Source organism: Mesorhizobium sp. WSM4906, from assembly GCF_029674625.1.
Taxonomy (GTDB): domain Bacteria; phylum Pseudomonadota; class Alphaproteobacteria; order Rhizobiales; family Rhizobiaceae; genus Mesorhizobium.
Window position 1 is genome coordinate 2,681,130 of the sequence record NZ_CP121355.1, and the last position, 110,948, is coordinate 2,792,077.

General features: G+C 64.2%; 110 protein-coding genes and 1 pseudogene. 47 read left to right on the forward strand and 64 right to left on the reverse strand.

The genetic code is table 11. From position 1 onward, the window contains the following. The first annotated feature begins 985 nt into the window (after positions 1–985). Both QAZ22_RS12750 and QAZ22_RS12755 read left to right on the forward strand, forming a co-directional pair. Positions 986–1,858 carry an autotransporter outer membrane beta-barrel domain-containing protein gene (locus tag QAZ22_RS12750; protein ID WP_278207826.1) on the forward strand — a complete coding sequence of 291 codons (873 nt, stop codon included), beginning with the start codon at positions 986–988 and terminating at the stop codon, positions 1,856–1,858. A gap of 173 nt (positions 1,859–2,031) precedes the next feature. Further along, complete coding sequence (locus QAZ22_RS12755; RefSeq protein ID WP_278207126.1) at positions 2,032–3,069, forward strand: MBL fold metallo-hydrolase; 1,038 nt, start codon at positions 2,032–2,034, stop codon at positions 3,067–3,069. A gap of 42 nt (positions 3,070–3,111) precedes the next feature. On the opposite strand, the gene QAZ22_RS12760 is transcribed toward QAZ22_RS12755, so the two are convergent. Beyond that, a complete protein-coding gene (locus QAZ22_RS12760; RefSeq protein WP_278207127.1) occupies positions 3,112–5,181 on the reverse strand; it encodes a transcriptional regulator in 2,070 nt (689 codons plus the stop codon). A gap of 168 nt (positions 5,182–5,349) precedes the next feature. On the opposite strand from QAZ22_RS12760, the gene QAZ22_RS12765 reads away from it, so the two are divergent. Both QAZ22_RS12765 and QAZ22_RS12770 read left to right on the forward strand, forming a co-directional pair. Then, positions 5,350–6,435 carry a pyridoxal-phosphate dependent enzyme gene (locus QAZ22_RS12765; RefSeq protein ID WP_278074995.1) on the forward strand — a complete coding sequence of 362 codons (1,086 nt, stop codon included), beginning with the start codon at positions 5,350–5,352 and terminating at the stop codon, positions 6,433–6,435. Positions 6,436–6,517: 82 nt separating this feature from the next. Beyond that, positions 6,518–7,999, forward strand: a complete 1,482-nt coding sequence (locus QAZ22_RS12770; protein WP_278207128.1) for an aspartate aminotransferase family protein — start codon at positions 6,518–6,520, stop codon at positions 7,997–7,999. A 23-nt stretch (positions 8,000–8,022) separates the two neighbouring features. Here the strand turns inward: QAZ22_RS12770 and QAZ22_RS12775 are convergent, their stop codons facing one another. The 3 genes from QAZ22_RS12775 to QAZ22_RS12785 all read right to left on the reverse strand — a co-directional run bounded on the left by QAZ22_RS12775 (position 8,023) and on the right by QAZ22_RS12785 (position 10,735). After that, complete coding sequence (locus QAZ22_RS12775; RefSeq protein WP_278207129.1) at positions 8,023–8,397, reverse strand: YciI family protein; 375 nt, start codon at positions 8,395–8,397, stop codon at positions 8,023–8,025. Positions 8,398–8,612: 215 nt separating this feature from the next. Next, positions 8,613–10,022: an ATP-binding protein gene (locus QAZ22_RS12780; protein ID WP_278207130.1), complete on the reverse strand. Its 1,410-nt coding sequence runs from the start codon at positions 10,020–10,022 to the stop codon at positions 8,613–8,615. Further along, positions 10,019–10,735, reverse strand: a complete 717-nt coding sequence (locus QAZ22_RS12785; protein WP_278207827.1) for a response regulator transcription factor — start codon at positions 10,733–10,735, stop codon at positions 10,019–10,021. The genes QAZ22_RS12780 and QAZ22_RS12785 overlap by 4 nt, the downstream gene beginning before the upstream one ends. A 237-nt stretch (positions 10,736–10,972) precedes the next feature. On the opposite strand from QAZ22_RS12785, the gene QAZ22_RS12790 reads away from it, so the two are divergent. From QAZ22_RS12790 to clpS, 4 genes are all read left to right on the forward strand, one after another. Further along, the gene (locus QAZ22_RS12790) at positions 10,973–11,275 is read left to right on the forward strand and encodes a hypothetical protein (protein ID WP_278207131.1); all 303 of its coding nucleotides are present in this window, start codon (positions 10,973–10,975) and stop codon (positions 11,273–11,275) included. Positions 11,276–11,315: 40 nt separating this feature from the next. After that, positions 11,316–11,585 carry a hypothetical protein gene (locus tag QAZ22_RS12795; RefSeq protein WP_278207132.1) on the forward strand — a complete coding sequence of 90 codons (270 nt, stop codon included), beginning with the start codon at positions 11,316–11,318 and terminating at the stop codon, positions 11,583–11,585. 152 nt (positions 11,586–11,737) lie between these two features. Further along, positions 11,738–12,067 (forward strand): hypothetical protein, encoded by a 330-nt coding sequence (locus QAZ22_RS12800; RefSeq protein ID WP_278207133.1) that lies wholly within the window; start codon positions 11,738–11,740, stop codon positions 12,065–12,067. Positions 12,068–12,244: 177 nt separating this feature from the next. Continuing rightward, positions 12,245–12,550 (forward strand): ATP-dependent Clp protease adapter ClpS, encoded by a 306-nt coding sequence (clpS, locus tag QAZ22_RS12805; RefSeq protein ID WP_040989718.1) that lies wholly within the window; start codon positions 12,245–12,247, stop codon positions 12,548–12,550. A gap of 171 nt (positions 12,551–12,721) precedes the next feature. Here clpS and QAZ22_RS12810 read toward each other — a convergent pair whose 3' ends face one another. The 4 genes from QAZ22_RS12810 to QAZ22_RS12825 are packed head-to-tail and all read right to left on the reverse strand — an operon-like array spanning position 12,722 to position 19,625. Further along, entirely contained in the window at positions 12,722–14,809 is a 2,088-nt protein-coding gene (locus QAZ22_RS12810; RefSeq protein WP_278207135.1) for a hypothetical protein, read from the reverse strand. A 3-nt stretch (positions 14,810–14,812) separates the two neighbouring features. After that, complete coding sequence (locus QAZ22_RS12815; RefSeq protein WP_278207136.1) at positions 14,813–17,629, reverse strand: DUF4159 domain-containing protein; 2,817 nt, start codon at positions 17,627–17,629, stop codon at positions 14,813–14,815. After that, on the reverse strand, positions 17,626–18,621 hold the full coding sequence (locus tag QAZ22_RS12820; protein WP_278207137.1) for a DUF58 domain-containing protein: 996 nt from the start codon (positions 18,619–18,621) through the stop codon (positions 17,626–17,628). Before QAZ22_RS12820 ends, QAZ22_RS12815 begins: the two co-directional genes overlap by 4 nt. Continuing rightward, a complete protein-coding gene (locus QAZ22_RS12825; RefSeq protein WP_278207138.1) occupies positions 18,621–19,625 on the reverse strand; it encodes a MoxR family ATPase in 1,005 nt (334 codons plus the stop codon). The genes QAZ22_RS12820 and QAZ22_RS12825 overlap by 1 nt, the downstream gene beginning before the upstream one ends. A 145-nt stretch (positions 19,626–19,770) precedes the next feature. Here QAZ22_RS12825 and QAZ22_RS12830 point away from each other — a divergent pair, with 145 nt between their 5' ends. The 3 genes from QAZ22_RS12830 to QAZ22_RS12840 are packed head-to-tail and all read left to right on the forward strand — an operon-like array spanning position 19,771 to position 22,297. Then, positions 19,771–20,400 (forward strand): DUF1285 domain-containing protein, encoded by a 630-nt coding sequence (locus tag QAZ22_RS12830; RefSeq protein WP_278207828.1) that lies wholly within the window; start codon positions 19,771–19,773, stop codon positions 20,398–20,400. Beyond that, positions 20,400–21,032: a CoA pyrophosphatase gene (locus QAZ22_RS12835; protein ID WP_278207829.1), complete on the forward strand. Its 633-nt coding sequence runs from the start codon at positions 20,400–20,402 to the stop codon at positions 21,030–21,032. Before QAZ22_RS12830 ends, QAZ22_RS12835 begins: the two co-directional genes overlap by 1 nt. Further along, the gene (locus QAZ22_RS12840) at positions 21,029–22,297 is read left to right on the forward strand and encodes a CCA tRNA nucleotidyltransferase (RefSeq protein WP_278207139.1); all 1,269 of its coding nucleotides are present in this window, start codon (positions 21,029–21,031) and stop codon (positions 22,295–22,297) included. Before QAZ22_RS12835 ends, QAZ22_RS12840 begins: the two co-directional genes overlap by 4 nt. Positions 22,298–22,324: 27 nt before the next feature. Here QAZ22_RS12840 and QAZ22_RS12845 read toward each other — a convergent pair whose 3' ends face one another. From QAZ22_RS12845 to hemF, 5 genes are all read right to left on the reverse strand, one after another. Then, a complete protein-coding gene (locus QAZ22_RS12845; protein ID WP_278207140.1) occupies positions 22,325–23,308 on the reverse strand; it encodes a S8 family serine peptidase in 984 nt (327 codons plus the stop codon). 103 nt (positions 23,309–23,411) lie between these two features. Next, positions 23,412–24,092 (reverse strand): hypothetical protein, encoded by a 681-nt coding sequence (locus tag QAZ22_RS12850; protein ID WP_278207141.1) that lies wholly within the window; start codon positions 24,090–24,092, stop codon positions 23,412–23,414. Between the two features lie 168 nt (positions 24,093–24,260). Further along, positions 24,261–24,446, reverse strand: coding sequence for a DUF1059 domain-containing protein (locus tag QAZ22_RS12855; RefSeq protein WP_059188453.1), 186 nt, complete (start codon positions 24,444–24,446; stop codon positions 24,261–24,263). 391 nt (positions 24,447–24,837) lie between these two features. After that, positions 24,838–25,098, reverse strand: a complete 261-nt coding sequence (locus QAZ22_RS12860; RefSeq protein ID WP_278207142.1) for a DUF1344 domain-containing protein — start codon at positions 25,096–25,098, stop codon at positions 24,838–24,840. A 243-nt stretch (positions 25,099–25,341) separates the two neighbouring features. After that, positions 25,342–26,256 (reverse strand): oxygen-dependent coproporphyrinogen oxidase, encoded by a 915-nt coding sequence (gene hemF, locus QAZ22_RS12865; protein ID WP_278207143.1) that lies wholly within the window; start codon positions 26,254–26,256, stop codon positions 25,342–25,344. 120 nt (positions 26,257–26,376) lie between these two features. Between hemF and QAZ22_RS12870 the strand changes: the two genes are divergently transcribed. Further along, positions 26,377–26,634, forward strand: a complete 258-nt coding sequence (locus QAZ22_RS12870; protein WP_278207144.1) for a hypothetical protein — start codon at positions 26,377–26,379, stop codon at positions 26,632–26,634. Positions 26,635–26,642: 8 nt separating this feature from the next. Here QAZ22_RS12870 and soxR read toward each other — a convergent pair whose 3' ends face one another. Both soxR and QAZ22_RS12880 read right to left on the reverse strand, forming a co-directional pair. Further along, positions 26,643–27,086, reverse strand: a complete 444-nt coding sequence (soxR, locus tag QAZ22_RS12875) for a redox-sensitive transcriptional activator SoxR (RefSeq protein ID WP_278207830.1) — start codon at positions 27,084–27,086, stop codon at positions 26,643–26,645. A gap of 250 nt (positions 27,087–27,336) precedes the next feature. After that, positions 27,337–27,795, reverse strand: coding sequence for a tRNA (cytidine(34)-2'-O)-methyltransferase (locus QAZ22_RS12880; protein WP_278207145.1), 459 nt, complete (start codon positions 27,793–27,795; stop codon positions 27,337–27,339). 484 nt (positions 27,796–28,279) lie between these two features. Between QAZ22_RS12880 and QAZ22_RS12885 the strand changes: the two genes are divergently transcribed. The 4 genes from QAZ22_RS12885 to QAZ22_RS12900 are packed head-to-tail and all read left to right on the forward strand — an operon-like array spanning position 28,280 to position 32,818. Next, entirely contained in the window at positions 28,280–28,696 is a 417-nt protein-coding gene (locus tag QAZ22_RS12885; protein WP_278207146.1) for a hypothetical protein, read from the forward strand. Between the two features lie 25 nt (positions 28,697–28,721). After that, positions 28,722–30,617 carry an ABC transporter ATP-binding protein gene (locus tag QAZ22_RS12890; RefSeq protein ID WP_278207147.1) on the forward strand — a complete coding sequence of 632 codons (1,896 nt, stop codon included), beginning with the start codon at positions 28,722–28,724 and terminating at the stop codon, positions 30,615–30,617. Continuing rightward, complete coding sequence (locus QAZ22_RS12895) at positions 30,614–32,497, forward strand: ABC transporter ATP-binding protein (protein WP_278207148.1); 1,884 nt, start codon at positions 30,614–30,616, stop codon at positions 32,495–32,497. The genes QAZ22_RS12890 and QAZ22_RS12895 overlap by 4 nt, the downstream gene beginning before the upstream one ends. A gap of 9 nt (positions 32,498–32,506) precedes the next feature. Next, on the forward strand, positions 32,507–32,818 hold the full coding sequence (locus QAZ22_RS12900; protein ID WP_278207149.1) for a DUF6665 family protein: 312 nt from the start codon (positions 32,507–32,509) through the stop codon (positions 32,816–32,818). Between the two features lie 46 nt (positions 32,819–32,864). On the opposite strand, the gene QAZ22_RS12905 is transcribed toward QAZ22_RS12900, so the two are convergent. Further along, positions 32,865–33,209, reverse strand: coding sequence for a cupin domain-containing protein (locus QAZ22_RS12905; RefSeq protein WP_278207831.1), 345 nt, complete (start codon positions 33,207–33,209; stop codon positions 32,865–32,867). A gap of 312 nt (positions 33,210–33,521) precedes the next feature. On the opposite strand from QAZ22_RS12905, the gene petA reads away from it, so the two are divergent. The 4 genes from petA to QAZ22_RS12925 all read left to right on the forward strand — a co-directional run bounded on the left by petA (position 33,522) and on the right by QAZ22_RS12925 (position 36,933). Further along, positions 33,522–34,082: a ubiquinol-cytochrome c reductase iron-sulfur subunit gene (gene petA, locus QAZ22_RS12910; protein WP_278207150.1), complete on the forward strand. Its 561-nt coding sequence runs from the start codon at positions 33,522–33,524 to the stop codon at positions 34,080–34,082. A 16-nt stretch (positions 34,083–34,098) separates the two neighbouring features. After that, positions 34,099–35,403, forward strand: a complete 1,305-nt coding sequence (locus QAZ22_RS12915; RefSeq protein ID WP_278207151.1) for a cytochrome b N-terminal domain-containing protein — start codon at positions 34,099–34,101, stop codon at positions 35,401–35,403. 29 nt (positions 35,404–35,432) lie between these two features. Next, on the forward strand, positions 35,433–36,290 hold the full coding sequence (locus tag QAZ22_RS12920) for a cytochrome c1 (protein WP_278207152.1): 858 nt from the start codon (positions 35,433–35,435) through the stop codon (positions 36,288–36,290). Positions 36,291–36,387: 97 nt separating this feature from the next. Beyond that, on the forward strand, positions 36,388–36,933 hold the full coding sequence (locus QAZ22_RS12925; protein WP_278207153.1) for an adenine phosphoribosyltransferase: 546 nt from the start codon (positions 36,388–36,390) through the stop codon (positions 36,931–36,933). Positions 36,934–37,092: 159 nt separating this feature from the next. Here QAZ22_RS12925 and QAZ22_RS12930 read toward each other — a convergent pair whose 3' ends face one another. The 6 genes from QAZ22_RS12930 to QAZ22_RS12955 all read right to left on the reverse strand — a co-directional run bounded on the left by QAZ22_RS12930 (position 37,093) and on the right by QAZ22_RS12955 (position 41,973). Beyond that, positions 37,093–37,563, reverse strand: coding sequence for a MaoC family dehydratase (locus QAZ22_RS12930; protein WP_278207154.1), 471 nt, complete (start codon positions 37,561–37,563; stop codon positions 37,093–37,095). Next, positions 37,560–38,021: a MaoC family dehydratase gene (locus QAZ22_RS12935; protein WP_278207155.1), complete on the reverse strand. Its 462-nt coding sequence runs from the start codon at positions 38,019–38,021 to the stop codon at positions 37,560–37,562. The genes QAZ22_RS12930 and QAZ22_RS12935 overlap by 4 nt, the downstream gene beginning before the upstream one ends. Before the next feature lie 130 nt (positions 38,022–38,151). Continuing rightward, positions 38,152–39,126, reverse strand: coding sequence for a magnesium/cobalt transporter CorA (corA, locus tag QAZ22_RS12940; protein ID WP_278207156.1), 975 nt, complete (start codon positions 39,124–39,126; stop codon positions 38,152–38,154). A gap of 164 nt (positions 39,127–39,290) precedes the next feature. Beyond that, a complete protein-coding gene (ychF, locus tag QAZ22_RS12945) occupies positions 39,291–40,394 on the reverse strand; it encodes a redox-regulated ATPase YchF (RefSeq protein WP_278207157.1) in 1,104 nt (367 codons plus the stop codon). A 187-nt stretch (positions 40,395–40,581) separates the two neighbouring features. Beyond that, positions 40,582–41,304: an aminoacyl-tRNA hydrolase gene (gene pth / locus QAZ22_RS12950; RefSeq protein WP_278207158.1), complete on the reverse strand. Its 723-nt coding sequence runs from the start codon at positions 41,302–41,304 to the stop codon at positions 40,582–40,584. Positions 41,305–41,328: 24 nt separating this feature from the next. Continuing rightward, a complete protein-coding gene (locus QAZ22_RS12955) occupies positions 41,329–41,973 on the reverse strand; it encodes a 50S ribosomal protein L25/general stress protein Ctc (protein ID WP_278207159.1) in 645 nt (214 codons plus the stop codon). A gap of 387 nt (positions 41,974–42,360) precedes the next feature. On the opposite strand from QAZ22_RS12955, the gene QAZ22_RS12960 reads away from it, so the two are divergent. From QAZ22_RS12960 to QAZ22_RS12985, 6 genes are all read left to right on the forward strand, one after another. Then, positions 42,361–43,005, forward strand: coding sequence for a glutathione S-transferase family protein (locus tag QAZ22_RS12960; RefSeq protein WP_278207160.1), 645 nt, complete (start codon positions 42,361–42,363; stop codon positions 43,003–43,005). Between the two features lie 138 nt (positions 43,006–43,143). Then, on the forward strand, positions 43,144–43,701 hold the full coding sequence (msuE, locus tag QAZ22_RS12965; RefSeq protein ID WP_278207161.1) for an FMN reductase: 558 nt from the start codon (positions 43,144–43,146) through the stop codon (positions 43,699–43,701). 34 nt (positions 43,702–43,735) lie between these two features. Beyond that, positions 43,736–45,100: an LLM class flavin-dependent oxidoreductase gene (locus QAZ22_RS12970; RefSeq protein ID WP_278207162.1), complete on the forward strand. Its 1,365-nt coding sequence runs from the start codon at positions 43,736–43,738 to the stop codon at positions 45,098–45,100. A gap of 24 nt (positions 45,101–45,124) precedes the next feature. Then, entirely contained in the window at positions 45,125–45,973 is an 849-nt protein-coding gene (locus QAZ22_RS12975; protein ID WP_278207163.1) for an ABC transporter permease, read from the forward strand. A gap of 47 nt (positions 45,974–46,020) precedes the next feature. Next, on the forward strand, positions 46,021–47,019 hold the full coding sequence (locus tag QAZ22_RS12980; RefSeq protein WP_278207165.1) for an ABC transporter substrate-binding protein: 999 nt from the start codon (positions 46,021–46,023) through the stop codon (positions 47,017–47,019). A gap of 17 nt (positions 47,020–47,036) precedes the next feature. Continuing rightward, positions 47,037–47,798 (forward strand): ABC transporter ATP-binding protein, encoded by a 762-nt coding sequence (locus QAZ22_RS12985; protein WP_278207166.1) that lies wholly within the window; start codon positions 47,037–47,039, stop codon positions 47,796–47,798. Between the two features lie 17 nt (positions 47,799–47,815). Here QAZ22_RS12985 and QAZ22_RS12990 read toward each other — a convergent pair whose 3' ends face one another. After that, the gene (locus QAZ22_RS12990) at positions 47,816–48,256 is read right to left on the reverse strand and encodes a MarR family transcriptional regulator (RefSeq protein WP_278207832.1); all 441 of its coding nucleotides are present in this window, start codon (positions 48,254–48,256) and stop codon (positions 47,816–47,818) included. Between the two features lie 146 nt (positions 48,257–48,402). Here QAZ22_RS12990 and QAZ22_RS12995 point away from each other — a divergent pair, with 146 nt between their 5' ends. Next, the gene (locus tag QAZ22_RS12995) at positions 48,403–49,266 is read left to right on the forward strand and encodes an alpha/beta hydrolase (RefSeq protein ID WP_278207167.1); all 864 of its coding nucleotides are present in this window, start codon (positions 48,403–48,405) and stop codon (positions 49,264–49,266) included. An 80-nt stretch (positions 49,267–49,346) separates the two neighbouring features. Here QAZ22_RS12995 and QAZ22_RS13000 read toward each other — a convergent pair whose 3' ends face one another. Further along, complete coding sequence (locus tag QAZ22_RS13000; protein ID WP_278207168.1) at positions 49,347–50,261, reverse strand: alpha/beta hydrolase; 915 nt, start codon at positions 50,259–50,261, stop codon at positions 49,347–49,349. A gap of 150 nt (positions 50,262–50,411) precedes the next feature. Beyond that, positions 50,412–51,656 carry an MFS transporter gene (locus QAZ22_RS13005; RefSeq protein WP_278207170.1) on the reverse strand — a complete coding sequence of 415 codons (1,245 nt, stop codon included), beginning with the start codon at positions 51,654–51,656 and terminating at the stop codon, positions 50,412–50,414. Positions 51,657–51,784: 128 nt separating this feature from the next. On the opposite strand from QAZ22_RS13005, the gene QAZ22_RS13010 reads away from it, so the two are divergent. Further along, entirely contained in the window at positions 51,785–52,669 is an 885-nt protein-coding gene (locus tag QAZ22_RS13010) for a helix-turn-helix transcriptional regulator (protein ID WP_278207171.1), read from the forward strand. Here the strand turns inward: QAZ22_RS13010 and QAZ22_RS13015 are convergent. The 6 genes from QAZ22_RS13015 to lgt form a co-directional block, all read right to left on the reverse strand. Then, complete coding sequence (locus QAZ22_RS13015) at positions 52,666–53,601, reverse strand: ribose-phosphate pyrophosphokinase (protein WP_278074952.1); 936 nt, start codon at positions 53,599–53,601, stop codon at positions 52,666–52,668. The two genes, QAZ22_RS13010 and QAZ22_RS13015, sit on opposite strands and share 4 nt — an antisense overlap. A gap of 256 nt (positions 53,602–53,857) precedes the next feature. Next, complete coding sequence (locus QAZ22_RS13020; RefSeq protein ID WP_278207172.1) at positions 53,858–54,469, reverse strand: hypothetical protein; 612 nt, start codon at positions 54,467–54,469, stop codon at positions 53,858–53,860. A 54-nt stretch (positions 54,470–54,523) separates the two neighbouring features. Then, a complete protein-coding gene (locus QAZ22_RS13025; protein WP_278207173.1) occupies positions 54,524–55,675 on the reverse strand; it encodes a Xaa-Pro peptidase family protein in 1,152 nt (383 codons plus the stop codon). Then, positions 55,675–56,463 carry a peptidoglycan editing factor PgeF gene (gene pgeF, locus QAZ22_RS13030; RefSeq protein ID WP_278207174.1) on the reverse strand — a complete coding sequence of 263 codons (789 nt, stop codon included), beginning with the start codon at positions 56,461–56,463 and terminating at the stop codon, positions 55,675–55,677. Before pgeF ends, QAZ22_RS13025 begins: the two co-directional genes overlap by 1 nt. A gap of 119 nt (positions 56,464–56,582) precedes the next feature. After that, on the reverse strand, positions 56,583–57,650 hold the full coding sequence (locus QAZ22_RS13035) for a class I SAM-dependent methyltransferase (RefSeq protein ID WP_278207175.1): 1,068 nt from the start codon (positions 57,648–57,650) through the stop codon (positions 56,583–56,585). Beyond that, complete coding sequence (gene lgt / locus QAZ22_RS13040; protein WP_278207176.1) at positions 57,647–58,501, reverse strand: prolipoprotein diacylglyceryl transferase; 855 nt, start codon at positions 58,499–58,501, stop codon at positions 57,647–57,649. The genes QAZ22_RS13035 and lgt overlap by 4 nt, the downstream gene beginning before the upstream one ends. A gap of 131 nt (positions 58,502–58,632) precedes the next feature. Between lgt and QAZ22_RS13045 the strand changes: the two genes are divergently transcribed. The 3 genes from QAZ22_RS13045 (at position 58,633) to QAZ22_RS13055 (ending at position 60,132) form a co-directional block, all read left to right on the forward strand. Then, entirely contained in the window at positions 58,633–58,935 is a 303-nt protein-coding gene (locus QAZ22_RS13045) for an accessory factor UbiK family protein (RefSeq protein WP_278074946.1), read from the forward strand. A gap of 318 nt (positions 58,936–59,253) precedes the next feature. Next, on the forward strand, positions 59,254–59,754 hold the full coding sequence (locus QAZ22_RS13050; RefSeq protein ID WP_040970944.1) for a YbjN domain-containing protein: 501 nt from the start codon (positions 59,254–59,256) through the stop codon (positions 59,752–59,754). Between the two features lie 18 nt (positions 59,755–59,772). Next, complete coding sequence (locus QAZ22_RS13055; protein ID WP_278207178.1) at positions 59,773–60,132, forward strand: tRNA-binding protein; 360 nt, start codon at positions 59,773–59,775, stop codon at positions 60,130–60,132. Here the strand turns inward: QAZ22_RS13055 and QAZ22_RS13060 are convergent. The 4 genes from QAZ22_RS13060 to QAZ22_RS13075 form a co-directional block, all read right to left on the reverse strand. Beyond that, positions 60,124–61,188, reverse strand: coding sequence for a glycosyltransferase family 1 protein (locus QAZ22_RS13060; protein ID WP_278207179.1), 1,065 nt, complete (start codon positions 61,186–61,188; stop codon positions 60,124–60,126). The two genes, QAZ22_RS13055 and QAZ22_RS13060, sit on opposite strands and share 9 nt — an antisense overlap. Positions 61,189–61,392: 204 nt before the next feature. Then, positions 61,393–62,808 (reverse strand): ATP-binding protein, encoded by a 1,416-nt coding sequence (locus QAZ22_RS13065; protein ID WP_278207180.1) that lies wholly within the window; start codon positions 62,806–62,808, stop codon positions 61,393–61,395. A 49-nt stretch (positions 62,809–62,857) separates the two neighbouring features. Further along, positions 62,858–63,577 carry a response regulator transcription factor gene (locus tag QAZ22_RS13070; protein WP_278074941.1) on the reverse strand — a complete coding sequence of 240 codons (720 nt, stop codon included), beginning with the start codon at positions 63,575–63,577 and terminating at the stop codon, positions 62,858–62,860. After that, the gene (locus QAZ22_RS13075; protein ID WP_278207181.1) at positions 63,564–64,097 is read right to left on the reverse strand and encodes a MarR family transcriptional regulator; all 534 of its coding nucleotides are present in this window, start codon (positions 64,095–64,097) and stop codon (positions 63,564–63,566) included. Before QAZ22_RS13075 ends, QAZ22_RS13070 begins: the two co-directional genes overlap by 14 nt. 260 nt (positions 64,098–64,357) lie before the next feature. Between QAZ22_RS13075 and QAZ22_RS13080 the strand changes: the two genes are divergently transcribed. From QAZ22_RS13080 to QAZ22_RS13090, 3 genes are all read left to right on the forward strand, one after another. Next, entirely contained in the window at positions 64,358–65,251 is an 894-nt protein-coding gene (locus QAZ22_RS13080; RefSeq protein WP_278207182.1) for a branched-chain amino acid aminotransferase, read from the forward strand. A gap of 146 nt (positions 65,252–65,397) precedes the next feature. Then, on the forward strand, positions 65,398–65,715 hold the full coding sequence (locus QAZ22_RS13085; protein WP_278207183.1) for a hypothetical protein: 318 nt from the start codon (positions 65,398–65,400) through the stop codon (positions 65,713–65,715). Positions 65,716–65,942: 227 nt separating this feature from the next. Beyond that, complete coding sequence (locus tag QAZ22_RS13090; RefSeq protein WP_278207184.1) at positions 65,943–66,584, forward strand: MBL fold metallo-hydrolase; 642 nt, start codon at positions 65,943–65,945, stop codon at positions 66,582–66,584. A 171-nt stretch (positions 66,585–66,755) separates the two neighbouring features. Here the strand turns inward: QAZ22_RS13090 and QAZ22_RS13095 are convergent, their stop codons facing one another. From QAZ22_RS13095 to QAZ22_RS13105, 3 genes are all read right to left on the reverse strand, one after another. After that, the gene (locus QAZ22_RS13095) at positions 66,756–67,163 is read right to left on the reverse strand and encodes a BA14K family protein (RefSeq protein ID WP_278207185.1); all 408 of its coding nucleotides are present in this window, start codon (positions 67,161–67,163) and stop codon (positions 66,756–66,758) included. Between the two features lie 192 nt (positions 67,164–67,355). Continuing rightward, the gene (locus tag QAZ22_RS13100) at positions 67,356–67,568 is read right to left on the reverse strand and encodes a cold-shock protein (RefSeq protein WP_006202521.1); all 213 of its coding nucleotides are present in this window, start codon (positions 67,566–67,568) and stop codon (positions 67,356–67,358) included. Positions 67,569–67,805: 237 nt separating this feature from the next. Continuing rightward, the gene (locus QAZ22_RS13105) at positions 67,806–68,018 is read right to left on the reverse strand and encodes a cold-shock protein (protein WP_006202520.1); all 213 of its coding nucleotides are present in this window, start codon (positions 68,016–68,018) and stop codon (positions 67,806–67,808) included. A gap of 464 nt (positions 68,019–68,482) precedes the next feature. Here QAZ22_RS13105 and QAZ22_RS13110 point away from each other — a divergent pair, with 464 nt between their 5' ends. Both QAZ22_RS13110 and QAZ22_RS13115 read left to right on the forward strand, forming a co-directional pair. Continuing rightward, a complete protein-coding gene (locus QAZ22_RS13110; RefSeq protein ID WP_278207186.1) occupies positions 68,483–68,884 on the forward strand; it encodes a Kazal-type serine protease inhibitor domain-containing protein in 402 nt (133 codons plus the stop codon). A 188-nt stretch (positions 68,885–69,072) separates the two neighbouring features. Next, entirely contained in the window at positions 69,073–70,707 is a 1,635-nt protein-coding gene (locus tag QAZ22_RS13115; protein ID WP_278207187.1) for a tetratricopeptide repeat-containing sulfotransferase family protein, read from the forward strand. Between the two features lie 240 nt (positions 70,708–70,947). On the opposite strand, the gene QAZ22_RS13120 is transcribed toward QAZ22_RS13115, so the two are convergent. The 6 genes from QAZ22_RS13120 to QAZ22_RS13145 all read right to left on the reverse strand — a co-directional run bounded on the left by QAZ22_RS13120 (position 70,948) and on the right by QAZ22_RS13145 (position 78,779). Further along, on the reverse strand, positions 70,948–71,301 hold the full coding sequence (locus QAZ22_RS13120; protein ID WP_278207188.1) for a DUF1428 family protein: 354 nt from the start codon (positions 71,299–71,301) through the stop codon (positions 70,948–70,950). A 101-nt stretch (positions 71,302–71,402) separates the two neighbouring features. Then, the gene (locus QAZ22_RS13125; protein WP_278207189.1) at positions 71,403–71,819 is read right to left on the reverse strand and encodes a glyoxalase/bleomycin resistance/extradiol dioxygenase family protein; all 417 of its coding nucleotides are present in this window, start codon (positions 71,817–71,819) and stop codon (positions 71,403–71,405) included. Positions 71,820–71,977: 158 nt separating this feature from the next. After that, a complete protein-coding gene (locus tag QAZ22_RS13130) occupies positions 71,978–72,160 on the reverse strand; it encodes a hypothetical protein (protein WP_278207190.1) in 183 nt (60 codons plus the stop codon). Between the two features lie 177 nt (positions 72,161–72,337). Further along, positions 72,338–73,861, reverse strand: a complete 1,524-nt coding sequence (locus QAZ22_RS13135; RefSeq protein WP_278207191.1) for an ABC-F family ATP-binding cassette domain-containing protein — start codon at positions 73,859–73,861, stop codon at positions 72,338–72,340. 438 nt (positions 73,862–74,299) lie between these two features. Then, complete coding sequence (gene uvrB / locus QAZ22_RS13140) at positions 74,300–77,413, reverse strand: excinuclease ABC subunit UvrB (protein WP_278207192.1); 3,114 nt, start codon at positions 77,411–77,413, stop codon at positions 74,300–74,302. Between the two features lie 109 nt (positions 77,414–77,522). Next, positions 77,523–78,779, reverse strand: coding sequence for a hypothetical protein (locus QAZ22_RS13145; protein WP_278207193.1), 1,257 nt, complete (start codon positions 78,777–78,779; stop codon positions 77,523–77,525). Between the two features lie 145 nt (positions 78,780–78,924). Here QAZ22_RS13145 and QAZ22_RS13150 point away from each other — a divergent pair, with 145 nt between their 5' ends. Next, the gene (locus tag QAZ22_RS13150) at positions 78,925–79,965 is read left to right on the forward strand and encodes a CapA family protein (protein ID WP_278207194.1); all 1,041 of its coding nucleotides are present in this window, start codon (positions 78,925–78,927) and stop codon (positions 79,963–79,965) included. A 71-nt stretch (positions 79,966–80,036) separates the two neighbouring features. Here the strand turns inward: QAZ22_RS13150 and QAZ22_RS13155 are convergent, their stop codons facing one another. Beyond that, positions 80,037–80,531: a DUF2314 domain-containing protein gene (locus QAZ22_RS13155; protein WP_278207195.1), complete on the reverse strand. Its 495-nt coding sequence runs from the start codon at positions 80,529–80,531 to the stop codon at positions 80,037–80,039. 226 nt (positions 80,532–80,757) lie between these two features. Between QAZ22_RS13155 and QAZ22_RS13160 the strand changes: the two genes are divergently transcribed. After that, complete coding sequence (locus QAZ22_RS13160) at positions 80,758–81,378, forward strand: hypothetical protein (RefSeq protein WP_278207196.1); 621 nt, start codon at positions 80,758–80,760, stop codon at positions 81,376–81,378. 55 nt (positions 81,379–81,433) lie between these two features. On the opposite strand, the gene QAZ22_RS13165 is transcribed toward QAZ22_RS13160, so the two are convergent. After that, the gene (locus QAZ22_RS13165; protein ID WP_278207197.1) at positions 81,434–81,955 is read right to left on the reverse strand and encodes a hypothetical protein; all 522 of its coding nucleotides are present in this window, start codon (positions 81,953–81,955) and stop codon (positions 81,434–81,436) included. An 828-nt stretch (positions 81,956–82,783) separates the two neighbouring features. Between QAZ22_RS13165 and QAZ22_RS13170 the strand changes: the two genes are divergently transcribed. After that, complete coding sequence (locus QAZ22_RS13170) at positions 82,784–83,722, forward strand: diacylglycerol kinase family protein (RefSeq protein WP_278207198.1); 939 nt, start codon at positions 82,784–82,786, stop codon at positions 83,720–83,722. Between the two features lie 71 nt (positions 83,723–83,793). Here the strand turns inward: QAZ22_RS13170 and QAZ22_RS13175 are convergent, their stop codons facing one another. The 3 genes from QAZ22_RS13175 to QAZ22_RS13185 are packed head-to-tail and all read right to left on the reverse strand — an operon-like array spanning position 83,794 to position 87,541. Then, positions 83,794–84,717, reverse strand: a complete 924-nt coding sequence (locus QAZ22_RS13175) for an NAD(P)-dependent oxidoreductase (protein WP_278207199.1) — start codon at positions 84,715–84,717, stop codon at positions 83,794–83,796. Continuing rightward, complete coding sequence (locus QAZ22_RS13180; protein ID WP_278207200.1) at positions 84,714–85,928, reverse strand: mandelate racemase/muconate lactonizing enzyme family protein; 1,215 nt, start codon at positions 85,926–85,928, stop codon at positions 84,714–84,716. Before QAZ22_RS13180 ends, QAZ22_RS13175 begins: the two co-directional genes overlap by 4 nt. After that, positions 85,925–87,541 carry a GMC family oxidoreductase N-terminal domain-containing protein gene (locus tag QAZ22_RS13185; RefSeq protein ID WP_278207201.1) on the reverse strand — a complete coding sequence of 539 codons (1,617 nt, stop codon included), beginning with the start codon at positions 87,539–87,541 and terminating at the stop codon, positions 85,925–85,927. Before QAZ22_RS13185 ends, QAZ22_RS13180 begins: the two co-directional genes overlap by 4 nt. A 192-nt stretch (positions 87,542–87,733) precedes the next feature. Between QAZ22_RS13185 and QAZ22_RS13190 the strand changes: the two genes are divergently transcribed. Then, positions 87,734–88,129 (forward strand): acyl-CoA thioesterase, encoded by a 396-nt coding sequence (locus QAZ22_RS13190; RefSeq protein ID WP_278207833.1) that lies wholly within the window; start codon positions 87,734–87,736, stop codon positions 88,127–88,129. A 491-nt stretch (positions 88,130–88,620) separates the two neighbouring features. Here QAZ22_RS13190 and QAZ22_RS13195 read toward each other — a convergent pair whose 3' ends face one another. Next, positions 88,621–88,989 carry a helix-turn-helix domain-containing protein gene (locus QAZ22_RS13195; protein WP_278207202.1) on the reverse strand — a complete coding sequence of 123 codons (369 nt, stop codon included), beginning with the start codon at positions 88,987–88,989 and terminating at the stop codon, positions 88,621–88,623. A gap of 91 nt (positions 88,990–89,080) precedes the next feature. Here QAZ22_RS13195 and QAZ22_RS13200 point away from each other — a divergent pair, with 91 nt between their 5' ends. From QAZ22_RS13200 to QAZ22_RS13210, 3 genes are all read left to right on the forward strand, one after another. Next, a complete protein-coding gene (locus QAZ22_RS13200; protein WP_278207203.1) occupies positions 89,081–89,686 on the forward strand; it encodes an NADPH-dependent FMN reductase in 606 nt (201 codons plus the stop codon). Between the two features lie 234 nt (positions 89,687–89,920). After that, positions 89,921–90,286, forward strand: a complete 366-nt coding sequence (locus tag QAZ22_RS13205) for an avidin/streptavidin family protein (RefSeq protein WP_278207204.1) — start codon at positions 89,921–89,923, stop codon at positions 90,284–90,286. Between the two features lie 111 nt (positions 90,287–90,397). Beyond that, positions 90,398–90,559 (forward strand): hypothetical protein, encoded by a 162-nt coding sequence (locus QAZ22_RS13210; protein WP_278207205.1) that lies wholly within the window; start codon positions 90,398–90,400, stop codon positions 90,557–90,559. A 38-nt stretch (positions 90,560–90,597) separates the two neighbouring features. Here the strand turns inward: QAZ22_RS13210 and QAZ22_RS13215 are convergent, their stop codons facing one another. Genes QAZ22_RS13215 through QAZ22_RS13225 form a run of 3 tightly spaced genes read right to left on the reverse strand, consistent with a single transcriptional unit; the run spans position 90,598 to position 93,521 of the window. Continuing rightward, positions 90,598–91,269: an ABC transporter ATP-binding protein gene (locus QAZ22_RS13215; protein ID WP_278207206.1), complete on the reverse strand. Its 672-nt coding sequence runs from the start codon at positions 91,267–91,269 to the stop codon at positions 90,598–90,600. Further along, a complete protein-coding gene (locus QAZ22_RS13220) occupies positions 91,266–92,507 on the reverse strand; it encodes an ABC transporter permease (protein ID WP_278207207.1) in 1,242 nt (413 codons plus the stop codon). Before QAZ22_RS13220 ends, QAZ22_RS13215 begins: the two co-directional genes overlap by 4 nt. A gap of 6 nt (positions 92,508–92,513) precedes the next feature. Next, positions 92,514–93,521 carry an efflux RND transporter periplasmic adaptor subunit gene (locus QAZ22_RS13225; protein ID WP_278207208.1) on the reverse strand — a complete coding sequence of 336 codons (1,008 nt, stop codon included), beginning with the start codon at positions 93,519–93,521 and terminating at the stop codon, positions 92,514–92,516. A gap of 159 nt (positions 93,522–93,680) precedes the next feature. Here QAZ22_RS13225 and QAZ22_RS13230 point away from each other — a divergent pair, with 159 nt between their 5' ends. Next, positions 93,681–94,346, forward strand: coding sequence for a TetR/AcrR family transcriptional regulator (locus QAZ22_RS13230; protein ID WP_278207209.1), 666 nt, complete (start codon positions 93,681–93,683; stop codon positions 94,344–94,346). A gap of 124 nt (positions 94,347–94,470) precedes the next feature. On the opposite strand, the gene QAZ22_RS13235 is transcribed toward QAZ22_RS13230, so the two are convergent. The 3 genes from QAZ22_RS13235 to QAZ22_RS13245 all read right to left on the reverse strand — a co-directional run bounded on the left by QAZ22_RS13235 (position 94,471) and on the right by QAZ22_RS13245 (position 102,013). Further along, a complete protein-coding gene (locus QAZ22_RS13235; protein ID WP_278207210.1) occupies positions 94,471–99,276 on the reverse strand; it encodes an autotransporter outer membrane beta-barrel domain-containing protein in 4,806 nt (1,601 codons plus the stop codon). A 422-nt stretch (positions 99,277–99,698) separates the two neighbouring features. Continuing rightward, positions 99,699–101,012: a hemolysin family protein gene (locus QAZ22_RS13240; RefSeq protein ID WP_278207211.1), complete on the reverse strand. Its 1,314-nt coding sequence runs from the start codon at positions 101,010–101,012 to the stop codon at positions 99,699–99,701. Positions 101,013–101,101: 89 nt separating this feature from the next. Beyond that, on the reverse strand, positions 101,102–102,013 hold the full coding sequence (locus tag QAZ22_RS13245; RefSeq protein WP_278207212.1) for a LysR family transcriptional regulator: 912 nt from the start codon (positions 102,011–102,013) through the stop codon (positions 101,102–101,104). Between the two features lie 123 nt (positions 102,014–102,136). Between QAZ22_RS13245 and QAZ22_RS13250 the strand changes: the two genes are divergently transcribed. Continuing rightward, positions 102,137–103,159 (forward strand): NAD(P)-dependent alcohol dehydrogenase, encoded by a 1,023-nt coding sequence (locus QAZ22_RS13250; RefSeq protein ID WP_278207214.1) that lies wholly within the window; start codon positions 102,137–102,139, stop codon positions 103,157–103,159. A gap of 11 nt (positions 103,160–103,170) precedes the next feature. On the opposite strand, the pseudogene QAZ22_RS13255 reads toward QAZ22_RS13250, so the two are convergent. From QAZ22_RS13255 to QAZ22_RS13270, 4 genes and pseudogenes are all read right to left on the reverse strand, one after another. Beyond that, positions 103,171–103,878, reverse strand: a pseudogene (locus QAZ22_RS13255) (LssY C-terminal domain-containing protein). Between the two features lie 126 nt (positions 103,879–104,004). After that, positions 104,005–104,829 (reverse strand): extensin family protein, encoded by an 825-nt coding sequence (locus tag QAZ22_RS13260; RefSeq protein WP_278207215.1) that lies wholly within the window; start codon positions 104,827–104,829, stop codon positions 104,005–104,007. Positions 104,830–104,949: 120 nt separating this feature from the next. Continuing rightward, positions 104,950–105,942 (reverse strand): extensin family protein, encoded by a 993-nt coding sequence (locus QAZ22_RS13265; protein ID WP_278207834.1) that lies wholly within the window; start codon positions 105,940–105,942, stop codon positions 104,950–104,952. Positions 105,943–106,135: 193 nt separating this feature from the next. Then, positions 106,136–106,561, reverse strand: a complete 426-nt coding sequence (locus QAZ22_RS13270; RefSeq protein WP_278207216.1) for a DUF3775 domain-containing protein — start codon at positions 106,559–106,561, stop codon at positions 106,136–106,138. A gap of 182 nt (positions 106,562–106,743) precedes the next feature. Between QAZ22_RS13270 and QAZ22_RS13275 the strand changes: the two genes are divergently transcribed. Further along, the gene (locus QAZ22_RS13275) at positions 106,744–107,289 is read left to right on the forward strand and encodes a tetratricopeptide repeat protein (RefSeq protein ID WP_278074902.1); all 546 of its coding nucleotides are present in this window, start codon (positions 106,744–106,746) and stop codon (positions 107,287–107,289) included. A 37-nt stretch (positions 107,290–107,326) separates the two neighbouring features. Here QAZ22_RS13275 and QAZ22_RS13280 read toward each other — a convergent pair whose 3' ends face one another. Continuing rightward, the gene (locus tag QAZ22_RS13280) at positions 107,327–107,515 is read right to left on the reverse strand and encodes a hypothetical protein (RefSeq protein ID WP_278207217.1); all 189 of its coding nucleotides are present in this window, start codon (positions 107,513–107,515) and stop codon (positions 107,327–107,329) included. A 45-nt stretch (positions 107,516–107,560) separates the two neighbouring features. Here QAZ22_RS13280 and greA point away from each other — a divergent pair, with 45 nt between their 5' ends. Next, the gene (greA, locus tag QAZ22_RS13285) at positions 107,561–108,034 is read left to right on the forward strand and encodes a transcription elongation factor GreA (protein ID WP_278074901.1); all 474 of its coding nucleotides are present in this window, start codon (positions 107,561–107,563) and stop codon (positions 108,032–108,034) included. Positions 108,035–108,038: 4 nt separating this feature from the next. On the opposite strand, the gene waaC is transcribed toward greA, so the two are convergent. From waaC to rfaD, 3 genes are read right to left on the reverse strand one after another with little or no spacing between them, the layout of a single operon-like run. After that, a complete protein-coding gene (gene waaC / locus QAZ22_RS13290; protein WP_278207218.1) occupies positions 108,039–109,013 on the reverse strand; it encodes a lipopolysaccharide heptosyltransferase I in 975 nt (324 codons plus the stop codon). After that, positions 109,010–110,017 (reverse strand): lipopolysaccharide heptosyltransferase II, encoded by a 1,008-nt coding sequence (gene waaF, locus QAZ22_RS13295; protein ID WP_278207219.1) that lies wholly within the window; start codon positions 110,015–110,017, stop codon positions 109,010–109,012. The genes waaC and waaF overlap by 4 nt, the downstream gene beginning before the upstream one ends. Next, positions 109,990–110,937, reverse strand: coding sequence for an ADP-glyceromanno-heptose 6-epimerase (gene rfaD, locus QAZ22_RS13300; RefSeq protein ID WP_278207220.1), 948 nt, complete (start codon positions 110,935–110,937; stop codon positions 109,990–109,992). Before rfaD ends, waaF begins: the two co-directional genes overlap by 28 nt. Between the last annotated feature and the right edge of the window lie 11 nt (positions 110,938–110,948).

The window sequence follows — 110,948 nt, forward strand, 5'->3', positions numbered from 1 at the left end:
GATCGAAACATCTGGCGCCGGCATCGATGCGGTTCGCATGTTCGGCCCGGCCCAGACGTTCACCAACCATGGTCTGGTCGAAACGTCGGGCGGCGGCGCCATCAACGTGAACGCACAGGGCCTGGACGCGACGATCCTGAACGACGGCACCATCCTGGCAATAGGCGATGCCTCCATCGGCATCCTGTCCGCGGGCGGCAACGCGCATATCGTCAACAACGGCGCGATAGAAGCGCTGGGTGTCGCCACTTACGGCATCATCAGCAACGCGCCCGGTGGGCGTGTGGACAATCACGGCTTCATCGGCGTTGCCGGCACGGCGGCCGCGGGCATCATCGGCGCCGGGCCGGACCTGATGGTTTCCAACAGTGGTTCGATCGAGGCTTTTGGCATCGCCGCAGCCGGGATCATCTGGCAGAATGACGGCCTGCGGGTGGACAATTCCGGCTCGATCACCGTGTCCGGTTTGGCCTCCATCGGCATTGGCGCCGGCGGCAGCGATGCCGCCATCGTCAACAGCGGCGCCGTCCGCGTTTTCGGCACGGGCGCGACAGGAATCGGGACCCTGTTCGGCAATGCCACGATCACCAATTCCGGCTCGGTCGTCGTCGACGGCGTGAGCGCAGTGGGCATCGCCGCGCTGGGCAGCAATTCCGTCATCGCCAATTCCGGCCGCGTCCTCAGCGACCAGAGCGCCGCAATCTTCTTCGGCGCGCCCGGCGCCACGCTCAATCTTTTGGGCGGGACGGCCATACAGGGACCGATCGTTTTCTCCGGAAGCAACAACACCGCGAGCTTCGGCCCCGCGCTGAACGCTGTCATGAGCTTCGCCGGATCCGGCCTGCCGCAGACCATCCTGACCGGCGGCAGGCCGTTCGTGACGAGCGGCGACAGCGTGGCGGTGGTCGACATCACCGGGTTTGCGAGCAGCGCGCCGCTGATCCAAGATCTTGCCGATGGCGTAGCCGGTGTGGTCGAAGCGCGCATGCCCGATCCGAACGGCGAGATATTCGCGCCGCATAACGGTAAGGACGCCTGGATCTCCACGTTTGGCGCGACACGCTCCCAGGGCGGCTCCGGCGCGTCGGCCGGATTCAGCGAGGCGCTGGGCGGCGCCGTCGCCGGTGCCGAGAGGCGCTCGGGCGACGGCTTCCTGGGCGGTGTGCTTCTGGGAGGCGCTGCCGGATCGACAGAGGTCGACGACGATGCGCAGGAGATCGTCCATCGCAGCGTGTTTGCGGGCGGCTATCTGGGCTACGACGGAGGGGCGCATTTTGCCGAGGCGACGTTCGTTGCCGGCGTGCTTGAGGAGCGGAGCCGCCGCCGTGTCGCGAACAACCTGGTGCTCGGCGGCGTCGAGACGGCGCGCGCCGACTTCAACGGCGTCTTCGTCAGCCCTTCGGTCACGCTCGGCATGCGGCTGCCGATTGCGGCCGGCACGCTGATGCCGAGCGTTCGGCTGCGTTACGTGGGACTGTTCGTCGACGATTACGCGGAGACCGGTTCGGACGGCGATCTCGCGGTCTCGCGGCGCGACGTCAACGTGTTCGATGCGCGCGGCCAGCTCGCGCTGGCTTTGGCCCCCGTCCGCACGCGGAGCCAGAAATGGCAAACCACCCTTCGCGCCGGGATCGATGCGATAGCGCAAGACAGCGACGACCTGTCGGCGACGCTTCTCGGCCAGGACATCTCTTTTGCCGCCGGCGGCAGAAAGACGGTGCTGCGCGGCTTTGCCGGCGCGGACGTCGCGGCGGAGGTGGGCGCCGGCATGACCCTGAACGCCGGCTTCGAGGCCGGTTACGGCAGTGACGATGCCTTCACCATCCGGGGCCAGGCGCGCCTCAGCAAGGCTTTCTGAGGGACGAATCTCGGCACGACATTGATGGTTTTCATCTCGTGGCTCTGGGAAGGTCGTCTACCGGAACATATATTTTTCGAAATCCATTCCGATTCCGGTCAGCGATGCAGTAGAATATTACTGCAAGCGCGCGCATGACGTGCGCGATGCGAAAACGCAGCGGGGTAGCAAAAATGATCTTCCGCCAGCTCTTCGATTCCGTTTCCGGCACCTATTCCTATCTGCTCGCCAGCCGGCGCGGCGGCGAGGCGCTGATCATCGATCCGGTGCTGGAGAAGGTCGAGCGCTACCTGCAGCTGGTCAACGAGCTCGACCTCAGGCTGGTGAAGGCGGTCGATACGCATCTCCATGCCGACCACATCACCGGTCTCGGCGCGCTGCGCGACAAGACGCATTGCGTCACTGTGATGGGCGAGCAGACCAAGGCCGACGTCGTCTCGATGCGGCTTGCCGACGGCGACAAGCTTGCCATCGAGGGATTGGCGCTCGACGTCATCTACACGCCCGGCCACACCGACGATTCCTACAGCTTCATGCTGCCGGACCGGGTCTTCACCGGCGACACGCTGCTCATCCGCGGCACCGGCCGCACCGACTTCCAGAACGGCGATCCGCGCCTGCAATACGAGTCGATTTTCGGCCGTCTGCTCAAGCTTCCCGACGAGACGCTGATCTTCCCGGCGCATGACTACAAGGGCGAGACCGTGTCGACGATCGGCGAGGAAAAAGCCTTCAACCCGCGCCTACAGGTGAAGTCCGTCGACGAGTATGTCGACATCATGAACAATCTGAAGCTGTCCAATCCGAAGATGATGGACGTGGCCGTGCCGGCCAACATGCGGGTGGGGCTGCATCAGGACGACATCGCCAGCCGCGGCTGGTCGTTGACAGCCGAGGAGGCGCTGGCGCTGGTCGGGCGGCCCGATGTGGCGCTGATCGATCTGCGCGAGCAATCCGAACGGGAACGCCATGGCGTCATCCCCGGCGCGATACATCTGCCCTACGCGCGGCTGCAGGAGAACATCGCTCCTGGCGGCATGCTGCATGAGCTGGCGAAATCGACCAGCAGGCAGATCCTGTTCTACTGCGCCTTCGGCGAGCGCTCGGCGATGGCCGTGCAGGCGGCGCAGGATGTCGGGATTTCGAGTGCCCGCCACATACAGGGCGGCATCGATGCGTGGAGAAAGGCGAGCGGCCCGCTGATGCACTAGGCATGCTGGTATTCAGGTGATGCCGACCTGCAATGGCCGGGCTCAATGCAAGCCGATAAGCTTGGCGCCGTTGCGGAACAGGGTTTCCGCCTCGCGGTCGAAGCGGAAGGTGGCGATGAAGTCGTCGGCGCGGTAATCCGGCAGGGTCTTGCGGATCGCGGTCGCAAAAGTTCGCGCCTCGTCCGGGCGGCCGGCCAATGCCAGGCAGTGCGCGGCGATGGCCAGGATGATGACATGGGCATTGGGCCTGGCTGCCGCCTTCAGCGCCCACTCGGCGGCTTCGCTGAACTGTCCCAGCCGCGCATGCGCCATGGCGCGCGCGCCCATCATGCCGAACAGCAGAGGATCGAACGGGCTGAGATGACGCGAGTGATCGGAAGAGCCGATCGCCGATTGCGGATCGCCCGACTGCGAATGGACGAAGGACAGCGCGTAGTGGCCGAGCGCGAAGTTCGGGCTGAGGTCGACGGCCTTCGCCAGTTCGAGCAGCGAGCCGTCCTGGTCGCCGCGCAGCCACAGTGCGCGGCCCATCGCCCAGTGCGCCGCGGGGTTGCGGTCGTCGACCAGAAGGCCGTGGCCGGCGCTTTCGAAGGCCAGCGCCGACTCGCGGTCGCGATCGCCCCAGCGCTGGAAGGCGTTCTGCCAATGGGTGAAGGACAGGCCGGCATAGGCGCGGGCGAAGGTCGGGTCGAGTTTCAGCGCGTCGGCGAAGAAATGCTGCGCCAGGTCGTTTTCCTGACGGGTGAAGCGGTACATGTGCCAGAGGCCTCGATGATAGGCCTCCCAGGCATTCAGCGAATTGGGCGCCTTCAGCATCGCGCGGTTGCGCTCGACGGCGGCGATCTCCGCGGCGATGGAGGAGACGATGCTGTTGCCGATGTCGTCCAGGACCGCGAAGACGTCTTCGGGCTTGTGCTCGAAGGTTTCGGTCCACACGATCCTCGCCGTGCGAACCTCGGCCAGCTCGACCGAGACCACGACCCGGCCGGGCAGGCTGCGGACCGAGCCGGTCGCCACATAGTCGACGTTGAGCCGGCGTCCGGCGTCCTCCGGCGCAATGTCCTTCTCGGCCAGAGCAAAGACCGAGCCGCGGGCGATGACGAAGAAATCGCGCAGCTTGGCGAGACGCGTGATGATGTCGTGGGTCAGGCCGTCGGCAAGCCCGCCGCGGAAATTGCCGGCGCCGGTGCCCTCAGCAAAAGGCATCACCGCGAGCGAAGCTCGGCGCATCGCTGTCGCGTCGGGGTCCACTGGGGCAATTGGTGCCGGGGTCGCCGCGAACGGCATGGACCGGGCGCATGGCGTCGCACCGGAGTGGCGGGCTCTTATTTCCTGCCACGCCTCGCGCAAGGCTGCGAAATCCAGCTCCTCGGAATGAAAGAGCTCCGCCGCGGTCGCAAGATGGTCTTCGGCTGCGCCGATCTGTGAGCGCCGCGCAAGGTTTTCCAGCAGCGCCACATGCGCGCGCCCGTCGAAGGGCGCGAGCTCCAGCCATTTGTCGATATAGGCGGCCGCCTCGTCGGCTTCCGTCGGGAGGAGACCGATGATGTGCTCCAGAACTGCGACATGGCATGCGCCGAAACGGCGGCGCTGCGCGATTAGCCAACTGGTGAAATGCGGACTCCGATCGAGCTCCAGCCCGTCAAGAAAATCGCCTGCGAAGAGCTGCGCAAGCGCCCGCAGGCGTTCGAGGCCGAGCGTGTCGATGCCTTCCGCTACCGCCGCGGCTGCCTCCAGAGCATCGATGCGCATATCCGCAGAGCGAAGCGCCACCGTGTCGCCCTCGGTCTCGACCCGGCGCAGGTCCGGTTCGTCGAGCGCGGCGCGAAGCTTGCTCAGACACCAGCGAAGCTCACCGCGCGGATCGTTGGGGACGTCCCAGAGCAGCTCGCAGAGCCGGCTGCGGCTGACGGGGTGTGGCGCGAGCGCAAGATAGGCAAGCAGTGCGCGCAGCTTGCGCGAGGAAGGCAACTTAACGGGTTCGCCGTCACGGGAAATCGTCAGTTGCCCAAGCAGCCGCACGCACAGGCCGGCGGCGGTGTCGTTCAGGCTCGATCGGGTGGATTCCACGTATGTTTCCACGCTCTCTCCAACGCTGACCAGCTGGTCCATGTTCTATCACCAAAGACGACAGGAAGCATCTGGCAGCCCGGCCATGCCGGAATGCCGCCGCTGCCGCATTTGCGGCAGGTCAAGCAACGTAGCGCGGCAAGGTGTCGAAACCGCGCCGCCGAAGCCGCCGGTTTGTAACCGGCGCGTGAGACATCGAGGAGAAGAGCCATGTTGCACCAATTGAAAATAAGGACGACGGCCGGCCGAGGCCGGCTGTTCGACAGCATTCTCGACACGGTCGGCGACACGCCGGTCATCCGCATCAACAATCTCGGCCCGGCGCATGCGACGATCTATGTAAAGGCCGAATTCTTCAACCCGGCAGCCTCGGTGAAGGATCGGCTGGCGCTCAACATCATCGAGGAAGGCGAGCGCAGCGGCAAGCTGAAGCCCGGCCAGACGGTGGTCGAGGCGACCAGCGGCAACACCGGCATCGGCCTTGCCATGGTCTGCGCGCAGAAAGGCTACCCGCTGGTGGTGACGATGGCCGACAGCTTCTCCATAGAGCGCCGCAAGCTGATGCGCATGCTGGGCGCCAAGGTGGTGCTGACGCCGCGTGCCCAGAAGGGGTTTGGCATGTACAAGAAGGCGGTGGAACTCGCCGAGGCCAATGGCTGGTTCCTGGCGCGCCAGTTCGAGACGGAAGCCAATGCCGCCATCCACGAGGCGACCACGGCGCGCGAGATCATCAACGATTTCGCCGGCTCGAGGCTCGACGTGCTGGTCACCGGCTATGGCACCGGCGGCACCGTCGCGGGCGTTGGCCGGGTGCTGCGGCGCGAAAGGCCCGATGTGCGGATCGTGCTTGCCGAGCCTGCGAACGCGCAGCTCATCGGAAGCGGCAAGCGCCAAGAGCGCGGTGCCGGCGGTGCGCCGGCCGCCAGCCATCCGGCCTTCGAGCCGCATCCGATCCAGGGCTGGACGCCGGACTTCATTCCCAACGTGCTGCAGGAGGCGATCGACAAGCGCTACTATGACGAAGTGGTGCCGATCGCCGGTCCGGAAGGCATCAAATGGGCGAAAGCCCTGGCGCAGCAGGAAGGCATCTTCACCGGCATCTCCGGCGGCGCCACTTTCGCCGTGGCGCGCCAGATCGCGGGAACCGCTCCGGCCGGTTCGGTGATCCTGTGCATGCTGCCCGACACCGGCGAACGCTACATGTCGACCCCGCTGTTCGACGGCATCGAGGCGGAGATGGATGCCGAGGAGATGGCGTTGTCGCGGTCGACGCCGAGCTGTCAGTTCGAGGCCTGAAGACAATCGCGGCGCTGCGGTCCATCCGGAGGGCGGCGCCGCATGACGATCCAGGAAATGGGATGCCTCTGGGGAGGAGCGGATGGACACCTTGCAGGAAACAGCGCTGATGGACGAAACGCTCGATCCGCCGGATTGGGCCGAGATGCAGGCCCTGTCGCACCGAATCGTCGAGGAGGCCGTCGCTTATCTCAAGGATGTCCGGGATCGTCCGGTGTGGCGCGAGATGCCGGCCGAGGTGCGCGCCTTCTTCTCGGCACCTTTGCCGCGCGAGCCTGCGTCCATCGCCGACGTCTACGGCGATGTTGCCCGCAACGTGATGGCCTATCCGATGGGCAACATTCATCCGCGCTTCTGGTCCTGGTTTATGGGCTCCAGCAATTTCACCGGCGCGCTCGGCGATTTCCTGGCGGCGATCCAGGGTTCGAATCTCGGCGGCGGCAACCACGCCGCGGGCCTGATGGACAGCCAGGTGGTCGACTGGTGCAAGGAGATGGTGGGCTTTCCGGCCCAGGCCAGCGGCACGCTGGTGAGCGGCGGCTCCATGGCCAACATCATCGGGCTGACCGTGGCGCGCAACGTCAAGGCGGGCGTCGATGTTCGCGAAAGGGGCGTCGGCGCCATACCAAAGCCCTTGCGCTTCTATGCTTCGGACCAGGTCCATTCTTGCCACCGCAAGGCGATGGAAGCGCTCGGTCTCGGCAATCGGGCGCTGCAGCGCGTCTCGACCGACGCCAATTTGCGCATCGACGTCGATGCGCTCAAGACGGCCATCGCGGAAGACCGTGCAGCGGGTTTCAAGCCGGCTTGCATCATCGGCACCGCCGGCTCCGTCAACACCGGCGCGATCGACGACCTGCAGGCGCTGGCCGCGCTGGCAGCCGAAGAGGACCTCTGGTTCCATGTCGACGGCTGCATCGGCGCGCTGATCGCAATCGCGCCTCAAAACGGATCGCTCGTCGCCGGCATCGAGCAAGCGCATTCGATCGCGCTCGATCCGCACAAATGGCTGCATGCGCCGTTCGAGGCGGGCTGCGCGCTGGTTCGCGATGCTTCTGCCCACCGCAGCACCTTCGCGGTCACCCCGGAATATCTGGAATCGACGCCGCGCGGCCTCGCCTCCGGGCAATGGCTGCACGACTACGGCCTGCAGACATCGCGCGGTTTTCGCGCGCTCAAAATCTGGATGGCGCTCAAGGAGCACGGGGTGGAGAAGTTCGGGCGCCTGATCGACCAGAACATCGCCCAGGCGGGCTATCTCGCGCGCCTGATCGAAGCCGAGCCGACGTTCGAGCTGACGGCGCCGACCACCATCAACATCGTCTGCTTCCGCCGTCGCCTGGAGGGCGCATCCGAGGAACGGCTCAAGGCGTTCAACACCGAAATCATGCTCAGGCTGCAGGAAGAAGGCATCGCCGCCTTGTCCGATACCACCGTGCGCGGCCGTCACTGCCTGAGGGTCGCGATCACCAACCACCGGACGCGGCGCGAGGATCTCAATCTGTTGGTGCGCGAGACGCTTCGCATCGGAAAGGAAATCGAGGCTGCGGCGGTATCCGTTTAAGGGAGTGGCCTGGAGAAAATATCTCAGCCGGCTGCCAGCGGTGCGCCCGGCAGATAGAGCACGATCGGCCGGATCTCGTAGACGGCGGTGGGATTGACGCGCTTGAGGTCGCGCGCCACCGCTACCGCCTCGTCCTGGTTCGCGCAATCCAGCACGTAGAGGCCGAGCAACTGCTCCTTGGTCTCGGCAAAGGGACCGTCGATCACCATGCCGTCACCCGGACCGCGCAGCGTGACGGCTTTCGCGGTATCGCCCAGCCTTGCCGCCGGCCCCAGCTTGCCGGCGCGGGTCAGCCTGTCGTTGACCTCGAGCAGGTCTTTCATGAGGGCCGCATCCTCGTCGGATGTCCAGGACTGGACGGTTTCTTCGACGTGATAGGCAAGTATCGCATAGAACATGGTTCGGTTTTCCTCGTGCTTGACCCCGAAAATCGGAATCGATTTTTGCGTCGCCGGCCTTCGGTTCGGAAAGGATCATGCACCAAATTGAAGTGCTACAGCGCCCTTTGCGCGTCCAAGAGGACGCGCAAAGGGCGCTGCAGGGCGGGCCGCACTATCACAAGGATGGCGCGGCTGATCCAGTCCCGGAGCCAGCCGGAAAAGCGCCTGCTGACTCAAGCTGCCAGCGGCAGGCGCAGCTCCGTCAGCAGGCCGCCGCCCGGATGGTTGGAAAGTTTGATCTCGCCGCCGGCACCGCGGGCGATGTTGCGGGCAATGGTGAGGCCGAGGCCGAGGCCGCCGGTCTGGCGGTTGCGCGACTGTTCGAGGCGCACGAAGGAGGCGAACACCTGATCCAGCTTGGCCTGCGGAATGCCGGGACCTTCGTCGCGGATGGTGAGGGTGACCGTGTTGCCCGACCGCCGCACGCCGATATGCGCCTTCTTGCCGTAGGTGACCGCGTTCTGGACGAGATTGGTGATGCAGCGGCGCAGCGCCACCGGACGCGCGATGCAGACCAGGCCGCGCGATGGCCTGGCGTCCTCGTCGAACGAAGCGCCTTCGAATGCGTCGGCAACCGACTCCACCAGCGACCAGAAATCGATCCGTTCGGCCTTTTCTTCCGTGACCTCGAATTTGGCGAAATCGATCACCGAGCTCGCGATGCTTTCGATGTCGGCAAGGTCATGCGCAAGGGCTTCGCGTGCCTGCGATTTGCGCAACAGCTCGAGGCGCAGCCGCATTCGGGTCAGCGGTGTGCGCAGGTCATGCGCCAGTGCCGCGGCGAGATATTCGCGGTCCTCGACATAGTCGCGCAGGCGCATCTGCATGGCGTTGACCGCCTTCGCAGCGGCGCGGATCTCGCGGCTGCCGGTCTCGGCGATAGGCGGGCTTTTCAGGTCGTTGCCGATGCGGTTCACAGCGGTTTCCATCATGCGGTAAGGCGCCGTCAGCCGGCGCAGCGACCAGATCGACATCACGACGATCAGTCCCGCTATCAGCGAATAGAGCGGCAGGCTGTCCCAACTCAGGATCGGCCCTGCCGGCGTGATCGGCTCGGTGAAATTGAGCCACTGGCCGTCGGAAAAGCGCAGCGATGCCGTCAGCTTGTCGCTCTGGGCAAAATCCGCGGCCAGCACCAGAAGATCGCGCTCGACCTGGCCGACGTCCTTGTTCATCACCTGGCCGTCCGGAACATCGGCTTCCTGCGTTGCCGGGTCGCGCCGCACGCGTGCGTCGGTGATGCCGAACTTGGACAGGCGGCCGACCAGGATGTCCTCCAGCTCGGCAAGCTGGTCATCGCCGGCGATCGAGGAGGTGACCGCGGGGGTGTCCGAAACGGTCAGCGCATAGGTGGAATTGAACAGACCGGATGCAGTCGCCTTGCGCCCCTCGGGCGTGGCGTCATGCATCAGCTGCACCAGCGAATAGGCGCGGTCGTTCAGCCGGTAGAGGTCGACGATGTCGTTGGCGGCGGCGCGGTCGCGCGCCACGATATAGAGGGTCGCGACCTGGCTGATCATCAGGCCGGCGATGACGATGAGCAGAACCCAGACGGGCAGGGTTTGCGGCAGGAAGCGTCTCATTCGAAGGTCGTTTCGGGCAGAAACTGATAGCCGCCGCTGCGCACCGTCAGAATGAGCTTCGGCGTCTTCGGATCGTCCTCCATCTTGCGGCGCAGGCGGCTCACCAGGATGTCGACGCTGCGGTCGAAGCTGTAGCCGGTGTCGCCGCCGGACAGCTCGATGAGCTGCTCGCGGGTGAGCACGCGCTGTGCGCTCTTGACGAAGGTCTGCAGCAGGTTGAACTCCGCCATCGTCAGCTCCACCCGGACATCGTCGGGCGCCGTCAGCCGGCGGCGCGAGCAATCCATGGTCCAGCCGGCAAAATGGTAGATCTGCTTGCCGGCAGGCCGGCGCGGCTCGGCGGTGCCGTTGCGTCTCAGCACCGCCCGGATGCGGGCGAGCAACTCGCGCGGATCGAAGGGCTTGGGCACATAGTCGTCCGCGCCCATCTCGAGGCCGACGACGCGGTCCGTCGTCTCGGTCACGGCGGTCAGCATGATGATCGGTGTCGTGTAGTTGGCGCGGATCTCGCGGCAAAGCTCCAGTCCGCTCTTGCCGGGCAGCATCACGTCGAGAACGATGAGGTCGACCTGCGCCCGGCGCAGGACCGCCTCCATCTCGGTGCCGTCGGCGGCGACCGTGGTGTGCAGTCCCCGCTTCTGGAAGAATTCCTGAAGCAGGTCCCGTATGCCCTTGTCGTCATCGACGATCAGTATGTGCGCGTCGGATTTCACGAGAACCCTGTCGTTTGCGTCTGCCAAGCCGTCCTTCGACGATCACCCACACGATAGAATTCGGGCCACATCTTGGCCAGTGGCGGTAGCGGCGGACGGGTTTGCCCTCCCAGAAACAATCCAGAAACAAAATTCTACAGTTGGGAAAAACTCGTGAAAAATTTCAAGAGCATAACCGGTGCCGTGGCGGTCAGGTCATCGGCTGCGACGCGAGTTTCGGAGTAACGGACAAGACCAATGCAGAGGTTCTGGATCAGCGTGATGGGTGCTTTGCTCAGCATGTCGCTCATCACAGCCGCGGCCGGTGCCTCCACTGCAAAGGTGGCGCCGCTGACCCGGACCGAGCGCTGCACCAATCTCAGCCGTCAAGTCGACGAAGCCCTCGAAACCCATGCCGCGGCAACGCAGGTCACCACGGCGAAGGCACTTCAAAGAAAGGGAAACCGGTTCTGCGCCAACAAGAAGCAGGCACAGGGAATCCGGATGCTCGCGAATGCTTTGAAGCTGCTTGGAGTGACACCGGTCGACCCGGCTCAGTGACGCTCACCTCCTCGACCCGCATGAAAAAGGAAATGAAGCCATGAAGAAGTCCCTCCTCTCCGCCCTCGGCCTCGCCGTTGCTCTCGCCTTCTCGATGCCGGCTCTCGGCAACGCCGCGGCCACGACGACCGCTGCTCCGGCTGCCACCACCACGACCACGACCGCTCCGGCTGCCACCGCTCCGGCGAAGGCTGCTCCGAAGAAGGTTGCCGCCAAGAAGGCCTGCAAAGTGACCAAGACGCACAAGTGCCCGGTCAAGAAGTCTGCGAAGATGGCTCCGGCGAAGGCTCCGGCGAAGAAGAAGCCCTGATCCAGGCTTCGCACGTCACCTTTTCAAAGCCGCTCCAGCCTGTTTCGGCTGGGGCGGTTTTCTGGCGGCCGAAGCCGAGCACCGGCAAGCTCCCGCCGCGACAACCTGATCCCTTAACCCGATCGCAATGCCGGTGCTGTAGGACAATCCGCATGAAGAAGCGGCTTTCGTCCCGAATGCGCTCGCTGACCCTCGGCGGCCTGGTTGCCACCGCGGCGGCAAGAGCGTTGATCATCCTCAAAGCCAGCCCAGTGCCGGACCCCGCCAGCGGCAGGACCGAGCCGGAGCTTTTCGCGCCGGCGATCTCATCGAGCTTCGACTACATCACGCCGGCACAGAGCTGGATCCTGATCGTGCTCACTGGCGTAACGCTGATCGGTTTCGCCGCCTGGATGGTCACCGCGTTCATGGAACGCGGTTCCGACATGGACGATGGCGGCTCCGGCAGATCCCGCACAACGATGCGCCGGCAGGGCCGTTGAACCGCAAACAACGCTTTCCCACATAAGGCCGAGCGTCCGCCCGCCGCTACGGCGGGCGAATGGACGAAAGCTTCCTTGCATGACAGAGTGCAAGCGAGGCGACTTCCACGCAATTCCGGATGGAAAACCACCAAGCGCTTTCCTGGAGTTGCTCAGTTCCCAAACCGGCGAATTCCGATGCCTGAAACTGTCCTCAAACCGCGTACCAAGACGCAGCCGAAAACCGAGCGGCCAAAGCTCTACAAGGTCATCCTGGTCAATGACGATTTCACGCCGCGCGAGTTCGTGGTGACCGTGCTCAAGGGTGAATTCAAGCTCAGCGAGGATCAGGCGCATCGTGTGATGATCACGGCGCATACGCGCGGCGTCTGCGTGGTCGCCGTCTTCACGCGCGACGTCGCCGAGACCAAGGCCGCGCGGGCAACCGATGCCGGCAAGGCCAAGGGCTACCCGCTGCTGTTCACGACCGAGCCGGAAGAGTAGGGCTCTCCTTTCCTTCTCCCTTGCGGGAGAAGGTGGATCGGCGCAGCGCCGAGACGGATAAGGGATGCTCCAGCCGGACGGCAGCCTACCCCTCACCAGGATTGCCATCCGATTTGCGAAGAGCAAATCGGGGCAATCCGACCTCTCCCACAAGGGGAGAGGTAAAAGGCGTTACCGCCCTTCGCGATACCACATCGAGCCGATCGCCAGGAGCAGCAGGCCGAGGCCGAGGAAGCCGCCGAACAGTGGCACGCGCGAAACGGCCTTGAGAGTGCTGTCGTCGGTGGTTCGGAGCCCAATCCAGTCATCGCCCGATGCCGCGCCCGAGGAGCGGATCGGCACGATGGAAGGCAGCGCCACACCGCCGGCAAGGTTGCCAAGCATGGACGACGGCGCGAGCCGGCGCACACTGCCGCCGGTCGCATCCGCCGGCGCCTTCAGCCTGTCCTCCGTGGAAATGACATCGGAGAACTCCGGCGCGTTGATCGGGCCGACATGGGCAAGCGCGGTGAGATCGCCATTGCCCACCTGATAGAGGCCGATCTCGCTGGTCTGCAGGCTGCCCGTGAAAATCCCCGGCTCGGATTTTTGCAGCTTGACCGTCATCGTCTTGCCGGAGGGCGTGATCACCTGGGCGGGGCCGGGATCGTCGCTCATCGTCTGGCGCCGGATGTCCAGCACCATGCCGCGACCGTCGGCGGTCAGCCGCTCTTCTTCCAGCTCGGGTTCCTTCATCAGCCAATGGGCGATGCGGCGATAGAGCTGGACATGCGGCCCGCCGCCTTCGAAGCCGCGCGCCCACAGCCAGCCCTGGTCGGAAAGCAGCATGCCGACCCGGCCTTCGCCCTTGCGGTCGAGCACAAGCAGGGGTCGATCGTCGGCCCCTTTCATCACCACCTCGCCCTCGGGATTCTTGACGCCGATGGTGCGGAACCAGCGGCTCCAGTGCGGCGGCTCGGTAGCGGAGCCATCGAGCCCGCGCGTTACGGGATGACGCTGGCCGAGATCGGTGAGACGCGGATAGAAGGCCTTGTCGACGACCTCGCCGCTGGGCATCGCCGGCAGGGCCGACATCAGCGGCGTACGGGCAATGGAGCTTTCGCCGGCATATTCGGGGCCGGCGGCGATCAGCAGCGCGCCGCCCTTTTCGACATATTCGGAGATGTAGTCGTAATAGAGGATCGGCAGCACGTCGCGGTGCTGATAGCGGTCGAAGATGATCAGATCGAAATCCTTGATCTTCTCGACGAACAGCTCGCGCGTCGGGAAGGCGATCAGCGACAGCTCGTTGATCGGCGTGCCGTCCTGTTTTTCCGGCGGACGCAAAATGGTGAAGTGGACGAGGTCGACCGACGCGTCGGATTTCAAAAGGTTGCGCCAGGTGCGCTCGCCGGCATGCGGCTCGCCGGAGACCAGCAGCACGCGCAGATGATCGCGAATGCCGTCGACCAGCGCAATGGCCCGGTTGTTGGCGTCCGTCAACTCGCCCGGCTCGTGATCGATTGAAAGCTGGACGATGTTGCGGCCGGCGTTGGGAATGGTGACCTCAAGCTTCATCGGCTGACCGATGGTCGCATGCTCGACCGAGGCCTGCTCGCCATTGACCGAGACCCGCACATCGACCGGGCCGCCCTGGCCCTCGGTCGAGATGACCCGATAGGTCATGTCGAGCGGCTTGCCGACGAGACCGAAGCGCGGCGCGTTCTCGAAACGGATGCGGCGGTCCTTTTCATGCTCGTTGCCGGTGATCAGCGCATGCAGCGGCGCGTTGAAGTCCGGCGCGCCGGCCGGTGCGTCATGCACCTCGCCGTCGGTGATCATGATCGCGCCGCCGATGCGCGAGGGCGGCACGTCGCGGAAAGCGCTTTCCAGCGCGCCGAACAGCCTGGTTTCGGTGCGCTCGTCGGCAGCCTCGGACTTGCCGGCATCGACCACGCGAACGTCGAATTGCTTGAAACGGCCGAGGCGCTGCTGAAGGCCAGTCAGGGCCTCGTCGGTCTGCTTGTTGCGGTCGCCGATGTCCTGGCTCTGGCTGCGGTCGACGATAACGGCAACGACGCTCTTCAGCGCCTCGCGCTCCTCGTCGAGGAAAACGGGATTGAGCAGCGCAGCAGCCAGCGCCAGCAGGGCGATGAAGCGCAGGACCGAGCCGCGCTGGCGCAACCACAGGCCGGCGAGCGCAAGCAGCAAGAGCGGCACGACGACAAGCCCGAACAGCGGCCAGGAAACGAGCGGCTCGAAGGAGATCGACCAGTTCATGAGCTACTGCCCCAGCCGTTCGAGCAGCACTGGCACGTGCACCTGGTCGGATTTGTAGTTGCCGGTCAGCATGTACATCATGATGTTGACGCCGGCGCGGAGCGCATAGACGCGCTGCATCGGATCCGGCGGCACGGTCGGCAGCATCGGATCGCCGTTTTCGTCCACCGCCCAGGCGCCGGCGAAATCGTTGCCGGTGATCATGATCGGCGACACGCCGTCGCCGGTGCGCACCGGACGGTTCTCGGTGTTGCTGGCATCGAGCGAGGTCTCGACCCAGAGCGGGCTGCCGTTGAAGCGGCCGGGAAACTCGGGAAGGATGAAGAAGGATTTCGTCAGCACATGGTCCGACGGCACCGGCTCCAGCGGCGGTACGTTGAGATTGGCGAGGATATCGCGCAACCGCTCCGTGGCCGGGCTTGCCGAGCCGGCGCCGATGCCGTTGGAGAACTGGTCGCGCGTGTCGAAGAGAACCGTGCCGCCTTGCTGCATATAGGCGTCGATGCGAGCGATCGCGGCTTCGCTGGGCATCGGCGCGGTGGCGTCGATCGGCCAATAGATCAGCGGATAGAAGGTCAGCTCGTCCTTGGAGATGTCGACGCCAGCCGGCGGGCCGGGCTCCAGCGCCGTCTTCTCGACCAGGAAGCGGGTTAGGCCTTCGAGGCCGGCGCGGCTGATCGAATCGACGCCGGGCTCGCCGGTGATGACATAGGCGATGCGGGTTTTCGAAATGTCCTCGATCGCCTGGGAATCACTGGGCTTCGAATCGTCGGCACGGGCAAGATCAGCATGGCCGAAGAGACCGCCGAACACGATCAGCACGGCAGCAGCGGTCGCTGCGGCTCGGCGCGGCCGGCGCGACAAGAGCCCGCCCATCCATAAGACGGCAAGCGTGTCGAGCACCATCAAAAGGAGGGCCGCCGTGACCAGCGGGCCCTTCAGGTTCTCCGATTCGTCGAAGGCATAGGGGATGGCGCTCACCGGCAGCGAAACCTGCGGCTGAGCGAGCGGCGTGAAGGTGCTCGAGGCGTTGAGCAGGTTGTGGGCGAAGACGCCCGTCTCCGAGCCGTATAGCCCCGGCGGGTTTTCCAGTGTCACCGGCAACGGGCCGGCGCCCGGCACCAGCGGCCGCGCGTCCGGCGTCGGCGGCACCAGCGTGCCGTCGGCGCCGATCATGCGATAGGGCGCCAATGACGCGGCGGCGGCCTCGGCATTGGCGACCGCGGCGCCCTGGTTGCGCGACAATTGCACGACGCGTCTCAGCATCTCGACGAAGCTGCCTGAGATCGGCAGGTTCGACCAGGTCGCCTCAGGCGTGATGTGGAAGAGCACCAGCGTGCCCTTGTCCTTCTTCATGCCCGTGACCAGCGGCGTGCCGTCGGCAAGCGTCGCCCAGGTGCGCTCGACGATGTCGGGCGTGGGTTCGGCCAGCACCTGCCGGCTGACCGTCACCTCGGTCGGCGGCGCGAGATCGGCGAAGGGGCCATTCTTCGGGAATTCGGTGACCTGCTGCGGCGTCGTCCAGGACAACGCGCCGCCCAGCGCGCGTTCGCCGCTGCGCAGCCGGACCGGCAGGAGGTCGTCGTCATTGCCGGCGGCGGCCAGCCTTGAACCGGCAAAGCGCACCAGCGTGCCGCCATTGTTCACCCAGTCGACCAGCCGTTGCCGGACCTGTTCGGGAATGTTGCCGACATCGGCCATGATGATCATCGCCGGCTTCTGGTCGAGAAGCTGCGGGATGGCGTCGGCCAGATCGGCGCTCGACGGTTCGACCAGATCGGCGAAGGGCTGCAGGGCGCGGCGAATGTAGTAGAGCGGCGAAAGCAGCGGCTGCGCCTGGTCTGCCTCGGCCTGCGACAGCAGTCCGACGCGGCGGCGCTTGGAGCTTTCGTCGAGCACGCGCACGGCCCCGGCCTGGTGCGCGCCGTCGAGCGCGACCGAGGCGAAGTCGTTGCGCAGCTCGAAGGGCACTGTCATCGCCCCCGTGGCCGTGGTTTGACCCGGCGCGAAGGTCAGCGTCGCGTCGGCGATGCGGCGGCCCTTGTCGTCGAAGGCGCCGGCGGTGACCTGGGCCGGCGCCGGATCGCCGGGCGCGCGGATAGCGGTCAGCGCGAAGCCGTCGACCTGGTTGTCGGCGCCGATCAGGCCGGTCAGCGAAAGCCGGTCGGACGTGGCCCAAACCAGCCGTGAGGCGTTTTTTTCCAGAAGCGTCTTGAACGCCGCTTCATCGCCATTGGCGGCAAGGCCATCGGCAAGGACGGCGACACTGGCGCCCGGCAGGCGCTCCAACGCTGCGGCGACGCGGGCATAGACGGCGGGACGGTCGGTCGGGACCGGGCGCGGCTTTGCCGCGCGCAGGCGGTCGAGCGCGGCCGACGCATCGAAGGGGCCGATCTCGGCATTCGGCTTCTCGGCGGTGAAGGCGATGACGACCGGCACGCCGTTCGAGCCGGCATCGGCGATCAGCCGCTCGGCGGTGGCGACCCGCTTGCCCCAGTCGGCCGCGCTTGCCCAGTCATTGTCGATGACCAGCGCCAGAGCCGAGCCTTCCGCCGGCAGCTTTTCGCGCGGATTGAAAACCGGCTCGGCGAGCGCGGTGACGACAAGGGCGGCCATCAGCAGGCGCAGCAGCGTCAACCACCAGGGGCTCTGATGCGGCGTCTCCTCGCGTCTCAGGACGCGGGCGAGGATCCGCAGCGGCGGAAAGACCTCGGTCTGCGGCCGGGGTGGCGTCAGCCTCAGCAGCCACCAGATAACCGGCAGGGCCAGCAGACCCCACAGCACCATCGGCGCGCCGAAGGAAAGCGGCAGCCAGCTCATCCGACCGCCTTTCCGGCATGAGCGCCGCTGGCGGTCAGCCCAGTATAACCGCCGCCGGCAGTCAACCCTGCACGACTGCCGCCAACAATCAGCCCTGGACGGCTGCTATCGGCGGTCATCGCCATGTGGACGCGTACGAGCGCTTCGGAAGCGAGGCGGTCGGTGTGGTTGACGGTGAAACTCCAGCCGAGGCGCTTGCACCAGCCGGCCAGCTCCTGGCGGCGGGCGCTGTAGAGCAGGCGGTATTCGTCCTTAAGCGTCTCGGCGCGGCCGGCGGTCAGCTTGTCGCCGGTCTCGGGATCGGTGAATTCGGTGCGGCCGGCATAGGGAAAGGTTTCCTCGGCCGGGTCGGCGACCTCGATCAAATGCGCGCGCACGCCGTGGCGTGCGAGCACGTCGAGCCATGCCACCGTCTCCTCGACCGGATCGAGGAAATCGCTGACGATGACGATGTCGCAGAAGCGGCGGATGGCCGAGAGATCAGGCTTGGCCGGCAGCTCGCCGGCATGGCTGAGCTGGGCCGCGATGCGTTCGGCGCCGTTGCGGGCGGTGAACGGGTCGGTGAGGCCAGGCCAGGCGATGCGCTCGCCGCTGCGCGACAGAAGCTCGGCCAGGGCAAGCGCCAGCACCAGCGCGCGCGACTCCTTGGAAACGCCGGCCCCTGCCGACTTGTAGAGCATGGAGGGGGAGGGGTCGGACCAGAGCCAGACGGTATGAGCCGCCTCCCACTCGCGGTCGCGCACGTAGGTGTGGTCGTCACGCGCCGAGCGACGCCAGTCGATGCGCGAGGAATCGCCCTCGACATAGGGGCGGAACTGCCAGAAATTCTCGCCGATGCCGCGCTTGCGGCGGCCGTGCCAGCCGGCGATCACCGTGTTGACGATGCGGCGCGCCTCGACCAGCAGGTCCGGCACCAAAGAGGCCCGCAGCCGGCCACGGGCGAGCGCGTCACGCGTCGCAACCGGTGCCTGGACCTCGCCTATTCGACCCATCAGATGCCTTTTGCCAGTTTCGCCACCACGTCGCGCACGGAGGTGCCTTCGGCGCGGGCAGCGAAAGTCAGCGCCATACGATGCTGCAGCACCGGCTCGGCCAACGCACGGATATCGTCGACCGACGGCGCCAATCTTCCATCATATAGGGCGCGCGCCCGGGCGCACAGTGTCAGCGCCTGGCTGGCGCGGGGACCCGGACCCCAGGCGACGTGCTTGTCGGTGTCGGCATCGCCCTGACCCGGGCGGGCCGAGCGCACCAGCCTGAGGATCGCCTCGACGACGCTTTCCGGCACCGGCATGCGGCGGATCAGCGTCTGGATTTCCTTCAGCCTCGACGGCTGCAGAACGTTGTCGGCCTTGGCCTCCTCGACACCGGTGGTTTCGAGCAGGATGCGGCGTTCGGCCTCGATATCCGGGTAAAGGATGTCGACCTGCATCAGGAAGCGGTCGAGCTGCGCCTCCGGCAGCGGATAGGTGCCTTCCTGCTCCAACGGATTCTGTGTCGCCAGCACATGGAAGGGCGAAGGCAGATCGTAGCGGGCGCCGGCGATGGTGACGTGGTATTCCTGCATCGACTGCAGCAGCGCGGACTGGGTGCGCGGCGAGGCGCGGTTGATCTCGTCCGCCATCAGAAGCTGGGTGAAGATCGGCCCGGAAATGAAGCGGAAAGAGCGCTTGCCGAACTCGTCCTGCTCCATCACTTCCGAGCCGAGGATATCGGACGGCATCAGGTCGGGCGTGAACTGGACGCGGCGGGAATCGAGGCCGAGCACGATGCCAAGCGTCTCGACGAGCTTGGTCTTGGCGAGGCCCGGCACACCGACGAGCAGCGCGTGGCCGCCGGCAAGCAGCGCCACCAGCGTGCGCTCGACGACGGCTTCCTGGCCGAAAATCACGCGGCCTACGGCGTCGCGGACCTTCGAGATGTCGGCCAGCGCCTTCTCGGCTTCCTCGATCATCGCCTTGTCGCTCAACGGACTTTCCTTGATCATCACGCTCATGCCGTTCGATCCTTGTGGTTGGAAACACCGGCCTGCACTCTCAAAGTCGCAGAATGCCGCGATTCGGCCTCGCCTGGCGCCTGCGATTGAACTTAAATCACAGACTTAGGCTGACAAGCGAAACAACAGTGACTATTTCGTGACCATGACCGATCATTCCGGACATAGCGAGCAGAGCCTGACCGGCGCCACGGAGGCGCGTGGGCTGGAAGTGCTGATCTCGCGAGCGGCGCGGGCCGGCAAGGGACCAGCCCCCGTGGAACGCTGGAATCCGGACTTCTGCGGCGATCTCGATATGGAGATCAAGGCCGACGGAACCTGGTTCTATCTCGGCACGCCGATCGGGCGCATGCCGCTGGTGCAGCTGTTTTCCAGCGTCTTGCGCAAGGACGCCGACGGCAAAACCTATCTGGTGACACCGGTGGAGCGAGTGGGGATCCGCGTCGCCGACGCGCCCTTCGTCGCCGTCGAGATGAACGTGTCGGGGAGAGGCGACGAGCAGGTCATCACCTTCCGCACCAATGTCGGCGACGTCGTCACCGCCGGGCCCGGCCATCCGCTTCGCTTCGTCGACGAGGACGCGACCGGTGGGCTCAAACCCTATGTGCTGGTGCGTGGGAGGCTGGAGGCCTTGGTGGCGCGACCGGTGATGTATGAGCTGGTCGAACATGGCGAAAAGATCGACATCGACGGCAAGGCGATGTTCGCCGTCCGCTCCGGCGGCGAGATCTATCCGATCATGCCGGCCGAAAAACTCGAGCGGCTCAGCGCGTGATGGACCAGGTGTCGCCGGTGCCGTTCTCTATCGCGGATTTCCGCGCCCGTGCCGCGGCGCAGGCAAAGGTGCTGCCGGGCGACGAGTTCGGCGATCACCGCTTCAATCCCGGCCACCCTAGATTGAAGCACATAAAGCCGCTGCGCGACGCCGCGGTGCTGATCCCGGTCATCGATCACGCCGATGGCGCGACCGTGCTGCTTACCAAGCGCGCCGAGCGACTGCGCAGCCATTCCGGCCAGGTGGCTTTTCCCGGCGGCACCATCGATCCGACCGATCCTGGCCCCGAGGCCACCGCGCTGCGCGAGACATTCGAGGAGATCGGCCTCGACCGCGGCCACATCGAAATCATCGGCCGGATGCCCGACTATATCTCGGGCAGCGGCTATCGCATCGTGCCGGTGCTTTCCGTGGTGCGGCCGGGCTTTTCGCTGACGCTCAATGCCGACGAGGTCGACGCCGCCTTCGAAGTGCCGCTGCGCTTCCTGATGGACCCCTTCAACCACGCGCGCGACAGCCGCATGTGGAACGACCTCGAATGGTTCTTCTACGAGATGCCCTATGGCGGACAGCGCATCTGGGGTGTCACCGCCGGCATCATCCGCACGCTCTATGAAAGGCTCTATGCGTGAGCGCCGAGGTGTCTCTTACAGGCCGCGCCGACTGGCTCGGCGAAAAGCATCTGCAGAAGCTGCTTGCCGCGCTGAAGGAGGGCGGCGAGGAGGCGCGCGTGGCCGGCGGGGCGGTGCGCAATGCGCTGATCGGCCAGCCGGTCGCCGATATCGACGTCGCCGCGACGACCCTGCCAGAGGAAACGGTCCGCCGCGCCGAGGCTGCCGGCTTCAAGACGGTGCCGACGGGGATCGAGCATGGCACCGTCACGGCGATCGCTGGCGGCAAGGTCTATGAGGTCACGACGCTCAGGGCCGATATCGAGACCGACGGCCGGCGGGCGAAAGTGACCTTCGGGCGTGACTGGAAACTTGACGCCGAACGGCGCGACTTCACGATCAACGCGCTCTATGCCGAGGCCGACGGGACCGTCGTCGACCTGGTCGGCGGCGTCGCCGACATCGAGGCACGGCGGCTGCGCTTCATCGGCGAGGCGGAAGCGCGTATCCGCGAGGACTATCTGCGCATCCTGCGCTTCTTCCGCTTCTTTGCCTGGTATGGCGACGGCCGGCCCGATGCCGAGGGTCTGAAGGCCTGCGCCAGGCTGAAGGACGGGCTCGGCAGGCTTTCGGCCGAGCGCGTCTGGTCCGAATTGAAGAAGCTGCTTTCGGCACCCGATCCCTCGCGCGCCCTGCTGTGGATGCGCCAGGCCGGCGTTCTCACCGCCGTGCTGCCGGAGAGCGAGAAGTGGGGCATCGACGCCATCCACGGGCTGGTCAGGACCGAAAAGGATCTCGGCTGGGCAGCCGATCCACTGCTCAGACTGGAGGCAATGGTTCCGCCGGATGCCGCGCGCATGAAGATACTTGCCGAAAGGCTGAGATTTTCGACCGGCGAGGGCGAACGGCTCAAGCAATGGGCGCTGACGGCTTCGCCGGAGCCCAAGACCACCGAGACGGAACTTTCGAAAAAGCTCTATTTCGGTGATCGCCAAGGCTTCCTCGATCGGCTGCGGCTCGCTCTCGCCGCCGCGCGGACACGCGCCGTCGAGGACAATCAGGCCATGGTGGAAGCCGGCGGCTTCTCGCGCCTGCTCGGCTTCGCCCTGAAATGGGAAAAGCCGACCTTTCCGATCAAGGGCGCCGACCTGACCGAACTCGGCGCGTCGCCCGGCCCGAAGCTTGGCGCCACGCTGAAAGAACTCGAGAAGGAATGGGCGGATTCCGGCTTCATCCTGGATCGCGGCGCGCTGCTCGAACGCGCCGCGAAGGCTCTCGAGGGTTAAATCGATTGGCCGGTCGATCGGTGCCGGTCAATGGATCGCCACAGGGGCCAGGGCGCGCGATAGGCTTGCCTCGCCCTTACCGTAGACGGCTGGGTTGTAATTGACCAGCGTGTCGGTGCGGGCCGTGTTGAGCAGGTCGTTGGTGATCTGAACCGGTGTCGCGCTGGTGAATTTGCTGCCGATGATCGCGGCGTATCCCGAGATGATGGGCGCAGCGAAGGACGTGCCGTAAAGCCCGGTCTTATTTCCTTCGACGCCGACCACGAGGAAGTGGCTCTGCACGGCGGTGTTGGAGCCGGCATAGTTGGAATACCAGGCAAGCTGAGCCTTGTTGGATGTCGTGCCGTTTGTCGACAGCGCGCCGACAAAGATCGCTGTCGGTTTGCCGATCAGGGCGAGATCGAGATAATCCTGCTGGCCGCCCGTGACGCCGCCGACGGCGACCGAGTCGTTGCCGGCCGCCTTCGAGACGACGGCCGATCCCCAGGTGGCGTAAGAGATGATCGACTTCTCCTCCGGAGCCCACCCGATCTGGTTCACGCTGTAGCCGGCGCTGGCATACATGCCGTAGCTGAGGTTGAGCACGTTCCGACCGCTTGCCAGCGAGACGGCCGAGCCTGTCGAGAAATCCTTGGAGCGTATGGTCGCCGAGGGAGCGATCATGCTGGCTTCCTCGCGCGTCCACTCACCGTGCCGCTGGTATTGCGTGCCGATGCCGAAATTGCCTGAGAAGCGCGATGAACTGCTGAAGTCGTCGACGACGGTGATGGTGACGCCCTGGCCCTTGTAGCCGGCGGCCCATGCGGCGCCGATATCGGGGCTCATCCAGCTCTGTACCGCCTGAGTCGTTGCCTTCACGACCGGGATCTTTGCGCTTACGCATATGGACGCGCCGCCGTGGCACAGCGCAGCCGTCTCTTCCGCGTCGGGAGCTTCCTGCGCTGACGCCATCGATGCCGGCAGAAGGACGAGAGCCGCGGCAATGCCGAATTTCCAGAAATTACCAGACATGGTCTTACTCCCGGTCAGACAGAAAACGAGGATGGCAGGAACGAGAACGGACGGTCGCCAGGTTCGGGAGCAGGAAGATTTCTCATGCACGGCATCCCGGCGATCAGAAAGTAACACGGTAGTTGAGCCACAGGCGCAGCCTTTCGGGTGTAGCGTTAACCAGATATTTCAGCGTTTCCTCAGGCGCCGTCTCGCCGGCCGCGAGCCGGCAGTTGACGCTGTAGGTGCCCAGGTCCCCGTAGTCGGCCACGCAAGGCTTTTCGGTCAGCTTGCCGCCGAAGGTCGAGGTAACAGAAAGGGACAGCGTGCTGTTCAGGCTCGGATGAGTCTGGGTGAGAAAACCGAGTTTGAGGCTCGGCGCTATGCGGTATTTCTCCGCTTGTTCGCCGGTCCCAAAGCCCCACAGAATGCCGCTGTTTTCGGTAAGCTGCGTGAGAAAATCGACATGCATGTCGACCCAATTGGCATGGTACCACCGATTGAACGAGACCCAGCTTCCGTCCTGCAGCTCGTAGCCGCCATTGCCGAGCCCTCTCGCGCGCTCGCTGAGCGGCGAGCCCTGGTGGATATCGACGAGCGACGTGGTCATTTCCTGAGCGGCCGCCGGTGATGCGCCGAGGAACGCGCAAAACAGGAGCGCCGCTGCGCGGGAACCGCTTCGATTGTCGGATCTTTCGCGCATGCGCGAGGCACCTCGTCCCACCAGACCCGGCCAGCGCCAGGTGGCGACGGCTCCTCGCACAGCCGCCTGTGACCGGATCATGCGCGCGACGATCGCATGCATACCGTTACCGCGGGGTTATCTAAGCCGATACGAATATAAGTTTTGCTTGAATTCAGAGAAGCCGACCATCGTTGGCGGCCGGGACGCAAATAGAGCGAGATGCGCCCGAATGCTGCATCCCGCTCGCCGTCCCTGTTGGTGGTCGTTCGAAATCCGCGAAGGGATGCCTCAGGCCGCGTCGCGGACCTTCTGGATGCGGGAGCGGATCGCCTCGATCATGGTCTCGCGGATGATGGTTTCGCCGTGGGTCTCGCGCATGTGCTCGACGGCACGGCGCATGACCTCCGCTTCCTCCTCGGCGCGCGTGTGCCAGTCACAGCCTGGAACGAGTGTCCCGCATTGGAATTCCTTCATGGGTTTTCCTTTCCTCGCTGCGGAGCGGTTCGGCTCTGACCACTCCAGTTATTGTTTTTACGCAATCCCGCATGGAAACCGCTGGGCACTTTCCCTGGAATTGCTCAAGTGGATAACCATAACACATGTCGCCGACTTCGGTTGCATCAAGAGTCGTGCCGTCCGGAGCGGCCGGACGAAGCGCTGAAACCCAAAAAGGCGGAGCAGTGCTGCTCCGCCTCCTTGCTGCTCGATCTTGCTTAGGCCGCGTCGCGCTCAAGCGGATTCAAGCGACACGCTGCAAGTCCTTGTTTCGATGCATGTCGTTCTCCCAAAACCGCTGCGCACTTTGGGCGACATGCATTGATCCGCGCGAGCCATCACTTCATGATCTTGCCAAGGCCGCAGGCCGTCACTTCATGATCTTGACGGCCTCGGCAATCTTGTTCTTGCCGCTCATATCCCAGGAAACGCGAACCTTCTCGCCCGGCTTGATGCCCGGATCCTTGAAGGCCTTCGACAGGGTGAAGGTCGATCCATTGTCCAGAACAAGGCTCATGGCCGTTCCGTCAAAGCTCTTGACCGTGCCCGTGGTGTGCTTGACCGCGGCGAACGCGGCGCCACCGGAGGCGATAAAGGCAGCGGCTGCTGCCGTCACGATAAGCTTGCGCATGGCATGCTCTCCTGGAATGCGGGCACCCGTATGGGAAAGGCGCCCTCTTGATCAGGGCCGTCCGGTCGCGTCGGGTCGCGGCCCATGGGAGACGAACCGCCGGCGCTTCCCGGCCCGGCAACCTTAAATAGATCAATTTTTTCAAAAGGATATTAGACGAAAAAGAAATCGGCGCCGCCACATTGCACGCCAAGATTCGGCGAATGGGACCTCAATGCGGCCAGCGCCTCGCTCACCGGATTGTTACGGCCATTTTACCTCCGGCGGCAGGCTGGAGAGGATCGAGGCGACATTGCCGCCGGTCTTCAGGCCGAAGATGGTGCCGCGATCGTGAAGCAAATTGAATTCGACGTAGCGGCCGCGCCGGATGAGCTGTTCGTCGCGGTCGCCATCGGTCCAGTTCTGGTTGAAATTGCCCCGCACCAGGTGGGAATAGACGACGAGGAAAGAACGCCCGACGTCCTGGACGAAATTGAAGTCGGCGTTCCAGCCGCCCTTATCCTCGCCCGAATGCAGCCAGTCGAAAAAGATGCCGCCGATGCCGCGCGCCTCGTTGCGGTGCGGCAGGAAGAAGTACTCGTCGCACCACGCCTTGAATTTCGGATAGTCGGCCACGGCGGCGTTCTTCTCGCAGGCGAACTGCATGGCGCGATGGAAGGCCAGCGTATCAGGGTCGTCCTGGTTGCGGCGACGGTCGAGCACCGGCGTCAGGTCGGCGCCTCCGCCGAACCAATGGCGCGTGGTCACGACCATGCGCGTGTTCATGTGCACGGCCGGCACGTTGGGATTCCAGGGGTGGGCGATCAGCGAAATGCCGCTCGCCCAGAAGCGCGGATCCTCCTCGGCGCCGGGGATCTGCTTGCGGAATTCGGGAGAGAATTCGCCGTAGACGGTCGATGTGTGCACGCCGACCTTCTCGAAGACGCGGCCGCGCATCATCGACATCGTGCCGCCGCCGCCTTTGCCCTCGTCGCGCTCCCAGGCAGTCTTCTCGAAATGCCCGGGCGACCAGGATGATTGCGGTCCGGTGAGTTCCTGTTCGATCTGCTCGAATGTGGCGCAGATGCGCTCGCGCAGCGCCTCGAACCAGAGGCGGGCCTTCATCTTCTTCTGTTCGATGTCGTCCGGCAGGCCCACCGCAATGTCGGGTCGTTCCAATTCCGTCTCCAGTCCGGGCTTGCTTGCCCGACAAATGACTCGTTTTTTCTGCGCGCGATCCCTAATCTCTTAAAGGGAAGGGTCAAGTCCCGTCTGACCAAGGTGCAAGGGAGTTCCTTCATGCGCACCCCGGCAAGACCGCCGCTGGATGGCTTGAGGAAGAGGCTGGAGCGCTCGCGGGCCGAGCGTGAAGGAGCGCCGCGCGACGGATTCCTGCGCGAGACCTTCGTGCTGCCGCGCCCCGCCGCGCGCCTCAAGGCGAAGGAATGGTTCGAACGCTTCCCCAAGCAGGCCTACTGGACAGAGATCGAAAGCTGGTTCGAACGCCCAGGCGACGTCATAGAATTCACCATGCGGCGGCTGCCGGCGGCGGATTGAGCAAATTGTCAGGGCACCAGCAGCCGTCTGGCTCCAGTGCCCTCCCTGGCCAGCCGGTCTTCCTTGTTTCGGAGCGGACACTTGTCGATCGACATGCAGCCGCAGCCGATACAGTCGGTGAGTCCGTCGCGCAGCTTCTTCAACTGGCTGATCTTGTGATCGAGCCCGTCTCGCCAAGCCGTTGAAAGCAGATTCCAATCCTCGCGAGTCGGCGTTCGGCCCTCGGGCAGCGACCGGAAAGCCGCGGCGATCTCGGCGAGCGAGATGCCGACCTCCTGGGCGACGCGGATGATCGCCACCCGTCTCAGCACGTCGCGGCTATAGCGCCGTTGGTTGCCCGCCGTGCGATGGCTGCGGATCAGTCCGCGCGCCTCGTAGAAGTGGAGCGCCGACACCGCCACGCCGCTGCGCATTGCCACCTGGCCGACCGTCAATTCCCGTACCGGAGCCATCTCGCACTTTCCGCTTGACCTCAAGTTAGGTTGAGCTTGTAGCGAAGAAGCGTTGATCGGGCAAATGCAGGAGAAGGCGATGTGCGCCTGGGTGAGAATGACGGCAGGAGCGGAGGCGATCCGCGCCGGCGAGGAAGGGCTGACGATGCAGGAGCGGTTCATCGTTTCAAGGAAACGCAGAATCGCTCCAGCTTTTTGTTTTGACGCAATTCCGAACGGAAAACCGCTTCGCACTTTTCCTGGAATTGCTTTAGCCGATCTGGCGAAGTGCTTCGCCAGCGACCATCGCGACGGACAAGGCGACGTTGATGCTGCGCGCGCCTTGCCGCATCGGAATGGTCAGTCGCGCGTCCGCCGCCTGGTGAACCTCTTCCGGCGCGCCGGCGGATTCGCGGCCGAACAGAAGAATGTCGCCGGCGGCAAAAGCAAACTCCGTATAGGCGGCCGTGGCCTTGGTGGTGAGCAGCACCAGGCGGCGCGCATTCGTCTGGCGCCATTCCTCGAAGGCGTGCCAGTCGGCATGGCGGGCAAGCGCCGCCATTTCGAGATAGTCCATGCCGGCCCGTTTCAGCGCCCGGTCGGAGAGCGGGAAACCGGCCGGCTCGATGATGTCGACGCCGAGATCAAGGCAGGCGGCGAAGCGCAGGATTGTGCCGGTGTTGCCGGCGATATCCGGCTGGTAGAGCGCGATGCGGAGACGGTCGTTCATTTCCGCATCCTTCTAATAAGTGGCATATCGGCCACAGGCCGCTCCAGCTTTTGGCGATTTCTGGACTGGCGGGTGGCCATTTTCTGCGAAGTCGAGTATAAGCCGCCCATCGTCAACCCGAACCGAAGGAGGGGGACCACATGATGACCATGCACTTCCAGCTCCTTTGCGGGCAGCTCCTCTTCGGGGCTCCAGTATGCCCAGCGGCGGTTTCGGTACGACGATTCTTCTGACACTTTAAGACCTCATCGCGCCGATTCCCGCCGAACCAGTTTTCGGCTTTCGAAGGAATCTTGCGATGTTTTTCAAACTGCCAAAGGGGCGCCGCGCCCCGCCAGACCGTGTCGAGACCGACGCTAGCCGTCGTGTCCGGACCGACGCTTGCTGCCACGTCCCGATCGACACATTTCGCGCCTCCGGCCGAATGCCGGAGGTCGAGTTCGTATCACCCTTTTTAACGCATTTGCACATGGAGGACGGCCCGATGTTCGATCCATTCAGAATACCCGGCTCGAGAAGCCTGCACGAGCGCAAGATGGCGACCTGGGCGCTGCTGATCGGCGAGACCTATTCGTCGGCGGTGCATGCCGAGACGCGCCGGCGGCCGCATCGCGGCATGCTGCCGGATGTCGATTTCTCGCGCGCCGTGCCCGATCCCGGCCTGCCTTCGCTGGTGCGCCGCATCGCGAGGATGTTCCGGCCAGCCGGCAAAACGCGGCCCGGCGACAGCTTTTCGTCGGGAAATTCGGGACCGTCAGGATCCTCTGGCGAGCCTGTCGGCGAAAAGCCCGCGACACCCTATATTGCGCGAAGCAGGGCCGGCGATACGGATGAGTCCGTATCGCCGGCCCGCGGCGCCGCGCGGCCGATGAACCTACCCCATCAATCCCGTGCCGCGTGAGCGCATGGACAGTCGAGTGCCTGGAATGTTCCGCTGGTTTGAAAAGAGGCTCGATCCGTTTCCCGCCGCAGAGCCGGTCGAGCCGCCGAAGACGCTGGTTGCCTTTTGCGTGCACTACACGCGCGGCGTCTGGCCCTACATCGCCGTGGATGCAGTGCTGGTGGCGGCGATCGCCATCACCGAAGTGTGGATGTTCGGTTTCATGGGCCGCATCGTCGACTGGCTGTCGGCGCAGAACCGGGAAACCTTCCTGCAGACCGAGAGCTGGAAGCTGGCCGGCATGGCTTTCATCGTGCTGTTTGCGCTGCCCGGCACGGTCTGGGTGCGTTCGTTGTTCAATCAGCAGACGATGATGGGCAACTACCCGATGCGCATCCGCTGGCAGGTGCATCGCTACCTGCTGAAACAGTCGATGGCTTTCTACCAGGATGAGTTCGCCGGCCGCATCGCCACCAAGCTGATGCAGACCGCGCTCGCCGTGCGCGACTGCGTCATGAAGGTTATAGACGTCCTCAACTACGTCATCGTCTACTTCCTTGGCATGCTGTTCATCGTCGGCTCGGCCGACATGCGGCTGGCCGCACCCTTGGGTGTATGGCTGATCGGCTATATCGCGCTGCTGCGGTATTTTATTCCGCGGCTCGGCAAGGTCGGTGAGGAACAGGCCAATGCACGTTCGACCATGACCGGCCGCGTCGTCGATAGCTATGCCAACATCCAGACGGTGAAGCTGTTCTCCCACGCGCGCCGCGAGGCGGCCTTCGCTCGGGAAGGCATGGCGGGCTTCCTCGATACCGTCTACCGCTCGATGCGCCTGGTGACGGTGCTCTACGGCCTGCTCTACATCCTGAATTCGCTGCTTTTGTTCACCGTCACGGCGATCTCGCTGTGGCTGTGGCTCGCCGATGCGGTGACGATCGGCGCCGTCGCCGTGGTGATAGGCCTGGTGCTCAGGATGTGGGGCATGTCGCAGTGGATCATGTGGGAGATGTCGGGCCTGTTCGAGAACATCGGCACGGTGCAGGACGGCATCCAGTCGATCTCGCTGCCGCGACTGGTCGAGGACAGGCCGGGCGCCAAGGACATCGCCGTCAGCCAGGGCGAGATCCGCTTCGAGGACATCCGCTTCCATTACGGCAAGCAGAAGGGCGTCATCGAGAACCTGTCGCTCGCCGTGCAGCCCGGCGAGAAGGTCGGCATAGTCGGCCGCTCCGGCGCCGGCAAGTCGACGCTGGTCAACCTCTTGCTGCGCTTCTACGACCTGGAAGGCGGCCGGATCCTTATCGACGGCCAGGAGATCGCCGGGGTGAAGCAGGATTCGCTGCGCGCGCAGATCGGCATGGTGACGCAGGACACCTCGCTGCTGCACCGGTCGGTGCGGGAGAACATCCTCTACGGCCGACCCGACGCGACGGACGAAATGCTGCTCGAGGCGGCGCGGCGGGCGGAGGCGCTCGATTTTATCGAAGGGCTTTCGGACCACAACGGCCGCAAGGGTTTCGACGCCCATGTCGGCGACCGGGGCGTCAAATTGTCCGGCGGCCAGCGGCAGCGCATCGCCATTGCCCGCGTTATGCTGAAGGACGCGCCGATCCTCATCCTCGATGAGGCGACGTCGGCGCTCGATTCGGAAGCAGAGGCGGCGATCCAGGAGAACCTCTACAAGTTGATGCAGGGCAAGACCGTGATTGCCATCGCACATCGGCTTTCGACCATCGCTGCGATGGACAGGCTCGTCGTCATGGACAAGGGCCGCGTCATCGAGGAAGGGTCCCACGAGGAGCTCGTCGCCAAGGGCGGGCTTTACGCCCAGCTCTGGCAGCGCCAGTCGGGCGGCTTCCTGCTCGACGACGCGCCTGCCGAGGCCGCCAACGATACGGTCGCCAGTGACCTTACTGCCAAGGGTGAAGCCGCGGAATGATGAAGGCCGTCTATCGCTGGTTCGAAAGCTGGGTCTACCCGTTCCGCGAGCCCGCGAATCTTCGGCCACCTGCCAGCGTCCGCGGCTTTCTTTGGCACTATGTCGGACAGGCGAAGCTCGCCTTCTTCGCCATGCTGATCATCGGCGGCATCGCGCCGCTGGTCGAGGCTGGACTGTTCTACTTCGTCGGGCGACTGGTCGATATCCTCGACCAGCTTCCCGGCGAACGCAGCTGGCACGCGCTTTGGGCCGCCGCCGGGCCAGAGCTTCTGTTCATGGGCGCGGTGGTGCTGATCATACGCACGCTGGTGGTCGGCCTTTCGGCGCTCGTCGACGAGCAGACGATCACGCCGGGCTTCTACAGCCTGGTGCGCTGGCAGGCGCACAGGCATGTCTCGCGCCAGTCCTACGCCTTCTTCCAGAACGATTTCGCCGGGCGCATCGCCACCAAGGTCTGGCAGGCGGGGCAGGCAACCGGCGACCTGATGGAGAGCTTCATCGAAGTCGTCTGGTTCATGATCGTCTACACGGTGACGACGCTGGCGTTGGTAGCTAGTCTCGACCTCCGGCTGGCGGTGCTGGTGGTGACATGGATCGCCGCCTTCGCCTGGCTGGCCAGGCTCTACTTGCCGGCGATCCGCAAACATGCCGAGGCGACCGCCGAGGCCGGCTCGATGATCACCGGCCGAATCGTCGATTCCTATTCCAACGTGCAGACGCTGAAGCTGTTCGCCGCCGACGGCGACGACCGCTATATCCGCAGCGGCTTCGGCATCTATCTCGACGCGCTGCGGCCGTTCACGCGCCGGCTGACCGGCGTGCGCATGGCGCTGACGACGCTTTCGGGCATCATGATCACGTCGATTGCGGTCCTTGCCGTCTATCTCTGGGTGGAAGGCTCGATCACTGTCGGCGCCGTCGCTTTCACGCTTTCTCTCGTCCTGCGGCTCAACATGCTGCTCGGTCGGGTGATGATGCAGCTCAACAGCATCCTCAGGAATCTCGGCGTGCTGGAGAATTCCAAGGCGCTGATCTCGCAGCCGCTCGGCCTGACCGACGCCCCCGGCGCCAAGGAGCTGGTGGTTGCGGGAGGCCGCATCGATCTCAAGAACGTCGCCTTCCACTACGGCAAGGGGGCAGGGGTCCTGGATGGCATCGATCTCGTCGTGCGGCCGGGCGAGAAGGTCGGGCTGGTCGGTCCGTCGGGAGCCGGCAAGACGACTTTAGCCAATCTCATCCTGCGCCTCTACGACCTCGAGGGCGGCAAGATATCGATCGACGGCCAGGATATCGCCGGGGTGACGCAGAATTCGCTGCGCGCCAATATCGGCGTGGTCAGCCAGGATACGGCGCTGTTCCATCGCTCGCTGCGCGACAACATCAAGCTCGGCATGCCGGACGCGACGGATGCCGAGGTGATCGCCGCGGCGCGCAAGGCCGAAGCGCACGACTTCATCATGGGCTTGCGCGACAATCGCCAGCGGGCCGGTTACGAGGCCTATGTCGGCGAGCGCGGCGTCAAGCTCTCCGGCGGCCAGCGCCAGCGCGTGGCGATCGCCCGCCTCTTCCTCAAGGATGCGCCAATCCTCATCCTCGACGAGGCGACCTCGGCGCTCGATTCCGACATCGAGGCGGCGATCCAGGAAAACCTGGTAAGGCTGATGGAGGACAAGACCGTCATCGCCATCGCCCACCGGCTCTCCACCATCGCCGCGCTCGACCGGCTGGTCGTGCTCGACGGCGGCCGCATCGTCGAAGAGGGCACGCATGACGAGCTGGTGGCGCTCGACGGTCTTTATGCGCGGCTCTGGAAGCGGCAGTCCGGCGGCTTCCTGTTCAATGAGGAAAGCGTGCTGGAAGAGACGCGGCCAGCGGAGTAGAACGCAGCCATGTCGGTCAGAATGCCCACCAATTTCGGACGAAGCGGCGCGCAGGACAACGCGCTCGACCTGCTCGGCCACGAAATCCTCGCCGAAAAGGCGGCCGCCCTCGGCCGCGCCGGCCAGCGCGTCGAGGAGACGCTGGCAAAGCTGCGCGCGAGCGGCGAGGGCGGGGATCGCAACCGGCTGCTCAAAGAGGCAGCGGAAGCCGTCCATGGCTATTTCATCCAGCGCGAGCTCTGCGGGCTGCGCAAGCATGACGCCGTGATCCGCGAATACGACATCCCGAGGGCGGTGCTGGTCAGGCTCGGGGCCAGCTAGGCGGCAATCGATCCAGGGACAGGTCTGGCCCTATCGAGCGGCCGGATCACTCCAGCCATTCGGTGATGAAGCTGCCGTTCTCGTGGATGTCCGTGGTCTCGAGCGGACCGGGACCGAGATTGGTGAATTTGTGCGGCGTGTCGGGCGGCACGATGAGAATCTGGCCGGCCGAGGCCTCGATCTGCCGATCGCCGACCGTGAACAGGCCGGTGCCGGAGCGGATGATGAAGATCTCCGCATAGGGATGCTTGTGCAGGCGCGGGCCGCCGCCGATATCCGGCACGTAGTTGAAGATCAGGCAGCTTCTGGAGCCGAAGGCGCCGCATTGCAGCTCGCCTTGCCAGCGGTCCGGGGAGTCCGCCCATTTGTCGCGGTCGATGACATGCGCCATGGCTGGAGAATAGACGGTGCCAGCGGCCGATGTCGAGGCGAAGCTTGGCTCGGTTTCGGCCGCGATTTTCCGCTGTTTTGCCGCGTCCGGCGGTCCGCCGGCGAAGCGTCCGGCCGGGCCGCGCCGCATACCCGCGACAATCTGCCCTTGTGCCTCCACCCGTCTGGACAAAAACAGGCTTCACGCATAAACCGAACTCCAAATGCCGGAGGAATTCGCTAGCCTGTTCGCCATGCGCTGTCGGGCCGGCGCGATTGAGCGGGGACAAGGCTCGGCCGCCGGCACGGAAAGAGGCGAAAGGATCAGGCACCCGTGAGCGCAACCGAAATCCACGATCCCAACCGTCGCGATTTTCTCTATATCGCCACAGGCATGGCCGGTGTGGTCGGCGCAGGGGCCGTCGCCTGGCCGTTCATCGACCAGATGCGCCCGGACGCCTCGACGCTGGCACTGGCCTCGGTCGAGGTCGACGTCTCCTCGCTGCAGCCCGGCAGTTCGCTGGTCGTCAAGTGGCGCGGCAAGCCGGTCGTGGTACGCAACCGCACCGAGAAGGAAATGAAGGACGGTGAGGCGGTCAGCCTCAACGACCTCAAGGACCCGATCGCACGCAACGCCAACCTGCCCTCAGACGCGCCGGCGACCGACGCCAACCGCGCCACGCCCGGCAAGGAAGCCTGGATGGTGATGGTGCAGGTCTGCACCCATCTCGGCTGCATCCCGCTCGGCCAGGAAGGCGATTTCGGCGGCTGGTTCTGCCCGTGCCACGGTTCGCAGTACGACACCGCCGGCCGCATCCGCAAAGGCCCGGCACCCGAGAACATGGCGATCCCGGTCTACCAGTTCATTTCCGACACCAAGATCCGCATCGGCTGAGGCAGGGGATATTTCGATGAGCGAGGGACACTCCACCTACACGCCGAAGACCGGCATCGAACGCTGGTTCGACGCCCGCATGCCGCTGCCGCGGCTGATCTATGACAGCTTCGTCGCCTACCCGGTGCCGCGCAACCTCAACTACATGTGGACGTTCGGCGGCATTCTGTCGATCATGCTGGCCGCGCAGATCCTGACCGGCATCGTGCTGGCCATGCACTACACGTCCGATACCAATCTCGCCTTCGATTCGGTCGAGAAGATCATGCGTGACGTGAACTCAGGATGGCTCTTGCGCTATCTCCATTCCAACGGCGCCTCGTTCTTCTTCGTCGCCGTCTATATCCACATCTTCCGCGGGCTGTTCTACGGCTCCTACAAGGCACCGCGCGAGCTGCTGTGGATCCTCGGCTGCATCATCTATCTGCTGATGATGGCCACCGGCTTCATGGGCTATGTGCTGCCTTGGGGACAGATGAGCTTCTGGGGCGCCACCGTCATTACCGGCTTCTTCAGCGCCATTCCGCTGGTCGGCAACTGGATCCAGGAACTGCTGCTTGGCGGTTTCGCCGTCGACAACCCGACGCTGAACCGCTTCTTCGCGCTGCATTACCTCTTGCCGTTCATGATCGCCGGCGTCGTCGTGCTGCACATCTGGGCGCTGCATGTCGTCGGCCAGTCGAACCCGACCGGCATCGAGGTGAAGTCGAAGACCGACACGGTCGCCTTCACGCCTTACGCCACCATCAAGGACGCGTTCGGCATGATCGTGTTCCTGTTCCTCTTCGCCTACTTCGTCTTCTACCTGCCGAACTATCTCGGCCACCCGGACAACTACACGGTCGCCAACCCGCTGAAGACGCCGGCCCACATCGTTCCGGAATGGTACTTCCTGCCGTTCTACGCGATCCTGCGCGCCATCACCTTCAACATCGGGCCGATCAATTCCAAGCTCGGCGGCGTGCTGTGCATGTTCGGCGCCATCGCCATGCTGTTCCTGGTGCCGTGGCTCGACACCTCCAAGGTGCGCTCGGCGGTCTACCGGCCCTGGTACAAGCTGTTCTTCTGGCTGTTCGTGGCCGACGCCATCCTGCTTGGATGGCTGGGCTCGCAGCCGGCGGAAGGCAGCTACGTGTTCATGGCGCAGATGGCGACGCTGTTCTACTTCGCCTTCTTCCTGGTCATCATGCCGGTGCTCGGCCTGATCGAGACGCCGCGCCGCCTGCCGAACTCGATCACCGAGGCGGTGCTGGAAAAGAAGAACAAGGGAGCTGGCGGACATCCGGCGGGCGCGGTTATGGCGCCGGAAACCAAGGGCTGAGCGATAAAGAGAATCCAAGGGGATTTGGCATGAAGAAGATTCTCACCTCGCTGGCGGTGCTCGGCTTTCTGGCGGCAGGCGTTGGAGCCGCCATGGCCCAGGAGGGTCACGCCGAAGCCGCGCCGACGCATTTCCCGATCAACGAGCCGAAGGAAATGAGCTGGAGCTTCGCCGGCCCGTTCGGCACCTACGACAAGGCCCAGCTGCAGCGCGGCCTCAAGGTCTACAAGGAAGTCTGCTCGGCCTGCCACTCGATGAATCTGGTGGCGTTCCGCACGCTGGAAGGCCTCGGCTACTCGGATGCGCAGATCAAGACGCTTGCCGCCGAATACACCATCCATGACGGCCCGAACGATGCCGGCGACATGTTCGACCGCCCGGGCAAGCCGTCGGACCATTTCCCGGCACCGTTCCCGAACGAGCAGGCCGCTGCTGCCGCCAATGGCGGCGCCGCGCCGCCCGACATGTCGCTGCTCGCCAAGGCGCGCGGCGTCGAGCGCGGCTTCCCGCGCTTCATCTTCGACATCTTCACGCAGTATGCGCAGGGCGGCCCGGACTACATCCATTCGCTCCTGACCGGCTACGACCAGACGCCGCCGGCCGGCATGGTGATCCCGGAAGGCACGCACTACAATCCGTACTTCCTGTCCGGCGTGTCGCTGAAGATGCCGAAGCCGCTCTCGGACGGCCAGGTGACCTATGACGACGGCTCGCCGCAGACGGTCGACCAGTATGCCCGCGACGTGTCGGCCTTCCTGATGTGGGCCGCCGAGCCTCACCTCGAGGAGCGCAAGAAGACCGGCTTCCGCGTGCTGGTGTTCCTGCTTCTGTTCGGCGCCCTGGTCTACATGACCAAGCGCAAGGTGTGGGCCGACGTGGCGCACTGAAGCGTCTGCCTTCCAGAAAAAAGCGCGGGCGCCGAAAGGCGCCCTTTTCTTTTCGGCCACTTGCCGGCAAAACTGTGCGGCAACGGATCAACCGCCCATGAAATCCTCCCTCGAAGACACGCTGCTTGCGGCCATCCGCACCATTCCGGATTACCCCAAACCCGGGATCCTGTTTCGCGACATCACCACGCTGCTGAGTGACGCGCGCGCCTTTCGCCGCGCCATCGATGAGCTGGTGCATCCCTACGCGGGGCTGAAGATCGACAAGATCGCCGGCATCGAGGCGCGCGGCTTCATCCTGGGCGGCGCCGTAGCGCATCAGCTTTCGGCAGGGTTCGTGCCGATCCGCAAGAAGGGCAAGCTGCCCTACGAAACGGTGCGCGTCGCCTACAGCCTGGAATACGGGCTGGACGAGATGGAGATGCACAAGGACGGTGTCTCGCAGGGCGAGAAGGTGATCGTGGTTGACGATCTGATAGCCACCGGAGGCACGGCGGAAGCGGCGGTGAAGCTGCTCAGGCAGATCGGCGCCGACATCGTCGCCGCCTGCTTCGTCATCGACCTGCCGGATCTCGGCGGACGCCGGAAGCTGGAAGCGCTCGGCGTGCCGGTCAGGACGCTGATCGGCTTCGAGGGGCATTGAGCGGTCTTCCTTCTCCCCTTGTGGGAGAAGGTGGATCGGCGCGCAGCGCCGAGACGGATGAGGGGTGTTGGAAGGAATGAGACGTTAGCATTCCCTGGAACACCCCTCATCCGTCGCCTTCGGCGACACCTTCTCCCACAAGGGGAGAAGGAAGAGGCACTACTCCACCTTCACCAGCACGGCGCTGTCGAACTCGATGACCTTGTCGCCGGTCGAATCGAAGCCTTCCGAGCGCAGCGTGAGCAGGCTCCAGCCGGGGCGCCCGGCAAGGGGACGGTGGGCAAGAGCCGTGCGGGTGAAGGTCACTGTCTCGCCGGCATAGACCGGTTTCAGCCATTTGAGATTGCGGAAGCCGGGCGAGGGGCCGAATTCGGGCTGCGGACCGGGGCCGGTCCAGCGCACGCCCTCGGTCTCCATGCGCTTTTCGAGATTGTATTTCATCCAGGTGGCGGCGGTGTGCCAGCCGGAGGCGCAGAGACCGCCAAGCACGCTCTTCTTCGCCGCCTCCTCGTCGACATGGAAGACCTGCGGATCGTATTTGCGGGCAAACGCCTTGATCTCTTCCGCGCCGAACTTATGCGAGCCGAGGGTGACGGTCTCGCCGATGAGGAAATACTCGTCCAGGGTCACGCGACGGCCTCGCGGGTCAGGAACATGCCGGTGTTCTCGAGCTCGAAGACGCATTCGCCGCGCTGATTGAAGAGCTCGCTGCGCATGCTGACGAGCCCGAGCTGAGGCCTCGATTTGGACTGGCGCTTGGACAGCACGGTGACCTTGCCGGTAAGCCGGTCGCCGGCCAGAACCGGCTTCTTCCATTTCACATGCTCGATGCCCGGCGAGCCTTGCGAGGTCGAATCGAGCAGGAAGGCGTCGCATAGCATGCGCATGAACATAGCGCAGGTGTGCCAGCCCGAAGCCGAAAGGCCGCCCAGGATGCTGGCCTTGCCGGCCTCCTCGTCGAGATGCATCGGCTGGGCATCGAATTCGCTGGCGAATTCGACGATCTCGGCCGCGCTCACATGCTTGCTGCCAAGGTCGAGCGAGGCGCCCTCGACGAAATCCTCATAGGCCCAGGTCTTTCCGGTCATGATGTCTTTCCGGTCATGTCGGCAATCCGGTTGACGAACGCGTGATCCCCAAGGTCGGGCATCCCGGATGAAGGCCCGAGCCAATTTGGTCAAGTCCTTTCTGGTGAGCCAGTTGTTCCGGCCGGACGTGTCAGAGCCAGCCGCGCCGGCGGAAATACCAGAAGGGCAGGATCGCGGAGACCACCATCAGGCCGATGGCGAAGGGGTAGCCGAACTCCCATTTGAGCTCGGGGATGATGTCGAAATTCATGCCGTAGATCGAGGCGACCAGCGTCGGCGGCAGGAAGATGACGGCGGCGACCGAGAAGATCTTGATGATGGCGTTCTGCTCGATCGAGATCATGCCGAGCGTGGCATCGAGCAGGAAGGAGATCTTCTGCGACAGGAAGGTGGCGTGGTCGGCAAGCGACAGCACGTCGCGCGACAGAGTCTTGATGCGGGCCCGCACGTCCTTGCTCATCTTGGTCTGGGCCGCGACATGGGCGAGAAAGCCGGCCAGACGCTGCAGCGAGATCAGGCTGTCGCGGACGGAGGAAGCAAGGTCCTCCTTGCGGCCGATGCCTTTCAACAGCTCCTGGAAATCGCGGTTGCGTTTCGAGGCCTTGGTCGAGCGCGCCTCGAAAATGTCGCGCGAGATCGCCTCGACATCGCGGCCGGCGCGCTCGAGGATGTCGGCGAGACGGTCGACGATCGCTTCCAGCAGGCCGATCAGGATGGTGTCGCCGCTGGTGCAGCCGGTCGCCACCTTTTCGGCGCGCAGCGGGAAGGTCTTGAAGGCCTTGGGCTCGTGATAGCGGATGGTGATCAGCCGGTTGCCGGCGAGCGCGAAGGTCACCGGCGACATCAGCGGCTCGTCGACCTCGGTCTGCGCCGGCAGCACGGCGGTCATGAAGTAGCCGCCGTCCTCGACATAGAGGCGGCTCGAGATCTCGATCTCCTCCATCTCCTCGCGGGTAGGGATGGCAATGCCCAGCCAGCTTTCGATGGTGGCCTCTTCGTCCTTGGTCGGATTGAAGAGATCGGCCCAGACGACCCTGTCACCATCCGTGGCGAGATCGTCGGTGACGCGCAGGCGATCATTGTCCACGACGAAGGCCTTGATCATCGCCGGGTCTCCCTTGCTGGACCAAAGAGATTTCGTTCGAAGCGCCGTCAGGATGCAGGGGCTTCACGGCCGTCGGCACGGGCCGCTTAGCCCCGCTGCATCACAAGGTCAAGACAGGTGCCTCCGCAGGCCGGAGGGCATGGCCGACGCCAGCAACGGCGATATCACGTGTTGAACTTGAACAGCATGATGTCGCCGTCCTGGACGACATATTCCTTGCCTTCGTCGCGCGCCTTGCCGGCCTCCTTGGCCGCCGCTTCGCCGCCCAGCGTGACGAAGTCGTTGTAGGAAATCGTCTGGGCGCGGATGAAGCCACGTTCGAAATCGGTGTGGATGACGCCGGCCGCTTGCGGCGCCTTATCGCCTTTGTGGATCGTCCAGGCGCGCGTCTCCTTCGGCCCGACGGTGAAATAGGTGATCAGATGCAGGAGCTCGTAGCCAGCGCGGATTACCTTGTTGAGGCCCGGCTCGTCGAGGCCGATCGAGGCAAGGAATTCCATTTCCTCCTCGTCGGAAAGCTGAGCGACTTCCGCCTCGATCGCCGCCGAGATCACCACCGTGCCGGCGCCCTGCGCGGCGGCCATTTTCTCCACCGCCCTGGTGTGCTCGTTGCCGGTCGCGGCATCAGCCTCGGCGACGTTGCAGACATAGAGGACGGGATGCGAGGTGAGCAGGTTCAGTCCCTGCAGGATGCGCAGATCATCGGCGCCGATGCCGTTGAGCAGGAAGCGCGTGGGCTTGCCGGCCTGCAGCAGCTCGAGCGCCGCCTCCATCATCGGCAGCACGGCCATTGCTTCCTTGTCCTTGCCGGCGGCGCGCTTGCGGACCTGGACGATGCGGCGCTCGAGGCTTTCCAGGTCGGCGAGCATCAGCTCGGTCTCGACGGTCTCGGCGTCGGCAACCGGATCAATGCGGCCTTCGACATGGGTGATGTCGTCATCCTCGAAGCAGCGCAGCACGTGCACGATGGCGTCGACTTCGCGGATGTTGGCGAGGAACTGGTTGCCCAGCCCTTCGCCCTTGGAGGCGCCGCGCACCAGGCCGGCGATGTCGACGAAGGAGATGCGGGTCGGGATGATCTCCTTCGACTTGCCGATCGCGGCGATCTTCTGCATGCGCGGGTCCGGCACCGCCACCTCGCCGGTGTTCGGCTCGATGGTGCAGAAAGGATAGTTGGCGGCCTGCGCGGCGGCCGTCCTGGTCAACGCGTTGAACAGCGTCGACTTGCCGACGTTGGGCAAGCCAACGATGCCACATTTGAAACCCATGTTCTTACGGTCCTATCGGGAATTCGAGATTTGGTGAGGGCTATGGGCGAAAGCAACGACGAACGTCAAGCCCCATGCCCCTGATCGTGACGGAGGCCAGAGCGCGTCGCGTTGAAACGGAGTCGGACGCTGCGCTTTAAATCCTTGTTTTGATGCAGTTCGCCCAAAACCGCTGCGCACTTTGGCCTTAGTCCTTGCCGAACAGCTTCTTCAGCATCGCGGCCATCGGTCCGCTTTCGGGAACCTTCGCCGGCGGCTGCTGCGGGCGGGCCTGGCGGATATGGCTCTGTTGTTTCGGGGCCTTGGGCGGCGGCCGGTCGTCGTCGCCGGTCGGCACGAGCTTGTCGCGCAGAGTGAGCGTGATGCGGTTCATGAAGGAACTGTCGTCGCCCTTGGCCAGCAAGCCTGCGTCATCGGCGATCGCGTCGAGCAACACGTCGAGCCATTCATGGTCGGCCTTGGCGAAATCGCCGAGCACATGGCCGTGCACCATCTCCTTGACGCCGGGATGGCCGACACCGATGCGCACGCGGCGATAGGCATTGCCGACATGCTGGTCGAGCGAGCGGATGCCGTTGTGGCCGCCCGAGCCGCCGCCGACCTTGACCCTGACCTTGCCGGCGGCAAGGTCGATCTCGTCGTAGAAGACGGTGAGGGCGGATGGTTCGAGCTTGTAGAAGCGCAGCGCCTCGCCGACCGACTGTCCGGACAGGTTCATAAAGGTCTGCGGCTTGATCAGCAGGATCCTCTCACCGCCGAGCGTGCCTTCGGAGATCAGTCCCTGGAACTTCTTCGACCAAGGCGAAAAGGAATGGCGGCGGGCAATCGCGTCCGCCGCCATGAAGCCGACATTGTGCCGGTTGTTTTGATATTTCGCGCCCGGATTGCCGAGGCCTGCAAAGACAAGCATCGTCGCCTCCAGACGCGGAAGAGATTACTTCTCTTCGGCGGCAGGGGCCGCCGCTTCCGGCGCTTCCGCCTCGGCCGTCTCTTCCGTCTCCGGCTTCATCGCCGCGGAACCGGCAATGGTCGCGATGGTGAAGTCGCGATCGGAGATCACCGGCTTGACGCCGGCCGGCAGGGTAACCGCCGAAATGTGGATCGAGTCGCCGATTTCGGTGCCGGTGAGATCGACGATGATGAAATCCGGGATCGCATTGGCCGGGCAGTGGAACTCGACTTCGTGACGCACGATGTTGAGCACGCCGCCGCGCTTGATGCCGGGCGACTTCTCTTCGTTGATGAAGTGGACGGGCACGTCGACATTGACCTCGGTGTCCTTGCCGATGCGCAGGAAGTCGACATGGACCGGGAAGTCCTTGACCGGATCGAGCTGGAAGTCCTTCGGCAGGACCTGGATCTTCTTGCCGTCGACATCGATCGTGGCGATCGTGGTCAGGAACCCGCCGCCGTGGATCTTGTAGAAGATGTCCTTGTAGTTGAGCGCAATCGCCAGGGGGGGCTGCTTGTCGCCGTAAATAACTGCAGGCACTTTGCCGTTGCGTCGAACCGTACGGGCGGACCCCTTACCGACCTGTTCGCGCGCTTCGGCCTTGAGCTCGTAAGTATCGTGGCTCATGGCATTTCCTTTCGCGTGTTGTGGAGCGTTCGCGGCGGGCCAGCCCATCCGTAAACGTCGAAAGCCGTCGCGGCCTTGCATGGTCGATCCAAACGCTTTTGGCTGTCCAAACGCTTCCGGGGATCATGCAGGCCTGGCCGGCCTTCCTCCGCGTTGCCTCCAAGGGTGTCTACGCGGGTGGCGGCTCTATAGCGGAAGGCGGCGAGGGGCGCAAGCCGTTGAGCGGCAAGCCTTGGCAGGAGCCGGCTTGGTCGGCAGAACATGGTCAACGCTTCCGCCTGACGCAAATCAGATCTGGCGGATTGCGCGGAGTCTTGTCTGCATCCGTAATGTAGCATCGGGCGGGTTTCAATCGTCCTTGGCAGGCAAGGACCTTTGGAGATCGATATGAAACTTCTGTTCAGCCGCAACCCCAATCCTCGCCTCGCGGTCGCGGTGGCGCGCTATCTCGAGGCGGAGATCGCCTTCGAATTCGCCTCGCCGACGGCGCCGGGGCAGGCCGAACGATATCGCGCGCTGAACCCCAATTTGACCTTGCCCATATTGGTCGGCCCGGGATGGAGCCTGTGGGAGGCCGACGCCATCGCCTGCCGGCTCTCGCGCGACATGCGTTCCGATTTCTGGCGCACCGGAGACGACGAGCCCGAGATGATCCGCTGGCTGAGCTGGGGCAAGGAGAACTTCACCAGAGCCTGCGACATGGTGCATTTTGAGCGCGGCACCAAGCAGCGTTGGAGACTGGGACCGATCGACGAGGCCTTGGTCGAAGAGGGGTTGAGGCAGTTCCACACGGCCGCAGCTCTCCTTGAGGCCGAGCTTTCCCAGCGCGAGTGGCTGGTCGGCAATTCGGTTTCCTATGCCGACTTCCGCATGGCGACGTTCCTCGCTTTCAACGATGTCGCAAGATTGCCGCTCGACGACTACCCGTCTATTCGCCGCTGGTATGGCCGGCTGGAGGCAATCGATGCCTGGCGCGATCCCTTCCAGGGACTGGAGGCGCCGCAACTGCCGCCGGTCAGGATTGAAGCCTGAGCCCGCATCCGCTGAACCAATCAACGGCGAAAGAACGCAAACTCAATCCCTCTGCCAGGCTCGTTTTGAAATCTTCTCGCTCATTTAATTCTACAAAATCGGTAGTCTTAATGAATAAATGCCGCGAGGAGAGCCGAGATGACGAAGAAGCTGGTGGTGGGGATATCCGGCAACCTGACTCGCCCGTCGAAAACCAAGGCGTTCGTCAGTCATATCGCCGGCGAGGTCGCCGGTCGGATCGGTGCGACGCCTGCAGTCTTCGACATTGAGGACCTTGGTCCATCGCTTCCTCGGGCACGACGCATCGGCGATCTCGATCCGGTGGCCCGGGCCATCGTCGAACAGTTGACCGGCGCGGACGTGCTGGTGGCGGGGTCGCCGACCTTCAAGGGCAGTTATACAGGCCTTTTCAAACACTTGTTCGACCTTCTCGATCCGTCTTCGCTGCGCGGAAAGCCGGTCATCCTGGCGGCGACCGGCGGCGGAGAGCGTCACTCGCTGATCGTCGAACATCAGCTGCGGCCGCTGTTCGGCTTCTTCGAAGCGCTGACCATGCCGACCGCGATCTACGCCTCCGACAAGGATTTTGCCGACGGCGTGCTCGTGTCGGAAGCGATCCATGCCCGCGCCCGGCATGCCGTCGCCGAGGTCGTCAACGTCGTCGGTGCCACACGCAGCGTTGGCCTCGCCGCCTGACTCCGAAGCAATCGTTCGAACCGAAGGATCAGCCATGACCAGCCCCAGCAAGCTCAGACAGATCAAGCTCGGCGCCTTCCTGCCCGGCGGCGGCCAACATGTCGCGGCCTGGCGCCATCCGGACTCGCCGGCCGATGGCGCGACCAATTTCGAGTTCCACAGAAAGCTCGCGCTGACCGCCGAGCGCGGCCTGTTCGATGCCTATTTTCTTGCCGACAACCTGACGGTCGGCCTCGGCGCCCGCGAGGGCGGCAACGCCAAGATCGCCGGTTTCGAGCCGGTGACGCTGTTTGCGGCGCTGGCTCCGCTGACCACCCATCTCGGCTTCATCGCCACCGCTTCGACCACCTATGAGGAGCCTTACACGCTCGCCCGCAAATTCGCCTCGCTCGACCTTCTGTCGAACGGCCGCGCCGGCTGGAACGTCGTGACCTCTGCCGGCGACGATACGGCGCGCAACTTCAATCGCGACGTCCAGCCCAACCATGCGGAGCGCTATGCGCGGGCGCATGAGCATGTCGAGACGGTCAAGGCGCTGTGGGACAGCTGGGAAGACGACGCTTTCATCCGCGACAAGAAGACCGGCCGCTTCTACGACAAGGACAAGCTGCACGACATCGACCACAAGGGCGAGCATTTCAGCGTCAAGGGGCCGCTCAACGTGCCGCGTCCGGTGCAAGGGCATCCCGTGGTGGTGCAGGCCGGTCAGTCCGAGGATGGGCGCGGGCTCGCCGCGGCCTCGGCCGAAGTGATCTTCACCGCGCACCAGAACCTCGCCTCCGCGCAGGAATTCTATCGCGACATCAAGGCGCGCGTGGCGGCGGCCGGCCGCGATCCGGCACAGGTGCTGATCATGCCGGGCGTGGCGCCTTTCGTCGGCCGCACCGAAGCGGAAGCCCGCGCCAAATACCAGCAACTGAACGACCTGATCCTGCCGGAGGATGGGGTGGCGCTGCTCAACGCGCTTGCCGGCCAGACGCTCGATCTGCGGGATTATCCGCTCGACGGGCCGCTGCCGCCGAGCAGAGAAACTGAAGGCATGAAGAGCCGGCAGGCGCTGATCCGCCAGATCGCCGACGAGCACAATTTTACGATCCGCCAGCTTTATCAGTGGGTGGCGACCGCGCGTGGCCATTACACTGTCATCGGCAGCGCCACTCAGATCGCCGATCGACTGGAGGAATGGTTCACCAGCGAAGCCGCAGACGGCTTCAACATCCTGCCGCCATGGCTGCCAGGCGCGCTCGACGATTTCGTCGACCTGGTGATCCCTGAGCTGCAGCGGCGGGGCCTGTTCCGCACCGCCTATGAGGGCAGGACACTGCGCGAGAATCTCGGCCTAAGGCGGCCGGAGAATCCGTGGACGGCCGCGCGTTCGACCGTGCTCGCAGCCGAATGATCCCTCGAAGCGAGAGGCAAGACGATGACTTTGCAGCACATCGAACGACCAATCGGCATCGGCAGGCGTGACGGCGGCAACAGCTTCGGTGCCGAGGCCCTGCGGCTGGCCGGCCGGACCTCGGCGCGGATTTTGTCGCGCTATGGCCTGCTTCTGGGCTTCCTGGCGCTTTGGCAGGTGGCGGCAAGCAGCGGCTGGATCAATGCGGCGGTGCTGCCGCCGATCGACGCGATCGTCGCCGCGCTCTGGAAGGGGCTTGCCGGCGGCAGCCTGCTCGGCGACATCGCCATCAGCCTGCAGCGCGCCGGCCTTGCCTTCGCGACGGCCGTCCTCGTCGCCATCCCGCTCGGCCTTGTCATGGGCCAGGTGCGGGCCGTGGAGACCGCGCTCGATCCTATCCTGCAGCTGTTCCGGCAGACCTCGGCGCTGGCGCTCTATCCGGTCTTCATCCTGCTCCTGGGATTGGGCGAGGCCTCCAAAGTGTTCGTCATCTTCTGGGCGACGCTTTTTCCGCTGCTCCTCAACACCATCAGCGGCGTCAAGGAGGTCGACCCGAAGCTGCTTGAGATGGCGCGCGTCTACGGCGCCCGACGCTTGACTATTTTCCGCCGCGTCGTGCTGCCAGGCGCGGTGCCTTCGATCTTCGTCGGCTTGAGGCTCGGCGCCACCACCGCGCTGCTGCTGCTGATCGCCTCGGAAATGATCGGCGCCAACAAGGGCATCGGCTTCCAGGTGATGAACGCGCAGTACAACTTCCAAATTCCGCTGATGTTCGCGGCGATCGTCATCCTTGCAGCGCTCGGCCTGATCGCGAACCAGGCGTTGGTCAGCCTACAGCGGCGACTCTGTCGCTGGAGCAGCACCATCGGCTAAGCCGCCAATCTTTCACAGTCATCCCTGAAACCATGAAAGGCCGGACCATGACCATCACGCGCCGTTCGCTTCTCCTGCGTGCCCCGCTTGCCGCCGGCATCATCGCCGCAGGCCTGCCTTCGATCGCCCGCTCGCAAGCCGCTTCCGTCAAGATACGCTACCTCGCAAGCCGCGGCGGCATTTCCCCGCACGAGTTCGCCGCCGAGCTCGGCTATTTCAAAGGTCTCGGCATCGAGCTCGAGAATGTCGGCTACGCCGCAGGCGGCCCGGAATCGCTGTTCGCGCTCGCCTCCGGCAGCGTCGACCTGGGTTCGGCCGCCACGCCGGCCGTGATCAACTCGATTGCCGGCGGCAACGACTTCGTCGCCGCCTATCCGAGCAACGGCATCAACAAGGAGGTCAAGAGCGTCTTCTATGTGCTGGAGGACAGCCCGATCAAATCGATCGCGGATATCGCGGGCAAGACGATCTCGGTCAATACGCTCGGCGCCCATCTCGACTATACGGTGCGCGAGGCGCTGCGGGGCGCCGGCCTGCCGCCGGATGCCGCCAAGCTGGTCGTGGTGCCGGGGCCGCAGCTCGAGCAGACCTTGCGCTCGCGCCAGGTAGATGTCGCGGGTCTCGGCTACTGGCAGGCGACCTTCGCCGGCCAACTGGTCAGCAATGGCGGCGTGCGCGGCGTCTTCAACGACACCGACGTGCTCGGCGAGATCGCCGGCGGTTTCGTCGTGCTGCGGCGCGATTTCATCGCCGCCAATCCCGACGCTGCCCGCAACTTCGTAGAGCAATCCGCACGCGCCGCCGACTGGTCGCGGCAGAACCCGGACGAGGCGCGCAAGCTGCTCGCCGGCGTCCTCGACAAACGCGGCGAGAATGGCGAGCTGGCGCGCTACTGGACCGGCTTCGGCCTGCGCGAAAAAGCGGCGGTCACCGACCGCGACGTCGACTTCTGGATAGGCGTCCTCGAACGCGACGGCCGGTTGCCGAAAGGCAAGCTCAAGGCCGCCGATATCCTCTACCGTCCCGGCGAGACCAAGACCAACTGAGCATGGAGGCGCAAGCCATGGCGACGCCACGCAGCGGCGAGGTCACGATACGCGACCTGTCGAAATCCTTCAGCCTCGGCGGGCGCCAGCTCGCCGTGCTGCGCTCGCTCAACCTCGACATCCGCCCCGGCGAATGCCTGGTGATCGTCGGCGCCAGCGGATCGGGCAAGACGACGCTGCTGCGCATTCTCGCCGGGCTGGAGAGGGCCGATGGCGGCGCCGTCGCCATCGACGGGAGAGAGATCGAGGGCGTCGGCGAGGAGCGGGCGGTGATCTTCCAGGAGCCGCGCCTGCTGCCTTGGCTCACCGTACTCGGCAATGTCGCCTTCGGCCTCGAGGTGCGCGGCGTGCCCAAAGCGGAGGCCGAGAAGCGGGCGCGCTTCTACATCGCGCTGGTTGGCCTTGCCGAATTCAGCGATGCCTATCCGAGGCAGCTCTCGGGCGGCATGGCGCAGCGCGTCGGCATCGCCAGGGCGCTGACGGTGCAGCCGGAGATCCTGCTGCTCGACGAGCCGCTCGGGGCCCTCGACGCCATGACCAAGATCTCCATGCAGGAGGAACTGGCGCGCATCTGGAGCGAGGAGAACGTCACCATGGTCGTGGTCACCCATGACCTGGAGGAGGCGATCTATCTCGCCGACAGGGTGCTGATCCTGCCCAAGGAGAAGGGTGGCGCGGCAAGGCTGATCGACGTCGACCTGCCACGACCGCGCGAGCGCAGCGAAAGCCGCTTCGTGCGCTACCGCGAGGAGCTGCTGCGCGAGTTCGGCCTGCATTAAGGAATAGTGCGCAAGCTTCAGCCGCCGCCGGCCAGGTCACTGTTCAGCGCATCCCGCAGCGCCTGAACCCGCCGGTTCAGAGCGTCGAGCTCGGCCAGCGTCATGCCCGAGCGCTCGATCAGGGTCTCGTTGAGGCAATTGCACCGGACCAACAGAGCGCGTCCGGCAGGGGTCAGGTCGACCTGCACCTGGCGTTCGTCGGTCTGGCTGCGCTGCCGGGTGACCAGACCAGCCTGCTCCATCCGCTTCACCAGGGGCGTGATCGTGCTCGATTCCAGGGCCAGTCGGTGCGCGATGCTGCCCACCGACATGCCATCCGCCTCGCCAAGCGCGTTCAGCACCAGATATTGCGGATAGGTGATCCCCATTTCGTCCAGCATAGGCTTGTAGGTACGATTGATTGTCATGCTGGTGGCGTAAAGCGTGAAACAGAGCTGATTGTCCAAGGGGAGAGGCACGACGCGTTCCTTTTGCCGGCTGAGCGATAAATGTGTACCACGAAAAATGTTATCGTGATACATATTTTTGTGGACAAGCGAGCTCGACCAGATTAGGCATATTTTTATCGCGATATTGTTTATCGCGAAAATTATAGGAGATGGAGATGACTGAAGCTTCGCATGCAAAGGCCGGCTCGGGCAGCGGCACGATCACCACCAAGGACGGAACGCAAATCTACTACAAGGATTGGGGAACCGGTCAGCCGATCGTCTTCCATCATGGCTGGCCGTTGAGCAGCGACGACTGGGATGCCCAGATGCTGTTCTTCCTGTCGAAAGGCTACCGCGTCATCGCGCATGACCGCCGCGGCCACGGCCGTTCGACCCAGACCGACACCGGCAACGAGATGGACACCTATGCCGCAGATGTGGCGGCACTTGTCGAGCATCTCGGCCTCAAGGACGCCATCCATGTCGGGCATTCGACCGGCGGCGGCGAGGTGGCGCGCTATGTCGCCCAATACGGTTCCGGCGGCCGCGTCGCCAAGGCCGTGCTGATCGGTGCGGTGCCGCCTATCATGCTCAAGACCGATGCCAATCCCGGCGGCCTGCCGATCGAGGTGTTCGATGGCTTCCGCTCCGCCCAGGCGGCCAACCGCGCCCAATTCTTCCGCGACGTTCCGGCCGGTCCGTTCTACGGCTTCAATCGCCCGGGCGCTGTGGTGTCGCAAGGGATCATCGACAATTGGTGGCGCCAGGGCATGATGGGCGGTACCAAGGCGCACTACGACTGCATCAAGGCTTTCTCGGAAACCGACTTCACCGAGGACCTGAAGGCAATCGACGTGCCGGTGCTGGTCATGCACGGCGATGACGACCAGATCGTGCCGATCGCGGATTCGGCGCTGCTTGCGATCAAGCTGCTCAAGAAGGGCGAGCTCAAGATCTACAAGGGTTTCCCGCACGGCATGGCGACGACCCATGCGGATGTCATCAACGCCGACCTGCTGGCCTTCTTCAAGGCCTAGAATCGTCCAATTGGATAGACGAGGCACCCGCCGTCAGGCGGGTGCCTCGTACTTTCATCGACATGTCCGCGGGACAGTGCCTATCTGGCGAGAAAACCAGTGATCAGCTTGACGGTGGCGTCGGGGTTTTCCTCCATGATCCAATGACCGGAGTTGGGCACGATGCCGCCCGTGACATCGGTCGCAACAAACCGCAAGATATCGGCCTGCGTGGTGCCGGCGGATTTTTCACCGCCAACAGCCAGCACCGGCATGGTCAGCTTGCCGCCAGCGGCGAGCATCGCCTGGTTGTCGATCGCGTCCTGGTCAAAGGCCTTGAACTGCTCGAAAGCGTCATGCATCGCATGCGGGCGTGCATAGAGCTTGGCATAGTGCTTGCGCGTGGCCACATCGATCTTCTTCGGGTCGGCCGACAGTTCGTTGTAGAAGCGGTCGAGATAGATGCGCTCGCGTCCCGCGACCAGCCGCTCCATATCCGGGCCACGAAAGTTGAAGTGCCAAAGCAGCGGGCTTTGCTTGATCTTTTCCCAGTCACCGATTCCGGGCAGCGGCGCATCGATGATGACCCATTTGGTGATGCGCTTGGGATATTGCGCAGCAAGCGCATAGCCGACCATGTTGCCGATGTCGTGCGTGACCAGATCTGCCTTCTCGATCTTCAAGGCATCCAACACGCCGGCGATGTCGACGGCCTGGTTCTTCTTGGTGTAGCCTGCTTCAGGGTGAGCGGACAGACCCATGCCGCGCAGGTCCGGCACGATGACGGTATGGTCCTTTGCGAGCGCCGCCGCCGCGGCGCCCCACATGTCTCCGGTATCGGCAAAGCCGTGCAGCAGCACGACCGCGGGACCTCTGCCGCCGACGCGCACATAGAGGCTCGTGCCATTGGTTGCGACGGACTGCGTCTTGAAACCCGGCGGAAAAGGAACGATGCGTGCCGTAGCCGGCAAGGTTACAAGAAGCACGCTCAACACGGCCAACACGATCTTGCGCATAATCATTCTCCAGGGACATTGAATCTTTGCGGCAGCGTCGCCCGCGCGCGTTTCGAACACTAACAGGCTTTTCACCCGGCGTATGGAGAGGAATCGATAAGGGCGCGGCAGCTGCCACGCCCTTATTCGAGTCCTGAAGATCGACGGTTTTTAACTGGCCGCCGCTTGCGCCTTCCTAGCTTCCCTCATGTTCGGCAGGAACACCGTCAGCAGGCCGAGGAAGGGCAGGTAGGAGCAGATCTGGTAGACGAAGTCGATGCCCTTCATGTCGGCGATGACGCCGAGCACGGCGGCGGCGATGCCGCCCATGCCGAAGGCGAAGCCGAAGAAGATGCCGGCGATCATGCCGACGCGTCCCGGCACCAGTTCCTGCGCGAAGACGACGATGTTGGAGAAGGCCGACGACAGGATGAGGCCGATCAGCACGGTGAGCACCATCGTCCATTCCAGGTTGGCGTAGGGGAGCGCCAGCGTGAACGGCAGCACGCCGACGATCGAGAACCAGATCATCGCCTTCTGGCCGTAGCGGTCGCCGAAGGGGCCGCCGAGCAGGATACCCAGCGCCGAGGCGCCGAGGAACAGGAACAGCATCACTTGGCTCATCTGCACCGAAACGCCGAACTTATGGATGGCGTAGAAGGTGTAGTAGCTGGAGAGCGAGGCGATATAGGCGTTCTTGCTCAGCACCAGCAGCGTCAGCACCGCCAGCGCCCACATGACCTTGCTGCGCGGAAAGGGCGAGACGTGGGCCGCTTGCTTGCGGGCGGCCATCGAGGCGCGCAGCCGGCTGTACCAGCCGCCGACCTGCCACAAAACGACAATGCCGATCAGCGAGCCGACGGCGAACCAGGAAATGCTGGTCTGGCCGAATGGCACGACGATGAAGGCGGCGAGCAGCGGTCCCATCGCCTGGCCGAAATTGCCGCCGACCTGGAACAGCGACTGCGCCAGGCCAAAGCGGCCGCCGGAGGCGAAGCGGGCGATGCGCGAGGATTCCGGGTGGAAGATCGCCGAGCCGATGCCGATCAGCGAGGCGCCGATCAGGAGCAGCCAGTAATGGCCGGCATGGGCGAGCACCACCAACCCGACCAGCGACGAGGCCATGCCCCAAGGCAAGGAATAAGGCATAGGCCGCTTGTCGGTGATCATGCCGATCACCGGCTGCAGCAGCGAGGCCGTCACCTGGAAGGTGAAGGTCAAAAGGCCGATCTGCCAGAAGTCGAGACCGTAATTGTCCTTGAGCAGCGGATAGATGGCCGAAAGCAGCGACTGCATGATGTCGTTGACGCAGTGGCAGAAGCTCACCGCGAGAATGACGGTGAAGGCCGTCGCTTGCGCCGAGGGCTGGCTGGCCGCCGCTGGGGCAGCGACGGCGGTGGCGGTCGTATCGGTCAAGGCAATGCTCCGTGGTCTTTTTGGCGGCGAACCGCAGGCAGTCTGATAGGACGCTCGCCTTATAATCGGCTTGAATGGCGACTTCTTTCGTGGTTTGGTCCAATAGTTTCGCAAGTGGGCCGCATTCGATGCCGCATGGCCGGGAAATCTTCAGGGGCGACGCCGCCGAGCTCGGCCGGCTGCACGAAAGCCGCTGGCAATGGCTGGAGCAGGCGGTCGGGCCTGCGGTCGCGCTGCCGACCGAATATCCCGACGGCTACCACGTGCCGCGGCACCGCCACAGCCGCAGCCAATTGCTGCATGCGCTGGTCGGCGTGGTGCTGGTGACGACCAGGCACGGGCGCTGGATGGTGCCGCCCGACCACGCGATGTGGATACCGGCCGGCATCGAACACTCGGTCGAGATGCTGGGCGATGTCTCGATGCGCTCGGTCTATGTCATGCCGGATGCCATTCCCGGCCTGCCGGGGGGCTTGCGCGTCGTCGGCATCACCGAACTGATGCACAGCCTGATCGTGGAATCGGAGAAGCTGCCGCAGGGCGGCGAGCTCGAAGGGCGAGCGGGGTTGATCATGGGGCTCCTGCTGCACGAGATCCCGAACCTGCCGGAGCGGCCGCTCGGCTTGCCTTTCCCGTCTGACCCGAAGCTCGCGGCTCTCTGCCGGCGCTTCGTGGCGGCGCCTTCGCCGCACGCGACGATCGACGAATGGGCGGATGCCGCGGGCATGAGCCGGCGCTCTTTCACCCGCGCCTTCCATCGCCAGACCGGGCTGTCGCTGTCGACATGGCGCCAGCAGGCCTGTCTGTTCGCCGCGCTGCCCCGGCTGGCCGACGGCGAGCCGATCACCAGGGTGGCGCTCGACCTCGGCTACGACAGCGTGCCGGCCTTCATCACCATGTTCAAGCGCATGTTAGGCGCCTCGCCACGCGGCTATATGCGCGGCGCGCGCGAGGCGGGCGAAGGCAGCAGGCGGCTTGCCGGTTTGACCCAGGCCAGCAGCGCCGCGGTTTAGTCGAAAAGGCTGGAGACCGATTCCTCGGTTGCCGTGCGCGAGATCGCTTCGCCCATCAGGTCGGCGATAGAAATGACGCGGATGTTGGGCGCATCGAGCACGGCCTGGCTCGGCTGGATGGAATCGGTGATCACCAGTTCCTGCAGCTTCGAGCCGGCGATGCGGGTTACCGCGCCGCCCGAGAGCACGCCATGGGTGATGTAGGCGGTGACGCTGGTGGCGCCGTTGTTGAGAAGCGCCTCGGCCGCATTGCAGAGCGTGCCGCCCGAATCGACGATGTCGTCGATCAACAGGCAGTCCTTGCCGGCGACGGCGCCGATGATGTTCATGACCTCGGATTCGCCGGGGCGCTCACGACGCTTGTCGACGATGGCGAGCTGCGCGTCGAAGCGCTTGGCCAGCGCGCGCGCCCGGACCACGCCGCCGATGTCGGGCGACACGACGACGACGTTGCCGAGCTGCTTGTATTTCGCCTTCACGTCGCGGGCCATCACCGGCACCGAGAACAGGTTGTCGGTCGGGATGTCGAAGAAGCCCTGGATCTGACCGGCGTGGAGGTCGAGCGTCAGCACGCGGTCGGCGCCCGCGCGGGTGATCATGTTGGCGACGAGCTTGGCCGAGATGGGCGTGCGGCCGGAGGCGCGGCGATCCTGCCTGGCATAGCCGAAATAGGGGATGACCGCCGTGATGCGCCGGGCGGAGGAGCGCATGAAGGCATCCATCATGATGAGAAGTTCCATCAGATGGTCGTTGGTCGGGAAAGAAGTGGACTGCAGGATGAAGACATCCTCGCCGCGCACGTTCTCCTGGATCTCGACGAAGATTTCCTGATCGGCGAAGCGCCTGACGCTGGCCTTCCCCAGCGGAATGTTGAGATAGCGAGCGACCGCCTCGGCCAGCACCCTGTTGGAATTGCCCGCGAAAAGCTTCATGCACCGTTCCTGGTGAAGGATGGAGAGACCCGACAGACTCTCATGAGCCTTTTAAGCGGGCTTTTAGCGGCCCGCGCCGGTATTGCAAGCCTCGTGATCGGGAATCCTTCGAGAAGGTGCAACAAAGGCCGATTGCATCGCAAGCCGGCAACAGATCCGTTGGGCCAGTTTCAACGCGTGGCGGAATCGCTGACTCGCTCCAGCTATCTGCTTCGACGTGGACGGAAAATCGTTGCACGGTTGTCGTGGAGTTGCTCTAGCCGGCGCCGCCGCTGCCGAGCCAGGCGGTGAACTGGTCGATCGTCTGATCGGCGATCGCTTGCATGACCGAGGGCGCGACCGCCGGCCAGCCTTCGCCGCTGCCGACCGATGGTGCCTTCTGCTGGCCGTTGATGCGATGCAGGCGGTTGCCCGACGGATCGTAGACGTCCCAGACATAGATGACAGTGGTTTCCTTGCCTTCGGACATCGTCGAAAAATAGCCTTTCAGCACATGCGTCGCCGTCTGGTCGGTGCTGCCGACCAGCGTCACGCCGCGCTGCCTGGCGCGCGCCTGCAGTTCCGCCGTCAAGGGTGCCGCGGCCTCCACGGAGGCGCCGACGATCGGCGCCACCTGCAGCCGGGTCTTGGCGATTGCGGCGGTCTGAGCCGGCGTGGCGGGCGTCGAAGCCGCCGCCGTTGTCGTGGGGGCAGGCGCGGTCGTGGTCGGGGAGGTGGTGGCCGACATGCCCTGGGTGGCCGGCAAGGCCTGAGCCGAATTCGCCGGCGGCTTGACGGCAGAAGGATCGAGGACGTCCTTGGCGTTGGTGCAAGCGCCAAGCGCCAGCGCCGCAAGCAATGACACGGTCGTCATCCGCGATCGTCTCATTTGCCCGAAAACTCCCTGGTGGCGACGCCCCCGCGTGAACCAACCATTATGGATTCACTGTACGATCAAGTCGAGATCATGGCGGGAGAGCGGCTTCGGCGCCGATTCCGTGGTGAGGTAGGTGCGGCCGAGCGTCATCGCCGTCTCGGTCTCCGAATCCATGATGATCATGTGGGCGAACAGCGTCATGTTGGGCGCGATCGGCTCCGGATTGCCCTGGTAGAACATCGGCATATCCATCCATGACGGCGTGAAGCGGGCGCCGACCGAGTAGCCGCAGGCATTCAGCCGGTGCTTGGTCAGACCATGCGCTTCGAGCGTGCGGGCATGCGCATCGAAGACATCGCCGAAAGTGTTGCCCGGCGTCATCGCCTTCTCGACCGCGAGCAGCGCGGCGCGGGCGGCATCGAACAGTTCCTGGTGGCGCTTCGAGACCTTGCCGGTCAACGCGGTGCGCATCATCGGGGCGTGGTAGTGATGAAAGACGCCCGCCCATTCGAGCGTCAGCTGGTCGTTCTTGGTAAGCTTGCGGCGTCCGGCCTTGTAGCGGCAAAGCAAGGCATCGGCGCCCGAGCCAATGATGAATTCGTTGGCCGGATAGTCGCCGCCACCGGCAAAGATCGCACCCTGCATTGCGGCCAGGATAAGTCCCTCGTCGCCGCCCTGCTTGATCAGCGGCAAGGCGGCTTCCAGCGCATCGTCGGAAAGGTTCGCGGCTTTCTCGGCCTTCGCGATCTCGGCAGGGCTCTTGAAGAGGCGCAGCCGGCCGACGATGCCGGAAGCATCGGCGATCTGGCCGAAGGTCTGCAACTGCTCATCGACGCGGCGGCCGTTGTAGGCGGTCAGGCCATGCGTGTCGTATTCGACGCCGATGCGGGCGCCGAGCAGATCGAGGTCATTGAGCAGATTGCGCAGGTCTATCGCGGGATTGGCGCCGTCGCGATCGGTCCACAACACGATGTTGTCGATGGTCGAGGTATGGCGCGCTTGCCTCAGATCGGCCGAACGGGTGAGCAGCACCATCGAGCCATCGGCCTTCACCACCAGGCATTGGAAGAAGCAAAAGCCGAATGTGTCGTAGCCGGTCAGCCAGTACATGCTCTCCTGCGCGAACAGAAGCACGGCGTCGAGCTTCTTTTCGGCCATCTCGATCAGCAGCCGGTCACGCCGAGCGTCGAATTCCGAACGTTCGAAATGCAGCGCCATTACTCTTTCTCCAGAACGATTGCCGAAACCTGGCGCCCGTAATCCGCTTCCTTGCGGTGGGTGGTGCGCCGATAGGAATAGAAGAGGTCTTCTTCCGCGTAAGTGCAGCGGCCGAGGCCCTCGGCGGTCACGCCGGCGTTTCGCAGCCGGTCGACCGTATATTGGTTGAGGTCGAACATCGAGTGGCCGGGATTCACCGACGGCCGGAAATAGCGTTGATTGCCGGCATCGGCTTCGACGAAGCGGGTGACGAATTCGGACCCGACCTCGTAATTGTCGGGACCGATGGAGGGACCGAGCACGGCGACAATGCGGTCGCGGCGGGCGCCGAGACCTTCCATCGCGGCAACGGTGTTTTCGAGCACGCCGGTGAAGGCGCCTTTCCAACCAGCATGGGCGGCGCCGATGACGCGGGCCTCGGCATCGGCGAACAGGACCGGTCCGCAATCGGCGGTCGAGGCGCCGACGGCAATGCCAGGCTGGTCGGTGACGATGGCGTCGGCCTTGGGGCGAGGGCTTGCGAAAGGCTCCCGGGCAATGACGACGTCGGGGGAGTGGACCTGATGCGCGGTGAGCAGATGGTCCGCCGGCACGCCCATCCAGTCGGCGACACGGCGGCGGTTCTCGGCGACAAGCGCCTGGTCGTCGCTAGAGCCGGTGCCGATGTTGAGGCCCCGGTACATGCCGCCGGAGACGCCGCCGACACGGGTGAAATAGCCGTGGCGTATGCCTCGCGCCTTATCGAGCAGAGGCGAACGTACTGGATCGGGTCTGGTCTGATTCAGCATGGATGGGTTTGTTGTCCGCGTGGGCGCTTTCGTCAAGGTGAAGTTCGGTAGGGGAAGTTCGGCAAGGGGCGGCGCTCGGGCAAGTGGCGGGACCAGCTTGCACAGGTTGCCGGCCGATGTCAGCCGGTTTTCGCGACCGGCAGGATCTTCATCACCTTGAACAGTTCGCCCATCGCATCGGGGCCGGCGAGGCGTTCGACCGCGTCGGAAATCGCCCGCCGGCCGCCGTCATCGGCCTTGGCGCCCAGCGCGCCGGCGCGCTCGAGCAGGCCCATGCCGAGCAGGAATTCGCTCTGCGTGGTCAGTTCCACCTCGAGGCCGTGGGCACGGGCGCTTGCGGCCAACGCTTCGAAGTCGACATGGGCGGTGAGATCGGCCTCGCCGGGATTGGCCAGCACGTCTTCGTGATCGTGCCTGCGCAGAGCCTGCAAAGTGTCGCCGATGCCGGGCTCAAGGTGGCCATAGTCGATGAACAGCCCGGCGCCGCCATGGCCGGCGATGTGCTCGGCAATCGCCGACATCAGCGCCGAGCGAGCCGGCGCCACTTCGACGATCGCGCCTTGCGGCGCGTCTGCCGCACCAGCCGGCAGCAAGGCCGGGTCGACAGAGCCAGCGCCGGCAAAGAAGTGGAGATTGTCGGCATCGTCGAGGCCGACCATCCGCTCGCGCCAGCCTGCGCCGACATAGACGAACTGGCGGATCGGCACTGCGTCGAACAGCTCGTTGCCGACGATGAAGAGCGGCTGCCGCTGCAGCGTGTCGATGGTCTGGTGCCAGCTCAGGGCCGCACTCTGGCCGGCAAGCGTTTCTTTCTGGATTTCGGTCAGGCGTGGACTGGTCTCGATCATGGCGAAGGACGCGCCGGCGGCAAACGCCGGGTCGAGCCGCGACCAGGTGCGCAGCATGTCCTTCATCAGCGTGCCGCGTCCGGGGCCGATTTCAGCGAAGGTCACGGGGAGTGGTCGGCCGGCGCCCTGCCAGGCCTGGTAGAGCCAGACGGCGACAAGCTCGCCGAACATCTGGCTGATCTCCGGCGCGGTGACGAAATCGCCGGCGGCGCCGAAGGGCTCGCGCGTCGTATAATAACCGTGCTCGGGGTCGAACAGGCAGAGCGCCATATACTCGCTGACCGGGATCGGCCCCACGGCACCGATCAGGCCGACGATACGCTCCTTCAGCCGGGTCATGCCGGCTGCGCTTGCGTCATCGGCTTTGCGGTGGCCATGGCCCAGATGCCTGCGAGCACCATCGGCGAGGACAGGATCATGCCCATGGTCAGCCAGTTGGTGCCGAGCAGGTAGCCAAGCTGCTGGTCGGGCTCGCGGAAAAACTCGACGAAGATGCGCGACAGCCCGTAGCCGCAGATGAAGGCGCCGCCGACGAAGCGTGGCGTCCCGAGTTTCAGCCGCGAATGGGTGAGGAAGCGCAGCACCAGGAAGAGCACAAGGCCTTCGAGCAGCGCCTCATAGATCTGGCTGGGATGCCGGGTGAACGGACCGCCATTGGGGAATTCGATCGCCCAGGGAACATCCGTGGGCCTGCCCCAGAGTTCCGAATTGATGAAATTGGCGATGCGGACGAGGCCAAGGCCGACAGGCACGCCGGCCGCGACGACGTCGAACAAAGTCCAGGTGTGGATGCCGCGCTTGATTGAAAACAGCGTCATGGCGAGGATGACGCCGAGCAGGCCGCCATGGAACGACATGCCGCCCTGCCAGACGGCGAAGATGTCGAGCGGATGCGCGATATAGCGCGGCAGGTCGTAGAAGAGGACATAGCCGGTGCGCCCGCCGAGCACCACGCCGATCGCCGCCCAGACGATGAAGTCGTCGAGGTCCTCTGGCTTCATCGGCAGCTTGCGGTCCGGCCAAAGGCTGGCGTTGGTGACGAGCCGCCTGGCGTACCACCAGGCAAAGAGAATGCCGACGATATAGCCGACGCCATACCAATGCACCGCCAGCGGCCCGATATTTACGATGACCGGATCGATGTTGGGGAAGGGCAGGGAGGCCAGCGGCAGCAAGAAATATTCGCTCAAACGGGGTCTCCCGGGCACGGTCGCATTTCGGCGCGGACCATGCGGCAGGGTTTTGGCGGGGTCAAGGCAAGGCTTCGCTTGCATTCCGTGCCGCGCGCCACTACGTCAAAATCAACAAGCGAGGATTTGCCATGTCGACTGGAACGAACCGCATTCTCGATGAATTCGCCAAGCTGATGACGGATGCCGCGGGCGCCGCCCAGGGCGTCCGGCGCGAGATGGAGACAGCCTTCCGCAGCCAGGCCGAGCGGCTGCTCAACTCGATGGACGTGGTGCAGCGCGAGGAGTTCGAGGCCGCGCGCGAGATGGCCGTCAAGGCCAGGGAAGACAACATCCAGCTTGCCTCGCGCGTCGAAGCGCTCGAGGCGAAGATCGCCGAATTGACCGGGCAGGCCGCACCGGCGGCTGCGCCGAAGCCCAGATCAAAAAAATAATCGTAAACTTTTCCACAAAGCGCGATCCGAAAAATCGCTTTGCCGTGAATCGCTTACCGGCATTGCATGAATCTTTTTGACAGCGCCTTTCCACATGCGAATGACGCAGTGCGAAAAATTGGGCTGTTCACGCGACTCCCGATCAATAGACTGAATTTGTTGCATGATTCGGAGCAGGGTCATGCGCCGGGCGGTGGGGTCCGGTTGGGGTCTTTGCGTATGGAAAGCCCTGGCCGTCCGAGTTCTAGACAAGATTGTTCGTTGTGCGTGCCCTCTCTCGCGGAGCGTGTGGCGCTCTCAGAACGACAGGAAGCATTCATGGAACTCCTCGAACTCGAATTCTCCCGCGAAATCCACCCGGTGGATGTCATCGAGCAGGTGGCCCACAACAACGACTGGTCCTTCGAACGTGCCGGCGACGACGAGATTTCAATTTCGGTGACCGGAAGCTGGACCGACTATCACGTCTCGTTCTCCTGGATGGAGGATTTCGAGGCGCTGCATCTGGCCTGCGCCTTCGACATCAAGGTGCCGGAAACGCGCGCGCTGGAAGTGATGCGGCTGTTGTCGCTCATCAACGAACAGATGCTGTTCGGCCATTTCGACCTGTGGGAGCAGGAGGGCGCGATCATGTTCCGGCAGTCGCTGCTGCTTGCCGGCGGGGTCGAGCCTTCGAGCCAGCAGGTCGAGGTGCTGCTGTCCTCGGCGCTCGAGGCCTGCGAATGCTATTTCCAGGCCTTCCAGTTCGTGGTCTGGTCGGGTACATCGGCCAAGGACGCGCTGTCCAGCGTGCTCTTTGAAACCCATGGAAACGCCTGAGCGAAGCCAATACCGCCGATGAGTTCGAGCAACGAGCGCAAGCCCGAGATCAGCTTTGCCGATTTCGACCGCGTCGACATCCGTGCCGGCACGATTATCGAGGCCGAGCATTTTCCGGAGGCGCGCAAGCCGGCGATCAAGCTCAAGATCGATTTCGGCCCGGCTATCGGGGTGAAGAAGTCATCGGCGCAGATCACCAAATATTACAAGCCGGAGACGCTGATCGGCCGGCAGGTCTTTGCGGTGGTGAACTTTCCGCCGCGCCAGATCGGCCCGTTCATGTCGGAAGTGCTGACGCTGGGCTTTCCGGATGAAGAGGGCGCCGTGGTGCTCGGCGCCATAGAGCGCAAGGTGCCCGACGGCGGGCGGCTATTCTAGGACAAGCCTGGGCCGGCCTGACGTCACAACATCCTGATCGGCGCGCTTGCGCGGCATGCCCAGCGCTTCCTCGACCGCGTCGAGGAACATTTCCGCACAGGCCTTCCAGCTGTAGCGCATGGCGCGCTGGCGCGCCTCCGGGCGGTCGATGTGAAGCGCCTTGAGCGCGGCCTCGCCCAGATCCTCCGACACAGCGCCGCCGACGCCGTCGCCGACGATGTCGATCGGCCCCGTCACCGGGTAGGCGGCCACCGGCGTGCCGCTGGCCAAAGCCTCGATGATGACATTGCCGAACGTGTCGGTGCGGCTTGGAAAGACGAAGACGTCGGCCGAGGCATATATCTCCGCCAGTTCGTCGTTCGGGCGGTGACCGAGGAAATGCGCGTTTGGATAGCGGGCCTTGAGCTTTGCCAGTTCCGGCCCCTCGCCGACGATCACCTTGCTGCCCGGCAAGTCGAGATCGAGGAAGGCGGTCAGGTTCTTTTCGATCGCGACGCGGCCGACGCAGAGGAAGACGGGGCGGGGGAAGCTCGTCTCCTTGCGCTTGTCCGGCCGGAAATGATCGGTGTCGACGCCGCGCGTCCAGGGCCTCAGCTTGTTGAAGCCGCGTGAGGCAAGGTCGTCCGCAAGCGACTGGGTGGCGACCAGCGTGCCCTGTCCCGAATTGTGGAAGTCGCGCAGCCAGTTATAGGCCCAGCTCTCCGGCACCGGCAGGCGGGCGCTGAGATATTCGGGAAAACGCGTGTGGTAGCTGGTGGTGAAGGGGCGCCCGGCCTTGCGACAGTAACGGCGCGCCATGATGCCTAGCGGACCTTCGGTGACGATGTGGATATGGTCGGCCTTGCGCGCATCGATCAGGCGCGCGACATGACCGGGCGTCGTCAATGCGAGGCGGATGTCCGGATAGGTCGGCAGCGGCAAGGTGCGGAAGATGTTCGGCGTCAGAAAATCGACCTGGACATCGAAGGATTTCAGCGTTTCGGTAAGCCGCTCCAGCGTGTGGACCACGCCATTGACCTGCGGCCGCCATGCATCGGTGACCATCAGGATTCGCATGACGATCCCTTGGAAAGGTTTTTGAGCGCACCCGCGTGGTGGCGGAACGGCAACCAGGCAGCAGCTCGCGCTTCGCTCCAGCGTACCCGGCCAGGTACGGGATCGAAGCGGGGCGGCAGGGCCGAATCGATAGAGGTTGCGCGCTTCATGCGCGCTCTTGACCATGATTTCATGACGGGCCGATGAAACCCGACCTGCCCGGACTTACGCGGGAACCTTGATCACGGCGCGCAGACCGCCAAGTGGACTGTCCTCAAGCGTGACGTCGCCGCCATGGCTACGGGCGATGTCGCGGGCGATCGACAGGCCGAGGCCGGTGCCGCTGGCATCGAGGTTGCGCGCCTCGTCGAGCCTCAGGAATGGCTTGAACACCTCTTCGCGCTTGTCGGGGGCGATGCCGGGACCGTCGTCATCGATGGTGACGGTGAGCGAACCGCGGCCGTGATTGGCATTTACCTCGACGGTCTTGGCATAGCGGAAGGCGTTGCCGATGACGTTGGACAGCAGCCTGGCAAAGGCCTTCGGCCGCACATGCACGGCCGGATCACCGGTCAAAGTCGTTGTAAGCTTGGCTTTGCGCAACCGCGCTTCTTCGTCCATCTTCTGGAAATAGGTTTCGAGATCGAAGCGGCCGGTATCTTCGGCGGCCTCGCCGCGGGCAAAGGAGAGATAGCCTTCCAGCATCGACTGCATGTCGTCGATGTCCTGGTTGAGAGCGGCCTTGGTCTCGGCCTTGCCGCCTGCCAGCGCCAGCTGCAGCTTGAAGCGGGTGAGGATGGTTCGAAGATCATGGCTGACGCCGGTCAGCATGGCGGTGCGCTGTTCGATCTGGCGCTCGATGCGCTCGCGCATCTGAATGAAGGCGAAGCCGGCGCGGCGCACTTCCTCCGCGCCGCGCGGGCGGAAATCGCGCGGCATCGGCCGACCCTTGCCGAAGCTCTCGGCGGCTTCGGCAAGGGTAAGGATCGGCCTTATCTGGTTGCGCAGGAAGGGGATGGCGATCATCAGCAGCACCAGTGACGTGCCGACCATCCAGATCAGGAATATGTGCGTGTTCGAGGCATAGGCCTGGCTGCGGCGCACGAAGACGCGCAACACCTTGCCTTCGAGCTGGACGCGGACCTCGACGATGTTGGAATTGCCGACCGTGTCGATCCAGAAGGGGCGGTTGATCTGTCTGGTGATCTCCGAGGACAGCGCCTCGTCGAGGATGGAGAAGAACGGCTTCGGCCCGGGCGGCGGCAGCGGATCGGGTGGCAGCAGATCGACCTTGAGCTGCATGCGGTCCTGGGCGATGCGGATGATGTTGGCGTAATCGGCATCGTGCGGATAGGTCTCCATCATGTCGATGATGGCGGCGATGTCGCGGACGGTCGCCTGCGACAGACGCTGGGTGACCGTCTGCCAGTGGCGCTCCATGAAGACGAAGGCGACGACCGACTGCAGCAGGATCATCGGCGCGATGACGATGATCAGGGAGCGGGCATAAAGCCGCTTCGGCATGTAGAGCGCGACCAGGCGCCAGAACCTGTTCCAGGCGCGCGGCATCGCCTTCAGCGTCCGCAGCGCGAGATCGCCGGGGCCGCCTCCTTTCGGCTTCTCCAGTTGCGTGGTCGCCATTCGCCCTTCCGCTCATCAATGGCCGTAGCAAAGGGCCGTCGAGAGTAGTCTATTCGACGCTGAGCCGATACCCAATACCGCGCACCGTCTGAAGCCATACGGGATTGGACGGATCGCGCTCGATCTTGCGGCGCAGTCGGTTGATCTGGACGTCGATGGTGCGTTCGCCGACATCCGATTCGTCGCCGACGAGTTCGTGGCGGGGGATCGTCTCGCCCGCCCGCGCGGCGAAGATCGCCAGGATTTCCTGCTCACGGTCGGTCAGCTTCAGCGCTTCGCCGCCACGCTTCAGTTCGCGCTTGGCGATCTGGAACGTGTAGGGGCCGAACACGAGCTGCTCGACCTTCGGCGTTGCCGCCGGGCCGCCGCGGCGCAGGATGTTGTTGATGCGCAGGATCAGCTCGCGCGGGTCGAAGGGCTTCGGCAGGTAGTCGTCGGCGCCGGCCTCCAGCCCGGTGATGCGGCTGTCGGTTTCCGACAGCGCCGTCAGCATTAGGATCGGCACGTTCTTCTCGGCCCGCAGCGCCTTGGTGAGGTCGACGCCGGTTTCGCCAGGCATCATGACGTCGAGCACAAGTAGATCGAAGTCGAGCCCCGCGAGCTTGCGCCGGGCTTCGCTGGAATTGCCGGCGACGGTGACGCGAAAGCCGTTCTCGGACAGGTATTGCTTGAGCAGATTGCGGATGCGGGTGTCGTCATCGACCACCAGCAGATGCGGCGCATCATCGCCGGGCGCCGCCGGATGATCAACCTTCTCAGTGGTCTCCATTTTTCTTCCCCGATGTTTGCGCAGGCAAAATGTTGATCTGCGCCCTTAGTTCCGGATTGACCATCGCCTCGAGGAATCTTTCGATCGAGGCGCGTTCGGTAGTGCCAGAATCTTCCAATGCAGCACGGATGCGGCGCGACTGTGGCCGTGCCAGCGCCAGTGCCAGCGCACGGCCCTTGGCGGTTGGGTAGAGCTCGCGCTGCCGGCGGTCGCGCGGGCCTTGCACCTGGACGATATGGTCCGTGTCGATCAGCTGCTTCAATACCCGCGCCAGGCTCTGCTTGGTGATCTTCAGCACATCGAGCAGCTCGGCAACCGTCAGTCCGGGCCTGCGGTTGACGAAATGCAGCACGCGGTGATGGGCGCGGCCGAAGCCGTAATCGGCAAGGATCTGGTCGGGATCGGAGGTAAAGTCGCGATAAGCGAAGAAAAACAACTCGATGATGGCAAAGTCGATGCCGTCGTCATCGGTGATCGCCGTCCTGATCGGTTTTCCGGCTGCGGGGCTTCGATCCGTCATCATGTCTCCATGCCAAGCGGGATTATGTCAGTACTGTTGACGTAATTTCCCGCCAATGATAATTTTTGACAAGCTTTTCGGCGGATTGCGAACGAAAAGGCAAGCGGAAGCCGTTTTTCCGGAACTTCCTGAGTTTGCCATGGATTGAATATCCGCCTACGTTTCCAGGCACCGGCCGGCGTCTCGGACCCAGTGGCGGGGCCGACGCGAATGGCCATATGACACAACGATTTGTGGGCGCCCGCCCGCGGGAGGTTTCCATGGCATCCGTTCCCTTCGATCAACTGGACGGCTTCATCTGGATGAACGGCGAGTTCGTCAAATGGGCCGACGCCAAGATCCATGTGCTGACCCACGGCCTGCACTATGCCAGTGCCGTCTTCGAGGGTGAGCGCGCCTATGGCGGCCAGATCTTCAAGCTGACCGAGCACAATGAGCGCCTGCATGAATCGGCCCGCTTGCTCGGCTTCAAGATTCCCTATTCGGTCGCAGAGATCGACGAGGCCTGCCGCACGCTTCTGAAGAAACAGGGTTTCCAGGACGCCTATGTGCGCCCGATCGCCTGGCGCGGCAGCGAGCAGATGGGCGTTTCGGCGCAGAACAACCGTATCAATTGCGCCATCGCCATCTGGCAATGGCCGAGTTATTTCGACCCGGCGCAGAAGCTGAAGGGCATTCGTCTCGATATCGCCGAATGGCGCCGGCCCGACCCGCGCACTGCGCCGTCCAAATCCAAAGCCGCCGGCCTCTACATGATCTGCACGCTCTCCAAGCACGCCGCCGAGGCCAAGGGCTATGCCGACGCCATGATGCTGGACTGGCGCGGCCAGGTGGCGGAGGCCACCGGCGCCAACATCTTCTTCGTCAAGGACGGCAAGCTCCATACGCCGACGCCCGACTGCTTCCTCGACGGCATCACCCGCCGCACCGTGATCGGTCTGGCCAAGGACCGCGGCCTCGAGGTGATCGAGCGCGTCATCATGCCGGAGGAACTCGAAGGCTTCGAGCAATGCTTCCTCACCGGTACGGCCGCGGAGGTCACTCCGGTTTCGGAGATCGGTCCGTACCGATTCGAGGTCGGCGAGATCGCCAAGATGTTGATGAACGACTATTCTGCCGCCGTGCAGCCAGAGCACGCCATCGCCGCAGAATAGCGATAGTCACAGCTTTTTTGTGCAATAGGGGCGGTTTTCGAGCCGCCTCTTTTATTTAAGCGCACGCGCATTTGACTTTCGAACAATTCGGCGTCTCATGATGGCGTCGGCCCGAGGAGGCTGGCGGCTATGGAGGGATTAGGTACATGGATACGAACACGCTCGTTGCGATCGTTATTCAGGTGATTACGGGTATTATCGGCGGCCAGGCCGTCGGTGCGGCGTTGAAACAGGCGGCACTGGGTCAGCTTCCCAAAATCCTCGGTGGCGCCATCGGCGGCGTCGGCGGCGCTGCCATTCTCGGCAGCCTGCTTGGCGGCGGCACGGTCGATGCGGGGGCGGCCGCGGCAGCGGCGGGCGGCCTGGGCAGTGCGCTGAACGTACAGAACATCGTCGGCGGCGCCGGCGGCGGCGCCATCCTGACCGCCATCATCGGTGCGGTCATGGGCGCGATGAAGAAATAGGTCAGGCACCCTTGGGGCCTGCGCCATGGGCGGCTACGGCCGCCCATTCTTTTTCAATCATTTCTGGCGGCTGCGGCCGCCCATTCTTTTTCAATCATTTTCTGGCGGCTACGGCTGCCCATTTATTTTGGAGGATCGTTCGCTCCGGCAGGATGGTGGACGCCGCCCGATGCGCCGTCTACATCAGGGCGACACTTCGATAGGAAAGCCATGGGGAAAGGAAAGCCATGGGTCAGCTCAACGCCGGCATCGTGCCGGTCACGCCCTTCCAGCAGAACTGCACCATCCTGTTCGACATGGACGACAGGAACGGCGTCGTCGTCGATCCAGGCGGCGACATCGACAAGATACTGGCGGTGCTCAAGGACAATGCGATCACCGCGGAGGCGATCTGGATCACCCACGGCCATATCGACCATGCCGGCGGCGCGATGGAACTGAAGGACGCGCTCGGCATCGACATCATCGGCCCGCATGAGGCCGATCGGCCGCTGCTTGCCAATCTCGAGAACCAGGCCAGGCGTTTCGGGCTGACGGATCCCGTGCGCAATTGCGTGCCGGACCGGTTTCTCATCGAAGGCGAGACGGTTTCGTTCGGCGAACATGTATTCGAGGTGCTGCATTGCCCGGGGCATGCGCCGGGTCATGTCGTCTATTACAACCGCGCGGCCAAGTTCGCCCATGTCGGCGATGTGCTGTTTCGCGGCTCGATCGGCCGCACCGATCTGCCCGGCGGCGATCACGCAGCGCTGATCGCATCGATAAAAGACAAGCTGCTGCCGCTCGGCGACGATATCGGCTTCATTTGCGGCCACGGTCCGGGCGGCCGCTTCGGCGAGGAGCGCCGGACCAATCCCTTCCTGGCCTGACTTTCTCCGCAAAACAAAAGCGCCACTGATGGGCGCTTTTGTTTGGGCAGGGAACCCTAAAGCGCGTCGAGCCGACGGGATTCAAGCAACGCGCTTTAAGTCTTTGTTTCGATGCATGTCGTTTTCCCAAAACCGCTGCGCACTTTTTTTGGGCGACATGCATTAACTTTGCTAGTTGGCGACGCAGAAATGCTGCTCGCCGTCATTGCCGGTGAAGGTGCCGGTGCGCGAGTTGAAGGTGCGGTAGCGATCCGAGCAGTACTCGTACCAGTCACGGGTCCATGGCTCGGCATAGCGGTCGGCATAGACGACGCGCGGCTGGACGTAATACCGGCGAACGGGCCGATCGACATAGTAGCCGTCATCATAGGCCGGATCGTAGTATCTCGGCCCGGGGTTGCTGAGCGCGCTACCGATCAGGGCGCCCGCCGCGAGGCCGACAACGCCGGCGGCGAGGGCGTCGCCGCCATGATGACGATGGCGCCAGCGCCAGTCGTCAGCATTGGCCGCCGAGAAGGTGGCCAAAGTGGTCGCGGCGATGCCTGCGGTCAGAATGGCGGTCTTGAGAATTCGGTTCATCTTCGGTCTCCTTCGCGCCGGTCCGCGCATTTTTCAGGGGATGCGGATCGGCTTTAGCAAAGGTTAATAGAAGACCGTGGCTGAACGGAGGCTGAACGGAATTGGGCAAACGATTTCGCGGCTCGAACACAATTGCGAGCTCTGCGGGAGCGTCCGCCTGCTCAGTCTCCGTCGGATCTGTCTTGAGCCGGCTTAGCCGATAGACAGATTGACGGCCTTCGGACCCTTGCCGCGCTTGTCCGGCTCGGTGTCGAATGTCACTTTCTGCCCATCCTCAAGACCGGGAAGGCCCGACGCCTGCACGGCCGAAATATGGACGAAGACATCCTTCGCGCCATCGTCGGGCGTGATGAAGCCGAAGCCCTTGGCATGGTTGAAGAATTTGACGGTGCCGGTCTGCGGCATGGGAAGCTCCTTTGATCCCATCAAGTCAGTCTCGGGCCGGCAAACTGCCCGAGAGGAAATTTGTCCTTTATTTTAGCGCTATCGGCAAGAGAAAGTTTTTGCCTGCCAATCCCGCCTTTTGCCGGACAAAAAAGGGCGCGACGGAACCGTCGCGCCCTCGAAACTCAAGCTTCTTGCGAAGCCCATTCATGATCCTGCCACGCCATTCATCAGCTGAGAACAGGCAGCTTTGCCTGCTCAGGCCGCGCGCAGGTTGACCGCCTTCGGGCCCTTGCCCATGCGGTCCGGCTCGACGTCGAAGGTGACCTTCTGGCCGTCGACGAGCGTGCGCAGGCCCGAGGCCTCGATCGCGGAGATGTGGACGAACACGTCCTTGGCGCCGCCGTCAGGCGTAATGAAGCCGAAGCCTTTGGTAGCGTTGAAGAACTTTACGGTGCCGGTCTGGGCCATGGGGAAACTCCTTCACCCGTATCAGTCTCGTGGGCTCGCCTTTGTCTCGCGCCTTGGGCAAGTCCCGGTGGTTGCTTCGGCGTCATGCATTCGCGCATAGTTAAAACCCCCGCCGAAAAACGGGGCCGTCAGAGATTCACACTTATCGGGGAAAGGTCGTCCAAAACGTGCCGCTCTCCGGGTCGTAAATGCCCGAACACAAAATTTATTACACGGAAACGTGATGGTTGCAAGACAGCGCCGCGGGCGGCCCTCGGCGCACCCGACGCAGGGGCATCGATAGACCCGGCGCCATGACCGGTCATCGGCCAGAGAAGAGCCAGGCATGGGCCAGCGCGGGGAGCCGGTCCGCAATGGATCTTCGGCTCGGAAAATCCACAAGCCGGGGTTGCGTTCGAGCCCAAAATAGCGAGGATTGCGCGAGTTGACGCGGCCGCGCCTGAGCGAGGATCGGAGAGGGACCCATGCGATTTCCTGCGGCAATCGTTTCGCGGCGGGGCTCTGTCGCCCTGGTCCTGTCGGCATTGCTGGCGGCCTGCACCGTGGTGGTCGATGAAGTTCCGCGTCCACGCCCGCCGAGGCCGCATCCGCAACTCTGCACCATGCAATATGCACCGGTCTGCGCACGGCGCGGCGGCGACCGCCAGACCTTCGCCAATGCCTGCCAGGCCGAGAGGGCAGGGTATCGCATCGTGCGTGACGGTCCTTGCCGCGACGGCGGTGGCGGTGGAGGCGGCGAGCAAACCTTCTGCACCCGCGAATATGCGCCGGTTTGCGCCAGGCGCCATGGCGAGGTTCGCACCTTCCCGAATGCATGCGAGGCCCGCGCGGCGGACTACCGCATCATCGGCGATGGGCCTTGCTAGCGAGATCGGGTTCGCGCTCCGCGTTGCGGGAGTTCCGCCGGAGCGCTAGCCTTACACTTGCATCTCCCGTCCGCTTGGCTTAGGTCCGGCGCGAGGACAAACACGGCAGGTTTCCCATTAACAGAGATCAGAGAAGAGCGGCGGGCGCGAGTGGCAAAGCCGGTTCGGCGAGCCCGCTCGATCCCTATGTGCAGCGGGCACTGCAACTGCACCAGGCGGGTCGCCGCCAGGAAGCGGAGTCGCTTTATCGCCAGGTGCTGGGGCAGCAGCCGAACCATGCCGCGGCGCTGCATTTCCTCGGGCTTCTCCTGCATCAGACCGGCCGCAGCGAGGAAGGGCTCGACCTCATCGAGCAATCGGTGACGCTGCAACCCAGGAATGCCGATTTCCTCAACAATATGGGCACGGTCATGCGCGACCTCGGTCGCGTCGCCGCCGCCGTCGATTTCTTCCGCGGGGCGGTGGACATCCGCCCGGACCAATTGGCAGCGCGCGACAATCTCGGCTCGTCGCTGAAGCAGCTCGGCCAATTCGAGGGCGCCGAGGAGATTTTTCGCGGTACGATCGGCCGCAACCCGTTCCATGTCCGCGCCCGCATCGGCCTTGCCGAAACGCTGCAGGAAGCCGGGCGGCTGGACGAGGCGATCGCGCTCTTCCGCGAGTCGCTGTCGATCCGGCCGAAGGATGCGGAGCTGCTCTATGGGCTGGGCGTCGCCATGATGGAGAAGGGCAAGCTCGCCGAGGCCGCCGACCTCGCCCGGCAGGCAGTGGCGATCGCTCCGGCGATGGCGAAAGCCTGGCTTTTGCTGACCCAGGTCAAGCGCCAGTCCGAGCGCGATGCCGAACTTGCCGGCATGGAAGCCGAGCACGCCAAGGCGCCGCAAGACAGCCTTGCGCGCATGCAGCTTTCCTTCGGCCTCGGCAAGGCCAACGACGATCTGAAAGACTATGGCCGCGCCTTCGATTATTTCGCCGAGGGCAACGCCATCCGCCGCAAGGGCATCGACTATGATCCGGTGCGGACGCGCGACGAGTTCGAGGCAATGAAGGCGGTCTTCGACAAGGCCTTCTTCGAGAAACACCGGCCGAGCGACATTTCCGACGATACGCCGATCTTCGTCGTCGGCATGCCGCGTTCCGGCACGACGCTGGTCGAGCAGATCATCGCCAGCCATCCGCAAGTCTATGGCGCCGGCGAGCTCAGCATCCTGAAGACGGCGGTCGGCAAACAGTTTCCGATGAGCATGCCGGGCGGCTTTCCCTGGGGGATCGCCGACATGCCGGACACGGCCTTCGCCGAGGCGGGGCAGGCCTATCTCGACATGCTGCACACCCGCTATCCGGGCTTCCGCCATGTCACCGACAAGATGCCGGGCAACTTCCTGCTGGTCGGCTTCCTGCACATGATGCTGCCGAAGGCCAAGATCGTGCATTGCGCGCGCGACGCGGCGGCCACGTGCCTGTCGATCTTCAAGGTGCATTTCCGCGGTGACAGCCACCGCTACGGCTATGATCTCGGCGAGCTCGCCGACTTCCATAACCTCTATGTCGACATCATGGCGCACTGGCACAAGGTGCTGCCCGGCGTTGTGCACGATGTACGCTACGAGGATTTCGTCGCCGACCAGGAAGGGCAGACGCGGGCGCTGATGGCGCATCTCGGCCTGCCATGGGACGACAAGGTGCTGTCGTTCCACGAGACCGACCGTCCGGTGCGCACGGCGTCCGCCGCGCAGGTGCGCCAGCCGATGTATCAGGGCTCGATCGATCTTTGGAAGCGTTATGGCGACAGGCTGAAGCCGCTGCTCGACAAGCTGAACTAGCGCATCGGTCGCTGGCCGAAGCGCCCGAACGTCGTCATCCACGGGCGGAGCAGCCGCGAAGCGGCGTCGCGAAGACCCGAGGATCCATGCCGTGGCCTCACGCAAGGGGTAAGGCGTCGCAGAGCAGAGATCGTTCTGCACTGCGGTGACGCTCATAGGTAACGGAATGGATCCTATGGTCTCCGCCGCGTCGCTTCGCTCCTTGCTTCGCCATAGGATGACGAAGCGAGGGACCGTGCCCTACAATTCGATAAAGGGCTGGAAGCCGCCGAAGATCATGCGCTTGCCGTCGAACGGCATGGCAGACCAGTCCATCTTGAGACGTTCGTCGGCCATCACCTTGGCCATGACGGCGTCGCGGCTCTGCCTGGATTCGTAGACGATCCAGGCGAAGACGACGATCTCGTCCTCCTTGGCCTGCACGGCGCGCGGGAACGAGGTCAGTTCGCCGAACGGCACGTCGTCGCCGACGCATTCGACATAGGCAAGCGCACCGTGCTCCATCCAGACGGCGCCGCCATTCTCAGCCATCTTCTTGTACGCATCGAGATTTGCCCTCGGCACGGCAAGCACGAAGCCATCGACATAGGACATGGTGAGCTCCTTTGCTGAATAACGAGCGCCGGGTCGGCGGGGATACGACCCGGCGCGGGTGAGCGCGTCATCCCTGCAGGCGACGCTGCTCGCTAGGAAATTCACTTCACCGGCGCGTTCATCGCCCAGGCGACGCCGAAGGGATCCTTCACCTGGCCCCAGCGGTCGCCCCAGAACATCACCTGCAGCGGCGTGACGATTTCGCAGCCGGCATCCACCGCGCGCTGCCACCAGGCGTCGATGTCGTCGCTGCCCAGATGGAGCTGCAGCACGTAGCCCTGCGCCGCCTGATGCGGATGGCCGTGCTCGGGATAGGCGTCGCCCAGCATCAGCGTCGAGCCGTTGACGTAGAGATGGATATGCATGGTCCGGCCTTTTTCGTCCGGCGGATAGGCAAAGACCTCCTCGGCCCCGAAAGCCTTCTTGTAGAACTCGGCCGCCTTGATGGCGCCATCGACCTGCAGATAAGGGGTCAGCCCGCCAAGCACTTTGGCGCGGGGTGGGGTCTGGTCGGTCATTTGCGTTTCCTCTTCGCGGGTTGATTTGGCCTTGCGTCAAAAGACGGACGAGGCGGCCGCAATCCTACACGGGTCGCAGAATTTTTTGGTGGGCCGGGCCTGGGCAGGCCAGGCGACCCACGAAGCCGGGTGATGATCGCTCGGATGATGGAGCACCTTCAGATGACCTTGCTCGAGAAAGTGGCGGTGTAGCGGCTGTTGCGCGTGTCGAGAATTTCCGGAAAGCCGATGTCCTTGCGCAATTCGTCCGGCAGCGAAAGCAGGATGCGTTCGCTGCGGTAGCGGGCGCGCGCGGTCGCATACCGATTGGCGATGCGGCCGATGGATGACAGTATCGACATGATGAACTCTCCCTGGTTGGTCCCGACATCGTGTCGGCACTCCTAGGACGAGGGGTACCGCGGCGATCCGACAGACCGCCTGGATTTTTTTTCGTGCGCGTTTCCTGCGGCCAGAAGGCCGGCCCGTAACGAGCAGTCCAGCGTGTCACGGAAACGCTGAACTGCTCTAACACGGTCTCAGCCTGGCTCGACCACCGAGCCGAAGAACGCCTCCGGGCTGTCGACTTCGACCAGCCGCCGCTTCTCGATCAACCAGAACCGGTTGCCGATCGCGCGGATGAAGGAGCGGTCGTGCGAGGCGAGCAGGCAGCTCGTCTGATGCCTCAGCAGTTCCTCTTCCAGCGCCTCCTGGCCGTCGATGTCGAGGTGGTTGGTCGGCTCGTCGAGCAGATAGAAATTGGGGTTGATCAGCCGCAGCACCAGCATCATCAACCTCGATCGCTGCCCGCCCGACAAGGCGCCGATCTTTCTCTCCTGCATCTCGATGGCGACGCCAGCGCCGGCGAGCAGCGAACGCGCCCGCTGCTCGCCGACCTCGAAGCGGCGCGAGACCATCGCCAGTGGCGTGTCGTCGCCGCTGATGCCCGACAGCGCCTGGTCGCTGTAGCCGAGAACGGTCGAGGGCGTCACCTTGACGTTCCGGGCCGTTCCGGGGTCGGCGATGGCGTTGCGGACCATATCGATGAAGCGCGACTTGCCGACACCATTGCGACCAAGCAGCACGATGCGGTCGCCCTGGCAGATATGGCGCTTGCCGGTCGTGAAGAGCAGCGTGCCGTCGGGCGTTTCGACCGCCGCGTCGTCAAGCGTGATCAGCACCTTGGCGTGGGTGCCGCGGTTCGCCAATCGGATCGCGCCGGCCGAGCGCTCGCGATGCGCCTGCACCGCCGCATCTTCCAATCGCTCGGCCCGTTCCTTGAGCTGTTTGGTTTTCACAGTCAGCAGATCGCTGCCGGAATTGATGCCGATGTTGTTGAGTTTGGCGGCCTGCCGGCGCAGCTGCTGAGCCACCTTCATGTCGCGCTCGAACTTGCGCGCCGTCGAGGCATCGACCTCGTCGAGCGCCCGCCTGGCGCGCGAATAGGGCAGCGAAAACACCGGCGATTCTTCCGGGCGCAGGAACAGCGTGCGGTTGGTGGTGGCGTCAAGGAAAGCGCGGTCATGGCTGGCGATAATCACCGGCACTTCACGCGACAGCGTGTTGAGCCAGGTTTCCAACTGGCCGATCTTGGCGAGGTCGAGATGGTTGGTCGGCTCGTCAAGCAGAAGCACGTCCGGGTCGGTCACCCAGACGCGGGCGATCAGCGCCAGCCGCTGCCAGCCGCCGCTCAAGGCCCGCATCGGCCTGTCGCGCATATCCTCGGGCACGTCGAGCGAATCCAGCACCACGTCGACGCGCCAGCGCTCGCTGTCGGCCCGCTCGGGCGGCAAGGCATCCGCAACCAACTGATGGAAGCTGCGGTCGAGCAGCGCGTCGGGGGCGGATTGCTCGACATGGCCGACGCGCAGCCCGCGCGACCGGGTGATATCCCCGGCGGTGGGTTCGAGCTCACCGGCCAGGCATCTGAGCAAAGTGGATTTGCCACGACCGTTGGCCGCGACGATGCCCACACGGTCGCCGGCGCCGATGGTGAGATCGAGGTTGGAGAAGAGCGGCGCACTCATGGTAACGCCGAGGGATTTGAGGCTGATCAGGGCCATGTCGATTTCTCTGGTCTTGCCGGAGTCCGGCTCAATGCACTTTGACGGTGCGCCGGCAGGCCATCAGGCCAAGCTCAGCGGCACCACGAAGGGCAGACCAAAAAATCGAGCGGGGAAATTCCCGGACCGTCCGGTCAGCCCTGCAAGCAAGCTCGCAGGGCACAAATCGGGCCGCGCTGACGATGGTGATCGATAGACACGCAGCCCTCCTTTCCAGACTTCGAGTTGGGGAATGGCTACAACAGGGGAGGGGCCGGTGGCAAGGGGCGGTGGAGGAGTTCCCTTCTCCCCTTGTGGGAGAAGGTGGCCTCGCGAAGCGAGGTCGGATGAGGGGTGCTCCAGATGGCACCAACGTCTCACTCCGCTGGAATACCCCTCATCCGTCTCGGCGCTGCGCGCCGATCCACCTTCTCCCACAAGGGGAGAAGGAAGAAGGTGCTACCTTCCCGGCCGCCCCGTCTTGCTCGGACGCCGCTTTTGGCGGCGCTCGTCGGCCGGGTCTTCGTAGGAGCCGATTCCGGCGCGTTGACGAACAATTGGCTTGTCGTCCTTCGCGCCCCGTTCGGTCTCGCCAGTTCCCGAGATTGGCTGCGGCTTGGCCGGCTTCTTTCCCTCGACAGGTTTTTCGGTGCGGCGCACCGTCATCTCGTCGAGCGAGTTCTTTCGGAACAGAGGCTTGGTGCGGTCGCCGGGAATGCCGAAATCCGAGCCGTGCGCTTCCTGCGCCGACTGCTTCTTGAACAGCGAGCGCGAGACGGCGCCGGCCGGCGTCGGCATGTCGGTGCCGGGTCCCATGTCGTCGATCGACGGCTTGGCGAACAGCGGCTTCTTCACCGGCACGGCGCCATCGGCGCCCATCTCGTCGAGATGCGGTTTGCGGAACATGTTGGGCCGGGCAGCCCTGGCCGCCTCTTCGGCGGCGCGTGCTTCGTCGAGCCTGCGGAAACGCTCCTGTTCCTCGGCTGTACGATGTCTGGCCACGCCCTTGTTGTGCCTGCCCTTTTCGCGGCCTGATGCGGGGCTTTGGCTTTCCACCTCACGCGCCAGCGGATCGTCGGAGATGGCAAGCTCCATATCGCGCAGCCGCTTGATTTCGTCGCGGATGCGGGCCGCCTTCTCGAAGTCGAGATTGGCGGCGGCATCGCGCATCTGCTTGTCGAGCGCCTCGAGATGGGTTTTCAAATTGTTGCCGATCATGGCGCCGGCATCGTCGGTGAACTGCGAGATGTCGGCGCGCACGTGGTCCTTCTCGTAGACCGAGTCGAGGATGTCGGCGATGCGCGACTTGACCGATTCCGGCGTGATGCCGTTGGCGGCGTTCCACTCCATCTGCTTCTCGCGGCGGCGGTTGGTCTCGGCCATCGCCCGCTCCATCGAGCCGGTGATCTGGTCTGCGTAGAGGATGACCTTGCCGTCGACGTTGCGCGCGGCGCGGCCGATGGTCTGGATCAGCGAGGTTTCCGAGCGCAGGAACCCTTCCTTGTCGGCGTCGAGAATGGCGACGAAGCCGCATTCGGGAATGTCGAGGCCCTCGCGCAAAAGGTTGATGCCGACCAGCACGTCGAAGGCGCCGAGGCGCAGGTCGCGCAGGATCTCGATGCGCTCCAGTGTGTCGATATCGGAGTGCATATAGCGGACGCGAATGCCGTTCTCGTGCAGGTATTCAGTCAGATCCTCGGCCATGCGTTTGGTCAGAACCGTGACCAGCGTGCGGTAGCCGAGCTTCGTGGTTTCGCGGATCTCGCCGACGACATCGTCGACCTGGCTCTTGGCCGGGCGCACCTCGACCGGCGGGTCGATCAGGCCGGTCGGGCGGATGACCTGCTCGGCGAAGACACCGCCGGACTGGTCGAGCTCCCAGCCGCCCGGCGTCGCCGAAACGGCGATCGATAGCGGGCGCATGGCGTCCCACTCCTCGAAGCGCAGCGGCCGGTTGTCCATGCAGGAGGGCAGGCGGAAGCCATATTCGGCCAGCGTCGCCTTGCGGCGGAAGTCGCCGCGATACATGCCGCCGATCTGCGGCACGGTGACGTGGCTCTCGTCGATGAAGATCAGCGCATTGTCCGGCACATATTCGAACAGCGTGGGCGGCGGCTCGCCCGGCTGACGTCCGGTGAGATAGCGCGAATAGTTCTCGATGCCGGCGCAGGAGCCGGTCGCTTCCAACATCTCCAGATCGAAGCGGGTGCGCTGCTCGAGCCGCTGCGCTTCCAGCAAACGGCCGGCCTTTTCAAGCTCTTGCAGGCGGTATTGCAGTTCTTCCTTGATCGACTTGATGGCCTGATTCAACGTCGGGCGCGGCGTCACATAGTGCGAATTGGCGTAGATCTTGACGCTCTTCAGCTCGCCGGTCTTCTGGCCGGTCAGCGGATCGAATTCGGTGATCGCCTCGATCTCGTCGCCGAACATCGAGATGCGCCAGGCGCGATCCTCCAAGTGGGCGGGGAAGATCTCGATCGTGTCGCCGCGCACGCGGAACGAGCCGCGCACGAAGTTGACGTCCTGGCGCTTGTACTGCTGGGCGACGAGGTCGGCGAGCAGGGCGCGCTGGTCGAGCCGGTCGCCGACCTGCATCTGGAAGGTCATGGCCGTATAGGTCTCGACCGAGCCGATACCGTAGATGCATGAGACCGAGGCGACGATGATGACGTCGTCGCGCTCCAGCAGCGAACGCGTCGCCGAGTGGCGCATGCGATCGATCTGCTCGTTGATCGAGGATTCCTTCTCGATATAGGTGTCGGTGCGCGGGACGTAGGCTTCGGGCTGGTAATAATCGTAGTAGGAGACGAAATACTCGACCGCGTTCTCCGGGAAGAATTTCTTGAACTCGGCATAGAGCTGTGCGGCCAGCGTCTTGTTGGGCGCCAGGATAAGGGCAGGGCGCTGCGTCTCTTCGATCACCTTGGCCATGGTGAAGGTCTTGCCGGAGCCGGTGACGCCGAGCAGCACCTGGGTGCGGTCGTTCTGGTCGACGCCCTCGACAAGGTCCTTGATCGCGGTCGGCTGGTCGCCGGCCGGCTCGAAATCCGAAACCATCTTGATGGCGATGCCGCCTTCGGACTTCTCCGGTCGCGCAGGACGGTGAGGCGTCCAGAGCTGTCCGTCCTTGTGCAGCGGATTGCCGGATTCGATCAGCTTCGACAGTGCGGCGACGGTCGCGGTCACGCCGCTCGAGGAAACCGACTCGGCGTCCTCCAGGCTGATGTCGAGGCCGGCCACCGGGTTGAGGCCGGCGGCCGCGCGTTCCTTCGCCGAGGCCGCGCCGCCCATCGAGGTGCCGCGCGCCGTGCGCCCGGGTGCGGCCGAGCGTTCGGGTATCTTCTTCGGGGCTTTTGCCTTCGGCTGCTTTTGCGCCTCGCGCTCGATTTGCCCGGCCCAATCGGAGATCGAGCCGGTCAGCGGCGCGCCGGAGAACTCGCTCTGCGGCGCTTCGGAAAAGCCGCCGGGCTTCAACGGCTCGGCAGCGTCGAGGAATTCGGTCAGCGGGCTGCGCCGTTTCGGCGCGCCATCTTGCGCCGGCGAGGGCGTTTTCTTGTCGGTGCGTTTGGCCATGGGCCGAATATGGGAGGACTCGGGCGAAATGGAAAGAGCCGAGTGAACCGGCGCGCGCGCGCTGCCGTGGCTGCTGACAGAAGGCTGTCAGGAGCGGTGGCAGAGTTCCTCAGTTGAACCACAGCGCGAAAGTCAGGAAGCCGGCGCCGCCGAACTCGCGCTGGATCTGGTCGAAATCGTCGCTGGTGAGGATCTTTCCGCTTTCGAGATAAGGCGCGATCGCCGGGCCGGTGATCGACAGCACGAGGTCGAAGGGTTTCGGCTCGTCGAAGAAGCGCTTCATGTTGATGCCCTTGCCGGTGATGCGGAAATGCGGCAGCAGCACGCGGCCCTCGAGAAGGTCCTCGGCCATGGTCAGAGTGGCGAGCCAGGCCGCTACCTGCTGCTCGCCAACCTCGAGGCCGGTGAGCGGATTGACACCCTTCTGCTGCGGCCCTGGCAGCCATTCGCGGTCGTTGTCGCTTTCGGCGAGGATCGCTTTCCAATCTTCGCGCGACAGCCGGATCATTTCCAGCAGGTGTCGGCGCGCCGCTTGCCGACGCTCCGGCTCGATCACCGGCCAGTTGACGAGATGCACCAGCGAGATGAAGTCGGCGAAGCGCCATTCCGAGGCGAAGATGTTGCCGCTCATGCCGCCGTCCGGCGGCACCAGCGCATCCTGCAACGGCAATTTTGCGCGCGGGAACAGCATGTGGAAGGAACCGTCGAACATGGTCCTGAAATCATGCGCCAGCCAGAAATCGGCCTGGGCCATCAGGAACTCGGCGTAGCCCTGCAGCCAATAGCCGTCGGCGCGATCGAAGCGGAAGGCGAGCGAAGGAGCGGTATCGTTCGGGTCTACACTGCCGCGTGAGAGCGAGGCCATGATCGCGGCGATGCTTTCGTCGGGCGCTATGTTGCCGTCTTCGTTAAGGTCGATGCCGGCATGGGTGAGGTCGACCACCATGCCGATGTCAGCGCTGGCCGGCACGGAGCCGAGCATGGCGGCGGACTTCTCCAGCCGGTCGCGAAAGGCGACCAGGATAGCGCGGAATTCTTCGTAGGTCAGCGGCTCGGGATTGGGATTGTCCGGCACGGGCAGCCGCATCAGCGGCAGCATGAAGGATTGCGGGCTCTCGAAGCCGTGGCGATGCAGCCCGCTGGCGAGGATCTCCAGGGCGGTGAAGAATTCGCCGGCGCCGGCGGCATAGGCCGATGCCGGATCCTTGGCCGCCGCTTCTTCCAAGGTCGACAGTGCCGTGTTCCGGTCAGCCACGCTCTTCGCCTCGAACATGACCTTTGCCGCCTCGGGCAGCTCCGCCCAGGCGGACGACACCGGCAGGCATGCAAACAAGGCGGCTGCAAAGATCGCTGAACGCATCGTCATTGCCCTCCATTGCGTCAGTTCGCGAGCATACACGCATTTAGCCCAAGGCGTCCTCCAGCCCGCACCGGTCGGCATGCTGCGGCTTCGTGGACGGCTTCAACCGGCTCGCGCGACAGTCTACACAGGGCTGACAAAGGAGCATCGCGTGTCAAACTATCCGCTCTCCTACAAACTGTCTTGGCTGCCGCGTTTCCTGAAACCGTCGCTCGGCGGTGACAGGAACGGTTTCGCGTCGACGGCTGCGACGCTGATCGATCCGCCCCCGGCGCAGACGGTGCGGCTTGCCTTCATCGGCGACATTTCGGCGGTCGCCAATCGCGCGGTGCCTGAATGCGATCCCGCGATTGCAGCGCTGATCGCCTCCGCCGATCTCGTGGTCGGCAATTGCGAAAGCCCGGTCGTCGAGCGGCCGACCGCGGTGGTGGGCACGCGGCTCGGCACGCATCATGCGATGACTGAGCGCTTCCTGGCCGAAGCGCTGGCGGCAACCGGGATTGCCCGCGAAAAGCTCGTGTTGTCGCTCGCCAACAATCATGTGCTCGACCAGGGTGTTTCCGGCTTCGAGGCGACGGTCACGGCGCTTGGGCGGCTCGGCATTCGCACCATCGGCACCACTGTCGGCGGATCTGTCCAGCGCCATGCCGCCGGACCGCTGACGATCGGCTTCGCCGCTTTCACGCTTTGGCGCAACGCCGACGAAGCCGAATTCCGGACGCGGGTTTCGATGGCGAGCGATCCGGCCGAATGGCCGCGCGAGACGGGCGCAGGCATCGATCTCTTATGCGCCGTGCCGCATTGGGATTGGGAATTCCGGCACTTTCCGAGACCGACGACGCGGGCGCTGGCGCGGCGGCTGGCGAGCGATGGCGTGCGGCTGATCGCTGGCCACCACGCCCATGTCGTGCAGCCGGTCGAGCGCATCGGCGACAGCGTCGTTGCCTACGGCCTCGGCGATTTCCTCGGCACGGCCTTTGTCAGGCAGCCATGGCCGGGCCGCATCGGTTCGATCCTCGTCGTCGATGTAAGCACTGAAGCCGCCACGCGCGGCATGATTGCCGCCTATGAACTGCGCCCCTTCATGCGGCTGCGCAGGGGGCGCCACGAGCGGCTGGTGTCGGTGGAGGCGCTGGGGGGATCATTGAAGCGGCGGGTTGCGGAACGCCTGAGCGCGATCTTTTCCGGCTGACCAGCCGACGGTTGACCGATCCGCTTGCGGGGAACCCGCCGCAAAGGCGACCGTCGTGCGATACATACCGCTCAGCAATCGAAGCCGTATTGGGTGCGCATGTAGTCCGCTTCTTCCTTCGACATTTTCTTGAACATCACGCAGACGGTGAAGCTGCCGACTTGATGGCCGTCCCTGGTGTATCCCCAGTCGGAAATATCGTCCCTGCTGAATTCGATGTTCTGGCCGAAGACGACATTGTGAACAAGCTCCGGCTCGTTCGCCAATATGCCGACAAAGCCGGTGGCGGTCCGTTTGAAGGGGATGACCCAGAAATGCTCCGTCACATTTCCTTCCACGACCATGACCTTCAGCTTGAACTTGTCGGTTCCTGGCGGCGGCGCGTCCGACAAAGCCAGGAAGTCATCCAGGCTGGATCGCGCCTTGGCAATCGCCGCCGCCATTTCGGCATCGTCCGGGGCGACCATCACCGTCTTGTCGTCACCCTGATTGGCGTCTTGCGCTCGAACCTGCAAAGGGATGAGCATTAGCAGCAGGCAAAGCGCGGCGCGAACGGCAAAGGTCATTGAAGTCCCCCAACTCCAGATAGGCAATCATCTTCCCGCATCGCGTCGACATTATCAATCAGGCGCCGTTCCGACGCGCCAAGCGGCGGACCTCATCGGCAGCATTGCGACGATCCCTATGGTTTTTGCGGAATGGCCGGTCTATCCGTCACGAGCGGATGGTAAGGGAGCTCTCCGTTGTCATAGCGTCGAAAGCGTCGAACGCCGGAGAGGACAGGATATGCGAATGAGATCTGCCGCTGCGGCGTTCGCCATGATCTTGCTTTGCGTTGGCGTGGCCGACGCGAAAGACCTGAAAGCCTTCAAGCTGACGATCGACGGCGTGACGGTCGACATCGATCCGGGCGAGGACGCGAATGTGAGCCTGCCGGGCGGCAAGACGGCCAAGGTCAGGCTCGACCGCAACGACTTCGCCACCTTCTCCGGCGGCACTTTTTCCTTCGTCCATCCGAGCAACATCTCCGTCACCAAGACGGATCTCGGCGACAGCATCACCCAGTACCTGGCCGCTTCGGCCCTCGGCACCATCGTCGTCGTGCAGGAATACGGCAAGATGAACCCTGTGCCGCTCAATCAGCTGATGCTGCAGGAGATGACGAAGGAATCGGTGCAGGCGGGCGGAACGCTGACGCAGCAGCCGACGACCCGCAAGCTCGCCGACGGCAAGCAACTGACCGGCATCAAGGCTACCGTGAAGACACGAACCGACAAGGCGGATTTCGAGATCGTCGGCCTCGGCCTCGCCGATCAGGGGTTGCTGTTCATCACGCGCATCGGCGATCAGGATGCGGCAACCGAGCAGCCGATGATCGACAAGTTCTGGCAGACCCTGAAGGTGAAATTTTAGAGCAATTCCAGGAAAGGCCCCAGCGGTTTTCCGTCCTGGGTTGCCGAAGCAAATATTACAGCCCGCTCGGCACCAATCCCGTCAGCCAGCTCGCCGACCGCTTCGCCATGTCGACGGTCGCGGTCGCCGCGCGGTCGAGATCGGTCTTGACCACGGCATAACCGGCCTTGGTGCGGTAGAGCACGGCGCTGCCGCCGTCGACCGCGGTTTCGAAGGCGACCGGCCGCGCGGCTTCCGTCTCGCTGGCCGTCACCGTCGCGCCGACCGGAACGCTCGGGCGATGGCTGAGCTCGGGCGGCAAGGGGGCGATGGTTCCCACGACGCGGTTCGTCGGCTTCAGTTCGGGCCCCGATGCCTTCGCCGCGAGTTCCGCGGTCGATGCCGAACCCTTGACGCGGCAGATGCCTGACACCAGCGGATAGTTGAAGTTGCGCTGATGCAGCATCTGGCTCTTCATCGCCGCCTCGCAGTCGGCGATCGTCGCCCATTTGGCGGGCGTCTCGCCGATATATTCGCAGAGCTTGGCGTCGCAGTCGCAGCCGACGATGGTCATGGCGACAAGGGCGGTCTTGATCACGGTCTTGTCCCTTCGAATTCGTTCCCTGGCCGATCAATCGCCGGGGAACAAGGCGGGATTTGGCCGCGATTGTGAATTGTGCGTGTCGGCGCGTTGCGGAAGATTGCTTGGCCTTCGACTGTGGCGCGAAAACATCAGTCGTGGGCGCCAGCGGAATGCAAGCCGCGGCGAAAAGGCAGCCCCAAAAGACAGTCGGCGCTGGGATTTCTCCCAGCGCCTCCCTGTCAGATCAGGAACCAGTCGCGGCAGCAACTTCCGTAAGGTCGTCGCGCCAGGCCGGCCTTGATATTGACGGTCCTGCCAGTCGCCACCCGAGGGGCAGCGCCCGTTCCAGACCACGCCGATCTCCACCCTTGCGGGCTTCGCCCAGCGCGCCATCGAAGGTTTCACCCGCCTTCATGGCAGCATCGGTCCGCCGTCGGCGTTCGCACGCTTTCCGCGGCCCCGCCGACATCCATCCCTCCAGCAGGCGAAACCTGCTCTCGTTCCGGGCCGTACGGGCCTCAGGAAATCCGCCTTGCGCTTTTGCCTTTCGGCTGGGGCGTTCGGTAGCCGCCTGAGATGGGTTCAATGTACGCCGGGTAAGGGGTTCGCGGAATGCCCTCGGACCTGTGGATAGCGGGATTATCGGGGACCGACGCAACAAGTCTCGGAATTCACGGCCCAAACTCCTTAGACAGCCTGCCCCCGGTATTTCTGGAGCCTTTTGGACGATGAGCCTTGCCCTGCCCACCGCCCCGAGTTTCAATGCCGGCAAAGGACTACGGGCGGCTGCGGCGGCCAGAAGCCGCCTTGCGCTCTCAGGTCATAGCCTTGGGGGAGGTTAGGTTGAAGGTCGGGGTGGTTCTCAATCCAATCGCTGGAGGCGGCAGGCTCAAGCGTCATTGGCCCGAGGTTGCCGCATCGCTCAAGAAGCATTTCGGTGATTTCGATCTGCGCGAGACGCAGACCAGCGGCGATGCCGAGCGGCTGGCGATCGACCTGGCGGTCGACGGCTGCGAGCTGGTGATTGCCGCCGGCGGTGACGGCACGGCGAGCGAGGTGGCTGACGGGCTGCTGCAGGCGGAACGTGAGACCGGCCGGGCGAGCGAGCTCGGGCTCCTGCCTTGCGGCACGGGTATCGGTTTCGCACGCGGATTGGGACTGTCGGATGAAATCGAGCCGGCGCTGGCGCGATTGGCCGGTGCAAGTCCGCGCAGGGTCGATGCCGGGCGTATCTGCTACATCGACGACCACGGCGCGCTGGCCAGCCGCCACTTCATCAACATCGCCAGCCTCGGCCTTTCAGGCGCCACGGACCGCGCGGTCAATTCCGACAAGCGCAAGGGCCAGGTTTCGGTCAAGGCACTGTTCTTCTGGCGAACGGTGCTGGAATTCCTCCGCTATCGCTTCCAGGACGTCAGGATCACCATAGACGACGGCGAGCCGACCGAGGCGCGCATGGCGCTGGTGGCGGTCGCCAATGGGAAATTCTTCGGCGGCGGCATGATGATCGCGCCCGACGCCGAACTCTCCGACGGTCAGTTCGACATCGTCATCGTGCGGTCGGCGAACAAGCTCGGGCTGATCCGGGACATCCGGCTGCTCTATGGCGGGCGTCACCGCAACCACCCCGCGATCACCATGTTGCGCGGCCGCAAGGTGCTGGTCGAGCCGTTGGGCGATGTGGAGACGAACGGGGCGCTGGTCGACATAGACGGCGAGTCGCCGGGCCGTATCCCCGCGACTTTCGAGATCCTGCCCGGCGCGTTGACGCTGAGATGTTGAATCAATCACCTCAGTGGTTGATTCCGCAACTGCTGTTAGGCGATTGAAATAGCTGGCTAAAATTTTGCCGGTTAGATTTCAAGCTTCGCTGGGAAGCCCGGCGCACGGAGTTCCGCTCCAACAGCATCCTCGAGCAGCTTGACGATCCGCGTCGACCAGGCGCCGCCGCCATAGGCTTCCTTGCCTTGCTCGAAAATCGCGTTCACGCGCGACGCCAAGTCGAGCGGCACGCCGAAATCCCTGCCCATGGCAAGCGCGAAGCCGAGGTCCTTCAGCGCCAGGTCCATGGTGAAGCCGATGTCGTAGGAGCCGTTCAGCACCAGCTGGCTTTCGGTCTCGTGCACGAAGCTGTTGCCGGAGGAGGCAGCGATGGCGTGGTAGGTTTGGGCGAGGTCGAGCCCGCCTTGCTTCGCCAGCATCAGCGCCTCGCCGGCGGCGACCAGATGGATGAAGGCCAGCATGTTGGTGATCACCTTGATCACCGCCGCCGAGCCAACCGGGCCCATAAGAAAGGACTTGGCGCACATCGCCTCGATCGCCGGCCGGTGCCGCTCGTAGAGCGCGGCATCGCCGCCGACCAGCGCGGTGATCTTTCCTGCCGCCGCCAGATGCACGCCGCCTGTGACCGGACATTCCAGCGCCTCAATGCCCCTAGCAGCGGCCAGCGCCGACAGGCGCAGGATCTCGTCGCGCCCATTGGTCGACATCTCGATCCAGGTGCCGCCGGTCGGCAGGCCGTCCAGCAGCCCGTCAGGGCCGGCCAGCACCGCTTCGCTCACCTTCGGCGAGGGTAGGCAGGTGATCGCATTGCCGGCTCGCGCGGCCGCCTCCGCAGGACTTGTTGCAGACGTTGCCCCGAGCGCGACGAGGCGCTCGATCGCCGCCGGGTCACGATCGAAGACGGTGACGGCAAAGCCGCTGCGCAGCAGGCTGGCGGCAAGGTTGCCGCCGAGATGGCCAAGGCCGATGAAGGCGTAGGCGAGGCGCGTGCTCACGGCATCAGCGGCGTCTGCATCATCTGCAGATGCAGGTCCTTGCCGCTGTAGGGATGCGCGTCGCAGACCTCCTCGTTGAGCTCGACGCCGAGGCCGGGCTCTTTCGACGGGATGACGTTGCCGCCCTGCCATTCGATCTTCTTCTTGAGCAGCGTCGCGTGAAAACCGTCCCACTGCTTCAGCGATTCCAGGATGAGGAAGTTGGGCAGCGTCACCGCAAGCTGGATGTTGGCGGCGCCGACGATCGGCCCGCAATAGCAGTGCGGCGCGACCTGGATGTGATAGGCCTCGGCCATGGCGGCGATCTTCTTGGTTTCCAAGATGCCGCCCGAGCGGCCGAGATCCGGCTGCAGAATGGTCGCGGCGCGGTTCTCGATGACGCGGGCGAATTCGAATTTCGTCGTCAGCCGCTCGCCGGTGGCAATCGGGATCGATGTGCCGCGGGCGACCTGCGCCATCACCTCGGGCATGTCGGGCGGCACCGGCTCCTCGAACCACAGCGGATCGTAGGGCTCGATGGCACGCGCGAGCCGCAGCGCGCCCGAGGCGGTGAACTGGCCATGCGTGCCGAACAATATGTCGGCCCTTGTGCCGACCGCCTCGCGGATCGCCTTGATCATTCTGGCGGAAACGTCGATGTCGAGAAGCCGCGGCTGATGGCCGTCGAAGGCGGTGTAAGGACCGGCCGGGTCGAGCTTGACGGCGTTGAAGCCCTGCTCGACATATTCGAGCGCGCAGGCCGCCGCCATCTCGGGATCGTTGTAGACATTCCTGCCGCTCGGTGCGTCCTCGGAATGGACGCTGCCGGTGTGCGGATAGAGATAGGTGTAGGAGCGAAGCGTCTCGTGCACCTGACCGCCGAGCAGCTTGTAGACCGGCTTGTTCGCCTCCTTGCCGATGATGTCCCAGCAGGCCATTTCGAGCGCCGAGAAGCAGCCCATGCCGGAAACGTCGGGGCGCTGGGTGAAGCCGGATGAATAGATACGGCGGAACAGGTTTTCGAGATCGTGCGGATCGCGGCCGATCAGGTAGCGCTCGGCCATGTCCTCGATCATCCGGGCCGTGACATGCGCCGAGAAGGTCGCGTTGTAGGCTTCGCCGTAGCCGACCACGCCGCCGTCGGTGGTGAGCTTGACGAAGATGAAATACTTGCCGCCGATGCCGGGCGGCGGGTTGCCGACAACCCAGGTCTTGACGTCGGTGACTTTCATTTCTGATCCTCCAGAACCAGCTCGGCGCCTTTCCATCCGGTGAGGATCGAGGCGGCGTTGGTGTTGCCGGTGATGTTGTCGGGAAAGATCGACGCGTCTATGACGCGCAGACCGCTCAACCCGTGCACCCGAAGCCTAGGATCGACGACGGCGCGCGAGGCGTCCGGACCCATGCGGCAGGTCGAAACCGGGTGGTAGACGGTGCCCGAGCGCTTCCTGAAATCCTGAATCAGATCGGCATCGGAAGTGATTGACGGACCAGGCAAAACCTCTTCCTCGATGATTTCGGCCATTGCCGGCATAGCGGCGATCTTGCGCACGAACTTCACCGCCGCCAGCATCTCGTCGACATCGGCGTTGGTGGAATAGGCGTTGGCCGTGATCTTGGGATAGTCGCGCGGATTCCTCGAGCGGATCATGATCTCGCCGCGGCTCGACGGGCGGCAGTTGGAAAGGCCGATGGAAAAGCCAGGCCACGGGTCTGGCGTCAGGATCGGGCGTTCGCCGCTTTTCGGGATGACGGTCGAGAAGGCCTGGAAATAAAGCTGCATGTTCGGCCGCGTCATCGACGGGTCGGTGCGGAAGAAGCCGCCGGCATTGTTCATCGACAGCGACAGCGGGCCTGAGCGCAAGAGGAGGTATTGCATGCCGACCAGCAGCTTGCCCCACCATGGCCGCAAGATCTGGTTCAGGGTCGGCAGCTTGCCCTTGAAGGTGTAGTTGATGCCGACATGGTCCTGCAGATTGGCGCCGACATTGTCGTTGGCATGGACGACTGGGATGTCAAGGCCGCCGAGCAGGACCGAGGGACCGACGCCGGAGAGCTGCAGCAATTGCGGCGAGTTTATCGAGCCGCCGGACAGGATGACTTCGCGGCCGGCGCGCGCGGTCTTGGTCTCGCCGTTCTGCTGATACTCGACGCCGACGGCGCGCTTGCCTTCGAACAGGATCTTCGTCGCCAGCGCATTGGTCTCGACACGAACGTTGCCGCGCTTCATCGCCGGGCGCAGGAAGGCGCGGGCGGCGGACATACGGCGGCCGTTCCGGGTGGTGATCTGGTAGACGCCGACGCCTTCCTGGGTGGCGCCGTTGAAGTCCGGATTGAACGGCAGGCCGGCCTGCTGCGCGGCGGCCAGGTAGCGCTTGGTCAGCGGATGGACGGCGCTCGAGCAGTCGGTGACGTGCAAGGGGCCGCCGACACCGCGCCACTGGTCGGCGCCCGCCTCGTTGTCCTCCAGCGCCTTGAAGGCGGGCAGCAGGTCGTCATAGCTCCAGCCGGGATTGCCGGCGGCAGCCCAGGCGTCGAAATCCTCGCGCGCGCCGCGGATGAAGACCATGGCGTTGATCGAGCTCGAGCCGCCGAGCAATTTGCCGCGCGGCCAGTGGTCGGCATTGTTGCTGAGGCCGGGATCGGGCTCGGCCTTGTAGTTCCAGTTGACGGCCGGATCGAAGAAGGTCTTGCCGTAGCCGAGCGGCATCTGGACATAGAACCTGCGATCGGTGCCGCCGGCCTCCAGCACCAGCACCGAAAAGCGGCCCGAGGCCGAGAGCCTTTCCGCGACGACCGAGCCGGCCGAGCCGGAGCCGACGATGATGAAGTCATAAGTCTGCATGATGCGCGGGCCGGCTCCGAAATCCGGCGCTTACCCTAGACATTGCCGGCTCACGTCGTCGCCGGGGCTTCCGGCATGGCTTGTGAAAAAAGCGACCGGTTGAGCGGCGCGCTTTTCGCTTTCAGCAAAGCTTGCGACATGGCGACCGCGTTGGTACGGGTTCAAGTGGAGCAGCGGTTGAAGGACCTTCCCATGGTGCATTACGCGGACGGAAAGCCGCTCGGCGATCTGACACTGAGGACGCTCGCCATGCCTTCCGACGCCAATGCCGCCGGAGACATTTTCGGCGGTTGGGTGATGGCGCAGATGGACCTTGCCTGCGGCATCCGTGCGGCCGAACGCGCCAAGGGCCGTGTGGTGACGGCGGCGGTGAGGGAGATGTCCTTCGCCAAGCCGATGAAGATCGGCGACACGCTGTGCATCTACACGCATGTCGAGCGCGTCGGACGCACCTCGATGACGCTCAAGGTCGAGGCATGGGCGCAGCGCTATCTCTCCGACCTGATGGAAAAGGTCACCCATGCCGATTTCGTCATGGTCGCGCTCGACGGTGAAGGCAAGCCGAAGCCGGTTCCCGCCGAAGGCTGACGCGAGCCGATTCTCCCAGTTCCGGGATATTTGTAACAACGTCCGCGCGGGCGATGCGCTTCGCGACATCCAATGGTTGCCTTCACACCCGATTCTGCGGGCGGTGGAGGGAAGACAATGCGTCAACACATGCTGAACGGCTGGCTGGTGGCAGCCCTCCTCGCCTTGGTCTGTCTGCTCGGCATAACCGCCTATGCCGAAATCAAAGAAGACGTCCCGCGTGTCGCCTGCTTGCACGGCAGCGCAGATGTCTGGGAGCCGGCCGCGAAGTGCGGAATCTGCAGCCCAAGGCCTTGTGACGGCCTCGCGCCAAGGGCCTGAATGCTTTCCGTCGGAACCCGGCTGTCGTCGTCAGGGCTCACCGCGCGTTGGATCGGCATCGAGCGCCAACAAAAGAAGTCGGTAGGTCGTTCAGAAGCAGTCGGAAGTTGAGCCGCGAGCAGGCGACAATTCTTGCCGCGATGCCTTGAAACCCTTGTGTCGCAAGGCTTTCAGGCCTTCTGGCGGTCGAATTTCGCGCGCGCCGCTTGCACACGACTGGTGTTCTTGCGCGCCCATTCGCCAAGCGCGCCGACCGGCACCAGCAGCTCGTGACCAAGCTCGGTCAGCTCGTAATCGACACGCGGCGGAATGGTGGGAAACACCTTTCGCGTGACGAAGCCGTCACGCTCCAGACCGCGCAGGGTGGTGGTCAGCATCTTCTGTGAAATGCCGCCGACGGCGGTACGCAATTCATTGAAGCGCATTGCTCCGCCGCCCAGCTTTCCGACCACCAGAACGGTCCATTTGTCGCCGACCCTTTGCAGGATTTCCGACACGGCCCGGCAGTCCTCGGTGTTGTGCGGGTGCCTCAGTAACAAAAATGTGCCTCCTTGCGTGTGGCTTTGTCAGTATCACATATAGCGCCGGTATCCAAACGATACCAGAAATTCCCGCAAGGAGAGCCCCCTTATGTCCAAGCCCAAAATCGCCATCGTCGTCGGTTCGACGCGCGCCGCCCGCTTCGCCGACGTGCCGACGCAGTGGATCGCCAAGATCGCCAAGGCGCATGCCGATATCGATGTCGAAGTCGTCGATCTGCGCGACTTCCCGCTGCCCTTCTTCGACGAAGTCGCTTCCTCTGCCTGGGCGCCGTCGCAGAACGAAGTGGCGCAGCGCTGGCAGAAGAAGGTCGCCGAGTTCGATGGCTTCATTTTCACCGCCGCCGAATACAATCACGGCCCCACCGCAGTACTGAAGAACGCGATCGACTACGCTGCCAATGAATGGAACAAGAAGCCGGCCGGGTTCGTCGGCTACGGCAGTGTCGGCGGCTCGCGCGCCGTCGAACAGCTCCGGTTGCACGCCGTCGAGCTGCAGATGGCGCCGGTCAAGTCGGCCGTTCACATCGCCTGGGGCGATTTCCTGGCCGTCCGCCAGGGCGAAAAGAAGCTGGAGGACATCGAGCACCTGAACCAGGCGGCCGCGGCGCTCGTCAACGACGTTGCCTGGTGGGCCAAGGTCCTGAAGGCGGCTCGCGCGGCCGATGCGATTGACGCCGAAGCCAAGGCGGCTTGAGCCGGCACCATCTTCCCAAGATACTGTTCCCGAAGGGGCGGCGCTTGCGCCGCCCCTTTCAATTTGCGGAACTCGAACTGCTTGTCTTGCTTGGATCCTTGGATTGATCCCTTTAAGCCGTCCTGCGTTCGGCCGGACTACGTTTCCTTGCGGTCACTTGACCGCTCGGAACGGCGCGTTAGGTGTAGGCCCGAATCCGCCGAAGACGAACACGCCACAGTCGTGGAGAGCGAAATGCCTTGGCTTGGCAGATGGCGCAATCAGTATGGGTCCGTCCTCGACATCACCGGCGAGGACGGCGGCCGGATCGAAGGCGCGTTTCGCACGGCGCTCGAAGACAGCAGCTTCTATGTACAGACCGTGCCGATATTCGGCATCGCGCATGGCGACGTGATTGGAATAACGGCCGCCGGTGAGGGTACGGCCGGCCCCGCCGCGGTGAGCTACACTGGCATATTGCGGGACGGCAGATTGGAGACGATGTGGCTGACAGTGGCAGGCAGCACCATCACCGGCAAGGAGGGCGAAACCGCTTCCCGCAAACAGGTAGGAACCTGGCGTGCCTTCGGCACCAGCCTCGACACCTTTGTCCGAGAATAGCCAAGCTAGCAGGCCTCGAGTGCCTTGCCGGGAAGCGGCGCAAGCCGTTGCTGCCCGGCGCCGCTCTGATCGCGATCGCTGCCGCCACGCATCGAGACTGCCGGCGAGGGCGTGGACCCGCGCCTCCTGGGAAGCTGCGTGACGGCGCCGCTATTTGTCTCCGACCGGTCTTTCTGCGGTTATGCCGTATATGTGGCGATCGATGCCAGGCTGGCCGCGCCGTTGCCGGATGGGCTTTCGTTCGAGGCCGGCAAGGTCGTGCTGGTGCCCTGATTACCACGTTCGATCAGAATTTTCGGAGTCCTTTCGCTTCACGCGATCTTGCCGTCCACGATATGGATGCGGCGCTGCATGCGCGCGGCCATGTCCAGGTCATGCGTCACGGCGACCACCGCCTTGCCGCGCTCGCGCACCAGGTTCTGCAGTATTTCGAACACCTGCTCGGAACTCTTGCTGTCAAGGCTTCCGGTCGGCTCGTCGGCGAGGATAAGCGGAGGGTCATTGGCGAGCGCGCGCGCCACCGCGACCCGCTGGCGCTGGCCACCTGACAACTGATCTGGCCGTCGGTCGAGATGCTCACTCAGTCCAAGCGAGCCGAGCAGATCGCCGGCGCGCTCGTGCATCTCGCCTCTCGCGAGCAGGCCCAGCTTGCGCATCGGGATCTCGACGTTTTCGCGCACGGTGAACTCCGGCAGCAGAAAATGGAACTGGAACACGAAGCCCATCATCTCGAGCCGTGTTCTGGCGCGTTCCTTTTCGTCCATAGGACCACTGTCACGGCCGGTGATCGTGAGCCGACCTGAAGTCGGCCGGTCGAGAAGGCCGAGCAGGTAAAGCAGTGACGATTTCCCTGAGCCGGACGGACCGGTGATGGCAACGAATTCCTTCTCGTCGATCCGGAGAGAAATGTCCTTGACGAGCGTCACCGGCACCGTCTCCGGTAGAATTCGGGTCAGCCCCTCGGTCTCGATCAGCGTGCTCATGTCGCGCCCCTGATGATGTCGACCGGGTTTTGCCTCGCCGCCCGCCGCGCCGGCAGAAAGCCGGCCACGGCCGCCGAGCCGACCGCGAAGACCGAGGCGATGATGTAGTGCAGCGCGCTCCAGGCGATCGGCAGATGCGTCATCTCCCGGCCGGCAGCGGCGATCTTGAAGCTCACCAGCGACAGCGCATAGACCAGGGCGAAGCCGAGCAGGCAGCCGAGCGCCGAGCCGCCGGCGCCGATCGCCACGCCTTCAAGCAGGAACAGCCGCCGCATATCCGCTTCCGGGAAGCCGAGCGACTTCATGATGGCGATGTCGCGCGTCTTCTCGTGGGTGATGGTGGAGATGATGTTGAAGATGCCGAAGCCCGCGACCAGCATGATGGCGCCGACCACGGTATACATGATGATGTTGCGGATGACGAAGGCCTGCAGGATCGCTTCGTTGGCCTCTTGCCAGGCCACGGCCTTGTAGCCGAGTTCTGCCTCGGTGCGGTGCGCTACCAGCGGCGCACGGTTCGGATCGTCGAGCTTGACCCGGATCTCGTTGATGACGTTCGGCCGCTCCGCAAGGATCTGGGCGTTTTTCAATAGAATGTAAGCCTCGCCCTCGTCACGCGCGGTCGTGCCGGTGTGGAACAGGCCTGTGATCTTGAAGTTGCGCGTCTGCCCCTCCGACGACACTGCCGTTATCGTGTCGCCAAGCCCGGCACCGAGCCTGCTCGCCATTGTGTCGCCTATCAGCACGTTGTTTCCGCCCGCGGCCAGCGCCGCAAAATTGCCGGCGACGAAGTCATCCACGATCGGCGACACGCCGCGCTCGCGCGCCGGTTCGATGCCGATGATGGCGGCACCGGTCTCACGGCTTGAATAGCGCATCACGCCCTGTGTCTTTAGGCTGACAGCGAACCGTCCAGGTATCCAGCTTTCGAGCCATGCGATGGCTTCGGTCGGATTGATGATGCCTCGGCGGTCGTCGCGTGGCCTAAGCCCCGATATGGCAACGGCATCGAACACGTCCTCGACAGGCTGGCGGCGAGCAACGCGCTGCTCGTCTGTCACGTCGACATGCGGCATGGTGTCGACGAGCTGCCTGACGAAATCGTCCTGCCCGCCTTGCATGAGCGCGGCCATGGCGACCGAGAAGCCGACGCCGACCGCCACCCCGATCAACGCCACCAGCGTCTGGCGGCCGCGGCCGGCGATATGCGTGACGGCGATGTCGAGGATCAGCGGCATCTCGCCTCACGTGCCTTTCTCGGTGATCTTCACACGCGTCCCGTCCTTGAGGTCGGCTGGGTAGGGCGAGACGACGCGATCCTGCTCGCCGACGCCGGACAGCACCTCGACGCCCTTCACGCCGCGAATACCGGCGCGTATCTCGCGCTTATGCGCCCTGTCGCCTTCGACCACGACGACATCGTTTCCCTGAACCGCGGCGGAGGGAACCAGCAGCGCGTTTCTGGCCACGCGAGTGACGATGTTGACATCGGTCGACATGCCGATCCTGAGCGGCGTGTCGTCCGGCAGGCGGAAGTAAACCCGATACGTCTTCGTCACCGGGTCGCCCTTGGGGGTGATCCGGTCGACGACCGCTTCCAGGTTCCGGCCCGGGAAGGCGTCGGCTCTTAGCAGCGTCCGCTGGCCAACCTCGACGCGCGCAATATCTTCCTCGTTGACCTCGGCGACCACGAGCAGCGGCCGCGGTTCGCCGATCCAGAACAATATGGTGCCGAGTTCGGCGACCTCACCCACCTCACCGTCCTCCCTCAGCACGACGCCCGGGCTCGGCGCGCGCAATATGTAGGTTTCGAGGCGCGCTTTCTGCGCGGCGATCAGCGCTTCGATCTGAGACAGTTCGCTGCGCGCTTGATCGAGCGCCTGCTGGCTCGCAGCGTTTTTTTCCGCGAGCACCGTCTGGCGCTGGAATTCCTGTTCGGCCAGGGCCCGACGCGCCTCGAGCTCGCCGAGAACGGCCCTGACCTCGCTATCGTCGAGCCGGGCAAGCACATCGCCGCGCTCGACTCGCGAATCCTCGCAGTCGCACCGCTCGACAATTCTCTCGCGGACCACGGGCGCCACCTTTGCCCAGGTCCTCGGCTCTACCGAGCCGCTGGCATAGACGATCTCCGCCGCGTCGCCGCGCCTGGCCGTCACCACCGAGATCGGCGTCGGCTGCAGCATATACCAAGTCGCGGCGGTCGCAGCCGCTGCGGCGACGACGATACCTGCAATCCAGCGTTTAAAGCGCATGAAGCGCTCCTCTTTCAAGGGCGGGACCCATAGCATTAGACCGACCGTCGGTCTATACTATTTGAAACGTATTGACAGCGGAGGCGTTCCCGCCTGTCGACCACGCTTTCAGTAACGTCCGAGGGAACCGAATTGGCCAGAGTGATAAAGTCGCCGGAAGTGCGCTCCGCCGAGCTTCTCGACTGTGCCCAGCGACTGTTCTTCCAGCGTGGTTACGACGACACGACGGTCAACGACATCATACGCGAGGCCGGTCTGTCGAAGGGGGCGTTCTACCACTACTTCGCCTCCAAGGAGGCACTGCTGGAAGCGCTCGCGGCGCGGATCGCGCGCGAGAGTCTCACCGAACTCGAGCCCATGCTGGAAGATCCTTCGCTCGATGCCATCGGCCGGCTCAACGCGCTTTTTTCCGGATCGCAGCGGCTCAACGTCGAGTTGGCCCCGCAGCTCCGGAAAACTTTCGCCGTGGTTTTTCGGCCGGAAAACGTCGTGCTCTTCCACAGGATCGACGAGGCCGCCAGGGAGCTCGCTTTGCCGATGATCGCACGCCTCCTGAGGAAGGGCAGTGAAGAAGGTACCTTCGATGTGCCCGATCCGATTGCATTCGCCGACATGCTCCTGCAGATCAGGCTGATCTTCCGGGACGTGATGCATCGGGCGCTGCGCCAGGCCGAAGGAGGCGATCTCGAGGAAGCCGCGCACCTGCTCGAGGAGCAGCTGCGGATCTACGGCATCGCGGTTGACCGCTTGCTCAAGCTGCCTGACGGGACGATCGAAGCAGTTGAGCCTGGTTTCGGCCGAGCATTCCTGGGGGAGAAGTCCTGATTGTCCGCGCGCAGTGCGGTTCGCGTGAAAGCTGGAGGAGCGCCGTTCACCGCGAAGGTCGTGCTTCAGCCGGTTCTCGATGCACGACCACGGGAACGGCCGACTTCCGAGCAGGCGGTCGTGCCTACCACTTCACCTTGAAGCCGACCGTACCGCCAAAAGCTTGGCTGTCGCCGAAATCCTCCATGCTGGTGCGTGCCAGCAGCTCGCCGTGGACGGAGTAGCGGTCGTCGGCCCAGCTCAGCGAGCCGCCGACGCCTAGCCCGCCCCAGAGCGGCTGCGCCTTGCTGACAAGCTTGGTGCCTGAGACGTCGACATCGTAGCCGTCGAGGAAGTCGTAATAGAGGTTGGCAACGCCATAGACATGCGAGCGACTCGACTGGCCCGCCTTGTCCTTCCATTCGCTCTCGTAGTCGGCCGACAGGCCGAGGCGACCGACCAGGCTGTCGCTGCGATCGTTGGAGACGAGGGCGCCATAGGGATCGGTGAAGCTGTCGAAATCGACCGAGGAATAGCTGAGCTGCGCTTGCGGCGTCAGCGACCAGTTGCCCTGGACGGCGATCTTCTGCCCGGCCTCGATGCCGAGGCCATAGCCGAAGCCGTCGTTGCCCTTGGCGAGCGTCTTGCCCAGGGTCGAGGACGCAAGATCGCTGTCGAACCAGGTCAGCTCGGCCTGCGTGTCGACATAGAAGCCGCTCTTGCCGTACCAGGTCATCGTGCCGCCGAAGCCATATCCCGTCGCGTCTATCGAGCCGACACCGAAGACCGAGGAGACGTCCGACCTGGCCGTGCCGTAGTGGACGGTGACGCCGCCGATCAGGACACCGGCTTCGGTCTCGGAGAGCAAGGTGTCGAGACCCGCCTGCAGCCTCCAGAGGTCCGCGTCATAGTCGGCTCCAGTCGTGGTCGTGCCCGGATCGAACTCGCTATGCGCCGCTTCGATGCGTCCCCAGATCGGGCTGCCTTGTTCGACGCCGTTGCCCGCACCGGATCGCGTTCCGCCCCACGAGCGGTTGCCTACGCGTTGCTGCAGCGTGCCAAGCTGGGTAAAGCTCTGCAGCACGCCGGCATAGGTCTCGTAGATCGGCACGGCGGGCGAATAGAGCGGCGTCGGATCTACGGGAGGCGTCGGATCGTTGGGGCTGATCAGCGACGAGCGCAGATACCAGTCGCCGTCGGACGGCGTGCTGATGCCGTTCTTGTAGAGCCGGTAGGCATAGGCGCCGGCGACGACGGCCTGATCGCTCTCGAAGACATAGTTGCCGAGCAGGCTGAACGTGCCGGCCGAGATGCCGCCGACATCGACGATCTTGATGCCTTCGCTGGTCTGCGCGCCCGAGCCGCCGACGCCGATAACCTTGACATTGGTTGCTCCGGAAGTGTCGCCGGTGATGACCAGCCGGTCGGTGGAAGAGGCATCGCCGTCGAGCATCGCCTCGATTTCCAGCGTCCCGCCGGTGCCAGTGTAGTTGCCATCGACGGTAAGCATACCGATCGAGTTGCCCGGCGCGATCACGCCGCCGGCCTGCAGAGTCGTGGCGCCGACCGTGCCGTTGCCGCCAAGCGCGCCGCCGCCCAGAATGGTGACGACGGAGTTGGCCAGCGAGCCGTTGACCGAAAGCTTGCCGGCTTCGACAGTGGTCGGGCCACCGAGGCCGCTGATGCCGGTGAGGTTGAGATTGCCCAGGCCCTTCTTGGTGAGCGAGCCGCTGCCGTCGATGGCGGCGGCAAAGGTGGCGTCGGTCGGCTGGTCGAAGACGAGCGATGCGTCGTTTAGGATGTCGCCAGTGCCGAAGCTCGTTGCGTGCCCGATCAGCGTACCGGCCGAGATCGCCGTGCCGCCGCTGTAGGTATTTGCGCCGGAAAGCACAAGCGCGCCGGAATCGGTCTTCACCAGACCGCCGCTTCCGGCGATATCCGCGGCGATTGTCGCCGTCACGCCGGCGTCGGTCTTGATCATCGTGGCGGCGGTGTTGGTGGTGAGCGTGCCGCCGTCGATCACATAGCCGTCGGTCATGAACTGCATGCCGGTGAAGCCGACCGTACCTGCGGAATCGTCGACCGTAACGGTGCCGGCCCGACCGGCGAACACCGCGAAATCCTGACCCCACGGCCCGTTGATCGCGCCGTCGGCTTCCGTCCAGTTGCGGTTCGTCGCATCCCACACGCCGTCACCGCCGTCGATCAAGCCGTTGTCATGCAGCCCTGCATTGCCGCCGTCCCAGAAGCTCAGAGTTGCTCCGGCCGTGGAGATCAGATTGACCTGTCCGTCGATTGCGGTCTGGATGAAGAGATCGCTCGCTGCGACGGGCGTGGTCCCGAACTGAAGGCCGTTGTCAGTCAATACACCGCCGTAGTTCATGAGCCGGTAGACGCCGGGACCGAAGCCGCCGATATCCGTGATATTCAGCGTGCCGTCGAGGGTGAGATCACCGGTGACCTCGATCAGGTCGTTGACGCCGTTGCCGATCGTCCCGGCAATGCCGAGCTCGTAGTCGAGATTCGAGCCTGTGTTGAGCGTCAGCGAACCGACCGTGAGCGTGCCGGGGCTGTTGCCAGGCGCGACGGTGCCGTCCACCGTCACCGGCCCTGCAATCGTTCCCACTCCCGACAGGGTGCCGGAGCTGTTGACGCTGACTGCTGTATTTCCGAGCGAGCCGTTCACGCGCAGCCCGCCTGAGTCGACCGTCGTTGCGCCGGTATAGGTGTTCGTGCCCGAGAGCGTGAGCGTGCCGTTGCCGAGCTTGGCAAGAGAGCCGCCGGCGCCTGAGATCAAGCCGGAGAATGTGGTGCTGGCGTCGCCGCCGATCGTCAGCTTCCTGTCGCCGAGATTCACATTGCCGGCACCCGACAACGAGTCGATCGTCTCGTCATCGCTGTCTATGCCCGTAAAGATGGGGGAGAGAGGGGGCCGCACAAGCGACAGTGTGGCGCCGGCCGCCACGGTCACGGTCGAGGAGTCTGGAATGGAGTCGATGCCCGCGCCGACCGCAAAGAGCGTGCCGGCCAGGATTTGTGTCGCGCCCTGATAGCTGCTGTTGCCGGCCAGCACCTGGCGGTAGGCGCCGTTCTTGATGAAGCCGCCAGTTCCGGTGATGCCGCCGTAAAACAACGCAGTCGTGTTGGCGAAATTCGTGCTGGTCGTGAGGTTGCCGACGAGCTCCACGGTGCCGGCATCTCCCGAGAGCGTGCCGATGGTCTCGTTGTCGAGGACGCGGAACACACCGGCCTGGGCAATCACGGAAGACTGGTCGCCGATCGCGTTGCCGCCCTCGGCCTCGAGCGTCCCACCCAGAATTCGCGTGCCGCCGGTATAACTGTTGTTGCCCGACAAAGTCAGTGTGCCTGCGCCGGTCTTGGTGAAAAGGCCGCTGCCGCTGATGCCGCCTGTCAGGCCAAGGTCGGCATCGGTCTGGAACGTGCCATTGCCAGTCAAGGTTACATTGCGGCCGCTGGTGAACGCGGACGTCGTCTGCAGCGAGCCCGTATTGAAGGTAAGCGCGCCGGAAGCCGCGCCGAGATTCTCGTTCGAGGAGACCTGGAGGATGCCGCCGAGTATGGCCGTGCCGCCGCTATAGGTGTTGGTGCCGGTCAGAACGGTCGTGCCGGTTCCGATCTGGCTCACCGAGCCGGTGCCGGAGATGATGCCGGAATATGCAAGTGTGTCGCTGCGTTTGAAAGCCAGCGTGCCGTTGTTGGTGACATCGCCGACGATCGAGCCGCTCGTGCCGCCATTGCCGAGCTGCAGCGTGCCCTGCTGAATATCCCAGTTGGTCGTGGCCGTATTGTCAGCGGTCAGCGCCCAGGTGCCGCTACCGGTCTTCTCGAAGACGTCGAAGTTCCGGTATTGCCCGATGTCACCGATCGAACCATCCAGGATCGAAATGCCTGTTCCGCTGAGCCGAAGGAGATCCGTGGTCGCCGTCGCGTTCGCCGCCACGTTGCCAAAGATTTGCGAGCCGGTTTGCAACTCAAGGTGAATCGAGCCTGTGGTCGGCGTGACGCCGGAGGTCCATCCGATCGCTTCCGTTGCGCCGGTTCCGGCTCGAATTATTCCACTGTTGACGATGTCGATCGTCTCGGTTGCGGAGTTGGAGCGGATCGCAGCGGCCAGATTGCCGCCTTCGATCGTGCCGGTGTTGACGATCTGGCCGCTTCCATTGCGTACCAAAATGCCCAGACCTGAGCTTAGTGCACCACTGCCGTTGCCGGCACCGGACCCGCCGCGGATGGTCCCGTGATTGGTCACGGTAGAGTTGGTGCCGGTGCCGCCCAGGTCGATACCGACGCCGCCTCCGAATCCGCCAGTGTTGCTGCCGCCTTCGATGGTGCCGAAATTGGTCATCGACGAGTCGCGCCTGACCTGGGCGCCGGTTCCGCCCCCGCTGGCGGCGGCTGCGGTTGAGCCACCCGTGATGGTACCGCTGTTATTGAAGGTCGTAAGGCCGGCAAGGCTAAGGCCTACGCCGCCGGCGCCTCCACTGGAGGAGCCGCCAGTGATCGTACCATTGTTGGTGATCGTGCTCGGAATGGTGCCGCCAGTCTGATTGAAGCCTACGCCGGCGGTGCCCGCACTGGCCGCTCCCTGGAACGTCCCTGACAAGGTCAGCAGGTTGCCGTTCGTGGTCGTGACGCCGAAGTTGTTTCCGATGATGCCGGTGATGGTGAAGCCCTGCGTGTCGAGCGTGATGGGCTTGGTGGGGTTCGGCATATTTCCCGCGACGAAGCTCTGGGTCGCCACGATCGTCGCACTGGCGTCGCCGTCGGCGTTTGCCGCGGCCACGGCATTGTTCAACTCGGTCGCGTTGCTGACCACGTAGGTCGCGGCCGAAGCCGTGGTCGGAAACCAGCAGGCGACCGCGATACCGCTTGCCCCGGCCAGCAGTTTTCTTCCCCGAATGCGCCGAAGCGCGCGCCCGCTCGCTCTCATGGTGCCCCCGCTCGAAAAAAACGCCGCCCGCGCCGGATGCCCGCGATCTGAGGCGGCGCGCCGAACCAAACCGACAACAAGTTAACTTGGAGTTTGAGCCGTGTCTTGTAGTTGAATTGTCGGTACTGGATTTTTTCTTGGAGTTACTTCAAAGCAACATTAGTTTTTTAAAATATAAGATGGACAAAAATAAGCTTTCACTTAAATGTCGGTCATGCAGGGCCGGCAACATATACGGAAACGCCGAGGCGAGCATCTGTTTGCCTCAGGAACGAAGTCCAACCATGCGTCAAAGCCTAAGGGCAATTCCAGGAAAAGCGTGTAAGGGTTTTCCGCCGGGATTGCATCCAAACAAAGGGATAGAGCGGCTCGCCGTTTCCGCGAAACGGCGAGCCGCTCTGGATATCGGCCTATCGCGTTGGCTAGCGCCGCGCGATCTGGCGGTGGCCGTCGGGCAGGCGGGTGGCGATCAGCTTGTCGATGCGGCGGCCGTCGAGGTCGACCACTTCGAAGCGCCAGCCTTGCGCGTCGACGCATTCGCCGGTGTTGGGGAGGTGGTGCAGATGCGACAGCACATAGCCGGCCACCGTCTCGTAGTCGCGGTTCTCCGGCAGGTCGATGCCCAGCACCTCGGCCATCTCGTCGGCCTGCATGTAACCTGCGAGCAGCCATGAGCCGTCCTCGCGCTTGACGGCGTTTTCTTCCTCGCCGGCATCGAGGTCCGAGCGGAAGACGCCGGTGATCGCTTCCAGGATGTCGGCCGGCGTGACGATGCCTTCGAAATGGCCGTATTCGTCGTGGACGAGCGCCATCGGCACATCCGATTCCTTCAGCTTCGCCAGCACGTCGAGCGCGTCGGCCTGATCGTGCACGATGGGTGCTGCGCGCACATGCTGGCGCGGCTCCAGCACCTTGCCGCCGAGGATCGCCGACAGCACGTCGCGTGTCTGGACGACACCGACCATGGCATCGACATTGCCGTCGCCGGCGGGCAGGCGCGAATGCTGGGTCTCCATCAGGAGCCGCCTGATCGCCGCCTCGTCGGATTGCAGGTTGATCCAGTCGACTTCGGTGCGCGGCGTCATCACGGCGCGCACGGCGCGATCGCCGAGGCGCATGACGCCGGCGATCATGCGCCGTTCGTCGGATTCGATCGTGCCGTGATGCTCGGCCTCGGCGACCAGCATCTTGATCTCCTCGTCGGTGACCTTCTCTTCCGCCTCGCCGTGCTGGCCGAGCAGCCACAGAACGGCGCGGCCGGAAATGTCGAGCAGGAAGACGAGCGGCGCCGATACCGTGGCGAGGATGGTCATGGCAGGCGCCGCCCTGACCGCCACACGCTCCGGATCCTTCAGCGCGATCTGCTTCGGCACGAGCTCGCCGACGATCAGCGAGGCGTAGGTGATGAGTGCGACGACGATGCCGACGCCGACGGGGTCGGCGATGTTCTCGCGGATGCCGGTCGAGGCCAGATATTGCGCCAGTCGCTCGCCGAGCGTGGCGCCGGAAAAGGCGCCGGAGAGAACGCCGACCAGGGTGATACCGATCTGCACCGACGACAGGAATTTGCCGGGGTTGGAGCCAAGCGCCAGCGCGCGGCCGGCGCCCCTGACGTTGCGGTCGATCATCGCCTTGAGGCGGGCCGGCCGCGACGAGACGATAGCGAGCTCCGACATGGCCAAAAGGCCGTTCACCAGGATGAGGACGGCCACGACGGCGATTTCAACATAAAGCATGCGCGTCAATAGCATTGCCGCGGTGCATTCGAAAATAGTCCGCCGTTATTTTTGGAGCATGACAATTGGAGGCATGACAGGCGAGCCGTTCAGGCATCCCAAGGCGGCGCCGAAAAATGGCCGACGAGCGCGTCGATGACGACCCGCACCTTTGGCGTCAGCGCCCGCGTCACCGGCCAGACCGCGTGCACGACGATGTTCTCGACCAGACAGTCGGACACGACCATTTCAAGCTCGCCGCGCGCCAGGCTCTCAGCCGCCAGCCAGGTCGGCAGAAAGGTGATGCCGCAGCCGGCAAGGACTGCATCGAGCATCGGTTCGCCGTGGCCAAGAACAAGCCTGGCCTTGGGGACAAAGGTCGTCAGATGGCCGTCGGGGCTCCTGATGGTCCAGGGACGAACGACACCCTCGCGCCCATAGCCGATGATGCTGTGGCGGGCGAGGTCGTCGATGGACTGCGGCCTGCCATATCTTTCAAGATAGGCGGGAGAGGCGCATATCGCCGAGCGCTGGGCATAGATGCGGCGTGCCGCCAATGACAGGCTGTCGTCGAGATCGCCCATGCGCACCGCAAGATCGATGCCTTCCTCGATCAGGTCGACGCGCCGGTCGTTGAAGGAAATCTCGATGGCCAGTTCCGGGAACCTGCTCGAGATGCCGAACAGCACGGGGGCGACGCATCTGCGGCCAAAGGCGAGCGGGACGTCAATGCGCAGCCTGCCCGACGGGACCTGCCGGCTCGACGCGAGCAGCGCCTGTCCGGCCTCGATTTCCGCCAGCGCCCGCACGCAGGCGTCATAATAGCTTGAGCCTTCGCTGGTGGGGCTGAGGCTGCGGGTCGTGCGGTTGAGCAGGCGAACGCCGAGCCGCTGCTCCAGTTGCGCGACCGATTTGCCGATGGCCGACTTCGTCACATGCAGCCGTTTGCCGGCCCCGGTGAAGCTGCCGGCCTCAACCGCATGAACGAATGCGACGATGCCTTGCAGGTCGATCGAATCCATGATGCACCCGTTGTAGATTTTTCCTCTTCAATCTATCGTCGAATATCCCGCATTGCGGCATTATTTTCCATAGTCGGATCGCATAGATGTCTGGGCGCAGCCATCAATAAAGGAGCGCCCCACATGAGCACAGACGGCAATAGGTCCTGGCAGATGACGGGGTTCGGCCTGTCAAAACTGAACCCTGTGAGCGGCAGAATGCCCGAGCCAGGCCCGCATGAGCTTCTGGTGCGCACCAAAGCCGTCTCGCTGAACTACAAGGACAAGCTGATCGTGGATGGCATGCTGATCCCCGATCTTTCCTTCCCCTTCGTGCCGACATCGGACGCCGTGGGCGAGGTCGTTGCCGTCGGCAGCGCGGTCAGCCGATTCCAGGTCGGGCAGCGCGTGCTCGGCCAGGTGATCGCCGACTGGCCGGACGGCGATGCGCCGCCGGTGCTCCATAAGCACACGCTGGGCTCGTCGCTCTCGGGCATGCTTTCCGAGCGTGTCGTCTTCGGCGAGGACGCCGCGGTGCTCGCGCCGCCATCGCTCAGCGATGTCGAAGCGGCGACGCTGCCGATCGCGGCGCTGACGGCCTGGTTCGCCATGGCCGAAGCGACAAGGCCGGTGCCGGGCCAGACCGTGCTGATCCAGGGCACGGGCGGCGTCTCGCTGTTCGCGCTGCAGTTCGCCGCGGCGTTCGGCCTGCGTGCCATCGTCACGTCGAGCAGCGACGAGAAGCTCGAGCGCGCCAAGGATCTCGGGGCCTGGCAGGTGATCAACTATCGCTCGCAGCCGGCTTGGGACGAGGCAGCCCGCGATCTGACGGACGGGCTGGGCGTCAACCATATCCTGGAAATGGTCGGCGGCGACAATGCCAGGCGGTCGCTCAATGCGCTTGCCGCCGATGGCCGGCTGTCGATCATCGGCCTGCTTGGCGCCATGGAGATCAGCTTTCCGGTCCTGCCGTTCATGCGCAACCGCATCGTCGTGCAAGGCATTTCCATCGGCCACCGCCGCAGTTTCGAGCGCATGAACCAGGCTATCGAGGCGCTTGGCATCAAGCCCGTCATCGACAAGGTCTATGGCTTCGACGACGTGCCGGAGGCTTTCGGGCATCTGGAGAAAGGGCCGTTCGGCAAGATCGTCATCGCCATGACCTGACCTTGCCGCGGTCACGGCAGAGTTTTCAGCACGCCGACTACCGCGAGGCCGTCGGTGAAATACGGATCGCCGCCGCCATTCCTGCCGTCCCGCGTGGCACCGATCCCCGGTATCTCGCTGGTCGAGGTCAGCAGACCCGCCGCCTTGAGATCGCCGATCAGGAAGTTGCGCTCGGCGTCGATGTCCGGGCCGATATGGTGGGTGATGGCGCCAGTGTCGTGGCTGAGGCCGACGCCGCGGTCGAAGCTGGCGGCCCCCAGCCAGAGCGGGCGGCCGTCGTCGCCGGCCGTGTTGGTCTGCCAAAAGCGAACGTGGTGGCGCCTGTCGGCGCTGTCGCCGACCGGCTTTTCGAAGGCGAGATCCTGGGCGCGGCCTTCGAACAGCAGGCGGCTCACCGGGGCATCGGGATAGGGCCGGGAGAACAGGACACTTTCACCGATGTCGATCGCCGTCCTCAGTGTGACGGCATCGGCCGTATCCCAGCCGGCGACGGCAAAGGCGTGGACCACCTCTTTTTCGGTCCCGACAAGTCCGACATTGATCGGATCGCCCGGAATCCCTTACGGCGTATGCGTCACCATCTCGAAGCGCTGCGTGCGGAAGCCACGCTCCCGCCAGGTCCAGAATTCCGGCGCGGCGAGATAGGCAAAGGCCAGATAGAAGGCGCAGAAAGCCACCAGCCAGATCGCCGCGCGCCGCCTAAGACTTCGCTCACTCACGAGAAACCGCTCCCGAGCCCGTTCGCGGCCACTCTATGCCGCGCCGAGCGGATTGGGCAGGGGAATGCTAACTATTTGTTTTTACGCAATTCCGGACGGCTGCCGCGCAGTTTTCCTGGAATTGCTCTAGCGGCAGGCGCGATAACCGTTCCTGCGGTTCTTGACGTCGAAATGGAAATGGTTGCGGTGGTCGTAATTGTAACCCGGACCGAGCACCGTGTTGAAATACTGGCAGCCGTCGGCGCGCACATTGTTCAGGAAGCCGCGGGTGCGGAAGGCGAACAGGCCGGGCTTGCGGACGTCGATGTCGTCGCCATTGTTGAGCTCGATGCTCATGACGTCGAGGGCGTTGCCCTTGCCGTGCTCGGACAAGACACCTTCGCCGGCGATGTTGCGGCAGGAATAGCTCGAGCCCTGGTGGATCGCCCTGACGCCGGAGAAATAGCGCCAGCGGGCGGCCGGCACCAGCTCGTTCCGGGTCCAGGCCGCGAAGGTCGCGGCCATGTTGCAGGTCAGCGTGGCGGCCGGCTTCATCTCGACGCTGCCGATGGCCGAGACTTTCACCGGGAAGTCGATGCCGCACTGGCCTTCGTGGATCGGCTGGATATCGGTGTAGACGACGCCCATGCGCTTCAATTCGTTGCGGCAGTCGATCTCGCTGGCCGGCATCTGCTCGACCGGCGACATCGGCTCATCCATGCGCGGATAGGCGGCCTGGGTCATATAGGGGTTGGATGGGACAAGCCTCTGCATGCCAGAATATTGCGGCGCCTCGGGCACAGCGGCGGTCTGGCCACCGACGTCGACAGCCGGCTGCAGCGAGAAGACATCGCCGGTAGTGCAGGCGGATATCGCAGCGATGGCAAGCCCGGTGGCCAACCTGACGGCTGCAGAGCGCGCAGGAGCGTTCAGTCGCGCCAAGGCGAGGTTGGCGCCAAGTCTTCCGGCCATCGAAAGGTTTCCTGTCCCCGGATGGCACAAGTCTAGTCGGCAAGAGTAAAGGAAAGATCAGCGCCCGTATTCACGCCTGGGGCCGAATTGCGGCATCTGTTCTTATCGGCAGAACGTCCCTTATTGGCAGAACGTCCCGCCGTGGCGGCGCGGCTGGAGGTCGAAGTGGAAATGCAGCGCGTGGTCGGGATCGCTGCCCGGGCCGAGCACCGTCTTGAACGGCCCGCAGGCAGCCTTGCGCACCGTGTTCAGGAAGTTTGCATCCTTTTCGGGCAGCACCGGGCCGATCTCGATCTTCCTGCCATCCCATAGCGTGAAGGAGGCGATGTCCAGCGCATTGCCGAAGGCGTGCTCCGACAGCTTTTCGCCGCCGTGGCGCGGACGGCAGACGAACGCGGAAGCCTGTGTGATCGATTTGAGATCGGCACCGAATTCGGCCTTCGCCGCCGGCTGGATGACATCGGCGGCAAAGTGCGCGGCAGCCTCGGCCATCCGGCAATTGAGCTCGGCGCCGGAACCGATGCCGATCGATTTTCCAAGCGTTTTCAGAACGATGGGGTAGGGGATCGAGCAGCCGATTGCAGCATCGTGCTCGGCCTTGTGCTCCTCGAATTCGACGCCGAGCGTCTTGAGGCGCTCACGGCAGGCAACTTCCTCGGCTGGCATCTTGTCGGCGGGACGATCGGCCGAGCGCGGATCGGGCAGCGGTTTGTTGTCGCCGGTATCAGCCGGTTTTTCAGGTGGCTTCGGCGCGACGGCGGGCGGCTCGACCTCCGGTTCCGCGATGTCGGGCCTTGGTGTCGGAATCGGCACCGCGGCCGGCGCCTCAGGCTCATTGTCCATGTCGGTTGACGGCTCCGGTGCCGAAGGCTCGGGGCGCTGCCGCCTTCCCTGACGAGACTTCTCCTGATTGAACCGGTCGGATGCGTCGGCGTTTTGCGCTTCCGCGGGACGTGGCTCCGGCACCGGAACATCGGCGGGCAAGGTCGGCTGGTCCTGCGTTTGTCGCCGCGTCAGCTTTGGCGCTATATGCCGCTTCCCCCGTGATCTCACGCGGTGCTTGCTCCTCGGCCTCAGGGGCCGATCGGCCCGCTGCGTCAACGGCTGCTCCATACGCGGTGTCAGCGGCTGCCTGTGGCGATGCTTGGCATCAGCCGGCGTGATCAGCAAGGTCGCCGCCGCCAAAGGCAGCGCCAGTCTGCAAAATCTCGAAAAGCTCAGCGTTGCCATCGGCCGGAAACGGCGCCGGCATGGTTAAGTTGCCTTGGCGGCGGCGGCGTTGCGATCAAAATCGGTTACCGGCCCGTTACGCGCCGATCGCCTCCAGGCCTTCCTCCAGCCAGTCGGCGAGTTGCGGCAGGCCAAGCAGGTATTTTGCAGTGCGCTTGTTGGCGCGCTCGCGCGCCGCGGCCACCGCGTCGATCCATTCGGAGGCATCGTAGTCGCCACGACCGATCCAGGCCAATGCCACCAGCTCTGCCGCTTCATCGACGTTGAGGTCGTTGATCAGCTCGCGGAATTCCTCTTCGGTGAGGTCTTCCGAAGCTTCCTCGACGAGGCCGTCGTGATGGTGGCTGTCGTGCGTGCCGCCGTCGAACTCGACCTCATGCTCGGCGCCGTCGTCGTAATCCTCGTTGACGGCGGCGCTCAGCGCCTTGGCCTTGAGGATGAACAGGCGCACCGTATCCGGATCGATTGAAAGCTCCCATTCCTTCTCGAGGCGTTGCTGCACGGGCCCTTCTCCCACGTAAGCGCTTAGCTGATGATAGCGGATTTGCGGCCCGCGTCACGTCAGTTCGCAAGGAGCGGGAGGCGCGCTCGGAAAGTCCAAATAGTTGGCAGCCGTCGGCTTTTCGGGATGAAACCCTATCGAAGCGGCGTTAGTCTGGCATTGTCACGCTCACGGAGGCTTAAATGCGCAGACGTTTGCTTATCCAGGTCATGGCTGTTGCTGCCCTGCCGCTGTTCGCGGCGCCTGCTTTCACCGCTGGTGAAGGCGGTAGTGCTGGTACTAGCGGCGGCCAGACAACCACCCAGTGCAAGAAAGGCGAGGTCTGGGACAAGAAGAAGAAGAAATGTGTCGTGCCGCAATATGGCATGCTGGATGACGACAGCATCTACGAGGCTGGCCACGATCTGGCGATGGCCGGACGCTATGACGAAGCGATCTCCGTGCTGACTTTAGCCGCCAACAAGCAGGATCCGCGCATCCTCAACTATCTCGGCTATTCGCATCGCCATTCCGGCCGCGTGACCGTCGGCCTCGGCTATTACGAGGAAGCGCTGCGCATCGACCCGAACTACACGCTGGTGCGCGAATATCTCGGTGAGGCGCATCTCCAGATCGGCGATCTTGCCGGAGCGCAGCAGCAGTTGATGGAGATCGAGAAGCGGACCGGCAAAGGCTCGCGCGAATACGGCATGCTGTCCGAGCAGATCGATCATTTCCTGAGGAGCTGATTCGACCACCGGCTTCCCCAAAACCGGCCGTGCGCAATCACGGCCGGTTTTTTTCCGCCTGCCGCATTTCGCGGCCGGACCGTTCGCGAAAGCGGTGGTGAATTTGCCAAACTTCATTTTTGGGCGTGAAAATCACACGAAGATCGCTATATTCAGGGAAATTGTGGTGAAACGGTTCCGTTAGCCCGAGGCTGCCGGACCGTTTTCTTTTTGTACCCATCGACAAGGCCGCTCCCGATAAGCGGGGGCGGTGGCAGGAAAGGTCAGGCATATGAACAAGGTCCCGATGACAGGCGAGGGGTTCGCGTCATTGAAGGAAGAACTGCGCTGGCGCCAACAGGAAGAGCGTCCACGCATCATCGAGGCGATTTCCGAAGCGCGCTCGCATGGCGACCTGTCCGAAAATGCCGAGTACCACGCCGCGAAAGAGGCTCAGAGTCACAATGAGGGCCGCGTCAACGAGCTCGAGGACCTGATCGCGCGGGCCGAGGTCATCGACGTCTCGAAGCTCAGCGGCGACAAGGTGAAGTTCGGCGCCACCGTCGTGCTGGTCGACGAAGACACCGAGGAAAAGAAGACCTATCAGATCGTCGGCGACCAGGAAGCGGACGTGAAGTCCGGCCGCATCTCGATCTCCTCGCCGATCGCGCGCGCGCTCATCGGCAAGGAAGTCGGCGACGCCATCGAGGTCAATGCGCCCGGCGGCGCCCGGGGTTATGAGATCGTCCAGGTGCAGTTCATTTAGGGCCTTACGCCGCTGCCTGGGACTTGAGCATAAGCAGCCGTTCCGCCTCCTCCACCACCTCCATCGGCGTGACTTTGCTGCCGGCGGGCGCCAGCAAGGTCGACGAGAACAGCCCGCGCGGGCCGGTCAGGCCCGGCTCCGTCGCAAGGAATATGGCGACGGTCGGCAGGCCGAAGGCGCTGGCGAGATGGGTGAGGCCGGTGTCGGCGCCAATCACCAGCGTCGACCGGCCAAGGATCGCGGCGACTTCCGCGAGCGGCGATTTCGGGATCAGCACCGTTCTCGGAACGGCGCCAGCGATGGCTTCGGCAACGCGCTTTTCGGCTTCGTTCGACCAGGTGACGACAGGCGTGAATTGCCCGGCAACCAATTGGCGCGCGGCCTCGATCCAGTCCTCGACCGGCCATTTCTTGTCGTCGCGGCTGGTGCCGTGCAGCAGGAAGGCTGTTTTCCCCTCGACCCCGGTAAGCCCGCCTGCCGGCGGCACAATGCCGGAGGCGAGTGTCGAAAGATCCGGCTGATAACCCAGTGCCAGGCCGAGCAGGCGCCTGGTGCGCTCGATAGCGTGCAGGTCGCGCGGCACCGCGTATTTGCGCTGATAGAACAGCGTCGCCGAGGGCTCGCGGGCGCTGGAGCGGTCGAAGCCGGCGATCGGCGCACCGGCCTGCCTGGCGACCAGGGCCGATTTCAACAGCCCCTGGGCGTCGAGAACCAAGTCATAGTGGGCGGTTCGCAGAGCGTGGCGCAGGCCGGCCATTTCGCGCCATGTGCCGCCGTCGAACGGCTTCCTGCGCCAGCGTCGGATCGCCACCTTATGGATGGATTTTATCGCCGGATGCAAGGCGACGATGCCGGCGAAGGCCTCTTCCACGCACCAGTCTAAACTTATGTCCGGGCGATTGCGGAGCGCATCCTCGACAGCCGGGAACGTATGGATGACATCGCCCATCGACGATGTCTTGACGATCAGCACCTTCATGCGGCTGCCGGAACCTTGAGCAACCGGTCGGCCGCGGCCGCGACCCGCGCGACGTCGAGCGTCTTGAGGCAGTTGAGATGGCCGAGCGGGCAGACCTTGCTGTGGCAGGGCGAGCAGGAAAGCTGGAGCCAGATCAGCTCCGAGCGATCGGTCAGCGGCGGCGTGTTCTCGGGCGAGGTCGAGCCGTAGACGGCGACGATCGGCGTGCCGACGGCGGCCGCAACATGCATCAGCCCGCTGTCGTTCGACACGGCAAGCTTGGCCGCGGCGATCAGGTCGATGGCGTCCTCGAGCTTCGTCCTGCCGGCAAGGTCGATGGCGCCCGGCGCGAGCCTTGCGATCTCGCCGGTGACTTCGGCGTCGTTCTTCGAGCCGAGCAGGGCGACGCCCAAGCCCTTTGCCATCATGCCTCGGGCGAGCTCGGCATAGTGTTCGCTCGGCCAGCGTTTCGCCGGGCCGAACTCGGCGCCCGGCATCAAGGCGACGAACTGCTTGGCGTCGAGCCCGAACCGCGCCAGTAGATCGGCCTGGTTGGCCGTATCGACCGTGAGTTTCGGCGCGCGGAACGTGCCGCCGCGCGCCAAGCCGAAATAGGCTCGCGCCGTGCGCCGCTTGAGGGTGTCGGGCAGCGGAACGATGTCCGTCAGCAGCCCGTAGCGCATTTCGCGCAAATAGCCGACGCGGCGTGGAATGCGGGCAAAGAACGGGATCAGCGCCGATTTCCAGCTCCCCGGCAGCACATAGGCCATGTCGTAGCGGCCGCGCAGCAGGCGGCCGAAGCGCCTGCGGCTGCGGAATTCGAGCGCACCTGGCATCAGCGGGAAATCGATCTGGCAGCGAATTTCCGGCATGCGCTTGACCAGGGGCGCTGCCCAGGCAGGCGCCAGCACGTCGATGGCGGCGTTCGGATGCTTTTCCTTCAGTGCCGCGAACAGGCACTGGGCCATGACCATGTCGCCTACCCAGCGTGGGCCGATCACGAGGATCGTTGGGCTTTCAGCCATTGGACATAGTCCCTGACGCCGGTTTCGACGGTGCGGAATTGGCCATTGTAGCCGGCCGCGCGCAAGCGGGACATATCCGCCTGCGTAAAACTCTGGTAGCTGCCCTTGAGATGATCGGGGAAGGGGATGAACTCGATCTCACCCTTGCCGAGCGTGTCGATCACCGTCTCGGCAATGGCCCGGAACGGCTGGGCGCGGCCGGTGCCGCAGTTGAAGATGCCGCTCAGGCCCCGTTTCCAAAGCCACAGATTGACATCGGCGACATCGCCGACATGGATGAAGTCGCGACTCTGCTCGCCCGGGCCGAAGCCGTCATAGGCGCCGAACAGTTTCGGGTTCTGGCCTTGCTCGACCTGGTTGAACAGATGGAAGGCAACCGATGCCATGGCGCCCTTATGCGCCTCGCGTGGTCCGTAGACGTTGAAGTAGCGCAGGCCCGTCACTTGCGAATGATCGGTGTCGACGTTGCGGCGGACGTAGTCGTCGAACAGCTTCTTCGAATACGCGTAGACGTTGAGCGGCCGCTCGAACTCGGGCTCCTCGCGGAACTCGCTGCCGCCGCCATAGACCGAAGCCGAGGAGGCGTAGAGAAAGGGCACGCGCAGAGCGAGGCAGGCGTGCAGCAGGCGCTTCGAATAGGCATAGTTCACGTCCATCATGAACTTGCCGTTCCATTCGGTGGTGGTCGAACAGGCGCCCTGATGGAAGACGGCCTCGACGCGGCCGATCCCGCCATCCTCGAGCCGGACCAGAAACTCGTCCTTGTCGAGATAATCGGCAATGTGGAGGTCGGCCAGGTTGGCGATCTTGTGGCCGTCGGTCAGATCGTCGACGACCATGATGTCGTCGTGTCCGTCGGCATTGAGCGCGGCGACGATGTTGGAGCCGATCATGCCGGCGCCGCCCGTGACGATGATCATGAAGGCCTCTG

Bases quoted from the DNA above. Each gene is read 5' to 3' on its own strand.
- QAZ22_RS12750 (WP_278207826.1), top strand. From the start codon at position 986: ATGCCCGATCCGAACGGCGAGATATTCGCGCCGCATAACGGTAAGGAC.
- QAZ22_RS12755 (WP_278207126.1), top strand. From the start codon at position 2,032: ATGATCTTCCGCCAGCTCTTCGATTCCGTTTCCGGCACCTATTCCTAT.
- QAZ22_RS12760 (WP_278207127.1), bottom strand. From the start codon at position 5,181: ATGGACCAGCTGGTCAGCGTTGGAGAGAGCGTGGAAACATACGTGGAA.
- QAZ22_RS12765 (WP_278074995.1), top strand. From the start codon at position 5,350: ATGTTGCACCAATTGAAAATAAGGACGACGGCCGGCCGAGGCCGGCTG.
- QAZ22_RS12770 (WP_278207128.1), top strand. From the start codon at position 6,518: ATGGACACCTTGCAGGAAACAGCGCTGATGGACGAAACGCTCGATCCG.
- QAZ22_RS12775 (WP_278207129.1), bottom strand. From the start codon at position 8,397: ATGTTCTATGCGATACTTGCCTATCACGTCGAAGAAACCGTCCAGTCC.
- QAZ22_RS12780 (WP_278207130.1), bottom strand. From the start codon at position 10,022: ATGAGACGCTTCCTGCCGCAAACCCTGCCCGTCTGGGTTCTGCTCATC.
- QAZ22_RS12790 (WP_278207131.1), top strand. From the start codon at position 10,973: ATGCAGAGGTTCTGGATCAGCGTGATGGGTGCTTTGCTCAGCATGTCG.
- QAZ22_RS12795 (WP_278207132.1), top strand. From the start codon at position 11,316: ATGAAGAAGTCCCTCCTCTCCGCCCTCGGCCTCGCCGTTGCTCTCGCC.
- QAZ22_RS12800 (WP_278207133.1), top strand. From the start codon at position 11,738: ATGAAGAAGCGGCTTTCGTCCCGAATGCGCTCGCTGACCCTCGGCGGC.
- clpS (WP_040989718.1), top strand. From the start codon at position 12,245: ATGCCTGAAACTGTCCTCAAACCGCGTACCAAGACGCAGCCGAAAACC.
- QAZ22_RS12810 (WP_278207135.1), bottom strand. From the start codon at position 14,809: ATGAACTGGTCGATCTCCTTCGAGCCGCTCGTTTCCTGGCCGCTGTTC.
- QAZ22_RS12815 (WP_278207136.1), bottom strand. From the start codon at position 17,629: ATGAGCTGGCTGCCGCTTTCCTTCGGCGCGCCGATGGTGCTGTGGGGT.
- QAZ22_RS12820 (WP_278207137.1), bottom strand. From the start codon at position 18,621: ATGGGTCGAATAGGCGAGGTCCAGGCACCGGTTGCGACGCGTGACGCG.
- QAZ22_RS12825 (WP_278207138.1), bottom strand. From the start codon at position 19,625: ATGAGCGTGATGATCAAGGAAAGTCCGTTGAGCGACAAGGCGATGATC.
- QAZ22_RS12830 (WP_278207828.1), top strand. From the start codon at position 19,771: ATGACCGATCATTCCGGACATAGCGAGCAGAGCCTGACCGGCGCCACG.
- QAZ22_RS12835 (WP_278207829.1), top strand. From the start codon at position 20,400: ATGGACCAGGTGTCGCCGGTGCCGTTCTCTATCGCGGATTTCCGCGCC.
- QAZ22_RS12845 (WP_278207140.1), bottom strand. From the start codon at position 23,308: ATGTCTGGTAATTTCTGGAAATTCGGCATTGCCGCGGCTCTCGTCCTT.
- QAZ22_RS12850 (WP_278207141.1), bottom strand. From the start codon at position 24,092: ATGCATGCGATCGTCGCGCGCATGATCCGGTCACAGGCGGCTGTGCGA.
- QAZ22_RS12855 (WP_059188453.1), bottom strand. From the start codon at position 24,446: ATGAAGGAATTCCAATGCGGGACACTCGTTCCAGGCTGTGACTGGCAC.
- QAZ22_RS12860 (WP_278207142.1), bottom strand. From the start codon at position 25,098: ATGCGCAAGCTTATCGTGACGGCAGCAGCCGCTGCCTTTATCGCCTCC.
- QAZ22_RS12870 (WP_278207144.1), top strand. From the start codon at position 26,377: ATGCGCACCCCGGCAAGACCGCCGCTGGATGGCTTGAGGAAGAGGCTG.
- soxR (WP_278207830.1), bottom strand. From the start codon at position 27,086: ATGGCTCCGGTACGGGAATTGACGGTCGGCCAGGTGGCAATGCGCAGC.
- QAZ22_RS12880 (WP_278207145.1), bottom strand. From the start codon at position 27,795: ATGAACGACCGTCTCCGCATCGCGCTCTACCAGCCGGATATCGCCGGC.
- QAZ22_RS12885 (WP_278207146.1), top strand. From the start codon at position 28,280: ATGTTCGATCCATTCAGAATACCCGGCTCGAGAAGCCTGCACGAGCGC.
- QAZ22_RS12890 (WP_278207147.1), top strand. From the start codon at position 28,722: ATGTTCCGCTGGTTTGAAAAGAGGCTCGATCCGTTTCCCGCCGCAGAG.
- QAZ22_RS12895 (WP_278207148.1), top strand. From the start codon at position 30,614: ATGATGAAGGCCGTCTATCGCTGGTTCGAAAGCTGGGTCTACCCGTTC.
- QAZ22_RS12900 (WP_278207149.1), top strand. From the start codon at position 32,507: ATGTCGGTCAGAATGCCCACCAATTTCGGACGAAGCGGCGCGCAGGAC.
- QAZ22_RS12905 (WP_278207831.1), bottom strand. From the start codon at position 33,209: ATGGCGCATGTCATCGACCGCGACAAATGGGCGGACTCCCCGGACCGC.
- QAZ22_RS12915 (WP_278207151.1), top strand. From the start codon at position 34,099: ATGAGCGAGGGACACTCCACCTACACGCCGAAGACCGGCATCGAACGC.
- QAZ22_RS12920 (WP_278207152.1), top strand. From the start codon at position 35,433: ATGAAGAAGATTCTCACCTCGCTGGCGGTGCTCGGCTTTCTGGCGGCA.
- QAZ22_RS12925 (WP_278207153.1), top strand. From the start codon at position 36,388: ATGAAATCCTCCCTCGAAGACACGCTGCTTGCGGCCATCCGCACCATT.
- QAZ22_RS12935 (WP_278207155.1), bottom strand. From the start codon at position 38,021: ATGACCGGAAAGACCTGGGCCTATGAGGATTTCGTCGAGGGCGCCTCG.
- corA (WP_278207156.1), bottom strand. From the start codon at position 39,126: ATGATCAAGGCCTTCGTCGTGGACAATGATCGCCTGCGCGTCACCGAC.
- ychF (WP_278207157.1), bottom strand. From the start codon at position 40,394: ATGGGTTTCAAATGTGGCATCGTTGGCTTGCCCAACGTCGGCAAGTCG.
- pth (WP_278207158.1), bottom strand. From the start codon at position 41,304: ATGCTTGTCTTTGCAGGCCTCGGCAATCCGGGCGCGAAATATCAAAAC.
- QAZ22_RS12955 (WP_278207159.1), bottom strand. From the start codon at position 41,973: ATGAGCCACGATACTTACGAGCTCAAGGCCGAAGCGCGCGAACAGGTC.
- QAZ22_RS12960 (WP_278207160.1), top strand. From the start codon at position 42,361: ATGAAACTTCTGTTCAGCCGCAACCCCAATCCTCGCCTCGCGGTCGCG.
- msuE (WP_278207161.1), top strand. From the start codon at position 43,144: ATGACGAAGAAGCTGGTGGTGGGGATATCCGGCAACCTGACTCGCCCG.
- QAZ22_RS12970 (WP_278207162.1), top strand. From the start codon at position 43,736: ATGACCAGCCCCAGCAAGCTCAGACAGATCAAGCTCGGCGCCTTCCTG.
- QAZ22_RS12975 (WP_278207163.1), top strand. From the start codon at position 45,125: ATGACTTTGCAGCACATCGAACGACCAATCGGCATCGGCAGGCGTGAC.
- QAZ22_RS12980 (WP_278207165.1), top strand. From the start codon at position 46,021: ATGACCATCACGCGCCGTTCGCTTCTCCTGCGTGCCCCGCTTGCCGCC.
- QAZ22_RS12985 (WP_278207166.1), top strand. From the start codon at position 47,037: ATGGCGACGCCACGCAGCGGCGAGGTCACGATACGCGACCTGTCGAAA.
- QAZ22_RS12995 (WP_278207167.1), top strand. From the start codon at position 48,403: ATGACTGAAGCTTCGCATGCAAAGGCCGGCTCGGGCAGCGGCACGATC.
- QAZ22_RS13000 (WP_278207168.1), bottom strand. From the start codon at position 50,261: ATGCGCAAGATCGTGTTGGCCGTGTTGAGCGTGCTTCTTGTAACCTTG.
- QAZ22_RS13010 (WP_278207171.1), top strand. From the start codon at position 51,785: ATGCCGCATGGCCGGGAAATCTTCAGGGGCGACGCCGCCGAGCTCGGC.
- QAZ22_RS13015 (WP_278074952.1), bottom strand. From the start codon at position 53,601: ATGAAGCTTTTCGCGGGCAATTCCAACAGGGTGCTGGCCGAGGCGGTC.
- QAZ22_RS13020 (WP_278207172.1), bottom strand. From the start codon at position 54,469: ATGAGACGATCGCGGATGACGACCGTGTCATTGCTTGCGGCGCTGGCG.
- QAZ22_RS13025 (WP_278207173.1), bottom strand. From the start codon at position 55,675: ATGGCGCTGCATTTCGAACGTTCGGAATTCGACGCTCGGCGTGACCGG.
- pgeF (WP_278207174.1), bottom strand. From the start codon at position 56,463: ATGCTGAATCAGACCAGACCCGATCCAGTACGTTCGCCTCTGCTCGAT.
- QAZ22_RS13035 (WP_278207175.1), bottom strand. From the start codon at position 57,650: ATGACCCGGCTGAAGGAGCGTATCGTCGGCCTGATCGGTGCCGTGGGG.
- QAZ22_RS13045 (WP_278074946.1), top strand. From the start codon at position 58,633: ATGTCGACTGGAACGAACCGCATTCTCGATGAATTCGCCAAGCTGATG.
- QAZ22_RS13050 (WP_040970944.1), top strand. From the start codon at position 59,254: ATGGAACTCCTCGAACTCGAATTCTCCCGCGAAATCCACCCGGTGGAT.
- QAZ22_RS13055 (WP_278207178.1), top strand. From the start codon at position 59,773: ATGAGTTCGAGCAACGAGCGCAAGCCCGAGATCAGCTTTGCCGATTTC.
- QAZ22_RS13060 (WP_278207179.1), bottom strand. From the start codon at position 61,188: ATGCGAATCCTGATGGTCACCGATGCATGGCGGCCGCAGGTCAATGGC.
- QAZ22_RS13065 (WP_278207180.1), bottom strand. From the start codon at position 62,808: ATGGCGACCACGCAACTGGAGAAGCCGAAAGGAGGCGGCCCCGGCGAT.
- QAZ22_RS13070 (WP_278074941.1), bottom strand. From the start codon at position 63,577: ATGGAGACCACTGAGAAGGTTGATCATCCGGCGGCGCCCGGCGATGAT.
- QAZ22_RS13075 (WP_278207181.1), bottom strand. From the start codon at position 64,097: ATGACGGATCGAAGCCCCGCAGCCGGAAAACCGATCAGGACGGCGATC.
- QAZ22_RS13080 (WP_278207182.1), top strand. From the start codon at position 64,358: ATGGCATCCGTTCCCTTCGATCAACTGGACGGCTTCATCTGGATGAAC.
- QAZ22_RS13085 (WP_278207183.1), top strand. From the start codon at position 65,398: ATGGATACGAACACGCTCGTTGCGATCGTTATTCAGGTGATTACGGGT.
- QAZ22_RS13090 (WP_278207184.1), top strand. From the start codon at position 65,943: ATGGGTCAGCTCAACGCCGGCATCGTGCCGGTCACGCCCTTCCAGCAG.
- QAZ22_RS13095 (WP_278207185.1), bottom strand. From the start codon at position 67,163: ATGAACCGAATTCTCAAGACCGCCATTCTGACCGCAGGCATCGCCGCG.
- QAZ22_RS13100 (WP_006202521.1), bottom strand. From the start codon at position 67,568: ATGCCGCAGACCGGCACCGTCAAATTCTTCAACCATGCCAAGGGCTTC.
- QAZ22_RS13105 (WP_006202520.1), bottom strand. From the start codon at position 68,018: ATGGCCCAGACCGGCACCGTAAAGTTCTTCAACGCTACCAAAGGCTTC.
- QAZ22_RS13110 (WP_278207186.1), top strand. From the start codon at position 68,483: ATGCGATTTCCTGCGGCAATCGTTTCGCGGCGGGGCTCTGTCGCCCTG.
- QAZ22_RS13120 (WP_278207188.1), bottom strand. From the start codon at position 71,301: ATGTCCTATGTCGATGGCTTCGTGCTTGCCGTGCCGAGGGCAAATCTC.
- QAZ22_RS13125 (WP_278207189.1), bottom strand. From the start codon at position 71,819: ATGACCGACCAGACCCCACCCCGCGCCAAAGTGCTTGGCGGGCTGACC.
- QAZ22_RS13130 (WP_278207190.1), bottom strand. From the start codon at position 72,160: ATGTCGATACTGTCATCCATCGGCCGCATCGCCAATCGGTATGCGACC.
- QAZ22_RS13135 (WP_278207191.1), bottom strand. From the start codon at position 73,861: ATGGCCCTGATCAGCCTCAAATCCCTCGGCGTTACCATGAGTGCGCCG.
- uvrB (WP_278207192.1), bottom strand. From the start codon at position 77,413: ATGGCCAAACGCACCGACAAGAAAACGCCCTCGCCGGCGCAAGATGGC.
- QAZ22_RS13145 (WP_278207193.1), bottom strand. From the start codon at position 78,779: ATGACGATGCGTTCAGCGATCTTTGCAGCCGCCTTGTTTGCATGCCTG.
- QAZ22_RS13155 (WP_278207195.1), bottom strand. From the start codon at position 80,531: ATGACCTTTGCCGTTCGCGCCGCGCTTTGCCTGCTGCTAATGCTCATC.
- QAZ22_RS13160 (WP_278207196.1), top strand. From the start codon at position 80,758: ATGAGATCTGCCGCTGCGGCGTTCGCCATGATCTTGCTTTGCGTTGGC.
- QAZ22_RS13180 (WP_278207200.1), bottom strand. From the start codon at position 85,928: ATGAAAGTCACCGACGTCAAGACCTGGGTTGTCGGCAACCCGCCGCCC.
- QAZ22_RS13185 (WP_278207201.1), bottom strand. From the start codon at position 87,541: ATGCAGACTTATGACTTCATCATCGTCGGCTCCGGCTCGGCCGGCTCG.
- QAZ22_RS13190 (WP_278207833.1), top strand. From the start codon at position 87,734: ATGGTGCATTACGCGGACGGAAAGCCGCTCGGCGATCTGACACTGAGG.
- QAZ22_RS13200 (WP_278207203.1), top strand. From the start codon at position 89,081: ATGTCCAAGCCCAAAATCGCCATCGTCGTCGGTTCGACGCGCGCCGCC.
- QAZ22_RS13205 (WP_278207204.1), top strand. From the start codon at position 89,921: ATGCCTTGGCTTGGCAGATGGCGCAATCAGTATGGGTCCGTCCTCGAC.
- QAZ22_RS13215 (WP_278207206.1), bottom strand. From the start codon at position 91,269: ATGAGCACGCTGATCGAGACCGAGGGGCTGACCCGAATTCTACCGGAG.
- QAZ22_RS13220 (WP_278207207.1), bottom strand. From the start codon at position 92,507: ATGCCGCTGATCCTCGACATCGCCGTCACGCATATCGCCGGCCGCGGC.
- QAZ22_RS13225 (WP_278207208.1), bottom strand. From the start codon at position 93,521: ATGCGCTTTAAACGCTGGATTGCAGGTATCGTCGTCGCCGCAGCGGCT.
- QAZ22_RS13235 (WP_278207210.1), bottom strand. From the start codon at position 99,276: ATGAGAGCGAGCGGGCGCGCGCTTCGGCGCATTCGGGGAAGAAAACTG.
- QAZ22_RS13240 (WP_278207211.1), bottom strand. From the start codon at position 101,012: ATGCTTTATGTTGAAATCGCCGTCGTGGCCGTCCTCATCCTGGTGAAC.
- QAZ22_RS13245 (WP_278207212.1), bottom strand. From the start codon at position 102,013: ATGGATTCGATCGACCTGCAAGGCATCGTCGCATTCGTTCATGCGGTT.
- QAZ22_RS13250 (WP_278207214.1), top strand. From the start codon at position 102,137: ATGAGCACAGACGGCAATAGGTCCTGGCAGATGACGGGGTTCGGCCTG.
- QAZ22_RS13260 (WP_278207215.1), bottom strand. From the start codon at position 104,829: ATGGCCGGAAGACTTGGCGCCAACCTCGCCTTGGCGCGACTGAACGCT.
- QAZ22_RS13265 (WP_278207834.1), bottom strand. From the start codon at position 105,942: ATGGAGCAGCCGTTGACGCAGCGGGCCGATCGGCCCCTGAGGCCGAGG.
- QAZ22_RS13275 (WP_278074902.1), top strand. From the start codon at position 106,744: ATGCGCAGACGTTTGCTTATCCAGGTCATGGCTGTTGCTGCCCTGCCG.
- greA (WP_278074901.1), top strand. From the start codon at position 107,561: ATGAACAAGGTCCCGATGACAGGCGAGGGGTTCGCGTCATTGAAGGAA.
- waaC (WP_278207218.1), bottom strand. From the start codon at position 109,013: ATGAAGGTGCTGATCGTCAAGACATCGTCGATGGGCGATGTCATCCAT.
- waaF (WP_278207219.1), bottom strand. From the start codon at position 110,017: ATGGCTGAAAGCCCAACGATCCTCGTGATCGGCCCACGCTGGGTAGGC.
- rfaD (WP_278207220.1), bottom strand. From the start codon at position 110,937: ATGATCATCGTCACGGGCGGCGCCGGCATGATCGGCTCCAACATCGTC.